The 112,774-nt window shown below is 68.3% G+C and carries 109 protein-coding genes, 1 tRNA gene and 2 other RNA genes (2 of these 112 only partly in view); 64 read left to right on the top strand and 48 right to left on the bottom strand.

The genetic code is table 11. The features are described 5' to 3' along the window. Positions 1–538, bottom strand: the start of a protein-coding gene (locus tag PGN12_13505) for a glycosyltransferase (GenBank protein MEH3104907.1). Its footprint begins 710 nt before the window's first position; only the first 538 of its 1,248 coding nucleotides appear in the window; its start codon is at positions 536–538; its stop codon lies off the left edge, out of view. Between the two features lie 391 nt (positions 539–929). Beyond that, positions 930–1,571 carry a PEPxxWA-CTERM sorting domain-containing protein gene (locus PGN12_13500; GenBank protein MEH3104906.1) on the bottom strand — a complete coding sequence of 214 codons (642 nt, stop codon included), beginning with the start codon at positions 1,569–1,571 and terminating at the stop codon, positions 930–932. Positions 1,572–1,983: 412 nt separating this feature from the next. Between PGN12_13500 and PGN12_13495 the strand changes: the two genes are divergently transcribed. The 9 genes from PGN12_13495 to PGN12_13455 all read left to right on the top strand — a co-directional run bounded on the left by PGN12_13495 (position 1,984) and on the right by PGN12_13455 (position 12,420). Next, positions 1,984–2,823: a TorF family putative porin gene (locus PGN12_13495; GenBank protein ID MEH3104905.1), complete on the top strand. Its 840-nt coding sequence runs from the start codon at positions 1,984–1,986 to the stop codon at positions 2,821–2,823. Positions 2,824–2,934: 111 nt separating this feature from the next. Further along, positions 2,935–3,024 (top strand): K(+)-transporting ATPase subunit F, encoded by a 90-nt coding sequence (gene kdpF, locus PGN12_13490; GenBank protein MEH3104904.1) that lies wholly within the window; start codon positions 2,935–2,937, stop codon positions 3,022–3,024. Between the two features lie 14 nt (positions 3,025–3,038). Further along, on the top strand, positions 3,039–4,742 hold the full coding sequence (kdpA, locus tag PGN12_13485) for a potassium-transporting ATPase subunit KdpA (GenBank protein ID MEH3104903.1): 1,704 nt from the start codon (positions 3,039–3,041) through the stop codon (positions 4,740–4,742). A gap of 11 nt (positions 4,743–4,753) precedes the next feature. Further along, positions 4,754–6,787, top strand: a complete 2,034-nt coding sequence (kdpB, locus tag PGN12_13480) for a potassium-transporting ATPase subunit KdpB (GenBank protein MEH3104902.1) — start codon at positions 4,754–4,756, stop codon at positions 6,785–6,787. A gap of 124 nt (positions 6,788–6,911) precedes the next feature. After that, entirely contained in the window at positions 6,912–7,484 is a 573-nt protein-coding gene (kdpC, locus tag PGN12_13475; protein ID MEH3104901.1) for a potassium-transporting ATPase subunit KdpC, read from the top strand. Then, positions 7,484–10,159 carry a sensor histidine kinase KdpD gene (locus tag PGN12_13470; GenBank protein MEH3104900.1) on the top strand — a complete coding sequence of 892 codons (2,676 nt, stop codon included), beginning with the start codon at positions 7,484–7,486 and terminating at the stop codon, positions 10,157–10,159. The genes kdpC and PGN12_13470 overlap by 1 nt, the downstream gene beginning before the upstream one ends. Beyond that, a complete protein-coding gene (locus tag PGN12_13465; protein MEH3104899.1) occupies positions 10,159–10,851 on the top strand; it encodes a response regulator transcription factor in 693 nt (230 codons plus the stop codon). The genes PGN12_13470 and PGN12_13465 overlap by 1 nt, the downstream gene beginning before the upstream one ends. Beyond that, the gene (locus PGN12_13460; GenBank protein MEH3104898.1) at positions 10,838–12,106 is read left to right on the top strand and encodes a glycosyltransferase; all 1,269 of its coding nucleotides are present in this window, start codon (positions 10,838–10,840) and stop codon (positions 12,104–12,106) included. The genes PGN12_13465 and PGN12_13460 overlap by 14 nt, the downstream gene beginning before the upstream one ends. A gap of 35 nt (positions 12,107–12,141) precedes the next feature. Next, complete coding sequence (locus tag PGN12_13455; protein MEH3104897.1) at positions 12,142–12,420, top strand: UvrB/UvrC motif-containing protein; 279 nt, start codon at positions 12,142–12,144, stop codon at positions 12,418–12,420. Positions 12,421–12,544: 124 nt separating this feature from the next. On the opposite strand, the gene PGN12_13450 is transcribed toward PGN12_13455, so the two are convergent. Then, a complete protein-coding gene (locus PGN12_13450; protein ID MEH3104896.1) occupies positions 12,545–13,387 on the bottom strand; it encodes a LysR family transcriptional regulator in 843 nt (280 codons plus the stop codon). A gap of 226 nt (positions 13,388–13,613) precedes the next feature. Between PGN12_13450 and PGN12_13445 the strand changes: the two genes are divergently transcribed. From PGN12_13445 to PGN12_13415, 7 genes are all read left to right on the top strand, one after another. Next, positions 13,614–14,780: an acyl-CoA dehydrogenase family protein gene (locus tag PGN12_13445; GenBank protein MEH3104895.1), complete on the top strand. Its 1,167-nt coding sequence runs from the start codon at positions 13,614–13,616 to the stop codon at positions 14,778–14,780. Next, positions 14,777–16,372 (top strand): methylcrotonoyl-CoA carboxylase, encoded by a 1,596-nt coding sequence (locus PGN12_13440; protein MEH3104894.1) that lies wholly within the window; start codon positions 14,777–14,779, stop codon positions 16,370–16,372. Before PGN12_13445 ends, PGN12_13440 begins: the two co-directional genes overlap by 4 nt. 13 nt (positions 16,373–16,385) lie before the next feature. Beyond that, entirely contained in the window at positions 16,386–16,859 is a 474-nt protein-coding gene (locus PGN12_13435) for a hypothetical protein (GenBank protein ID MEH3104893.1), read from the top strand. Beyond that, complete coding sequence (locus PGN12_13430; GenBank protein ID MEH3104892.1) at positions 16,856–18,709, top strand: ATP-grasp domain-containing protein; 1,854 nt, start codon at positions 16,856–16,858, stop codon at positions 18,707–18,709. The genes PGN12_13435 and PGN12_13430 overlap by 4 nt, the downstream gene beginning before the upstream one ends. Next, positions 18,709–19,161, top strand: coding sequence for a MaoC family dehydratase (locus tag PGN12_13425; protein ID MEH3104891.1), 453 nt, complete (start codon positions 18,709–18,711; stop codon positions 19,159–19,161). Before PGN12_13430 ends, PGN12_13425 begins: the two co-directional genes overlap by 1 nt. Further along, positions 19,158–19,997 (top strand): CoA ester lyase, encoded by an 840-nt coding sequence (locus PGN12_13420; GenBank protein ID MEH3104890.1) that lies wholly within the window; start codon positions 19,158–19,160, stop codon positions 19,995–19,997. The genes PGN12_13425 and PGN12_13420 overlap by 4 nt, the downstream gene beginning before the upstream one ends. A 138-nt stretch (positions 19,998–20,135) precedes the next feature. After that, positions 20,136–21,464 (top strand): AarF/ABC1/UbiB kinase family protein, encoded by a 1,329-nt coding sequence (locus PGN12_13415; GenBank protein ID MEH3104889.1) that lies wholly within the window; start codon positions 20,136–20,138, stop codon positions 21,462–21,464. Between the two features lie 97 nt (positions 21,465–21,561). Here PGN12_13415 and rnhA read toward each other — a convergent pair whose 3' ends face one another. From rnhA to ispH, 3 genes are read right to left on the bottom strand one after another with little or no spacing between them, the layout of a single operon-like run. Then, entirely contained in the window at positions 21,562–22,023 is a 462-nt protein-coding gene (gene rnhA / locus PGN12_13410; GenBank protein ID MEH3104888.1) for a ribonuclease HI, read from the bottom strand. Beyond that, positions 22,020–22,973, bottom strand: a complete 954-nt coding sequence (gene thrB, locus PGN12_13405; GenBank protein ID MEH3104887.1) for a homoserine kinase — start codon at positions 22,971–22,973, stop codon at positions 22,020–22,022. The genes rnhA and thrB overlap by 4 nt, the downstream gene beginning before the upstream one ends. 10 nt (positions 22,974–22,983) lie before the next feature. Next, positions 22,984–23,961, bottom strand: a complete 978-nt coding sequence (gene ispH, locus PGN12_13400; GenBank protein MEH3104886.1) for a 4-hydroxy-3-methylbut-2-enyl diphosphate reductase — start codon at positions 23,959–23,961, stop codon at positions 22,984–22,986. Between the two features lie 114 nt (positions 23,962–24,075). On the opposite strand from ispH, the gene PGN12_13395 reads away from it, so the two are divergent. The 3 genes from PGN12_13395 to ruvB all read left to right on the top strand — a co-directional run bounded on the left by PGN12_13395 (position 24,076) and on the right by ruvB (position 26,214). Beyond that, positions 24,076–24,723, top strand: coding sequence for a hypothetical protein (locus tag PGN12_13395; GenBank protein MEH3104885.1), 648 nt, complete (start codon positions 24,076–24,078; stop codon positions 24,721–24,723). A 118-nt stretch (positions 24,724–24,841) separates the two neighbouring features. Continuing rightward, on the top strand, positions 24,842–25,129 hold the full coding sequence (locus tag PGN12_13390) for a hypothetical protein (GenBank protein MEH3104884.1): 288 nt from the start codon (positions 24,842–24,844) through the stop codon (positions 25,127–25,129). A 62-nt stretch (positions 25,130–25,191) separates the two neighbouring features. Beyond that, complete coding sequence (ruvB, locus tag PGN12_13385; protein ID MEH3104883.1) at positions 25,192–26,214, top strand: Holliday junction branch migration DNA helicase RuvB; 1,023 nt, start codon at positions 25,192–25,194, stop codon at positions 26,212–26,214. 250 nt (positions 26,215–26,464) lie between these two features. Here the strand turns inward: ruvB and PGN12_13380 are convergent, their stop codons facing one another. Continuing rightward, a complete protein-coding gene (locus PGN12_13380) occupies positions 26,465–26,908 on the bottom strand; it encodes a TM2 domain-containing protein (protein ID MEH3104882.1) in 444 nt (147 codons plus the stop codon). Positions 26,909–27,040: 132 nt separating this feature from the next. On the opposite strand from PGN12_13380, the gene ptsP reads away from it, so the two are divergent. From ptsP to ftsH, 5 genes are all read left to right on the top strand, one after another. After that, positions 27,041–29,308, top strand: a complete 2,268-nt coding sequence (ptsP, locus tag PGN12_13375) for a phosphoenolpyruvate--protein phosphotransferase (protein MEH3104881.1) — start codon at positions 27,041–27,043, stop codon at positions 29,306–29,308. A gap of 110 nt (positions 29,309–29,418) precedes the next feature. Further along, a complete protein-coding gene (locus PGN12_13370) occupies positions 29,419–30,270 on the top strand; it encodes a DUF4115 domain-containing protein (protein MEH3104880.1) in 852 nt (283 codons plus the stop codon). Between the two features lie 85 nt (positions 30,271–30,355). Further along, positions 30,356–31,222: a tetratricopeptide repeat protein gene (locus tag PGN12_13365; protein ID MEH3104879.1), complete on the top strand. Its 867-nt coding sequence runs from the start codon at positions 30,356–30,358 to the stop codon at positions 31,220–31,222. Between the two features lies 1 nt (position 31,223). Continuing rightward, positions 31,224–32,231 carry a tRNA lysidine(34) synthetase TilS gene (gene tilS, locus PGN12_13360; GenBank protein MEH3104878.1) on the top strand — a complete coding sequence of 336 codons (1,008 nt, stop codon included), beginning with the start codon at positions 31,224–31,226 and terminating at the stop codon, positions 32,229–32,231. Positions 32,232–32,294: 63 nt separating this feature from the next. Further along, entirely contained in the window at positions 32,295–34,277 is a 1,983-nt protein-coding gene (gene ftsH, locus PGN12_13355; GenBank protein ID MEH3104877.1) for an ATP-dependent zinc metalloprotease FtsH, read from the top strand. Positions 34,278–34,587: 310 nt separating this feature from the next. Here ftsH and ligA read toward each other — a convergent pair whose 3' ends face one another. Both ligA and PGN12_13345 read right to left on the bottom strand, forming a co-directional pair. Beyond that, positions 34,588–36,729, bottom strand: coding sequence for an NAD-dependent DNA ligase LigA (gene ligA / locus PGN12_13350; protein ID MEH3104876.1), 2,142 nt, complete (start codon positions 36,727–36,729; stop codon positions 34,588–34,590). A gap of 40 nt (positions 36,730–36,769) precedes the next feature. Further along, positions 36,770–37,201, bottom strand: coding sequence for an Rrf2 family transcriptional regulator (locus PGN12_13345; GenBank protein MEH3104875.1), 432 nt, complete (start codon positions 37,199–37,201; stop codon positions 36,770–36,772). Positions 37,202–37,246: 45 nt separating this feature from the next. On the opposite strand from PGN12_13345, the gene ssrA reads away from it, so the two are divergent. Beyond that, positions 37,247–37,633: a transfer-messenger RNA gene (gene ssrA, locus PGN12_13340) on the top strand. A 14-nt stretch (positions 37,634–37,647) separates the two neighbouring features. Here ssrA and PGN12_13335 read toward each other — a convergent pair. The 3 genes from PGN12_13335 to PGN12_13325 all read right to left on the bottom strand — a co-directional run bounded on the left by PGN12_13335 (position 37,648) and on the right by PGN12_13325 (position 40,085). Continuing rightward, a complete protein-coding gene (locus tag PGN12_13335; protein ID MEH3104874.1) occupies positions 37,648–37,812 on the bottom strand; it encodes a hypothetical protein in 165 nt (54 codons plus the stop codon). A gap of 324 nt (positions 37,813–38,136) precedes the next feature. Next, positions 38,137–38,925, bottom strand: a complete 789-nt coding sequence (locus PGN12_13330) for an SDR family oxidoreductase (GenBank protein MEH3104873.1) — start codon at positions 38,923–38,925, stop codon at positions 38,137–38,139. A gap of 14 nt (positions 38,926–38,939) precedes the next feature. Beyond that, positions 38,940–40,085 carry an acyl-CoA dehydrogenase family protein gene (locus tag PGN12_13325; GenBank protein ID MEH3104872.1) on the bottom strand — a complete coding sequence of 382 codons (1,146 nt, stop codon included), beginning with the start codon at positions 40,083–40,085 and terminating at the stop codon, positions 38,940–38,942. Positions 40,086–40,497: 412 nt separating this feature from the next. On the opposite strand from PGN12_13325, the gene PGN12_13320 reads away from it, so the two are divergent. After that, the gene (locus tag PGN12_13320; protein MEH3104871.1) at positions 40,498–40,995 is read left to right on the top strand and encodes a CHAP domain-containing protein; all 498 of its coding nucleotides are present in this window, start codon (positions 40,498–40,500) and stop codon (positions 40,993–40,995) included. Between the two features lie 7 nt (positions 40,996–41,002). Here the strand turns inward: PGN12_13320 and msrB are convergent, their stop codons facing one another. Continuing rightward, positions 41,003–41,500 carry a peptide-methionine (R)-S-oxide reductase MsrB gene (msrB, locus tag PGN12_13315; GenBank protein ID MEH3104870.1) on the bottom strand — a complete coding sequence of 166 codons (498 nt, stop codon included), beginning with the start codon at positions 41,498–41,500 and terminating at the stop codon, positions 41,003–41,005. Between the two features lie 140 nt (positions 41,501–41,640). Between msrB and PGN12_13310 the strand changes: the two genes are divergently transcribed. The 9 genes from PGN12_13310 to PGN12_13270 all read left to right on the top strand — a co-directional run bounded on the left by PGN12_13310 (position 41,641) and on the right by PGN12_13270 (position 48,423). Further along, positions 41,641–42,903, top strand: a complete 1,263-nt coding sequence (locus PGN12_13310; protein ID MEH3104869.1) for a glutamate-5-semialdehyde dehydrogenase — start codon at positions 41,641–41,643, stop codon at positions 42,901–42,903. A gap of 2 nt (positions 42,904–42,905) precedes the next feature. Beyond that, positions 42,906–43,544, top strand: coding sequence for a nicotinate-nucleotide adenylyltransferase (locus PGN12_13305; protein ID MEH3104868.1), 639 nt, complete (start codon positions 42,906–42,908; stop codon positions 43,542–43,544). A gap of 8 nt (positions 43,545–43,552) precedes the next feature. Further along, a complete protein-coding gene (rsfS, locus tag PGN12_13300; GenBank protein MEH3104867.1) occupies positions 43,553–43,945 on the top strand; it encodes a ribosome silencing factor in 393 nt (130 codons plus the stop codon). 32 nt (positions 43,946–43,977) lie between these two features. Further along, positions 43,978–44,400 carry a 23S rRNA (pseudouridine(1915)-N(3))-methyltransferase RlmH gene (locus tag PGN12_13295; protein ID MEH3104866.1) on the top strand — a complete coding sequence of 141 codons (423 nt, stop codon included), beginning with the start codon at positions 43,978–43,980 and terminating at the stop codon, positions 44,398–44,400. Beyond that, the gene (locus PGN12_13290) at positions 44,400–45,470 is read left to right on the top strand and encodes a peptidoglycan DD-metalloendopeptidase family protein (GenBank protein MEH3104865.1); all 1,071 of its coding nucleotides are present in this window, start codon (positions 44,400–44,402) and stop codon (positions 45,468–45,470) included. Before PGN12_13295 ends, PGN12_13290 begins: the two co-directional genes overlap by 1 nt. Before the next feature lie 106 nt (positions 45,471–45,576). Further along, complete coding sequence (locus tag PGN12_13285; GenBank protein MEH3104864.1) at positions 45,577–46,953, top strand: S41 family peptidase; 1,377 nt, start codon at positions 45,577–45,579, stop codon at positions 46,951–46,953. After that, positions 46,950–47,435, top strand: a complete 486-nt coding sequence (locus PGN12_13280; protein MEH3104863.1) for a disulfide bond formation protein B — start codon at positions 46,950–46,952, stop codon at positions 47,433–47,435. Before PGN12_13285 ends, PGN12_13280 begins: the two co-directional genes overlap by 4 nt. Further along, complete coding sequence (locus PGN12_13275) at positions 47,432–47,965, top strand: demethoxyubiquinone hydroxylase family protein (GenBank protein MEH3104862.1); 534 nt, start codon at positions 47,432–47,434, stop codon at positions 47,963–47,965. Before PGN12_13280 ends, PGN12_13275 begins: the two co-directional genes overlap by 4 nt. Before the next feature lie 8 nt (positions 47,966–47,973). Then, positions 47,974–48,423: a hypothetical protein gene (locus PGN12_13270; GenBank protein MEH3104861.1), complete on the top strand. Its 450-nt coding sequence runs from the start codon at positions 47,974–47,976 to the stop codon at positions 48,421–48,423. Between the two features lie 99 nt (positions 48,424–48,522). Here the strand turns inward: PGN12_13270 and PGN12_13265 are convergent, their stop codons facing one another. Then, positions 48,523–49,155 carry a DedA family protein gene (locus PGN12_13265; GenBank protein MEH3104860.1) on the bottom strand — a complete coding sequence of 211 codons (633 nt, stop codon included), beginning with the start codon at positions 49,153–49,155 and terminating at the stop codon, positions 48,523–48,525. An 80-nt stretch (positions 49,156–49,235) separates the two neighbouring features. Here PGN12_13265 and PGN12_13260 point away from each other — a divergent pair, with 80 nt between their 5' ends. Continuing rightward, positions 49,236–50,030 (top strand): aldo/keto reductase, encoded by a 795-nt coding sequence (locus tag PGN12_13260; GenBank protein ID MEH3104859.1) that lies wholly within the window; start codon positions 49,236–49,238, stop codon positions 50,028–50,030. Between the two features lie 96 nt (positions 50,031–50,126). Here the strand turns inward: PGN12_13260 and PGN12_13255 are convergent, their stop codons facing one another. From PGN12_13255 to PGN12_13245, 3 genes are all read right to left on the bottom strand, one after another. Next, positions 50,127–51,524: a UdgX family uracil-DNA binding protein gene (locus tag PGN12_13255; GenBank protein MEH3104858.1), complete on the bottom strand. Its 1,398-nt coding sequence runs from the start codon at positions 51,522–51,524 to the stop codon at positions 50,127–50,129. Between the two features lie 9 nt (positions 51,525–51,533). Then, positions 51,534–52,019, bottom strand: a complete 486-nt coding sequence (locus PGN12_13250) for a hemerythrin domain-containing protein (GenBank protein ID MEH3104857.1) — start codon at positions 52,017–52,019, stop codon at positions 51,534–51,536. Positions 52,020–52,080: 61 nt separating this feature from the next. Then, complete coding sequence (locus PGN12_13245; GenBank protein ID MEH3104856.1) at positions 52,081–53,334, bottom strand: putative DNA modification/repair radical SAM protein; 1,254 nt, start codon at positions 53,332–53,334, stop codon at positions 52,081–52,083. Between the two features lie 65 nt (positions 53,335–53,399). Here PGN12_13245 and PGN12_13240 point away from each other — a divergent pair, with 65 nt between their 5' ends. Then, complete coding sequence (locus PGN12_13240) at positions 53,400–54,644, top strand: hypothetical protein (protein ID MEH3104855.1); 1,245 nt, start codon at positions 53,400–53,402, stop codon at positions 54,642–54,644. Here PGN12_13240 and PGN12_13235 read toward each other — a convergent pair. The 4 genes from PGN12_13235 to PGN12_13220 form a co-directional block, all read right to left on the bottom strand. After that, positions 54,589–57,981: an AAA family ATPase gene (locus PGN12_13235; GenBank protein MEH3104854.1), complete on the bottom strand. Its 3,393-nt coding sequence runs from the start codon at positions 57,979–57,981 to the stop codon at positions 54,589–54,591. The genes PGN12_13240 and PGN12_13235 overlap by 56 nt on opposite strands. A gap of 211 nt (positions 57,982–58,192) precedes the next feature. Further along, positions 58,193–58,948, bottom strand: a complete 756-nt coding sequence (locus PGN12_13230) for a thioredoxin domain-containing protein (GenBank protein ID MEH3104853.1) — start codon at positions 58,946–58,948, stop codon at positions 58,193–58,195. A gap of 16 nt (positions 58,949–58,964) precedes the next feature. Continuing rightward, positions 58,965–59,627: a thioredoxin domain-containing protein gene (locus PGN12_13225; GenBank protein MEH3104852.1), complete on the bottom strand. Its 663-nt coding sequence runs from the start codon at positions 59,625–59,627 to the stop codon at positions 58,965–58,967. Beyond that, entirely contained in the window at positions 59,624–60,139 is a 516-nt protein-coding gene (locus PGN12_13220) for a DciA family protein (GenBank protein MEH3104851.1), read from the bottom strand. The genes PGN12_13225 and PGN12_13220 overlap by 4 nt, the downstream gene beginning before the upstream one ends. A 26-nt stretch (positions 60,140–60,165) precedes the next feature. Between PGN12_13220 and mutY the strand changes: the two genes are divergently transcribed. From mutY to nudC, 3 genes are read left to right on the top strand one after another with little or no spacing between them, the layout of a single operon-like run. Further along, positions 60,166–61,206: an A/G-specific adenine glycosylase gene (mutY, locus tag PGN12_13215; protein ID MEH3104850.1), complete on the top strand. Its 1,041-nt coding sequence runs from the start codon at positions 60,166–60,168 to the stop codon at positions 61,204–61,206. Beyond that, positions 61,203–62,555 carry a serine hydrolase gene (locus PGN12_13210; protein ID MEH3104849.1) on the top strand — a complete coding sequence of 451 codons (1,353 nt, stop codon included), beginning with the start codon at positions 61,203–61,205 and terminating at the stop codon, positions 62,553–62,555. Before mutY ends, PGN12_13210 begins: the two co-directional genes overlap by 4 nt. After that, positions 62,549–63,445, top strand: a complete 897-nt coding sequence (gene nudC, locus PGN12_13205) for an NAD(+) diphosphatase (GenBank protein MEH3104848.1) — start codon at positions 62,549–62,551, stop codon at positions 63,443–63,445. The genes PGN12_13210 and nudC overlap by 7 nt, the downstream gene beginning before the upstream one ends. 229 nt (positions 63,446–63,674) lie before the next feature. On the opposite strand, the gene gyrB is transcribed toward nudC, so the two are convergent. From gyrB to recF, 4 genes are read right to left on the bottom strand one after another with little or no spacing between them, the layout of a single operon-like run. Then, positions 63,675–66,167, bottom strand: coding sequence for a DNA topoisomerase (ATP-hydrolyzing) subunit B (gene gyrB, locus PGN12_13200; GenBank protein ID MEH3104847.1), 2,493 nt, complete (start codon positions 66,165–66,167; stop codon positions 63,675–63,677). A 42-nt stretch (positions 66,168–66,209) separates the two neighbouring features. Beyond that, complete coding sequence (locus PGN12_13195; protein MEH3104846.1) at positions 66,210–67,430, bottom strand: MFS transporter; 1,221 nt, start codon at positions 67,428–67,430, stop codon at positions 66,210–66,212. Positions 67,431–67,439: 9 nt separating this feature from the next. Next, positions 67,440–68,732: an MFS transporter gene (locus PGN12_13190; protein ID MEH3104845.1), complete on the bottom strand. Its 1,293-nt coding sequence runs from the start codon at positions 68,730–68,732 to the stop codon at positions 67,440–67,442. 8 nt (positions 68,733–68,740) lie between these two features. Continuing rightward, positions 68,741–69,826, bottom strand: a complete 1,086-nt coding sequence (gene recF / locus PGN12_13185; protein MEH3104844.1) for a DNA replication/repair protein RecF — start codon at positions 69,824–69,826, stop codon at positions 68,741–68,743. Positions 69,827–69,942: 116 nt separating this feature from the next. Here recF and rarD point away from each other — a divergent pair, with 116 nt between their 5' ends. Next, positions 69,943–70,809 carry an EamA family transporter RarD gene (gene rarD, locus PGN12_13180; protein ID MEH3104843.1) on the top strand — a complete coding sequence of 289 codons (867 nt, stop codon included), beginning with the start codon at positions 69,943–69,945 and terminating at the stop codon, positions 70,807–70,809. Here the strand turns inward: rarD and PGN12_13175 are convergent. Next, positions 70,799–72,028, bottom strand: coding sequence for a cation:dicarboxylase symporter family transporter (locus PGN12_13175; GenBank protein MEH3104842.1), 1,230 nt, complete (start codon positions 72,026–72,028; stop codon positions 70,799–70,801). The genes rarD and PGN12_13175 overlap by 11 nt on opposite strands. A 68-nt stretch (positions 72,029–72,096) precedes the next feature. On the opposite strand from PGN12_13175, the gene glmM reads away from it, so the two are divergent. After that, on the top strand, positions 72,097–73,434 hold the full coding sequence (glmM, locus tag PGN12_13170) for a phosphoglucosamine mutase (GenBank protein ID MEH3104841.1): 1,338 nt from the start codon (positions 72,097–72,099) through the stop codon (positions 73,432–73,434). Positions 73,435–73,562: 128 nt separating this feature from the next. Here the strand turns inward: glmM and gpmA are convergent, their stop codons facing one another. Further along, complete coding sequence (gpmA, locus tag PGN12_13165) at positions 73,563–74,249, bottom strand: 2,3-diphosphoglycerate-dependent phosphoglycerate mutase (GenBank protein MEH3104840.1); 687 nt, start codon at positions 74,247–74,249, stop codon at positions 73,563–73,565. A gap of 13 nt (positions 74,250–74,262) precedes the next feature. After that, on the bottom strand, positions 74,263–74,718 hold the full coding sequence (locus tag PGN12_13160; GenBank protein MEH3104839.1) for a GNAT family N-acetyltransferase: 456 nt from the start codon (positions 74,716–74,718) through the stop codon (positions 74,263–74,265). Between the two features lie 75 nt (positions 74,719–74,793). On the opposite strand from PGN12_13160, the gene PGN12_13155 reads away from it, so the two are divergent. Continuing rightward, a complete protein-coding gene (locus PGN12_13155; GenBank protein MEH3104838.1) occupies positions 74,794–75,510 on the top strand; it encodes a dienelactone hydrolase family protein in 717 nt (238 codons plus the stop codon). A 121-nt stretch (positions 75,511–75,631) separates the two neighbouring features. After that, positions 75,632–76,159 (top strand): GAF domain-containing protein, encoded by a 528-nt coding sequence (locus tag PGN12_13150; protein ID MEH3104837.1) that lies wholly within the window; start codon positions 75,632–75,634, stop codon positions 76,157–76,159. Between the two features lie 4 nt (positions 76,160–76,163). Here the strand turns inward: PGN12_13150 and PGN12_13145 are convergent, their stop codons facing one another. Next, on the bottom strand, positions 76,164–76,445 hold the full coding sequence (locus PGN12_13145; protein ID MEH3104836.1) for a chorismate mutase: 282 nt from the start codon (positions 76,443–76,445) through the stop codon (positions 76,164–76,166). A gap of 82 nt (positions 76,446–76,527) precedes the next feature. On the opposite strand from PGN12_13145, the gene PGN12_13140 reads away from it, so the two are divergent. Beyond that, positions 76,528–77,538 carry a polyprenyl synthetase family protein gene (locus PGN12_13140; GenBank protein ID MEH3104835.1) on the top strand — a complete coding sequence of 337 codons (1,011 nt, stop codon included), beginning with the start codon at positions 76,528–76,530 and terminating at the stop codon, positions 77,536–77,538. A 217-nt stretch (positions 77,539–77,755) separates the two neighbouring features. Here the strand turns inward: PGN12_13140 and lepA are convergent, their stop codons facing one another. Further along, positions 77,756–79,567, bottom strand: coding sequence for a translation elongation factor 4 (gene lepA, locus PGN12_13135; GenBank protein MEH3104834.1), 1,812 nt, complete (start codon positions 79,565–79,567; stop codon positions 77,756–77,758). Between the two features lie 184 nt (positions 79,568–79,751). On the opposite strand from lepA, the gene PGN12_13130 reads away from it, so the two are divergent. Next, the gene (locus PGN12_13130; protein MEH3104833.1) at positions 79,752–80,735 is read left to right on the top strand and encodes an SH3 domain-containing protein; all 984 of its coding nucleotides are present in this window, start codon (positions 79,752–79,754) and stop codon (positions 80,733–80,735) included. A 37-nt stretch (positions 80,736–80,772) separates the two neighbouring features. Here the strand turns inward: PGN12_13130 and PGN12_13125 are convergent, their stop codons facing one another. Beyond that, positions 80,773–81,288 carry an AAA family ATPase gene (locus PGN12_13125; protein ID MEH3104832.1) on the bottom strand — a complete coding sequence of 172 codons (516 nt, stop codon included), beginning with the start codon at positions 81,286–81,288 and terminating at the stop codon, positions 80,773–80,775. Beyond that, on the bottom strand, positions 81,285–81,863 hold the full coding sequence (gene pnuC, locus PGN12_13120; GenBank protein MEH3104831.1) for a nicotinamide riboside transporter PnuC: 579 nt from the start codon (positions 81,861–81,863) through the stop codon (positions 81,285–81,287). Before pnuC ends, PGN12_13125 begins: the two co-directional genes overlap by 4 nt. Positions 81,864–81,981: 118 nt before the next feature. Between pnuC and PGN12_13115 the strand changes: the two genes are divergently transcribed. The 5 genes from PGN12_13115 (at position 81,982) to PGN12_13095 (ending at position 85,343) form a co-directional block, all read left to right on the top strand. Continuing rightward, a tRNA-Pro gene (locus tag PGN12_13115) sits at positions 81,982–82,058 on the top strand. Positions 82,059–82,134: 76 nt separating this feature from the next. Further along, complete coding sequence (locus tag PGN12_13110) at positions 82,135–83,244, top strand: NADH:flavin oxidoreductase/NADH oxidase (GenBank protein ID MEH3104830.1); 1,110 nt, start codon at positions 82,135–82,137, stop codon at positions 83,242–83,244. Positions 83,245–83,279: 35 nt separating this feature from the next. Continuing rightward, complete coding sequence (modA, locus tag PGN12_13105; protein ID MEH3104829.1) at positions 83,280–84,044, top strand: molybdate ABC transporter substrate-binding protein; 765 nt, start codon at positions 83,280–83,282, stop codon at positions 84,042–84,044. 5 nt (positions 84,045–84,049) lie between these two features. Next, the gene (gene modB / locus PGN12_13100) at positions 84,050–84,724 is read left to right on the top strand and encodes a molybdate ABC transporter permease subunit (protein ID MEH3104828.1); all 675 of its coding nucleotides are present in this window, start codon (positions 84,050–84,052) and stop codon (positions 84,722–84,724) included. Beyond that, positions 84,714–85,343 (top strand): ATP-binding cassette domain-containing protein, encoded by a 630-nt coding sequence (locus PGN12_13095; protein MEH3104827.1) that lies wholly within the window; start codon positions 84,714–84,716, stop codon positions 85,341–85,343. The genes modB and PGN12_13095 overlap by 11 nt, the downstream gene beginning before the upstream one ends. A gap of 71 nt (positions 85,344–85,414) precedes the next feature. On the opposite strand, the gene mtgA is transcribed toward PGN12_13095, so the two are convergent. The 3 genes from mtgA to PGN12_13080 all read right to left on the bottom strand — a co-directional run bounded on the left by mtgA (position 85,415) and on the right by PGN12_13080 (position 88,073). Then, on the bottom strand, positions 85,415–86,089 hold the full coding sequence (gene mtgA, locus PGN12_13090; GenBank protein MEH3104826.1) for a monofunctional biosynthetic peptidoglycan transglycosylase: 675 nt from the start codon (positions 86,087–86,089) through the stop codon (positions 85,415–85,417). 62 nt (positions 86,090–86,151) lie between these two features. Continuing rightward, positions 86,152–87,054: an RNA polymerase sigma factor RpoH gene (gene rpoH, locus PGN12_13085; GenBank protein ID MEH3104825.1), complete on the bottom strand. Its 903-nt coding sequence runs from the start codon at positions 87,052–87,054 to the stop codon at positions 86,152–86,154. A gap of 71 nt (positions 87,055–87,125) precedes the next feature. After that, entirely contained in the window at positions 87,126–88,073 is a 948-nt protein-coding gene (locus PGN12_13080) for an RluA family pseudouridine synthase (protein ID MEH3104824.1), read from the bottom strand. A 17-nt stretch (positions 88,074–88,090) separates the two neighbouring features. Here PGN12_13080 and PGN12_13075 point away from each other — a divergent pair, with 17 nt between their 5' ends. The 11 genes from PGN12_13075 (at position 88,091) to PGN12_13025 (ending at position 96,734) form a co-directional block, all read left to right on the top strand. Beyond that, a complete protein-coding gene (locus PGN12_13075; GenBank protein ID MEH3104823.1) occupies positions 88,091–88,546 on the top strand; it encodes a M67 family metallopeptidase in 456 nt (151 codons plus the stop codon). Positions 88,547–88,554: 8 nt separating this feature from the next. Next, entirely contained in the window at positions 88,555–89,202 is a 648-nt protein-coding gene (locus PGN12_13070; protein MEH3104822.1) for a histidine phosphotransferase family protein, read from the top strand. A gap of 222 nt (positions 89,203–89,424) precedes the next feature. Then, positions 89,425–91,713, top strand: coding sequence for a chemotaxis protein CheW (locus PGN12_13065; GenBank protein ID MEH3104821.1), 2,289 nt, complete (start codon positions 89,425–89,427; stop codon positions 91,711–91,713). Next, on the top strand, positions 91,710–92,144 hold the full coding sequence (locus PGN12_13060; GenBank protein MEH3104820.1) for a chemotaxis protein CheW: 435 nt from the start codon (positions 91,710–91,712) through the stop codon (positions 92,142–92,144). Before PGN12_13065 ends, PGN12_13060 begins: the two co-directional genes overlap by 4 nt. A 71-nt stretch (positions 92,145–92,215) precedes the next feature. After that, complete coding sequence (locus PGN12_13055; protein ID MEH3104819.1) at positions 92,216–92,581, top strand: response regulator; 366 nt, start codon at positions 92,216–92,218, stop codon at positions 92,579–92,581. Between the two features lie 29 nt (positions 92,582–92,610). Beyond that, positions 92,611–93,672 carry a response regulator gene (locus PGN12_13050; protein MEH3104818.1) on the top strand — a complete coding sequence of 354 codons (1,062 nt, stop codon included), beginning with the start codon at positions 92,611–92,613 and terminating at the stop codon, positions 93,670–93,672. Next, the gene (locus PGN12_13045; protein MEH3104817.1) at positions 93,672–94,496 is read left to right on the top strand and encodes a protein-glutamate O-methyltransferase CheR; all 825 of its coding nucleotides are present in this window, start codon (positions 93,672–93,674) and stop codon (positions 94,494–94,496) included. Before PGN12_13050 ends, PGN12_13045 begins: the two co-directional genes overlap by 1 nt. A gap of 82 nt (positions 94,497–94,578) precedes the next feature. Further along, positions 94,579–95,268, top strand: coding sequence for an N-acetylmuramoyl-L-alanine amidase (locus tag PGN12_13040; protein ID MEH3104816.1), 690 nt, complete (start codon positions 94,579–94,581; stop codon positions 95,266–95,268). 157 nt (positions 95,269–95,425) lie between these two features. After that, positions 95,426–95,819, top strand: an RNA gene (gene rnpB, locus PGN12_13035) — RNase P RNA component class A. A gap of 55 nt (positions 95,820–95,874) precedes the next feature. Beyond that, entirely contained in the window at positions 95,875–96,423 is a 549-nt protein-coding gene (locus PGN12_13030) for a DnaJ domain-containing protein (GenBank protein MEH3104815.1), read from the top strand. Continuing rightward, on the top strand, positions 96,420–96,734 hold the full coding sequence (locus PGN12_13025; protein MEH3104814.1) for a (2Fe-2S) ferredoxin domain-containing protein: 315 nt from the start codon (positions 96,420–96,422) through the stop codon (positions 96,732–96,734). The genes PGN12_13030 and PGN12_13025 overlap by 4 nt, the downstream gene beginning before the upstream one ends. Before the next feature lie 95 nt (positions 96,735–96,829). Here PGN12_13025 and PGN12_13020 read toward each other — a convergent pair whose 3' ends face one another. From PGN12_13020 to paoA, 3 genes are read right to left on the bottom strand one after another with little or no spacing between them, the layout of a single operon-like run. Then, positions 96,830–99,025, bottom strand: a complete 2,196-nt coding sequence (locus PGN12_13020) for a xanthine dehydrogenase family protein molybdopterin-binding subunit (protein MEH3104813.1) — start codon at positions 99,023–99,025, stop codon at positions 96,830–96,832. Continuing rightward, entirely contained in the window at positions 99,022–99,975 is a 954-nt protein-coding gene (locus PGN12_13015) for a xanthine dehydrogenase family protein subunit M (protein ID MEH3104812.1), read from the bottom strand. Before PGN12_13015 ends, PGN12_13020 begins: the two co-directional genes overlap by 4 nt. Then, the gene (paoA, locus tag PGN12_13010) at positions 99,972–100,610 is read right to left on the bottom strand and encodes an aldehyde dehydrogenase iron-sulfur subunit (protein ID MEH3104811.1); all 639 of its coding nucleotides are present in this window, start codon (positions 100,608–100,610) and stop codon (positions 99,972–99,974) included. Before paoA ends, PGN12_13015 begins: the two co-directional genes overlap by 4 nt. Before the next feature lie 172 nt (positions 100,611–100,782). Between paoA and PGN12_13005 the strand changes: the two genes are divergently transcribed. Both PGN12_13005 and PGN12_13000 read left to right on the top strand, forming a co-directional pair. Continuing rightward, complete coding sequence (locus PGN12_13005) at positions 100,783–101,553, top strand: class II aldolase/adducin family protein (protein MEH3104810.1); 771 nt, start codon at positions 100,783–100,785, stop codon at positions 101,551–101,553. A gap of 59 nt (positions 101,554–101,612) precedes the next feature. Then, positions 101,613–103,553: a 9-O-acetylesterase gene (locus tag PGN12_13000; GenBank protein ID MEH3104809.1), complete on the top strand. Its 1,941-nt coding sequence runs from the start codon at positions 101,613–101,615 to the stop codon at positions 103,551–103,553. A 292-nt stretch (positions 103,554–103,845) separates the two neighbouring features. On the opposite strand, the gene pnp is transcribed toward PGN12_13000, so the two are convergent. The 10 genes from pnp to infB form a co-directional block, all read right to left on the bottom strand. Continuing rightward, positions 103,846–106,179 carry a polyribonucleotide nucleotidyltransferase gene (gene pnp / locus PGN12_12995; GenBank protein MEH3104808.1) on the bottom strand — a complete coding sequence of 778 codons (2,334 nt, stop codon included), beginning with the start codon at positions 106,177–106,179 and terminating at the stop codon, positions 103,846–103,848. A 214-nt stretch (positions 106,180–106,393) separates the two neighbouring features. Beyond that, positions 106,394–106,663 (bottom strand): 30S ribosomal protein S15, encoded by a 270-nt coding sequence (gene rpsO / locus PGN12_12990; GenBank protein ID MEH3104807.1) that lies wholly within the window; start codon positions 106,661–106,663, stop codon positions 106,394–106,396. A 20-nt stretch (positions 106,664–106,683) separates the two neighbouring features. Continuing rightward, positions 106,684–107,577, bottom strand: a complete 894-nt coding sequence (truB, locus tag PGN12_12985) for a tRNA pseudouridine(55) synthase TruB (GenBank protein ID MEH3104806.1) — start codon at positions 107,575–107,577, stop codon at positions 106,684–106,686. A 2-nt stretch (positions 107,578–107,579) separates the two neighbouring features. Continuing rightward, entirely contained in the window at positions 107,580–108,272 is a 693-nt protein-coding gene (locus tag PGN12_12980; GenBank protein MEH3104805.1) for a site-2 protease family protein, read from the bottom strand. Between the two features lie 54 nt (positions 108,273–108,326). Then, positions 108,327–108,485, bottom strand: a complete 159-nt coding sequence (locus PGN12_12975) for a hypothetical protein (GenBank protein ID MEH3104804.1) — start codon at positions 108,483–108,485, stop codon at positions 108,327–108,329. Positions 108,486–108,740: 255 nt separating this feature from the next. Continuing rightward, positions 108,741–109,319 carry a thymidine kinase gene (locus PGN12_12970; GenBank protein MEH3104803.1) on the bottom strand — a complete coding sequence of 193 codons (579 nt, stop codon included), beginning with the start codon at positions 109,317–109,319 and terminating at the stop codon, positions 108,741–108,743. Beyond that, positions 109,319–109,708, bottom strand: coding sequence for a type II toxin-antitoxin system VapC family toxin (locus PGN12_12965; protein MEH3104802.1), 390 nt, complete (start codon positions 109,706–109,708; stop codon positions 109,319–109,321). The genes PGN12_12970 and PGN12_12965 overlap by 1 nt, the downstream gene beginning before the upstream one ends. Then, positions 109,705–109,980 (bottom strand): AbrB/MazE/SpoVT family DNA-binding domain-containing protein, encoded by a 276-nt coding sequence (locus PGN12_12960; protein ID MEH3104801.1) that lies wholly within the window; start codon positions 109,978–109,980, stop codon positions 109,705–109,707. The genes PGN12_12965 and PGN12_12960 overlap by 4 nt, the downstream gene beginning before the upstream one ends. 21 nt (positions 109,981–110,001) lie before the next feature. After that, positions 110,002–110,385: a 30S ribosome-binding factor RbfA gene (gene rbfA, locus PGN12_12955; GenBank protein ID MEH3104800.1), complete on the bottom strand. Its 384-nt coding sequence runs from the start codon at positions 110,383–110,385 to the stop codon at positions 110,002–110,004. A gap of 127 nt (positions 110,386–110,512) precedes the next feature. Next, positions 110,513–112,774: the 3' portion of a translation initiation factor IF-2 gene (gene infB, locus PGN12_12950; protein MEH3104799.1), read on the bottom strand. It continues 573 nt past the right edge of the window; the window shows 2,262 of its 2,835 coding nt (coding positions 574–2,835); its start codon lies off the right edge, out of view; it ends in the stop codon at positions 110,513–110,515.

The following is a 112,774-nucleotide window of genomic DNA, read 5'->3' as shown; positions in this document are numbered from 1 at the left end:
GCGGGCGACGCATCCCGACGCGCGCGTCACGATAGGCCTGATGCGTCCCATGGCTGACGTGGATGAAATGGTCGGTCAGCGGCGCAACCGCATGTTCCGCCAGCAAATAGGTGACCTTCTCGCCGATGCCGACATTGCTGAACGGGAGAATGTGGACGCCGTGCACGATCGCCGGCACCCCGGCGCGACGCGCGGCGAGGCGACCAAGAATACCCGCCTTGCTGGTATGGGTGTGAACAATGTCCGCGCCCAGCTCCACGAACATCTTCGCGAGCTTCTTGTAGGCCGCGATGTCGTCCTTGATCGACACGTGGCGAACGAGCTCGGGCAGCAGATGAACCTGAACGGCGGTGCCTTTCGCGCGGTAGAAGTCGACGTCCGAATCGCGGCCGCAGATGAGATGCACGACGTGGCCGGACTTCACCTGATGCAGGCACGAGCCCCAGGTATTCTCCTCCGCTCCGCCGGTCAGCATCCGCGTCTGCACGTGCACGATGACCAAGGACTTGCCCGCGGGACGTTGTTCGAGATCTGACATTAAGGTCCCCTGTGGCTTGCTATAGTGGAGGCATCGATCGAGCCGACGCGGATAATGCCGCTGTGCAGCCGGACGGTTCATTCTTGAACTCTTCCGGAGGTTCGATGTCACGCTATCAAAGCGCGTGGGTGAGCTGACACGGCGATAATCGCACCGGTGCAATATTCGAGGTGTTCGGGCTCAGCGTTGGCGGGCTTGTACAATTGTGCAAGCCATGGCGCCACAACAATTTCGCTTCAGGTCGGCTTACGCCGATCTTGTTTTCTTCTCAGCTAGTCACGAAAGTTCGCCCCAATCTTCGATATCGGAAAACCGATAGTCGAAAACTGAAGCGAACGTTTCGTAACTTGCACGAAGGGCAGTCATCCATTCGGGCGTGACGCCCGAATGATTATGCTACCGCCTTCTTCGACGCCGTGCGGCGCGAGCGCATCGTCAGGCCGATCACGCCGAAGCCACCGAGCATCATCATCCAGGTGCCCGGCTCGGGAACCGCGGCGGTCGTCTGGAAGCGGAAGCCCGACGGATTGATGTTTGCGTTCTGACCCGGGATGTTGTTCGAAATCAGGAAGGTCAGGGTGTTCACGCCGTTGCTGAGGCCGCTGACGCTGCCGCTGGTGAACGACTGATAACCGCCGCCCGACACGCCGTTGACAGTGTTGCCGTTGAGCAGAACGCGCGTGACCTTGTCGTCAACCGCGAAGTTGAAGCTCAGCACGTCGGCAGCGCTGGCGGTGAAGCTGTTGCTGTAAACATAATAGCCCGGCTGGCTTGCCGCGTTGGCCGAGGTCGACACCCACTTCGACACCGAATCGCTGGCGATCCAGTTGTTGACCATCGCGGTGACGACGGTCGCAGTGGTCAGAGCGCCCGTAGCACTTGCCTGTGCATTGGTCGGCGCCGTCGCGGTGTCGCCCAGGAACGCGACCTTCCAGTTCGTGTCGATGCCGGTGTTGCCGATCGTCGGGGCAGCAACCGCAGGAACGGCGGCAACCGCAGCGAGAACTGCAACGGCAGTGTAGAGTACGCGCATCTCATTTCCCCTAATCATTGGCCATTGTGCGTAACCACAACGGCAATGCTGTTCACCTGGAATTAATTCCAATTTCCAAGCGAGTTGCCCGTTTCGTCCCAATTTGGCCCATTTTGGCGAAGATGGCAAATCTTTTGTTCAGACAATCGCTTGCTCGCGCGAGGACCGTTTTCCAACGGCGGACGCGCGGGAGCGCAGGCGTGTCCAGCGCAGCGGACGCTACCCGCACGGACGAGCCGGACACGGTCGGGCTGCGAGGACGATGCGGCGCTAAGTTGCTGTAATCCGGTGTTCTATATGCGCGCTATACGCGATTGCCGGAAATCGATCTCGAATTGCTACGCGCCCCACGCCTAATCGCGCTTCCCTGAAGGCGCCGCCATGAAGCGGCTGCCACGCCTTGGGGGCGCGTATGTATCTGTATCGTCGAATAATCGTCGCGGCGTTGGTGATGGTGCCGGCCGCTGCGGAAGCGCAGGACGAATCGCCGGAGGTGGTGGTGAGCGGGGCGGCGACAGTCGCCTCGGACTATCGCTTCCGGGGCGTTTCGCAGTCCGATCGGAACATGGCGGTGCAGGGCGGGATCACGATCGCGCACGAAAACGGCATCTACGTGGGCACCTGGGCGTCGAACCTGGCGGGATGGGGCACGTTCGGCGGCGGAAATATGGAGCTCGATCTCATCGCGGGGTACAAGACGAAGCTCAACGACACCGGAACGCTGGATGTCGGTCTCACCTGGTACATGTATCCGGGCGGTGCGGCGAGGACCGACTTCGCCGAGCCCTACGTCAAGCTGAGCGGCACGACCGGGCCGGCGACGCTGACCGCCGGCGCGGCCTATGCGCCCAAGCAGCAGGCGATCGGCAAATGGTATGCGACCGGCGCGGACGCCGCGGCGGCAACCTACACGAGCCCCGGCGCGAAGGACGACAACCTCTATCTATGGGGCGACGGCGCGGTCGCGATCGCGGGGACGCCGGTTACCGCCAAGGCGCATGTCGGGCATAGCTGGGGACAGGACGGGCTGGGGCCGAACGCCACCGCGGTCGCGCCGACGGGCGCCTATTGGGACTGGTCGCTGGGCGCGGACTTCACGTTCGACAAGCTGACGCTGAACGTCAGCTATGTCGACACCGACATCACCGCGCGCCGGTCGCGCTACCTCCTGCCCAGCTTCAGCGAGGGGCAGGACGGGACCGGGTCGATCGCGGGCGGCACCATCGTCGCCTCGCTGACCGCCGCCTTCTGAATTGGGAGCCGAAGCCATGCAGGACCTGCTGTGGATCGCGATCATGATCGGGCTGGTAGCGGCGACGCTCGCCTTCGTCCGGCTGTGCGACAACGCCTGAGGAGCGACGCGATGACCCTCGATCTCTGGCTCGCCGCGCTGACCGCGGCCGGGCTGCTCATCTATCTGGTGGCGGTGCTGATCCGCCCCGAACGCTTCTAGAAGGAGGCGATCCCATGACTGTTCAGGGCTGGTTCCTGATCCTCGCCTTCACCGGCATCCTGCTGGCGCTGGCCAAGCCGGTCGGGCTGTGGCTGTTCGCGCTGTACGAAGGGCGGCGCACGCCGTTCCACGCGATCCTTGGCCCGGTCGAGCGCGGCTTCTACAGATTGTCGGGTATCGATCCCGCCGAAGAGCAGGGCTGGCGGCGCTACGCGGTGCACATGCTGCTGTTCAACGCGGCGCTGATGCTGTTCACCTATGCGGTGCTGCGGTTGCAGGCGGTGCTGCCGGGCAATCCGCAAGGATTGGCCGCACCGAGCGAGCATCTATCGTTCAACACCGCGATCAGCTTCACCGCCAACACCAACTGGCAGAGCTATGGCGGCGAGAGCACGATGTCGAACCTCAGCCAGATGCTGGGGCTGACGATCCACAATTTCCTGTCGGCCGCGACCGGGATCGCGCTGGCATTCGCGCTGTTCCGCGGGTTCGCGCGCCGCGAGGCCAAATCGGTCGGCAATTTCTGGGCCGACGTGACGCGGATCACGCTCTACCTGCTGCTGCCGCTCTGCGTCGCGCTGACGCTCTTCTATATCGCGAGCGGCGTCCCGCAGACGCTGGCCGGGGTCGTCGACGTGCAGACGCTGGAGGGCGCGCGCCAGTCGATCCTGCTGGGCCCGGTCGCCAGCCAGGAAGCGATCAAGATGCTTGGCACCAACGGCGGCGGGTTCTTCAACGCCAATTCGGCGCACCCGTTCGAAAACCCGACCGCGCTGACCAACTTCGTCCAGATGCTGTCGATCTTCGTGATCGGCGTCGGGCTGACGTGGACGTTCGGCAAGGCGGTCGGCAACACGCGCCAGGGCTGGGCAATCCTCGCGGCGATGATGATCCTGTTTCTCGCCGGCACCACGGTCACCTATTGGGCGGAAGCGGCGGGCAATCCTGTCCTGCACCAGCTGGGGGTCGCCGGCGGCAATATGGAGGGCAAGGAGGTGCGGTTCGGCATCGCCGCGTCCGCGCTGTTCTCGGTCGTCACCACCGCCGCCTCGTGCGGGGCGGTCAATGCGATGCACGACAGCTTCACCGCGCTGGGCGGGCTGGTCCCACTGTTCAACATGCAATTGGGCGAAGTCGTGATCGGCGGTGTCGGTGCGGGGATCTACGGCTTTCTGCTGTTCGCGATCCTTGCGGTGTTCGTCTCCGGGCTGATGGTCGGGCGGACACCCGAATATGTCGGCAAGAAGATCGAGGCGCGCGAGGTGAAGCTGGCGGTGCTGGCGATCGCGGTGCTGCCGCTGATGATCCTCGGGCTGACCGCTTTGTCGTCGGTGCTGGAACAAGGGCTGGCCGGGCCGCTCAACAAGGGGCCACACGGGTTCAGCGAGATCCTGTACGCCTTTACCAGCGCGGTGGCGAACAACGGGTCCGCCTTCGCCGGGCTGACCGCCAACACGCCCTATTACAACGGGCTGCTGGGTGTCGCGATGTGGGTCGGGCGGTTCTTCATCATCGTGCCGATGCTGGCGATCGCAGGCAGCCTTGCCGCCAAGAAATACACGCCGGAAAGCGCGGGGTCGTTCCCGACCACCGGCGGGCTGTGGGTGGGGCTGCTGGTCGGCATCATCCTGATCCTCGGCGGTCTCACCTTCCTGCCGAGCCTCGCGCTCGGTCCCATCGCCGATCATCTCGCGATGATCCGCGGCCAGCTCTTCTGATCGGGCGCATCATGGCCAAGCAGACCAAAAGCCTTTTCACCGCCGACCTCGTCCTGCCGGCGATTTCGGCCTCGTTCCTCAAGCTCAATCCTGCGCAGCTGGTGCGCAATCCGGTGATGTTCGTCACCGCCGCGGTCGCCGCGCTAATGACCGTGTTGCTCGTGATCGGGCATGACGGGCTCGGCACCGGGTTCAAGGTGCAGCTCGTCATCTGGCTGTGGCTGACGGTGCTGTTCGGCACCTTCGCCGAAGCCCTGGCCGAAGGGCGCGGCAAGGCGCAGGCGGCGTCGTTGCGCGCTGCCAAGGCCGAGCTGACCGCCAAGCGGCTGAAGCGCGACGGGCGCGACTATGACGAATTGCCCGCCAGTCAGCTGAAGATCGGCGACGTGGTGCTGGTCGAGACGAACGACCTGATCCCGTCCGACGGCGAGGTGATCGCGGGGGTCGCCTCGGTCAACGAGGCCGCGATCACCGGCGAGAGCGCACCAGTGATCCGCGAGGCGGGTGGCGATCGGTCGGCGGTGACCGCGGGGACGCGCGTCATCTCCGACGAGATCCGCGTCAAGGTGACGGTGGAGCCGGGCAAGGGCTTCCTCGATCGCATGATCGCGCTGGTCGAAGGCGCCGAGCGGCAGAAGACGCCGAACGAGATCGCGCTGACCTTGTTGCTGGTCGGGCTGACGATCATCTTCCTGATCGCGGTCGCGACGATCCCCGGCTTTGCGACCTATGCCGGGGGCAGCATCCCGGTGGCGATCCTCGCCGCGCTGCTCATCACGCTGATCCCGACGACGATCGCGGCGCTTTTGTCGGCGATCGGGATCGCGGGGATGGACCGGCTGGTGCGGTTCAACGTGCTCGCGAAGTCCGGACGCGCGGTCGAGGCGGCGGGCGACATCGACGTGCTGCTGCTCGACAAGACCGGCACGATCACGATCGGCGACCGGCAGGCGTCGGAGTTCCGCGCGGTCGGCGGCGCGAGCACGGTCGAGCTGGCGGAGGCGGCGTTGCTCGCCAGCCTTGCCGACGAGACACCCGAGGGGCGCTCGATCGTGGTGCTGGCGCGCGAGGCGTTCCACGTCACGACCGCGCGGCTGCCCGAGGATGCCGAGGTGATTCCGTTCACCGCACAGACGCGCATTTCGGGCGTCAAAACCGGCGGGGCGCTGATCCAGAAGGGCGCGGTGGATTCGATCCTGCGCGCTAATGACGGCAGCGGCGCGACCGCGGCGGCGACCGAGCTGCGGCGGATCACCGACGAGATCGCGCGCGCGGGCGGTACGCCGCTGGCGGTGGCGCGCGACGGGCGGTTGCTGGGCGCGATCTTCCTGAAGGACGTGGTCAAGGCCGGTATCCGCGAGCGCTTCGGTGAGCTGCGCACGATGGGGATCCGCACGGTGATGATTACCGGCGACAATCCGCTGACCGCCGCGGCGATCGCGGCCGAAGCCGGGGTCGACGACTTCCTCGCGCAGGCGACGCCCGAGGACAAACTGGCGCTGATCCGCAAGGAGCAACAGGGCGGCAAGCTGGTCGCGATGTGCGGCGACGGCACCAACGACGCACCGGCGCTGGCGCAGGCCGATGTCGGCGTGGCGATGAACACCGGCACGCAGGCGGCACGCGAGGCGGGCAACATGGTCGACCTCGACAGCGATCCGACGAAGCTGATCGAGGTGGTCGGGCTCGGCAAGCAATTGCTGATGACGCGCGGGGCGCTGACGACCTTTTCGGTCGCCAATGATGTCGCGAAATATTTTGCGATCATCCCGGCGATGTTCGTCGCGCTCTATCCGCGGCTGGGGGTGCTGAACGTGATGGGGCTGGCGTCGCCGCAGTCGGCGATCCTGAGCGCGATCATCTTCAACGCGATCATCATCCCGTTGCTGGTGCCGCTGGCGCTGAAGGGGGTGGCGTACCGGCCGATGGCGGCGGGGCCGCTGCTGGCGCGCAACCTGGCGGTCTATGGTCTGGGCGGGCTGCTCGCGCCGTTCGTGGGGATCAAGATTATCGATGTGGTCGTCGGCGGCTTGGGGCTGGCGTGACGATTTAAGCCCCTCCCCCTCGGGGGAGGGGTTGGGGTGGGGGAGTCGCGGGCGCTGGTCTCGGTGAGACATGCCCCACCCCCGACCCCTCCCCCGAGGGGGAGGGGAGAGGAAGGAGACAGAGATGAACACCGATATCAAATCCGCCGTGCGTCCGGCGATCGTCATGACGATCCTGTTCGCGATCCTGCTCGGTCTGGTCTATCCTGTTGCGATGACGGGTATTGGTCAGGTGATTTTCCCCGCGCAGGCGAACGGCAGCCTCGTGCGCGATGCGTCGGGGCGCGTGATCGGCTCGACCGTCGTCGGACAGGCGTTCGTCGCCGCGCGCTATTTCCAGACCCGGCCGTCGGCGGCGGGCAAGGGCTATGACGGGCTGGCCTCGTCGGGGTCGAACCTCGGGCCGACCAGCAAGGCGCTGGCCGAGCGCGTGGCGCAGGACGTCGCGATGCGGCGCGGCGAAGGGGTGACGGGCGACGTGCCCGCCGATCTCGTCACCGCCAGCGGATCGGGGCTCGATCCCGATCTGTCGTCCGCCGCCGCTTTGGCGCAGGCACCGCGCGTCGCGCGGGTGCGCGGATTGCCGGTCGCGCGGGTGCGTGCGCTGGTCGCGGCGCAGACCGAGACCTCGCTGCTCGGCGATGCGCATGTCAACGTGCTGGCGCTCAACCGCGCGCTGGACGCCGCCGCGCGCTGATGCCGCCGAACGGCGACGCCCGGCCCGACCCCGACGCCCTGCTGCGCGCCGCCGCGCAGGAAGGGCGCGGGCGGCTGAAGATCTTCCTCGGCGCGGCGCCGGGCGTCGGCAAGACCTATGAGATGCTGTCCGGGGGCAAGGCGCGGCGGCGCGACGGGGTCGACGTGGTCGTCGGCGTCGTAGAGACGCACGGCCGCGCCGAGACCGAGGCGCTGACGCGCGGGCAGGAGATCGTTTCGCGGCGCGAGGTCAACCACGATGGGCATGTGCTGCACGAGATGGACCTCGACGCGGTGCTGGCGCGCGCGCCACGGCTGGTGCTGGTCGACGAGCTGGCGCACACCAATGCGCCGGGCAGCCGGCATCCGAAACGCTATCAGGATGTCGAGGAACTGCTCGCCGCCGGAATCGACGTCTATTCGACGATCAATATCCAGCACGTCGAGAGCCTCAACGACGTCGTCGCCAGCTTCACGCGGGTGCGGGTGCGCGAGACGGTGCCCGACAGCATCCTGGAGGCGGCCGAGATCGAGGTCGTCGACATTCCGCCCGACGAGCTGATCGAGCGGCTGAAGGCGGGCAAGGTCTATCTGCCGGCGGAGGCGACGCGCGCGCTGGGGCATTTCTTCTCGCGTTCGAACCTGTCGGCGCTGCGCGAGCTGGCGCTGCGCCGCGCGGCGCAGGCGGTCGATGCGCGGATGCTCGACGACGTGCGCGCGCTCGGGCTCGGCGGGACGTGGGCGGGGAGCGAGCGGATCGTGGTCGCGATCAGCGAGCTGCCGGGCAGCGACGTGCTGGTGCGCGCCGCCAAGCGGATCGCCGACGGCCTGCGGGGGCCGTGGACCGCGCTGTTCGTCGAGACGCCGCGCGCCGCGCACTTCAGCGATGCGCAGCACGCGCGCGTCGCGGCGGCGATGACGCTGGCGACGCAGCTGGGCGCGGCGGTCGCGACCGTCCCCGCGACCAATGTGGTAGAGGGGATCCAGGGGTTCCTTGCGGACGCGCGCGCGACGCAATTGGTGCTCGGCAAGTCGCCGCGCTCGCGCTGGTTCGAGCTGCGGCACGGGTCGGTGGTCGACCGGCTGGTGCGCGACACGCCCGACGTGACGGTGCACGTGCTGCCGGTGGCGGCGGGCGCGGGGCGGAGCGAGCGCGGCCCGCGGCGGCCGGCGCGGTGGGGGGCGCCGTCGGGGTATGCGGTGACGAGCACGATGGTGGCGGGGGTGACGGCGGCGGGGGCCGCGCTGGTCCATGTCATCGACCTCGGCAACGTCGCCTTGCTGTATCTGCTGCCGGTGATGGCGGCGGCGAGCCTTTATGGACTGCGCACCGGGCTGTTCGCGGGGCTCGCCTCGACGCTGGCGTACAATTTCTTCTTCCTGCCACCGGTCGGGACGCTGAGCATCAACAATCCCGAGAACGTCATCTCGGTGGTGGTGTTGCTCGGGATAGCGTTCGCGACCAGCCAGCTGACCGCGCGGGTGCGCGCGCAGGCCGATCTCGCCGCCGCCAGCGCGCGGACCAATGCGACGCTGGCGGGGTTCCTGCGGCAGATCGCGGGGGTCAACGATGCCGATCAGGCGGCGCGGATGATCTGCGACGACGTGCGGCGCTTGCTCGACGTGCATGTCGTGCTGCTCGGTGCGGCGGCGGGCGGCGCGCTGGAGGTGCTGGCGGCGAGCGATCCGGGCTATCAGTTGGACGCGATGGACAATGCCGCGGCCAATTGGGCGTTCGACACCGGCAGCGCGGCGGGCAAGGGATCGGGGACGCTCACCGCGTCCGAATGGCTGTTCCAGCCGTTGAAGGCGGGTGCGCGAACATTGGGGGTGTTGGGGGTGGCGAACGACGGCGGCACCAATCCGGTGCGCGCCGATCAATTGCCGCTGCTCAGCAGCCTGCTCGACCAGTCGGCGCTGGTGCTGGAGCGGCTGCGGTTGCAGGCGGAGATGCGCGATCTCGATGTGGTGCGAACGCGCGACCGGCTGCGCGCGGCGCTGCTGTCGTCGGTCAGCCACGACCTGCGCACGCCGCTGACCGCGGTGATCGCCGCCGCCGACCAGCTCGATCACGGCGCGACGCCGGAACTGATCGGGACGATCAAGGGCGAATCGGCGCGGCTCAACCGCTTCGTCGCCAATCTGCTCGATATGGCGCGGGTCGAGGCGGGGGCGATCCGGCTGAACGTCGAGGCGATCGACCTGAGCGATGCGGTGACCGGCGCGGCGCATGACGCGCGCCGGGCGCTGGAGGGACATGGCGTGCGGCTCGACGTGCCGCCCGACTTGCCGCTGGTGCGCGCCGACCCGCAATTGCTGCACCATTGCCTTCTCAACCTGCTCGACAATGCCGGGCGCTACGGCGATCCGGGCAGCGAGGTGGTGATCGAGGGGCGGCACCGGTTCGGCGAGTTGCGGCTTGCGGTGCTCGACCACGGCCCGGGGCTGCCGCCGGGACGAGAGGCGAAGGTGTTCGAGACCTTTACGCGGCTGGAAGGGTCGGACCGCGCGATCGGCGGCACCGGATTGGGGCTGGCGATCGTCAAGGCATTTGCGGAGGCGATGGGGATGATGGTCGAGGCGAGCAACCGGAGCGACGGGGGCGGCGCGTCATTCGCTCTGGTGTTTCCGGCGGGGTCGATCGTGCGCGATGCCGAGGTCGAGGGGCGATCCTGATGCCCGCCAAGGTCCTTGTCGTCGATGACGAACCCGCGATCCGGCGGCTGCTGCGCAACACGCTGACGCGCGCCGGCTATGAGGTGGTCGAGGCGGGGAACGCGCGCGATGCGTTGCAGCAGGCGGCGGTGGAGCATCCGGCGGCGATCCTGCTCGACCTCGGATTGCCCGACCGCGACGGGTTGAGCCTGATCCCGCTGCTCCATACGGGGGGCGAGGTGGTGATCCTGGTCGTCTCGGCGCGCGATGCGGTCGACGAGAAGGTCGCGGCGCTCGATCTCGGCGCGGACGATTTCGTCGGCAAGCCGTTCGATACCGAGGAATTGCTGGCGCGGCTGCGCGTGGCGCTGCGGCATCGCGGGCCGCCCGTCGAGGCACAAAAGATGGTGACGCGCGGCGACCTCGACATCGATCTCGATCGCCGGATCGTGCGGCGCGCCGGCGCGGAGGTGCACCTGACCCGCAAGGAGCATGACGTGCTGGCGATGCTGGTCCGGCACATCGGGCGGATCGTCACCCACGACAAGCTGCTCGACGCCTGCTGGGGCGGCGACGAGGATCCGCGGATCGAATATCTGCGCATCGTGATCCGCAACCTGCGCCAGAAATTGGAGGCGCCTGCGCCGGTCGGCAGCGTGATCGCGAACGAGCTGGGGGTCGGCTATCGGCTGCGCAGCGATGGCGCGATTTGACGCGCGCACGCGGAGCGACGATGGCGGTGGCGGCGCGTCGGCGTCCTTGCCATGGGGGGTGATGGTGTCGCGAGACGGCGAGACGAAGATCGGCTATATCAGCGGCCCCGTCGACGCACGGGTGGTCCACGATAGCTGGCGGAGCGGCGAGCCGCTCGACTATTTCGGCACCAGCTATCTGCTGCAATTCTTCGACGTCGCCGACCAAATGGGGCTCGACCTGATCGTCACCACCAGCGCCGCGCAGCCGCGTTACGACGCGCGGCGCGACGGCGTCCACATCATGAACCGGCCACGGCGCGCGGCGGGCGGGCTGCGCTACCATCTGTATGAGGTGGCGTGGCTGTGGGGGCGGGTGCGCGAGACGGTAGCGGGTGGCGCGCGGATCATCGTGCTGACCGATGCGATGTTCCATTGGTGGGCGCTGCTGCCATGGCGGTGGCGAGGGGTGCGCTTCGTCAATGCCTTGCATTGCGCGATCTTGCGACCGGCGGCGCGCGAGCCGCTGACGCGGCGGGTGCTGGCGCGGTTGCTGGCATGGTTCCACTACCGCTTCGCCGATCCGACGCTCGCCGCCTCGCCGCTGATCGTCGAGCAGGTCAAGGCGTTGTCGGGCGGGCGGATCGACGCGACGCTGTTCCTGCCGACCTATGCGCCGGCGCAATTCGCGTCGATTCCGGCGCCGGAGGTATCGTCGCACGGCGATTTCCATGTCCTGTTCGCGGGGCGCGTCGAGCGCAACAAGGGGGTGTTCGACATGCTGGAGGCGTGTCGGCGCCTGCGCGACGAGGGCGGGCGGCGGATCGTCTTCCACATCTGCGGCGAAGGGACCGCCAGCGCCGCCTTGCGCGATGAGGTGGTGCGCAGCGGGATGGAGGACGTGTTCCAGCTCCACGGCTTCTGCGACCGCGCGGCGTTGACGCAGCGCTTGTCGGAGAGCGACGCGGTGGTGGTGCCGACGCGCAGCGATTTCGAGGAAGGCTTCGCGATGATCGTCGCCGAGGGCGTGATTGCGCGACGCCCGGTGGTGACGTCGCGGGTGTGCCCGGCGCTCGAGCTGGTGCCGGCGGCGGCGGTCGAGGTCGCGCCGGACGATGTCGCGGGCTATACCGCGGCGTTGCGCGCGCTGGCGAGTGACGAGGGGCTCTATGCGGGCAAGGTCGCGGCGACCGCGGGGCTGCGGGACGCGTTCTTCGATGAGGCAAATGGCTATGGCGCGAAGCTGCGGGCGGTGTTGCGCGGTTTGATCGGCTGACCGGAACGCCGGGCGGGGCAACCGGTTGGTTCGGCATGGATGACGGCAAAGCACAGGCGAGCGCGATCGCCGCGTTGCGGGCGCGGATGGAGGCGGCTGCGGTGGCGCTCGACTTCGAGGAGGCGCGGCGGTTGCGGGATCGGATCAGCCTGTTGCAAGGCGGTGCTTCGATGGACGAAGCGGCGGCGGCGGATGGGCTGACGCGGCAACAGCCCGGCGCGATGGGGCTGGGGACCAGCCGCCAGCAGGTCGTGCCGCCGAAAGGATGGAAGCCGCCGCGGAAGCCGGACCTGATGACGCGGGGGAAGCGGTAGGTCGTAAGGGTATGGCATCGATATTGTCGTCGTCATTGCGACGTGTCTGATGGCCGTCTTTATTCGTCGCCGGTGAGAAAGAAGAAGAAGCGGGATCCCGGATCAAGTCCGGGATGACGGATGGTCAGGTCAGCGCTTCTCGCAAGCCGGCGATCAGTGCGGCTTCGGGTGGAGCGTGCGCGGCGAAGACCAGACCGACGTCACGAGTGGCGTCGAAATCCTCCAGCGGGACGCGTGCGACGCCGTCGGCGTGGAAGCTTTCCGGCATCACCGTGATCCCCAGCCGCGCGCGGACGTGCGACAGGGCGCGGTCGTCGCTGGTGGTGCGGGCGGGAAAGAAGGGACGGACGCCGCGCGTGGTGAAGAAGCGGCTGGTTTCCGACAGCATCTCGCAATGGCGGCGGACGATCATCGGTTCGTGCGCGATTTCCTCGGCACGCAGCGACGCACGCCCGGCGAGCGGATGCGTCGCGCCGATCGCGAGCGCATAGCCTTCGGTGCGCAGATGCTGCCCGGCGCTGCGATCGTCGCCATCGCGCAGGATGGTCAGCGCGGCGTCGATGCGACCGCGCGCGAGGCGCGCGCGCAGGTCGCGTTCGTTGCCCTCGACCAGCTCGACGCGGTCGCCGCTGCGCGTCGTGAGCCAGCGCTCGATCCAGGGGCGGGGGATCGTGGTGAGGACGCCGAGCCGCAGGAGCGAGGCGGCGGCGGCACCGGTGACCGAGCGCTCGGCGGCGGCGAACCCGCTTTCGATCGCGCGGGCGTGGGCGAGCAGGCTCGCACCGGCCTCGGTAAGTGCGACGCGGCGGTTGGTGCGGTTGAACAGCGTGCGGCCGAGCGATGCCTCGAGCCGGGCGATGCCAACCGATAAAGTGGGCTGCGCGACGTTGCAGGCGGCGGCGGCGCGCGAGAAATTGCCGGTGTCGACCACCGCAAGGAAATAGCGCAAATGATAGCGGTCGATCATAGACGGCATCTATACCCAGCTTCGGCGCGTTTCAATTTTGCGAGACCTCGGTGGCGCTGTAGAGAATAGCGGAACGAGCGGCATTTTCCTCCCCGTTCGTGCTGAGCCTGTCGAAGCACGTGTCCTGCGGCACGCCCTTCGACAAGCTCAGGGCGAACGGTGGGGGTTGGTCGGACCCGCGCGAGAAGATGGCCCGTGACAGGGCGACGACGAATAGGAGAGAGCGATGGACCTCGATTTCGGTCTGGGCGAGATGGCGGACACGATCCGCGAAACGGTGCGGCGCTTTGCGGCCGACCGGATCGCGCCGATCGCGGCGGCGGTCGATGCCGAGGATCGCTTCGCGCGCGAGCTGTGGCCGGAGATGGGCGCGCTCGGGCTGCACGGGATCACCGTCGAGGAGGCCGATGGCGGGCTGGAGCTCGGCTATCTGGAGCATGTCATCGCCTGCGAGGAGGTCAGCCGCGCCTCGGCCGCGATCGGGCTCAGCTATGGCGCGCATTCCAATCTGTGCGTCAACCAGATCCGCCGCTGGGGCTCGGCCGAGCAGAAGGCGAAGTATCTGCCGAAGCTGATCTCGGGCGAGCATGTCGGCAGCCTCGCGATGTCGGAGGCGGGCGCTGGGTCGGACGTCGTGTCGATGAAGCTGCGCGCGACGAAGGTCGACGGCGGATGGCGGCTCAACGGCACCAAGTTCTGGATCACCAACGCCGCCTATGCCGATACGCTGGTCGTCTATGCCAAGACCGATGCCGAGGCGGGGTCGAAGGGGATCACCGCGTTTCTGATCGAGAAGGGCTTCGACGGTTTCTCGATCGGGCAGAAGATCGACAAGCTCGGGATGCGTGGCTCGCCGACCGCCGAACTGGTGTTCGACGATTGCTTCGTCGCCGATGCGCAGGTGATGGGGCCGCTGAACGGCGGGGTGAAGGTGCTGATGTCGGGGCTCGATTACGAGCGCGTCGTGCTGTCGGGCATCCAGCTGGGGATCATGCAGGCGTGTATCGACACGGTGCTGCCCTATGTCCGCGAGCGCCGGCAGTTCGGGCGCGCGATCGGTGCGTTCCAGCTGATGCAGGCGAAGGTGGCGGACATGTATGTCGCGCTCAATTCGGCGCGCGCCTATGTCTATGCGGTGGCCAAGGCGTGCGACGCGGGGCGGACGACGCGTTTCGATGCGGCCGGGTGCATCCTGCTCGCCTCGGAGAGCGCGGTGAAGGTCGCGGGCGAGGCGATCCAGGCGCTGGGCGGCGCGGGCTATACCAAGGATTGGCCGGTCGAGCGGTATTGGCGTGACGCCAAGTTGCTCGATATCGGGGCGGGGACCAACGAGGTGCGGCGGATGCTGATCGGGCGCGAACTGATCGGGCATGACGCGCCGAGGGCGCAATGACCGCGATCCGCTCGCTGGTCGACGTCGGGTCGGAGGTGTTCGCGGCCAATGATGCGCACAATCGCGCGCTGGCGGCGGCGTTGCGCGACAAGGCGGCGGAGAGTGCGCTGGGCGGGTCGGAACAGCATCGCGCGCGGCATGTCGCGCGTGGCAAGCTGCTGCCGCGCGAGCGCGTCGACCGGTTGCTCGATCCCGGTGCGCCGTTCCTGGAGATCGGCGCGCTGGCGGCGAACGGCATGTACGACGATGGTGCGCCGGGCGCGGGGATGATTGCGGGCGTAGGCCGTGTGTCGGGGCGCGAGTGCATGATCGTCGCCAACGATCCGACCGTGAAGGGCGGTGCGTACTTCCCGATGACGGTGAAGAAGCATCTGCGCGCGCAGGAGATCGCGCGCGAGAACCGCCTGCCGTGCATCTATCTGGTCGACAGCGGCGGCGCGAACCTGCCGCACCAGGCCGAGGTGTTCCCCGATCGCGAGCATTTCGGGCGGATCTTCTTCAATCAGGCGCAAATGTCGGCGGAGGGGATCGCGCAGATCGCGTGCGTGATGGGCAGCTGCACCGCGGGCGGCGCTTACGTGCCGGCGATGTCCGACGAGAGCGTGATCGTGCGCAACCAGGGGACGATCTTCCTAGCCGGACCGCCTCTGGTGAAGGCAGCGACCGGCGAGGTGATCTCCGCCGAGGAACTGGGCGGGGCGGAGACGCACGGGCGGCGCTCGGGAGTGGTCGATCATGTCGCCGAAAATGACGAACATGCGCTGCTGATCGTGCGCGACATCGTCGCGACGCTGGGGAAGGCGCGGAGCCCGGATGTTGCGCTGGCGACGCCGCGTGCGCCGTTGCTCGACCCGCAGGAGCTGTACGGGATCGTGCCGCAGGACGTGCGCGCGCCCTATGACGTGCGCGAGGTGATCGGGCGCGTCGTGGACGGCTCCGAGTTTCACGAGTTCAAGGCGTTGTACGGCACGACCTTGGTGTGCGGCTTTGCGCATATCTGGGGGATGCCGGTTGCGATCCTCGCCAATAACGGCGTGTTGTTCAGTGAGTCGGCGCTCAAAGGCGCGCATTTCATCGAGCTGGCGTGCCAGCGGCGCATTCCGTTGCTGTTCCTCCAGAACATTTCCGGCTTCATGGTCGGCGGGAAGTATGAGGCGGAGGGGATTGCCAAGAACGGCGCGAAGCTGGTGACGGCGGTCGCGACCGCCTCGGTGCCGAAGATCACATTGCTGATCGGGGGCAGCTTCGGCGCGGGCAATTACGGGATGTGTGGGCGCGCTTATTCGCCGCGGTTCCTGTTTTCGTGGCCGAACGCGCGCATCTCGGTGATGGGCGGCGAGCAGGCGGCGAGCGTGCTGGCGACGGTGCACCGCGATGCCGAGACGTGGACGCCGGAGGAAGCGGAGCGCTTCAAGGCGCCGATCCGCCAGAAATATGAGGACGAGGGCAATCCTTATTATGCGACGGCGCGGCTGTGGGACGATGGCATCATCGATCCGGCGCAGACGCGCGACGTGCTGGGGCTGGCCTTCGCCGTGACGCTGAACGCGCCGGTGCCCGAGCGCGCGCAGTTCGGCCTGTTCCGGATGTGATGCTGGAGAGACGATGATGATCCTGCTGATGCTGTTGGCGCAGACCACGCCCGTCGCCCCGATCGTCAAGGGCACTGCGCTGCCGCCGCCGGGCACCGAAGAGGCGCAGGTGATGGTGCCGGTCGAGGCGCTGCTGCGCGCGATCGAGGCGAGCGACGGGGCGGCCGCGCTCGCCGCGACGCTGCCCGAAGGAACGATCACCGCGACGCGCACCGCGCCGGACGGCAAGCCGCAGCGGCGGACGGTGCGCTGGGCCGATTGGGCCACGAGTTTGCGCCCCGAGGCCGGTCCATCGGTTGAAAAGCAGGGAACGCCCGCGATCGAGATCGATGGCAATCTCGCGATGGTGTGGGCGCCCTACACCACGCTGGTTTCCGGCAAGCCGAGCCAATGCGGTTACAACCTTTTCGACCTCGTACGCGGCGAAGCGGGGTGGAAGATCCTCAACGTTAGCTACTCGGTGCGCACCGAGGGATGCGCGCCATGATCGCCTCGCTGTTGATCGCCAATCGTGGCGAGATCGCGCGGCGGATCATCCGTACTGCGCGGGCGCTCGGCATCCGTACGATCGCGGTCCACTCGGATGTCGATGCCGACATGCCGTTCGTGCGCGAGGCCGATGAAGCGGTGTGCATCGGGACGGCGGCGGCCGCCGACAGCTATCTGCGGCAGGACCGGTTGCTCGACGCGGCGCGCGCGACGGGCGCGGAGGCGATCCATCCGGGCTATGGCTTTCTTTCCGAAAATGCCCAGTTCGCCGAAGCGGTGATCGCGGCCGGGCTGGTGTGGGTCGGTGCGCCGCCCGCCGCGATCCGCGCGATGGGGCTGAAGGATGCGGCCAAGGCGCGGATGATCGCGGCGGGGGTGCCGGTGACGCCGGGCTATCTGGGCGAGGACCAGTCGCCCGAGCGGCTCGCGGCCGAAGCCGACGCGATCGGCTATCCGGTGCTCATCAAGGCGGTCGCGGGTGGCGGCGGCAAGGGGATGCGGCAGGTCGATGCGCCCGCCGATTTCGCCGAGGCGCTGGCGAGCTGCCAGCGCGAGGCGGCGGCGTCGTTCGGCGATGACCGGGTGCTGATCGAGAAATACATCCTGTCGCCGCGCCATATCGAGGTGCAGGTTTTCGGCGACACGCACGGACAGGTGGTGCATCTGTTCGAGCGCGATTGCTCGCTCCAGCGCCGGCACCAGAAGGTGATCGAGGAAGCGCCCGCGCCGGGGATGGACCCGGCAACGCGCGCGGCGGTGTGCGACGCGGCGGTGCGCGCGGCCAAGGCGGTCGATTATGTCGGGGCGGGAACGATCGAGTTCATCGCCGACGCCTCCGACGGCCCGCGCGCCGATCGCATCTGGTTCATGGAAATGAACACGCGCTTGCAGGTCGAGCATCCCGTCACCGAGGCGATCACCGGGCAGGATCTGGTCGAATGGCAATTGCGCGTCGCGAGCGGCGAGCCGCTGCCCAAACCGCAGGACGAATTGGCGATCCATGGTTGGGCGATGGAGGCGCGGCTCTATGCCGAGAACCCATCGACCGGGTTCCTGCCGTCGACCGGGCCGCTGGAGCGGTTGCGCTTTCCCGAGGGCGTGCGCGTCGACAGCGGGGTCGATGAGGGCGGGGCGGTGACGCCCTTCTATGACCCGATGATCGCCAAGCTGGTCGTCCATGGCGCGACGCGGGCGCAGGCGGCGCAACGGCTTGCGGCGGCGGCCGCCGGGACGCAGGTGTGGCCGGTGCGGACCAACGCCGCGTTTCTGGCGCGCGCGGCGGCGCATCCCGATTTCGTCGCGGGGCGCGTCGATACCGGGTTCATCGCGCGCCATGCCGAGGCGCTGATCCCGGCGGCGGAGGCGTCGGCAACGGTGGTTGCGGCGGCAGCATTCGCGCTGTTGCCCGAAGCGGGCGAGACGCCGTGGACCGCGCTGCGCGGGTTCCGCGCCAATGCCGCGCCATCGTTGCAGGTGGCGGTGGAGGTGGCGGGCAAGCCGTATGTCGCCGAGCCTGCGGTGTTGCGGGAGGCCGAAGTCGCAGACGGCGTGCTGTTCGCGGGCGGCGAGGCGTGGCCGTTCGCGGCGCGACGCGCGGATCATCTCGGCGGGGTGAGCGAGGGCGACGGCGCGCTGCTCGCGCCGATGCCGGGGCGCGTGATCGCGGTGCCGGTCGCGCAGGGGCAGCGGGTCGCGCGGGGCGAGCGGTTGCTGGTGCTGGAGGCGATGAAGATGGAGCAGGCGCTGCTCGCACCATTCGACGGCGTCGTTGCCGAGCTGAAGGTGAGCGAGGGCGCGCAGGTGACCGAAGGCATGTTGCTGGCGCGGATCAGCGCGGGAGAGGAATGATGGCCGGGCGGCATTACGACGAATGGCAGGTCGGCGACCGGATCGTCCACGACATCCGTCGCACCGTGACCGAAACCGACAATCTGCTGTTCACGACGATGACGCACAATCCGCAGCCGCTCCACCTCGACGCCGAGGCGGCGAAGGCGAGCGAGTTCGGGCAAATTCTCGTCAACGGCACCTTCACCTTCGCGCTGATGGTCGGGCTGTCGGTCGGCGACACGACCTTGGGGACGCTGGTCGCCAATCTCGGGTACGACAAGCTGGTGATGCCGAAGCCGGTGTTCATCGGCGACACGCTGCGCGCTGAAACCGAGGTGCATGAGCTGAAGGACAGCCGCTCGCGGCCGGAGGCGGGGATCGTCACCTTCGCGCACCGGTTGCTCAACCAGCGTGATGAGGTGGTGTGCCAGTGCCTACGCACCGCGCTGCTGAAGCGGCGCGTGGCATGAGGCTGCGCTCGCTGCTTTTCGTGCCGGGGGACCGGCCCGAACGATTCGACAAGGCCGCGGCGAGCGGGGCGGACGCGTTGATCCTCGATCTGGAGGATGCGGTCGCGCCGGCGGCCAAGGCCGCGGCGCGCGGTGCGGTTGCGGCGCGGTTGCGGACGGCGCGTGGTGACGTGGCGGTGTTCGTGCGGGTCAACCCGCTCGGAACGGCGTTGCTGGACGAGGATCTGGCGGCGCTTGGCGGGCTATTGCCGGATGCCGTGGTGTTGCCGAAGGCGGAGGGGGCGACGAGCGTGCGCGATCTCGCGGCGCGGCTGGCGGCGGTGGGGATCGATGCGCCGATCCTGCCGATCGCGACCGAAACCCCGGCGGCGATCTTTCAGCTCGGCAGCTATGCCGGGTGTGGCGTGCCGCTCGCCGGGCTGACGTGGGGGGCGGAGGACCTGCCCGCGGCGATCGGGGCGGCGACCAGTCGTGAGGAAGACGGGCGGTTCACCGCGCCTTATGAATTAGCGCGCTCGCTGGCGCTATTTGCGGCGCATGCGGCAGGGGTGGCGGCGATCGAGACCGTCTATCCCGCTTTCCGCGACGAGGCGGGGCTTGCGGTCTATGCGGCGCGGGCGGCGCGCGATGGCTTTACGGGGATGATGGCGATCCACCCGGCGCAAGTCGCGACGATCAACGCGGCCTTTACGCCGACCGATGCGCAGGTCGCACACGCGCGGGCGGTGGTCGCGGCGTTCGCGGCCGCGCCGGGGGCGGGGGTGTTGCAGCTCGACGGCAAGATGATCGATGCGCCGCATCTGGTTCAGGCGCGGCGGTTGCTGGCGCGGGTGTAGGTTCGATCCGTCGCCCCGGACTTGATCCGGGGCCCCGCTTCTTTCTGGTTGGCGGAGAAGAAAAAGCGGGATCCCGGATCAAGTCCGGGATGACGGGTAGGGACGGAACCGCCTGCGGTTCTCCCGCGCTCTGCCGCGATGCAGGATGACGATCTTTCCAAGGCCCGCCACCGCGCGGTGCCGAGCGGGCGGCTGGCGCGGCTCGGCGGGTTCGGGCGGCTGGCGGGTGGGGTCGCGGGCGGGATGCTCGCCGAGGGCGCGCGGCGGCTGGCGGCGGGCGAGCGGCCGAAGGTCGGCGACCTGATCCTGACCCCCGGCAATGCCGCGCGGGTCGCCGACCGGCTGTCGCATCTGCGCGGCGCGGCGATGAAGCTGGGGCAGATGATCTCGATGGACGCGGGCGACGTGCTGCCGCCCGAGTTGCAGACGATCCTCGCGCAGCTCCGCAATCAGGCGTACCGGATGCCACCGCAGCAACTCGACCGCGTGCTGCGCGAGGAATGGGGTGCGGACTGGCGGCGACGCTTCCGGCATTTCGAGGCGTCGCCGGTCGCCGCCGCGTCGATCGGGCAGGTGCATCGCGCGACCTTGCCCGACGGGCGGGTGCTGGCGATCAAGGTGCAATATCCCGGGGTCGCCGACAGTATCGAGGCCGATGTCGACAATGTCGCGACGCTGCTGCGCGTGTCGGGGCTGTTGCCCGCGACGCTCGACCTGAGGCCATTGCTGGAGGAGGCCAAGCGGCAACTTGCCGAGGAGGCCGATTACGTCCGCGAGGGCGCGGAACTGCGCGCCTATCGCGAGCGGCTGCGGGGTGATGCGCGTTATGTCGTGCCGGCGCTGGAGGAAGCGCTGACCACCAAGCGCGTGCTGGCGATGGAATTCGTCGCGGGGCGGCCGATCGAGGCGCTCGCGGAGGCGGCGCAGGACGCGCGCGATGCGGCGATGACGTCGCTCATCACATTGGTGCTGCGCGAATTGTTCGAATTCGGGGTGATGCAGACCGATCCGAACTTCGCCAATTACCGATGGCAGCCGGAGACGGACGCGGTGGTGCTGCTCGACTTCGGTGCGGCGCGGCGCGTGCCGGCGGACACCGCGGCGGGGTATCGGCGGCTAATCGAGGCGGGGCTGGCGCGCGACCGTGACGCGATCCGCGAAACCGCCGTGGAAGTCGGGTTTCTCGGCGGGGCAGCGGCGGACGCGCATCGGCCCGCGATCGACCGGATCATCGCGGCGATCGACGAGGCGCTCAACCGGCCGGGTTCGTTCGACTTCGGCGATCGTGCGTTCGTGCCGGTGGTGCGCGAGGAGGCCAAGGCGTTGGTCGCAGATCGCGCGACGTGGCATGTGCCGCACGTCGAGACGTTGTTCGTCCAGCGCAAGGTGAGCGGGACGGCGTTGCTCGCGGCGCGGCTGAAGGCGCGGGTGGATGTGCGGGGACTGGCGGCAGCGGCGGTTGGTTAGATCGTCTTTTTAAACACCGTTCGTGCTGAGCTTGTCGAAGCACGGGCCCTGCAACACGCCATTCGACAAGCTCAGGGCGAACGGGGGGAGGGGGGTGTTAGACCGTCGCTTTCGTCCGCCCGGCCTCGACCGCCGCGTCGCTCGCCAGCCGGTCGGCGCGTTCGTTTTCGGGATGGCCGGCGTGACCCTTGACCCATTTCCACTCGACCCGGTGCGGCTTGGCTGCCTCGATCAGTGCCTGCCAGAGATCGGCGTTCTTGACCGGTTTCTTGTCGGCGGTCTTCCAGCCGTTCTTCTGCCAGCCGTGGATCCATTTGGTCAGCCCGTCCATGACATAGCGGCTGTCGGTCGACAGCGTCACGCGGCACGGGCGGGTCAGTGCGTTGAGCCCCCGAATTGCGGCGGTCAGCTCCATGCGGTTGTTGGTGGTGAGCGGCTCGCCGCCGGCCAGCTCCTTCTCGTGCTTGCCGGCGCGGATCACCGCGCCCCAGCCACCGGGGCCGGGATTGCCCTTGCACGCGCCGTCGGTGAACAGCTCGACCTGCGTCAGCTCGGTCATGCGAACGCCTCTGGATGCGCTTCATACCAGTCGAGGCGGCGCAGATAGGCGAGCGGGTCCTTGCGCATCACCAGCGCGTCGGCGGGGGTGTGGAGCCAGTCCCACGCGCGGCTGAGCAGGAAGCGGATGCACGCACCGCGCGCGAGCAGCGGCAGAGCGGTGCGCTCCGCATCGCTGAGCCCGAAGGCGGCGGTGTAGCCGGCCAGCAGCGCCGCGCCGACCGCGGCATCGGGATGCTCCCCGCGCGCATCGAACGTCCATGCCGAGTGCATTACCGCGAGATCATAGGCGCGGACGTCGGTGCAGGCGAAATAGAAGTCGATCAGCCCGGTGACGGCGTCGCCGTGCATCAGCACGTTATCGGGGAACAGATCGGCGTGGATCGCGCTGACCGGCAGCCCGAGCGGCCACGACTGCTCGAGCGATGCGAGCGCGGTATCCACGCGGTCGAACAGGCCGGGCTGGATCGTGTCGAGATCGCGCCCGCATTTCTCGAGCAGCGGTCGCCAGGTCGCGATGCCCATCGAGTTGACGCGCGTCTGGCGGAAGTCGGCGAGCGCGGCGTGCATATCGCCCATCGCGGTCGCGGCCGCCTGCGCCTGTGCGGGGGTCGGGTGCGACACCGAGACGCCGGTCAGGAAGCGGATCAGGCACGCCGGGCGGCCCTCCAGCGTCTGGATGACCGCGCCGTCGCGATCGGGGATCGCCGGCGGCACTGCCAGCCCGCGCGCGGCGAGATGGTCGAGCAACGCCATGAAGAACGGCAGATCGTCCGCCGCGACGCGCTTTTCGTAGAGCGTCAGGATGAAGCGCGACGCCGTGGTGTCGACGAGGTAGTTGGAATTCTCCACCCCCTCGGCGATGCCCTTGACGGAGACCAGCTCGCCGACATCGTAGCGGCGGAGAAAAGCGGCGAGCGCCTCGGCGGAGACGTGCGTGTAGACGGCCATGGTGCGTGCGTCAGGCGGCGGCGTCGAGCCCGCGCGGCAGCTTGAACGCGATCGTCTCGCGTGTCGTCTCCTCCTCGCGCTCGGTCACGTCGAAGCGAGTCGCGAGCCGGTCGACCAGCTCGCGCACCAGCAATTCGGGGGCGGAGGCCCCGGCCGTGATCCCCAGCGTGCCGACGCCTTCGAGGAACGCCCAGTCGAGATCGGCGGCGCGCTGAATCAACGCGGCGCGGATGCCCTGCCGCTCCGCGACCTCGACCAGCCGCAGCGAGTTCGACGAATTGGGCGCGCCGATCACCAGCACCGCATCACACGCATCGGCGATCGCCTTGACCGCCGCCTGCCGGTTCGAGGTGGCATAGCAGATGTCCTCGCCACGCGGCGCCTGGATGGCAGGGAAGCGGCGGTGGATCGCGGCGACGATCGCGGCGGTATCGTCGACCGACAGCGTCGTCTGCGTCAGGAACGACAGGTTCTGCGGATCGGGGACGACCAGGGTGTCGACGTCCTCGACCGTCTCGACCAGCGACATCGCGCCGGCGGGCACCTGCCCGAAGGTGCCGATCACCTCCGGATGACCGGCGTGGCCGATGAAGAGGATGTGCCGCCCCGCCTCGACCAGCCGTTCGGCCTGGCGATGGACCTTGGAGACGAGTGGGCAGGTGGCGTCGAGATAGTCGAGCCCGCGGTTCTGCGCCTCGGCGGGGACCGACTTGGGGACGCCGTGCGCGGAGAACACGACCGGTGCGCCATCGGGCACCTCGGTCAGTTCCTCGACGAACACCGCGCCCTTCTCCTTGAGCGAATCGACGACGAACTTGTTGTGGACGATCTCGTGCCGGACATAGACCGGCGCGCCGTGCTTCTCGATCGCCAGCTCGACGATGCGGATCGCGCGATCGACGCCGGCGCAGAAGCCGCGCGGTGCGGCGATCAGCAATTCCAGCGGGCGGCGGGGCGTGGCGGCGGGGTCGGTGACGGGATCGGCCATGCGGCGGCTCTACGCGAATGCTTGCTCCGGCGATAGACGGTTCCTATGCTGGCGGCGACCCGGGGCCGTTTCGCGGCGCCGTCTCATCTGTGCCCTCTGCCCGGGATTGTGTTTGTGAACGCTCGCCATATCGCCGCTCCGCTGATCCTCCTGCTCGTGGGTGGATGCGCGAAGAGCGGGGAGATCGATGTCTCCGGCGGGGGCGCCGGCATCACCGCCGTCCGCAGCGCGTGCCCGACGGTCGGCGTGCCCGCCGGCACCGGCGACGTGACGCTGTTCGATCCGTCGAACAGCCGCGCCGCCAGCGCGATCGACGTGGTCGCGACGATCAGCAACGTGCGCTCGACCTGCGACGATCAGGGCGCGGACGTGACGACTCGCGTCACCTTCGACGTGCGCGCGCGCCGCACCCGCACCGATGGCGCGCGCGACGTGACCTTGCCCTATTTCATCGTCGTCACGCGCGGCGGCAGCCAGGTGGTCGCCAAGCGCGTGTCGCAGGTCGGGCTGCACTTCGACGCGGGGCAGGGGGTTGCCACCACCAGCGCCGAGGCGAGCAGCGCGGTCGCGCGCAGCGCCGCGACGCTGCCGCAGGAAGTGCGCGACCGGCTGACGCGTCGTCGCAAGGCGGGCGACGAGGATGCGGCGGTCGACCCGCTCGCCGATCCGAAGGTGCGCTCGGCCGTCGCCTCGGCGTCGTTCGAGGCGCTGGTCGGGTTCCAGCTGACGCAGGATCAGTTGCGCTACAACGCGACGCGCTGAGCCCCCGAAAAAAACGCCGGACGCGCGAATTGTGTCGGCGGTTAAATCTTTGGGTAACGATCAGCCGTGTACGTCGGGTGATCCGTCGTCATCGCGACGCGGTCGAAGGAAGTTGCACGTGACCAGCCTGTCTCCCCTTGCCGGTGCCGGTTCGACCATTCGGTCGCTTCCGATCGCGCGTCCGGCGGCAGCACCTGCGACTCCGGCTACGGCGGTGGTTCCGGTCGCGGCGAAGGAGCCGGGGTCGACCTCCACGGGCAGCCTGATCCGCACCGCCAGCGAGCAGCTCGACCAGTTCGACCGTGTCATGGAAAAGCTGAAGGCGGGCATGGCCGCTGGCGCGGTGACCTATGGCGGCGGTCCGCCGGCCGGGCAGACGGGTCAGATCGTCGACCGGCTCGGATAGCCGGGCATCCGGGGCGCCCGGCAGGACTTGCCCCGCGCGCGCGCTTCGCTACGGAACGAAGCGTGACCGATGACGACCGCCTGATCTCGCCCGCGCGCCGCGTCGAGGATGTCGATGCAGCGCTGCGCCCCAAGACGCTGGACGATTTCGTCGGGCAGAAGGCCGCCCGCGAAAATCTCCGTGTGTTCATCGAGGCGGCGAAGGGACGCGGCGACGCGCTCGACCATGTGTTGTTCTTCGGCCCGCCGGGGCTCGGCAAGACGACGCTGGCGCAGATCGTCGCGCGCGAGCTGGGCGTCGGCTTTCGCGCGACCTCCGGTCCGGTGATCGCCAAGTCGGGCGATCTTGCCGCGCTGTTGACCAATCTCGAGGATGGCGACGTGCTGTTCATCGACGAAATCCACCGGCTGCAACCAGCGGTCGAGGAGGTGCTGTACCCGGCGATGGAGGATCGCGCGCTCGACCTGATGATCGGTGAGGGACCGTCGGCGCGCAGCGTGCGGATCGACCTGCCGCGCTTCACGCTGGTCGGCGCGACGACGCGACAGGGATTGCTGACGACGCCGTTGCGCGATCGCTTCGGCATTCCGGTGCGGCTGCAATTCTATACCGTCGAGGAACTGGAGCGGGTGGTGTCGCGTGCGGCGCAGTTGCTCGATCTCGGCATCGCGCGGGACGGGGCGATGGAGATCGCGCGGCGGGCGCGCGGGACGCCGCGGATCGCCGGGCGATTGCTGCGCCGCGTGCGCGATTTCGCCAATGTCGCGGGTGCGGCGGTGGTCGATGCGATGGTCGCGGATCGCGCGCTCAACCGGCTAGAGGTCGATTCGCTGGGGCTCGACGCGATGGACCGCCGCTATCTGACGATGATCGCGGACATCTATCGCGGTGGCCCGGTCGGCGTGGAGACGCTCGCCGCGGGGCTCAGCGAGCCGCGCGATACGATCGAGGAAGTCATCGAGCCGTATCTTATCCAGCTCGGACTGGTCGCGCGCACCGCGCGTGGGCGCGTTCTGAACGCGGGCGGGTGGAAGCATCTCGGGCTCAACCCGCCCGCAGGATCGCAGGACGGACTGTTCGACTAGAGGCGGATTGATGTCATGTCGAACCGGAGGCGTCATTGCGAGCGTAGCGAAGCAATCCAGGGCGTCCTGATCCGGCTCTGGATTGCTTCGCTACGCTCGCAATGACGACCGAGGGTCGACCCAACGTCCTCCTGATCTAAGGGCAGACCGACCGTTCGCGAACAAGCCCCACCCCAACTCAGAGCCGGGTCGGTCAGGTGCTCAGCCTAACCCGGCACTCCTACGGGGAGGGGCCTGAGTTATGCCTGACTTAGGGGTGGCGCGGGTAGCGGGCGGCGAATTCGCGGTCGGACATGATGAGATAGCGGACGGTGTCGACCAGCGCCCAGATTCCCGTGACGACCAGCCCGAAAAGCGTGAGCGTCAGCACCAGCATCACGATCGCCGAGGCGGTGCGCCCGAGATAGAAGCGGTGGATGCCGAGCGTGCCGAGCAGGAAGGCTAGCGCCGCCGCGACATATTTGTTGCGATCATTGTGCGGGACCGCGCTGGCGGCGACCGGGGCCGGCGCGGCGGCCAGCGGAAAGATGTTGAGCGCGCGGCTGCCCGAGGTTTCGAAATCGACCGACTGGCCGATCGCGGGCTCGCCGCGCTGCGCCCAATCCTCAGGCAGGAAGGTGTAGCGCTGGCCGTCGTCGCCGGCCACCAGTCCGTGTCCACTGCGCGCATCGACGCCCAGAACCTGCCCCCGCATCGCCTTCCCCTTATCCCTGTAACCCGTCTCAACATCGCACTGCGCATTTGGCAAGGAGCCGCGCGCCGGGACACGGACAAAAAATATTTTGCTGCGTGGCACCCAAGCCACAGGTCTGGTAGCCACTCCGCCATGCCCGTGTCTGCCGCCCGCTCCGCCCGCGAAATCCTCGTCAATCTTCACGACGTGATGGCTGCGCGCTCGAACGCGCAGGCCAAGCTGAATTCGGTCGTCGAGATCATCGGCGAGGCGCTGGATAGCGAGGTGTGCTCGATCTACCTGCTGCGCGAGGGCGTGCTGGAGCTGTTCGCGACCCGCGGGCTCGATCCCGCCGCGGTGCACGTCACCAAGCTGGCGATGGGGGAGGGGCTGGTCGGCACGATCGCGCAGCACAATGAGGTGCTCAACCTCGACGAGGCCGCGAGCCATCCCGACTTCGCGTACAAGCCCGAGACCGGTGAGGATCGCTATCACAGCTTCGCGGGCGTGCCGATCATCCGGCGCGAGCGTTCGGTGGGGGTGCTGGCGGTGCAGCACGCCGATCCGCGCCGTTACGAAGATGTCGAGATCGAGGCGTTGCAGACGGTGGCGATGGTGCTGAGCGAGTTGATCGCCAATGCTGGGCTGATCGATCAGGCCGGGCCGCGCGACCGACCGCAGTCGACGGCGCCGACGCGGATCACCGGGCAGAAGCTGGTCGACGGCATGGCGGTGGGCTGCGCGGTGTTCCACCAGCCGCGGATACACATCGAGCATACCGTCGCCGAGGACACGGAAGCCGAGCGTCACCGCGTCTATGCCGCGTTCGACAAGATGCGCGAGCAGATCGACCGGATCGCGCGCGAGGCGGAATTCGGCGTTGGCGACGAGCATCAGGAGGTGATCGCCACCTACAAGATGTTCGCCTATGACGAAGGCTGGGCGCGGCGCATCAACGAGGCGATCGACAGCGGGCTGACCGCCGAGGCCGCGATCGAGCGCGTCCAGCAGCGCACGCGACAGCGGATGCGCGAGATCGACGACCCGTTGCTCGCCGACCGGATGCACGATCTGGAGGACCTGTCGAACCGCCTGCTCCGCATCGTCTCCGGGCAGATGGGAACGGCGGCGCAGATGGGATTGCGGCAGGACACGATCCTGATCGCGCGCAATCTCGGGCCGGCCGAGCTGCTGGAATACGATCGTCGCCGGTTGAAGGGCGTCGTGCTGGAGGAAGGATCGCTGACCGCGCACGTCACGATCGTCGCGCGTGCGATGGGGGTGCCGGTGCTCGGGCGGGTCCGCGACGTGCGGCGGCTGATCGCCGAGGGCGACCTGCTGCTGCTCGACGTCAACGAGGGGACGCTGACCGTGCGTCCGACCGGCGTGATGGAGGAGGCGTTCGAGGCCAAGCTGGCGGCGCGCCAGAAGCGCAAGGCCGCCTATGCCGCGCTGCGCGACGTCGCGCCGGAGACGAAGGACGGGCATCGCCTGACCGTGATGGTCAATGCCGGGCTGCGCGACGATGTGGCGGCACTGGACGTGACGGGGGCGGACGGGATCGGGCTGTTCCGCACGGAATTCCAGTTCCTCGTCTCCGCGACACTGCCGCAGCGCGAGCGGCAGCAGCGGCTGTATCGCGAGGTGCTGGATGCGGCGGGATCGCGCCCGGTGATCTTCCGCACCGTCGATATCGGCGGCGACAAGGCGTTGCCGTATCTGATCCATGCCGAGGACGAAGAGAATCCGGCGATGGGCTGGCGCGCGCTGCGGCTCGCGCTCGAACGCGACGGGCTGATGAAGGCGCAGGCGCGCGCCTTGCTGGAGGCAGCCGCAGGGCGGACGCTCAACGTGATGTTCCCGATGGTGTCGGAAGCGTGGGAGTTCGACGAGGCGCGCGCGTTGTTCGAGAAGCAGCGCGATTTCCTCGCCGCGCGCGGCAAGCGGCTGCCCATGGAGGTGCGTTACGGCGCGATGCTGGAGGTGCCGGCGCTCGCCTATCAACTCGACCTGTTGCTGCCGTCGGTCGACTTCCTGTCGATCGGCACCAACGATCTGACGCAATTCCTGTTTGCGGCGGATCGCGCCAACCCGAAGCTTGCCGAGCGATACGACTGGCTCTCGACCTCGATCCTGCGCTTCCTGCGCCGCGTCGCGGTGCCGGCAGCGCAGGCGGGGGTGCCGGTCGGGGTGTGCGGCGAGATGGGCGGGCGGCCACTGGAGGCGATGGCGCTGATCGGGATCGGGATCGAGCGATTGTCGATCACCCCCGCGGCGGTCGGGCCGGTCAAGGCGATGATCCGCTCGCTGGATCGCGGCGCGCTGACCGCGTTCATGGAGGAGCTGCTCGCGCGTCCGCCGCGCGACGTGCGTGGCGCGCTGGCGCGCTGGGCGGCGGAGCAGGGCGTCGAACTGGCCTAGCGGCCGGACGCAACGAACGCGCATCACATGGTACGGTCGGTTGACACGTCCGTGACGCTTTGAAAGACGATGGTCACGCATCGCGGCAAACGCAGGGGTCGGAGACAGGAATGAGCGAAGGCGAGCATTCGGCGCAGGCGGCGTCGCCGAGCGGCGCTCCGCAACCCGGGACGGTCGGTGCCCGCCTGCGTGCCGCTCGCGAGGCGCAGGGAATGTCGGTGGCCGAGGTCGCCGCCAGGACCCGCGTGACGCAGCGCTTCCTCGAGGCGCTGGAGGACGATCGGCTCGACCTGTTACCGTCACCGACCTATGCCTCCGGGTTCGCGCGCGCCTATGCCCGCGCGGTCGGGCTCGATCAGGCCGAGATCGGGCGCGGCATCCGCGGGGAACTCGCGCGCGGGGCGATGCCGATGCGCCAACACCATATCGAAGAGATCGCCGACCCCTCGCGCGGACCGTCGCGCTTCACGGTGATCGTCGCGGCGGGGGTGGCGCTGGCGGTGCTGATCCTTGGTGTGCTGTGGCTGTCGACGGGCATGTTCCGCGGCACACAGGACGCGCCCGAGGCGACGGCGAGCCCGACGGTGGTGGCGCGCAGCGCGCCGGTGCCGCCGCCCAGCCCGACCCCGGCCGTCGGCAAGGTGGTGCTGACCGCGAAGAACGAAGTATGGATGCGCGTCTATGATGGCGCGAACAAGACCCTGTTCACAGGCACGTTGCAGCCGGGGCAGACGTTCGAGGTGCCGGCCGGGATCGATCGGCCGATGCTGAATATCGGTCGCCCCGACCAGCTGGAGGTGGCGGTCGATGGCCGTGTGCTGCCGCCGCTCGGCGACGGCAAGCGTGCGATGAAGGATGTCGGGGTCAGCGCCGAAGCGCTGGCGACGCGCTTCGCAGGCGCACCGGCGGCGATCGCGAGCCCAGCCGTGCCGCCCGTGACACCGTCGGCCACCGGGCTGTGACGTTGCCGCGTCGCCTGCTTCAGGCTGGCGACAGGCTTTATACTCCAAATTACTATCCGGTGCCGACGCATCGGGGGACGGGAAGATGACGAAATTTCTGGTGGGCGCTGCGATCGCCCTTACGCTCGCAAGCCCCGCGCTCGCGCAGCGCGATGCGCCCGTCGAGGCGCGCGTGGACAAGCTCGAAAGCGAGATGCGCGCGGTGCAGCGCAAGGTGTTCCCGGGCGGCGCCGGGATGATGGTCGAACCGCAGATCGCGCCGAGTGCGCCGACCTCGGTCGAGGCGGCGGGGGTCCCTGCGACGAGCGCGATCACCGATCTGTCCGCGCGCGTCGCGTCGCTAGAGCAGCAGCTGGCGACGATGACGGGGCAGATCGAGCAGAACGATTATCGCGTGCGCCAACTCGAGACGCAATTCGCCGACTATCGCAAGGCGACCGATGCGAAGCTCGCCGCGCCGCCGGTCGCGACGCCGGCCGCCCCGGTCGGCGGCCCCGACGTCACCGTGCCCGAAGCGCCCGAGCCGGCGAGCACCGCCGCGGTCGCGAAGCCGAGCACCGGCGATGCCGCCGAGGACGGCTATCTCTACGGCTTCCGGCTGTGGGAAGCGAAGCGCTATGGCGAGGCGGTGACCGCGCTCAAGAAGGTCGTCGCCGATTATCCCAAGTCGCGCCGCGCCAGCTATGCGCAGAACCTGATCGGTCGTGCGTATCTGGATGACAACAAGCCCAGCCTCGCGTCGATCGCCTTTTACGACAATTACAAGAAGATGCCGGACGGTGAGCGGGCGCCGGACAGCCTGTTCTACCTGGGCAGCGCGCTGGTGAAGCTCGACAAGGCCGCGGACGCCTGCAAGGTCTATGGCGAGCTGACCGACGTTTATGGCGCGACCATCTCCGCCAAGATGAAGGCCGACATCGTCAAGGCCCGTGCTGCGGCCAAGTGCAAGTGAGGTGACGCTGCGTCCGCTGCCCCCGGCGGCGGTCGCAAGGTTTCGCGCCGATGTCGAGCGGCTGGTCGCGCGGGCCTTCGAGGGCGCGGCGCTGACCGAGACGGCGCGGCTGGCGCTGGCGATTTCGGGCGGCGCCGACAGCATGGCGATGCTCCGGCTTGGCGTGGCGGCTTTCCCGGGGCGGATCGTCGCCGTGACGTTCGATCATCGGTTCCGAGCGGAGTCGGCCGCGGAAGCCGCGATGGTCGGGCGGGTGTGCGCGATGCTTGGCGTTCCGCATCACACGCTTGCCCCATCCGAGCCGATCACCGGCAACAGCAAGCAGATGCGCGCGCGAGACGCCCGCTATGCCGCGCTGGGCGAGTGGGCGGGTGCGGAGGCGGTGTCGTTTCTGCTGACCGCGCACCATGCCGACGATCAGGCCGAGACGTTGCTGATGCGGTTGCAGCGCGGCTGTGGTCTGTCGGGACTTTCGGCGATCCGCGCGGTGCGGTTCGACGGGTTCGGCGTCGTCCTGCGGCCGCTGTTGGGCTGGCGACGCGCCGAATTGCGGGCGATCGCCGAGGAAAGCGCGACGCCGTTCGTCGACGATCCCTCGAACGACGATCCGCGCCACGATCGCACGCGGGTGCGCGCGCTGCTGGCCGCGACCCCGGCGCTGGACCCGGTTGCGCTGGCGGCCTCGGCGGGCTTTCTCGCCGAGGCGGAGGACGTGCTCGTCCGCCATGCGGAGCGGATCTGGTCCGAGCGATGGCACGGGCCGGACCGCGGCCTGTCGATCGCCGATGAACCGCGCGATCTGCGGCGGCGTCTGGTTCGCCGCGCGCTGGCGGAAACGCGGGCGCGACTCGGGATCATCCTGCCGGCGTTCGACCGCGATTCGGCCAATGTGGAGGCGCTGCTCGACGCGCTCGAGGCCGGGCGAAGCGCGACGCAGGGCGGAATCATGGTGCGCAGCGTCCGTGGTGAATGGATCTTTGGTGCAGCACCGCCGCGTCGATCACTCTGACCGACGTTGTTCCATTGCCATTAACCTGTCCGAGCCTACATTATAGCCGACGAAAGGTAGCCGATGAACGACAACGACAGGCAGCCCGGAAACGGCGGCAACGACAATAATGGCTCGGGCGGTCCGAACCCGTGGATGAAGAGCCTGCTGATCTGGGTCGGCGTGCTGCTCTCGCTCGCGGTGGTGGTGACGCTGTTCGACGGTCGGACCAGCACCGCGCAGGGCAACACGATCGCTTACTCCACCTTCCTCGACAAGGTCGACGAGGGCACGGTGAAGAGCGTCAACGTCAGCCGCGACATGATCTCGGGCAGCTTCTCGAGCGGTGACAAGTTCCGCACCTATCCGGTGCAAGACTCGGGGCTGATGGACCGGCTGCGGAAGTCGGGCGTCGAGGTTGCGGGCAAGCCCGAAGAAGGGCCGTCGGTGTGGATGGTGTTGCTTTACCAGTCGCTGCCGTTCCTGCTGTTCCTCGGCATCGCGTTCTTCGTGCTGCGCCAGATGCAGAAGGGCGGCGGCGCGGGCGGCGCGATGGGCTTCGGCAAGAGCCGCGCCAAGGTGCTGACGCAGAAGGAAGGCAAGGTCACCTTCAACGACGTCGCCGGCATTGACGAGGCGCGCGAGGAGCTGGTCGAGATCGTCGACTTCCTCAAGGACCCGACCAAGTTCGCGCGGCTGGGCGGCAAGATCCCCAAGGGCGCGCTGCTGGTCGGCTCGCCGGGTACGGGCAAGACGCTGCTGGCGCGCGCGATTGCGGGCGAGGCGGGCGTGCCGTTCTTCACCATTTCAGGCTCGGACTTCGTCGAGATGTTCGTCGGTGTCGGCGCCAGCCGCGTCCGCGACATGTTCGAACAGGCCAAGAAGAGCGCGCCGTGCATCGTCTTTATCGACGAAATCGACGCGGTCGGCCGTCATCGCGGTGCCGGATTGGGCAACGGCAATGACGAGCGCGAGCAGACGCTCAACCAGTTGCTGGTCGAGATGGACGGTTTCGAGGCGAACGAGGGGATCATCATCGTCGCGGCCACCAACCGCCCAGACGTGCTCGACCCTGCGCTGCTGCGGCCGGGTCGCTTCGACCGGCAGGTGGTGGTGCCGCGCCCGGACATCGACGGTCGCGTCAAGATTCTCGAAGTGCATATGAAGAAGGTGCCGCTGGCGCCGGACGTCGATGCGCGGACGATCGCGCGCGGGACGCCGGGCTTCTCGGGCGCCGATCTCGCCAACCTCGTCAACGAGGCGGCGCTGATGGCGGCGCGCAAGGGCAAGCGGCTGGTCGCCAATGCCGAGTTCGAAGAAGCCAAGGACAAGGTCATGATGGGCGCCGAGCGCCGTAGTATGGTGATGACCGAGGACGAGAAGCGGATGACCGCCTATCACGAGGCGGGCCACGCGATCGTCGCGCTGCACGAGCCGGCGTCGGACCCGATCCACAAGGCGACGATCATCCCGCGCGGTCGCGCGCTGGGCATGGTCATGAGGTTGCCGGAGCGTGACAGCTACAGCTATCACCGTGACAAGATGTACGCGAATCTCGCGGTGGCGATGGGCGGGCGGATCGCCGAGGAAGTGATCTTCGGCTATGACAAGGTGTCGAGTGGCGCGAGCGGCGACATCCAGTACGCTACCGGTCTGGCGCGCGACATGGTCACCAAATGGGGCATGTCGGACAAGGTCGGTCCGGTCGAATATGCCCAGCCTGAAGGCGAGAGCTTCCTCGGTTATTCGTCGAGCCAGCCGGTGCGGATGTCGAATGCGACCGCTCAGTTGATCGACGACGAGATCAAGGCGATCGTCGAGGGCGGGCTGCACCGCGCCAAGCAGGTGCTGACCGAGCATCTCGATCAATTGCACACGCTGGCCGGCGCGCTGCTCGAATATGAGACGTTGAGCGGTGACGAGATCAAGCGGTTGATCGCCGGTGAGGAACTCGACCGTCGCGATCATGGGCCGAAGACGCCGTCGGTGCCGGCGGTCGGGACGTCGATACCGAAGACCAAGCGCCCGTCCGGGCCGTTCGGGAACCCGTCGCCAGCTGGGGCGTGATTGCTGCGGTTGATGGGTGAAGATGGAGGCGGCCTACGGGTCGCCTCTTTTTTTTGTACGCGGTGGCTTGGAGCGCGTCATCGCGAGCGTAGCGAAGCAATGACGCCAATAGGCGGGCTGCCGGTCCCGCGCGGTGGTTCAAGGTGTGACGTGCGTCGCCCCGGGACTAGGTCCGGGGCCCTGCTTCCTTCTGCCGGGGCAGCGGAAGGAAGAGGCGAGATCCCGGATCAGGTCCGGGATGACGGAGTGAGTTGGACGGCAGCTACATCCTTCTCACGACATGGAAGAAAGGATGACGCCGGGGAAAGCGTCACTCCCCCGCGCCCGCGACGATCGCGTTCCAGCCGGCTTCGTCGATCACCGTGATCCCCAGTTCGGCGGCCTTGGTGGCTTTCGACCCTGCGCCGGGACCGGCGACGAGCAGGTCGGTCTTCTTCGACACCGATCCCGCGACATGCGCGCCGAGCCGTTCGGCCTGCGCCTTCGCCTCGTCGCGGCTGAGCGTTTCGAGCTTGCCGGTGAACACCACGGTCTTGCCGGTCACTTCCGATCCGCGCGTCTCGACCACGAACGGGGGTGGGGACACGTGCGCGAGCAGATCCTCCCACACCGTCTGATTGTGCGGTTCATGGAAGAAGTCGGCCAGCGCGTGGCCGACCGCCGCGCCGACGTTCTCGACCCCGATCAGCTCCGCGATCGCCTTGTCGAGGCGGGTGCGGTGGCGCTCGGGCGTCTCGCCGATCACGGCGGGCAGGGCGTCGCGCAGCGCGATCACCTCGCGCGCCTTGTCGGCAAGCGCGGGGAGGGTGACGTAGCGTTTGAGCAGGTCGCGCGCAGTGACGATCCCGACGTGGCGGATGCCGAGCCCGAACAGCAGCCGCGCCGCATCGGGGGAGCGCCGCGCTTCGATCGCGTCGAGCAACGCATCGACCGAGCGGGCCTGCCAGCCCTCGCGTCCGACCAGTTCGTCGCGGTGCGCGGCGAGGCGGAAGATGTCGGCGGGCTCCTTGATCCAGCCGAGGTCGAGCAGTTCGATGAGCGTCTTCTCGCCAAGTCCGTCGATGTCGAGTGCGCCGCGGCTGACGAAATGCTTGAGCCGTTCGAGCCTTTGCGCCGGGCAGACCAGCCCGCCGGTGCAGCGCACGTCGACCTCGCCCTCCTCGGCGACCGCCTCGCTGTGGCAGATCGGGCAATGATCGGGGAACGCGAATGGCGGCAGATCGGCGGTGCGCGGGAGCACCGCGACGATCTGCGGGATCACGTCGCCGGCGCGTTGCAGGATCACGCGGTCGCCCTCGCGTGCGTCGAGCCGCGCGATCTCGTCGCGGTTGTGGAGCGTGGCGTTGGTGACGACGACGCCGCCGACCGTCACCGGGGTGAGCCGCGCCACGGGCGTGAGCTTGCCGGTGCGGCCGACCTGGATATCGATCCGCTCCAGCGTGGTCTGCGCCTGTTCGGCAGGGAATTTGTGCGCGATCGCCCAGCGCGGCGCGCGGCCGACGCTGCCCAGTCGCTCCTGCCAGTCGAGCCGGTCGAGCTTGTAGACGACGCCGTCGATGTCGAACGGCAGGTCGGCACGCTGCGCCTCGATCGCGCGATACACCGCCAGCGCCCCAGCGGCATCGTCGCAGCGCGCGAAGGCCTCGGCGATCGGGAAGCCCCAATCGCGCAGGGCCGCGACGACTGCGGCCTGTGTGTCGCCGGGGATCGCGTTGGCCTCGCCCCAGCCGTGCGCGAGGAAGCGTAGCGGGCGGGCGCGGGTGACCGCCGCATCTTTCTGGCGCAGCGAGCCGGCCGCGGCATTGCGAGGATTGGCGAACTGACGCGCGTCCTTGCCCGTGGTCGCCGCCTCTTCGGCAAGCCGGCGATTGAGCGCGGCGAAAGCAGCCTTTTCCATATAGACCTCGCCGCGCACCTCGAAAATGTCGGGCGCGGCAGGGGGGAGTGTGGCGGGGATGTCGGCGATGGTGCGGACGTTGGCGGTCACATCCTCGCCGACCGCGCCGTCGCCGCGGGTCACCGCCTGCACCAGCCGGCGATCCTCGTAGCGGAGCGAGCAGGACAGGCCGTCGATCTTGGGCTCGGCGGTGAGCGCGACCGGTTCGTCGGGGCCGAGCCGCAGGAAACGGCGGACGCGCGCGACGAACTCGAGCACGTCCTCGTCGGAAAAAGCATTGTCGAGGCTCATCATCGCGCGGGCGTGCGTGACTTTGGCGAGATGCGCAGCGGGGGCGGCGCCGACCTGCCGGCTGGGCGAATCATCGCGGACCAGCGTGGGGAAGGCCGCTTCGATCGTGCGGTTGCGCCGGACCAGCGCGTCATAGGCGGCGTCGCTGATCTCCGGCGCGTCCTCGGTATGATAGCGCTGGTTGTGGTAGGCGATGTCGGTGGCCAGCCGCGCCAGCTCGGCAGCGGCGGCGGTGTCGTTCTCGGGCAGCGGCGCGTCGGTCATCGTGACGGGTTAGAAAACCCGCGCGCTAGCGTCCATCACTTCACGCCGCGGCGAGCTTCTCCGCGGTGGCGTCGGCGAGGCTGGTGCCGTCGAGGATGCGTGCGGTTTCGTCGCGCACCCGCATCATCGCCAGTCGGATCGCGCATTCCGCCTCGCTCTTGCAATCCTTGCACGGGCGATAGGCGGTCCGGCTGACGCAGGGAACCAGCGCCAGCGGCCCCTCGATGACGCGGATCACCTCACCCAGCGAGATCAGATGCGCGGGGCGCGACAGGACGTAGCCGCCCATCTTGCCGCGATAGCTGTGCAGCAGGCCCGCGTCGCGCAGATCGGCGAGGATCAACTCGAGGAATTTGCGCGGAACATTCGCCTCGGCGGCGATCCGCGTCATCGGCGTCGGGGGTGCGCCGGCCGGGGCGGTGGCCAGGAACAGCATCGATCGCAGGGCATAACGGGAGCGCTGGGTAAGCATGACCCACTATATACAGGGATATTGTGGCGGGCAAATGGCCGTTCGCCCCTTTTCCAAACGCTTCGAGCGCCCTATATCGCCGCTTGTCGGGTTCTACCCGGCTATGGCGATAAACTGCGGCGTAAAATAGACGCAGCGGACCCGGGGGCAGTACCCGGCGGCTCCACCATAAATGGTGGTGTATCTGGACACCGTTTCTGACGGGGCCGAACCAGGATCGACGTGTGTTGAAAGGCGCTGTTTTCGCTCGGAATGGGACCACCGCAACGGCCCATTACACAAGTGCCAACGATAACGAAGCACTCGCGATTGCGGCGTAACTGATGGCCTAACGGCCTGACGTTACACCAAAATAGCGCGGTTGGACCCCACCGGGCAACAGAAGGGGATTCCAGCGGTACGGGGAGCACCGGGCAACAGAAGCTCCCCACTCACCATCCGATATGTCAGTCGTCGCCGAGCAGCGACGATTTGCGCGGGATCGTTTCCTCGTTCGGCTGCCCCTTGTCGAGCTGGTCGGAAGGGCGGCGGGCGTCGCCGTCCTGCTGGTGCTCGGTCGAGAGATTGGGGCGCTTGGTTTCGGTGGTCGGGCGGATCGCGTCGTCGGCCATGGTTTCGTCTCCTTATGCGCGGACCAACGGGCCGCGTGCGGCGGCCGTTCCCGTAGGCCGGGTGCGATCGGTAGAGCGGGATGACGGAGATGGAGGCCGATATTCATGATGGCCTTCATTGCCCTCGCCCCTCGCAGAGGGGAGAGGGTTGCGCAGACTTGGGCTTTGCGCAGCAAAGTCTTAGTCGGAGCTGGGTGAGGGGTGGCGCTCGCGCAAGCGAGCGCGCGAGCCGCAGGCTCGCTCAACCCCTCACCCAAGCTGCGCTAGCCCTCTCCCCTGTCCAGGGGCGAGGGTAGGGAAGGCAAGCATGACGGTCGATCCGCCCTAGCCGTCGATGCTGCCGCCCAGCGCGGCGTGGACCAGCCCGCCGTCGACCGCGATCGTCTCCCCGACGACATAATCTCCCGCGCGGCTGGCGAGATAGATCGCGGTGCCGGCCATATCCTCGTCGGTGCCGATGCGGCGCGCCGGGATTGCCTTGGCCACCGCGTCACCATGGTCGCGCGCCGCGCGATTCATCTCGCTCGCAAAGGCGCCGGGCGCGATCGACGTGACGTTGATGCCGTCGCGGATCAGTCGTGCCGCCAATCGTTTCGTCAGATAGATCAGCGCCGATTTCGAGGCGTGGTAGCTGTACGTTTCCCATGGATTGAGCCGCAGTCCGTCGACCGAGGTGATGTTGATGACCTTGGCGGGGCGCTGTGCGCTGGCGCCGGCCTTCAGCAGCGCGTGGAGCGACTGGGTCAGAAAGAACGGTGATTTGACGTTGAGGTCCATGACCTTGTCCCACCCGCTTTCCGGAAACTCCTCGAACGCGACCCCCCACGCCGCGCCGGCATTGTTGACGAGGATGTCGAGCCGCTCCTCACGTTCCGCCAGTGCCGCGGCCAGCGCGCGGCAGCCGTCGACGGTCGAGATATCCTGCGGAAGCGCAATGCAATTCTCACCGAGTTCGGCGGCGGTTTCGGCGCAGGCCTCGGCCTTGCGGCTGGAGACATAGACGCGCGCGCCCTGTGCGACGAAGCCGGCGGCGATCATCTTGCCGATCCCGCGACTGCCGCCCGTGACCAGCGCGACCCGGCCGTCGAGCCGGAACAGCTTGCCGATATCCATAGGAACCCTCTCCCTTATTCGCCGCGCTTCAACGTCTCGCGGGCGATGATCAGTTGCTGGATCTGGCTGGTGCCTTCGTAGATGCGGAACAGCCGCACGTCGCGGTACAGCCGCTCGACGCCATAATCGGCGATATAGCCGGCACCGCCGAGGATCTGCACCGCGCGATCGGCGACGCGGCCGACCATCTCACTGGCGAAATATTTGGCGGCGGCGCTTTCGAGGATCACGTCATCGCCGGCGTCCTTCTTCGCGGCGGTGTCGAGCACCAGCGCACGGGCGGCAAGCGCCTCGGTCTTCGAGTCCGCGATCATCGCCTGGATGAGCTGATGCTCGGCGATGGCCTTCCCGAATTGGTGGCGCGCGGTGGCATAGGCGACCGCATCGGCGATCAACCGCTCGGCGACCCCGACGCAGACCGCGGCGATGTGCAGCCGCCCGCGATCGAGCACCTGCATCGCGATCCGGAAGCCATCGCCGTCCTCCCCCAGCCGGTTCGCGGCCGGGACGGGGACGTCGTCGAACACGACGTCGGCGACCTTCGCGCCTTTCTGCCCCATCTTCTTCTCGGGCGTGCCGACGGTCACGCCGGGCAAATCGCGCGGCACGAGGAACGCCGAGACGCCGCGGCCACCCTTTTCCTCGCCCGTCCGCGCCATGACGGTGAACAGGTCGGCGCGATCGGCGTTGGTGATGTAGCGCTTGGTGCCGCTCAGCCGATAGATATCGCCGTCGCGCACCGCACGGGTCGTGACGCTGCCCGAATCGCTGCCGACCTCGGGTTCGGTGAGCGCGAAGCTGGTGACGATCTCGCCGCTGGCGATCCGCGGAAGCCATGCGGCTTTCTGTTCGGCGGTGCCCGCGATCACCAATCCCTGACTGCCGATCCCGACGTTGGTGCCGAAGGCGGAGCGGAACGCCGGGGTGGTGCGGCCGAGTTCGATCGCGACGCGCACCTCTTCGCCCATCGTCAGCCCGAGCCCGCCGTAATCCGGGTCGATCGACAGCCCGAACAACCCGAGATCACGCATCTCGGCGACGATCGCGTCGGGTACGGCATCATCCGCCTCGACCTGTGCCTCCAGCGGGCGCAACCGTTCCGCCACGAAGCGGCGCACGGTCGCGAGCAGGGCTTCGAACGTTTCCGAATCAAGCGCCATGGTGACAGCCTCATCCTCTCCGTGGCCTGAGGCCGGCTTAGGTGCAGACGGACGGAGCGGCAAGCGCCCGGCGGACCTGATATTCGAAAAGTTTGCGATCGACTTGTTGAGGCTGTCCATACTGTCAGACCGAAAAGCCGGTGAGGAGCTGTTGCGAATCGCTCGACCCGTCTGCGGCAGGGCAATTTTAACGGCCCGGTAACACTCAAGGGCAGCATGGCTGACGTGCTTTTTGGTCTATTGTTCGGTTCGTCGCCGGTCATCTTCGGTTCATCCGAAAAGGTTCCCGCGGCATTTGTTGATTGGGATCTTTCTGGTTAGCCGACCTCCATCAGTCCTGTTGACCGGGGGGTCGCCCGTGAACGTCAAGGTTTGGACAGCGCGTTTTGCGCTGGTGGTTTCGTGCGTCCTGATGACGACTGCGCCGGCGCAGGCGCGCTATCTGCAATGCGTGCCGTTCGCGCGTGAAGTCTCGGGCATCGATATCCGCGGCAATGCCAATACCTGGTGGGGTCAGGCCGCCGGTCGCTACGATCGTGGCGCATCGCCACAGGTCGGGGCGGTAATGGCGTTCAAGGCGACGCGGGCAATGCCCGTCGGGCACGTCGCGATGGTCAGCCGGATCGTCAGCGATCGCGAAGTGCTGTTGACCCATGCCAATTGGTCGCGGCGCGGCGGGATCGAGCGCGACGTGCGCGCGGTCGATGTCTCGGCGGCCGGCGACTGGAGCGAGGTGCGGGTGTGGTTCGCCGGCGTCGGCGATCTGGGCACGAGCAGCTATCCGCTCGCCGGCTTCATCTATGCCGGCAAGGCGCCGACGACGAACGAGGATGTGGCGCCGCTCGCCCCGCTGACGATCGCGACCGCGGCGGTGGTGCCAGTCGCAGGGGTCGTCCCCGCCGAGCGTTGAGGTACGATCAGGCGGGGCGGAACGTCATCGCCACGCCGTTCATGCAAAATCGTTTTCCGGTCGGGCGCGGCCCATCGTCGAAGACGTGGCCGAGATGTCCGCCGCAGCGGCTGCAATGGACCTCGGTCCGCACCATCCCCAGGGTCGAATCGCGGTGATAGCCGACCGCGTTCGGCAAGGGCGCGGTGAAGCTGGGCCAGCCGGTGCCGCTTTCGAACTTGGTCTTCGATGAGAACAAAGGTTGCGCGCAGCCTTTGCACGCGAACGTGCCGGCGCGATGTTCGCCGTTGAGCGGGCTGCTGTACGGACGTTCGGTCCCTTCGCGACGCAGCACGTCGAACGCCGCGGAGCCGAGCTGCGCCTGCCATTGCGCGTCGGTGCGGGTAACGGGAAAGCGCTCGGCCGCATCTGCGCTGCGCGATCCGCAGGCGAGCAAGGTCGTGGCGAGGAGCCCGCCACCGGCGATGGCGAAAAAGCGGCGACGATCCAAGGCTGTATCGGTCATGACAATGATATGGTGAGCGCCGGGCCGACCGCCAGCACCCGCCGCGATGCGCGATTGCATTTTGTCGAAGGAATCCGGCCGTCGGGGCGCGGCGGGGTAGGGGTTGGGAGTTCCGGGAGTTGCGTGCTACGCCCGCGGCCATGTCGGACACCGATCATCCCACGGCCCTGATCGCTTCAATGGCAGCGCGCGCGCGCATGGCGGCGCATCACCTTGCCGGATCGAGCGATGCGCAAAAGGCGGCTGCACTGCGATCGGCGGCACACGCGCTGCGCGAAGCCGATGCGGCGATCCTTGCCGCCAATGAGCTCGATCTGGAGCGGGGGCGCGGGAACGGGCTGTCCGACGCGATGCTGGACCGGTTGCGTCTGGATGCGGCGCGGATCGAGAGCGTCGCAGCGGCGGTAGCGACCGTGGCCGATCTTCCCGACCCGGTCGGGCAAGTGATCGATGAGGCGGTCCGGCCGAACGGGCTTTCGCTCAGCCGCGTGCGGGTGCCGATCGGGGTGATCGGGATCATCTACGAAAGCCGCCCCAACGTCACCGCCGATGCGGCGGCCCTGTGCGTGCGATCGGGTAATGCGGTCATCCTGCGTGGTGGCTCCGAGGCGGTGGAGAGCAATCGTGCGATCCATGCGGCGCTGGTGCGTGGGCTCGAAGCGGCGGGGTTGCCCGGCGACGCGGTGCAGCTCGTCCCGACCACCGATCGTGCGGCGGTCGGCGCGCTGCTCGCCGCTTCCGGAGCGATCGACCTCATCATCCCGCGCGGCGGACGCAGTCTGGTCGAGCGCGTGCAGAACGAAGCGCGCGTGCCGGTGCTCGCGCATCTCGACGGGATCAATCACGTCTTCGTTCACCGCTCTGCCGAGCCGGAGATGGCGACGCGGATCGTCCTCGACGCCAAGATGCGGCGGACCGGCATTTGCGGTGCGATGGAGACGTTGCTGATCGATCGCGGCTGGCCACATGCCGCTGCGCTTATTGCCGCGCTCGCCGGACGCGGCTGCACGGTGCGTGGTGACGATGCCGCGAAAGCGCTGGTGCCATCGATCGATGCGGCCGACGCGGCGGACTGGAACACGGAATATCTCGACGCGATCGCGTCGGTCGCGATCGTCGACGGGCCGGATGGTGCGCTGGCGCATATCGCTGCGCATGGCTCGCATCATACCGACGCGATCGTCGCCGAGGATCGCGAGGTCGCGGAGCGGTTCCTGCGCGAGGTCGATTCGGCGATCGTGCTGTGGAATGCCTCGACGCAGTTCGCCGATGGTGGCGAGTTCGGGCTGGGGGCGGAGATCGGCATCGCGACAGGGCGGCTCCATGCCCGCGGACCTGTCGCGCTGGAAGGGCTGACCACCTACAAATGGCTGGGGCGCGGCAGCGGGCAGATCCGCGGTTGACGATCCGGCGTATCGGCCTGCTGGGCGGATCGTTCAATCCGGCGCATCGCGGCCACCGCCATGTCACGCTGGAGGCGATCCGGCTGCTCGGGCTCGACGAGGTCTGGTGGCTGGTCTCGCCGGGCAATCCGCTCAAGCCGCGCGCGGGCATGGCGCCGCTCGCCGCGCGGCTCGCCTCGGCGCGCACGATGGCGCGGCGCGCCCCGATCCGGGCGACCGATCTGGAGGCGCGGTTGCGGACGCGCTACACCGTCGACACGTTGCGGCGGATCGTGCGGCGGTATTCGCGCCATCGCTTCATCTGGATCATGGGCGCGGACAATCTGGCGCAATTTCATGAATGGCGGCAGTGGCGGACGATCGCGCGCACGATGCCGATTGCGGTGTTGACCCGTCCGGGCTATGACGACGATGCTCTCGCGGGTCCCGCGATGGGCTGGCTGCGGCGCTATCGGCGGCCCGCGCGCCAGGCAACGAACTGGGCCGAGTGGAGTGTGCCAGCCCTGGTGCTGCTGCGTTTCCGCCCCGACCGGACATCCGCGACGCAATTGCGCGCCGTCGATCCCGACTGGCATGTTCGCTTTGCCGATCCGATATCTGTGACCACAACCCCCGCCGCAGCGTCGTCGCGGCAACCCTAGGAGTAACCTTGCCCGCCACCGAACCCGCCCGCCGCTCGCCCGATTCTACGGATGTCGAGGCGCTGCATCGTCTGGTCCTGCAATCGCTGGACGACGATCAGGCGGTGGACACGATCTCGATCCCGCTCGCGGGCAAGTCGTCGATCGCCGATTACATGGTCATCGCCAGCGGACGCTCGACCCGGCAGGTCGCGTCGATGGCGCAAAAGCTGGCCGAGCGGATCAAGGGCGAGACCGGCCGTCCAGCGCGCATCGAGGGGCTGCCGAATGCCGATTGGGTACTGATCGACGGTGGCGACGTGATCGTCCACCTGTTCCGTCCCGAGGTGCGCAGCTTCTACAATCTGGAGCGGATGTGGTCGTTCGGTGATGCGCCAACGCCGAGTGTCGCGCCGAACTAAGCCTCTCTCCGACCGCTTGAGAGGGGCTGTCAATGCTGCTGCACATCGTCGCGCGGGGGCGGATCGGGCGGTCGCCCGAGGCCGAGCTGGTCGAGCGATACCTCAAGCGGATCGTGTGGCCGACGCGGGTTAGCGAGCTGCCCGATCGCGGCGGGCGGGAGCCGGAGCGGGTCGCGCAGGGCCGCCGCATCCTGCTTGACGAGAAGGGCGAGGTGCTCGGCTCGACCGCCTTTGCGGAGCGGATCGGCCGCTGGCGCGACGATGGCGTGCGCGAGGCGCGCTTTCTGATCGGGGCGGCGGACGGCTTTTCCGACGCGGAGCGTGGCGAGGCCGACATGCTGCTGTCGTTCGGGCGCGCGACCTGGCCGCACCTGCTGGCCCGCGCGATGCTGGCCGAGCAATTATTTCGCGCGACCAGCATCCTGGCGAACCATCCCTATCATCGCGAGGGTTGATGCGGGCGTGGGCGTCATGGGCGGTGGTGATAGCTGTCGCGCTCTGTGGCGGCGGGGCGGGGGCCGCGCCGGAGCCCGGTGCGACCGCGCAGCGTCGCGCGCAAATGCTTGAAGAGCGCGCCGATCGCATCGCCGATCCGGCGCGGCGCGCGGCGTTGCGCGAGGCGGCGGTCGCGGCGCGGGTAACGGCCGCCGAAGGTGATCTTGCCAGCTTGCAGGCACGCGCCGCGGTCATCAGAGCGCGGTTGGCGGCACAACGACGCGTGCTTGCCGCGCGTGAGGCACCTGTCGCACGATTGCTGGCGACATTGACCACGCTGACGAGGCGGCCGGCGGTGGTCGCGCTGGCACAGCCGGGCAGCGTGGCGGATCTGGTCCATGCGCAAGCGGTGACCACGGCCGTGATGCCGGTGCTGCGCGCGCGATCGGCGGAATTGCGTCGCGCCGTCGCCAACGGACGCGCGTTGCAGGCGAGCGCGGATGCCGCCGAGCGTCGCTTGCGGACGGCGCGCGCGCGACTGGTCGAAGCGCGCGAGCAGCTTGCGGCGGTGACCGGTGGCGACGACGAGCGCGCACTGGCGATGGAGGAGGCGGTGCGCGACACCGCCGAGCGACTGCGCACGATCGGTGGTGAGCAGGCAGTGCTTGCGGATGTGATGGCGCTGACCTTGCCGGCGATGCCGCCGGTCGCGCCGGGCGCTGCGAACCGAGCCTATCGCTTGCCGGTGCGTGGGCGATTGGTGACCGGCATGGGTGAGCTTTCCGGCAACGGCGTCCGCGCGCGCGGGCTGACGCTGGCGGTGCCCGCCGCCGCCACGATCGTTGCGCCGGCTGGGGGGCGGGTGCGCTTCGCAGGGCCGTTCCGCAGCTTCGGGCGGATCGTCATTCTCGATCACGGCGCGGGCTGGACGTCGTTGGTCGCCGGGCTCGGCGCTGTTGCAGTTGAGAGCGGCGCACGCGTCGCGGCGGGCGCGCCGCTCGGCACTGCGCCCAGGGTCGACGGTGCGCGCGTGACGGTCGAATTGCGGCGGCGTGGCCGGCCCGTGGACATTGCGCAAATCGTCGGGTGAGATCGCGCGCCGCTCAGCCGCCATTCAGCCCCGCGGGTGCTTTGATCGTCCCGTCAATTCCGCTACACCGCGGGATCGTCCATCCGCAGGAACAGTTTCGCCCGTCATGAAGTCAAAGCTGCTCCCGGCCGTCGCGCTGGTCACCACCATCGCCACCGTGCCGGTCGCCACCGGGGCGATGGCCGCGTCGGACACCGCCACCTATCGTCAGCTCGACAAATTCCTCGACGTCTACAATCGTGTGAAGGCGGATTATGTCGACAAGGTCACCGACGATCAGCTGATGAAGGGCGCGATCGACGGAATGCTGGCGGCGCTCGACCCGCATAGCAGTTATGTCGACGCCTCCGACTTCGACAATCTGCGGATCCAGACCGAGGGCAATTACGGCGGACTGGGCCTGACCGTCTCGATGGAGGATGGTGCGGTCAAGGTGATCGCGCCGCAGGAGGACACCCCCGCCGGACGCGCCGGGATCAAGTCCGGCGATTTCATCACCCATATCGACGGCAAGCTGATCTACGGCGGCACGCTCGACGAGGCGACCGCGCAGATGCGTGGCAAGCCGGGCACGAAGGTGACGCTGACGCTGATCCGCTCCGGTCGCGACAAGCCGATCGTCGTGACGCTGGTGCGCGAGGTGATCGTGCAGCGCCCGGTGAAATGGGAGGTGAAGGGCGATGTCGGCTACATCAACATCAATACCTTCTCCGAACAGACCGGCGCAGATACGCGCGCCGCGATCATGGCGATCGACAAGTCGCTGGGGCATCGCCCGCTCGGCTATGTCGTCGACCTGCGCGAGAATGGCGGCGGATTGCTGACGCAGGCGATCGAAGTGTCGGACGCCTTCCTCGATCGTGGCGAGATCGTCAGCCAGCGTGGGCGCGAGAAGGACGATATCGAGCGCTATTTCGCGCGTCCGGGCGACGATGCGCACGGGCTGCCGATCATCGTGCTGACCGATTCGGGCACTGCCTCGGCGAGCGAGATCGTCGCCGGTGCGTTGCAGGATCATCACCGTGCGCTGGTGATGGGCGAGCGGACGTTCGGCAAGGGATCGGTGCAGACGCTTCTGCAGCTCGGGCCGCGTACCGCGCTGCGGCTGACCACCGCGCGTTACTTCACCCCATCGGGGCGGAGCGTGCAGGAGGGCGGGATCGAGCCCGACATCAAGGTGCCGCAGATTTCCGATCCCGATTACAAGTCGCGCCCGGTGTTCCGCGAAGCCGATTTGCGCCGCCACCTGATCAATGAGATCAAGTCGCCGGACAATGCGGTGCTCGAAGAGGATGTGAAGGACGATCCGCGCTTCGCGACCTCGCCCGATGCGCTCAAGAAGCAGGGAATCGAGGACTTCCAGCTCTGGTACGCGCTGAAGACGATCGCGCGGCTGGGTGGCGCGACGCAGGTCGCCGCGGTGACGCAGGCGATGACGGTCAAGCCGACCGCCACCGCCACGCCGGCGCCGGTGAAGAAGTGATCGCGGCCGGCCTTCGCAATGCGCGCCTGCTCGCGCTACTGATCCCGGCGGCGTTGCTGGGTGGGGCGTGGGCGTTCCAGCTCTACGGCGGGCTGTATCCGTGCGAGATGTGCCACTGGCAGCGCTGGCCGCATTATGGTGCACTGGCGATGGCGGTGCTGGCGTTCGTGACCGGTGGGCCGCGCGTCAAGGCGACGCTGGTCGCGGGGGCGGCGGCGCTGATCGCGGTGTCCGGCTTGATCGGCGTCTTCCACGCCGGGGTCGAATATCATTGGTGGCAGGGGATCACCGCCTGCACGCAGACCACCAACCTGTCCGGCCTGTCGACCGATCAGGCCTTGAAGGACCTGCTGGCCGCCCCCATCGTCCGGTGCGACGCGCCGCAATGGTCGCTGCTCGGCGTGTCGCTCGCCGGGTGGAATGCGGTGATCTCGCTGATCGGCGCGGTGCTGATCGCGGTGCAACTGAGGAGGCGTGGATGACCTGGAAGCCCGGCGACCGGCCGCATCCGTCCGCGTCGATGATCCGCGTCGATCAGGCCGGCGAGTTCGGCGCGATCCGCATCTATGCGGGGCAGCTCGCCATCATGGGGCAGCGTTCGCCGATGGCGCGAAAGATTTCCGCGATGGCGTTGCAGGAGGAGAAGCATCGCGCGTTCTTCGACCGGATGATCGTCGAGCGCGGCGTGCGGCCGACCTTGTTCCAGCCGTTCTGGGATGTCGCGGGCTTCGCGCTGGGCGCCGTCACCGCAGCGATCGGGCCGGAGGCGGCGATGGCGTGCACCGCTGCGGTCGAGACCGAGATCGACAAACATTACGAGGAACAGCTGGTCGCGCTGGGCGACAGCGATCCCGAGCTGTCCGACGCGATCCGCGAGTTTCAGGCCGAGGAACTGGAGCATCGCGATACCGCGCTCGCCAATGGCGCCGAAAATGCGCCGGCCTATCCGTTGCTGTCGGCGGCGATCCGGCTCGGCTGCCGCGTCGCGATCGCTACCGCCAAACGTATCTGAGAGGATTTATGCCGCTGCGACGCCTTCCCCTCGTGTTGCTGACGCTTGGAGCGCTGCCCGCGGCGGCGCAGAGCGGGCCGCCGACGACCACCGCGCGGGTGTCGCGCACGACGCCGGCCGAGGGCGTGTCGCGGAGCGCGCCGGTGAATGGCGTGATCGTGCTCTATGGCAACGAACGCTGCCCGACCGACAATGCCGGCAACGAAGTGGTCGTCTGCACCCGTCGTCCGGCCGAGGAACAGTTTCGCATCCCCAAGGAGTTGCGCAACTTCGAGGTGACGCCCGAGAATGAGAACTGGGCGGCGCGCGAACAGGCGAACCGAGACGTCGGGGCGGTCGGCGTCGGGAGTTGCTCGACGGTGGGCGCGGCGAGCGCGACGGGCTGCATTACCCAGAATGCGACGCGGTGGAAGAAGGAGCGCCGCGCCGAAGCGAAGCGGGATACGCCGGAGCTATAGTGCACCGTCGTCCCGGACTGGATCCGGGATCCCGCTTATTCCTACAGCGATCGTCAGGAAGCGGGTCTCCGGATCAAGTCCGGGGCGCCGAAGGTGCGTTCAGCCCTTCGCTTTCATCCCCTTGACGCGGTGCCAGATGTAGAAGGCGATTGCGGCCACCAGCACGACGCCGATCGCGGCGTCGGCGCGGTGGAAGAACGCCTTGAGCCGCGGATCGCTGTTCCACTTGTCGCCGAGCGTCATGCCGATCCATGCCAGCAACAGGCAGAACGGCCACGAGCCGATGAACGTGTAGAGGTGGAACGGGAGCAGCTTCATCCGCGCGACCCCGGCGGGGAAGGCGATGAAGGTGCGGATCACCGGCAACATCCGGCCGATCAGGATCGCCCACGCGCCCCAGCGATTGAAGAAGCGGTCGGCGAGGTCCAACTCGCCCGCTCCGAGCAGCACGTAGCGCCCGAACTTCTCCGCCATCGGCCGCCCGCCGCGCCGCCCGATCTCGTACGCGACGATCGAGCCGAGATTGCACCCCAACGCCCCCGCGGTCGCAGCGAGGAAAAGGTTTAGCTCGCCGGTCGACACCAGATAGCCTGCGAACGGCATGATGATCTCGCTGGGCAGCGGTATGCACGCGCTCTCGATCGCCATCAACAGCGCGATACCCCAGTAACCGCCGGCAGAAATGACGGCGATGGCAAAGCCCGCGAGGGCGGCAAGGATCTTCTCGACCATGCAGCGCGCTTGCGGCACTGCGGCAGGAAAGGGAAGCGGGAATTCGGGAACCGCGCCCGGACAGCAATGGTTCGTCGCAGATGACAGACCTGATCCTCAACGACGGCCGCGCGATGCCGCAGCTCGGCCTCGGCACCTATCAGATCCCCGATGCGCAGGTCGCGCCGGTGGTGCGCGCCGGGCTCGATCTCGGGTTTCGCCTCGTCGATACCGCGGCGCTCTACCATAATGAGCGCGGAGTCGGCGAGGGGCTTGGGCATGACGACGTCTGGGTGACCACCAAATTGTGGCACGACCAGCATGGCGATGCCGCCGCGGCGCTCGACGCCAGCCTGGCGCTGCTCGGGCGTGAGTATGTGGACCTGTATCTGATCCACTGGCCGCATCCCGAAGCCGGGCGCTTCGTGGACGCGTGGAAGACACTGATCGACCTTCGCGAGCGTGGTATGGCGCGATCGATCGGCGTATCGAACTTCCTGCCCGAGCATCTCAATGCGATCATCGACGCCACCGGGGTGGTGCCGGCGGTCAACCAGATCGAATTGCACCCGACGTTCCAGCAGCGCGAGGTGCAGGACGCCAATCGCGCGCACGGGATCGTCACGCAGAGCTGGAGTCCGCTGGGGCAGGGCGCGACGCTGAAGGACGAGCGGGTCGTGGCGATCGCCGACGCGGCGGAGGCCACACCGGCGCAGGTCATCATCGCGTGGCATCTGGCGAAGGGCTTGTCGGTGATCCCCAAGGCGGGCGATCTGAACCATCTCGCCAGCAACTGGCGCGCGCAGGATGTGCGATTGTCGGACGAGCAGATCGCGGCGATCGATGCGATGAACGATCCCGACGGCCGGATGGGGCCGGATCCGCGGGAGATGTGAGCCTCCTATGTCATCCCGGACTTGATCCGGGATCCTGCTTCTTACCTTAGCCGCAAAGAAGAAGCGGGGCCCCGGATCAAGTCTGGGCCGACGGCGTCAGCCCAGCGCCACATGCGCCAGCTTCAGGTCCTCGACGAAGCGCGCGAACTCCGTGGTGCGCGCGTCTTCGTCCGGTAGCCGCAACAAATAGCTCGGGTGCACCGTGATCCATGCCGCGCCGCCGTCCGGCAGCCGCTGCTCGCGGCCACGTTCGCGACCGATCGTCATCACCTTGCCGAACAGGCTGCGCGCCGCGGTCGCGCCGAGCGCCACCGTCACCTTCGGGCGCAACAGCAACTGCTCCTGCTCGATCCACCAGCGGCACGCCTCGATCTCGCCCGCGTCGGGCTTGGCGTGGATGCGGCGCTTGCCGCGCGGCTCGAACTTGAAGTGCTTGACCGCGTTGGTGACATAGGTCTGCTCGCGGGTGATCCCGGCCGCGGCGAGCGCGCGGTTGAAGACCTGACCGGCGGGGCCGACGAACGGGTGGCCGGCCAGATCCTCCTGATCGCCGGGCTGCTCGCCGACGAACATCATCGGCGCCGACACCGGTCCTTCGCCAAATACGGTCTGCATCGCATGCTTGTGCAGGTGACAGCGCGTGCAGGCGGCGGCTTCGTCACGCAGCGCTTCCCAGGCGAGTTGCGCATTGCCGCCGATCTCCTCGCGACCACGCGCCCGCTCGATCATTCCGCTCTCCCGTGCCTGTGCGCTGGCCAGCAAGTGCGGGACCAGCGCGGTTTCCGGCATGTTCTTCCAGTATTTGCGCGGCATCTCCTTGAGCATCGCGTTCACCTTGACGCGTGCCGGGTTGAAGATGCTGGCGTAATAGGTCTTCCACACGTCCTCGACCGGATCGCCCTCCGGCGCGTCGCCGCGCGTCGCCGCCGGCCCTTCGCTCAGCCGCGCGCCGTCCCAATGGATCGAGACCTCGGGCGTGAGGATCGACCAGCGCATTGAGGCGAAGCGATTGACGAAGAAGGCGGCGTTTGCGCGGACGATATGATGTTCGGGCTCGAACCATGCGACATAGCGGTCACCGTCATCGTCGGTGACGCTGCGGAAGCGGACGAAGGCGCGCATCTTGTGAATGTCACGCCGCACCGCTTTTGCCAGTCCTTCGAGGCGGCGGACGAGCGGATCGGCATGATCCTCCACCAACCGCGGCATGTCGCGCAATCGCCACAGCAAGGCGTAGAGCAGCGCGAACCGTTCCGGATCGTGGTGGAGGATTGCGTCGCTCGCCAGTGCGATGAACGCCCGCGACACGCGTAGCGGCGATGTCGTGGCGGACGGCGTCGCGGTGGACCCCGCCGCGGTCGCGAACAAGTCCTCCGCGGTCGTCCCGACCTGCCAGACGACGCGGTCGGGTGGCACGTCGGCGGCGATCAGCGCGCGTGCCGCTTCCCGCCACGCATCCATGTCATCGGGAGCGGAAAGCGTGGCGACGCGCATCGGCGGTGATTACTCGCGCTCGTCGCCGCCGGGCGGGTTGTCGCGTGCCAGCTCCAGCTCGGCGGGCTTGCGCTCCTCATATGTGTCGGCGAGCCGTTCCTCGGTGGCGTCGTCGAGCTTCTCCTCCGCGGCGGGGAACATCTCTTCCTCTTCCTCGTCAATGTGATGTTCGTAGCGGTGGCGCATGTGCGCGAACTTCTGCTCCCACGCGTCCGAGCCGAATTCGATGTCGAGCAATTCGCCGATCAGATCGTCGACTTCCTTATGCTCGGCGACCGAATGGCGGGCGTCGTCGCGCAGTTCGGGGCGGCCGAGCATCGTGGCGTAGAGCGATTCTTCCTCGGCCGCGGCGTGGCTTTGCACCTCGAGGCGAAATGCTTCGAACAGATCGCGGCGCTCGGTGCCGTCACCTTTCTGCGCGTCGAGCCGCTTGAGCATGTCGCGTTGCTTGTCGTGGTCGCGCTTGAGGTCCGCGTAGATATCTGCCTGTGCCATATCGATCTCCTTCGAGGCCGTAGCGCATGAGGCAGCGCACCGTTTCACCCGCGATTCATTCTCACGCGCCGAACAATTCCAGCTGCCGGCGGGCGGGGCGCGGTGCGACGAGCGGCTTCAGCTCGGCACGGTCGGTGAGCGTCACCGGTCGCCAATCCTCGGCGATGATAAACGGGCGTATCCGCGCGATCGATACGGTGAGCCGCGCGACATCGTCGAGCCGCAAGCGCCGCCAGCGGCGCGCGGCGAGGATGCTCTTGACCGCCTTGGTGCCCAGACCGGGCACGCGCCAGAGCAGTTCACGCGGCGCGCGGTTAATATCGACGGGGAAGTGATCGCGGAACTTGAGCGCCCAGGCGAGTTTGGGGTCGATATCGAGCGGCAACATGCCGGTGGCGTCGTCGGTTGCCGCGACCACTTCGCGCGGTTGAAAGCCGTAGAAGCGCATCAGCCAGTCCGATTGGTACAGACGGTGCTCGCGCATGAGCGGCGGGCGCTGCAACGGGAGCACGCTCGATGCGTCCGGGATCGGGCTGAACGCCGAATAATAGACGCGGCGCAACCCAAAACGATCGTAGAGCGTCGACGCCTTGGTGACGATGTCGCCATCGGTCGCCGCGTCCGCGCCGACAATCATCTGCGTAGACTGGCCGGCGGGGGCAAAGCGTGGGGCAGACTTGTATTTGGTCCGCGCCTCGGCGGTGTCGACGATGGCGGACTTCATCTCGCCCATCGCGCCCTCGATCCGCGCGTTGTCCTTTTCGGGGGCGAGACGTTTCAGCCCGCTCACTGTCGGCAGCTCGACGTTGATCGAGACGCGATCGGCGTACAGCCCGGCCTGATGCACCAGCTCGGGATCGGCGTCGGGGATCGTCTTGAGGTGAATATAGCCGCGGAAGTGATGATCCTCACGCAGGCTGCGCGCGACCTCGACCAATTGCTCCATCGTGTAATTCGAGGACTTGATGATCCCCGACGACAGGAACAGCCCCTCGATATAGTTGCGGCGGTAAAAGGACAAAGTGAGATTGACGACCTCCTGCGCGGTGAAGCGCGCGCGTCGGACGTTCGAACTCTTGCGGTTGATGCAATAATGACAGTCGAAGATGCAGCTGTTGGTCAGCAGAATCTTGAGCAGCGAGATGCAGCGACCGTCAGGGGCATAAGCGTGGCAGATGCCCATGCCCTCGGTCGAGCCGATCCCCTTGCCGTCGGCGGAATTGCGCTTCGACGTCCCCGATGACGCGCAGGAAGCGTCATATTTTGCCGCATCCGCAAGGATTTCCAGCTTCTGTCGGACATCCAGTTGCGCCATGTGTTCGATGTATGTTCGACAAGGCGGCTTGTCGAGGGCACTTCGCTTTGCCATGGATCAGCCCTGTGCAGAAGCAGATCGACCGGCTCGGCCCCAATGGCCCGTATCTAGCGCTGGCGCTGACGTGCCTGCTCGGATGGGGGTTCAAAGCGCATTGCGGCGCAGGCTGGAGCGGGTCCGAGCAGTATATTACCGGCTGTTATAGCGATGCGGTGCCGTTCTGGGGCCTGCGCGGCGTCGCTGCGGGGCAGGTTCCGTACTTTGAGGCGCGGATGGAGTATCCGGTGCTGACCGGTGCGCTGATCTGGCTCGAGGGTCTGGTCGCGCGCGTGATCGGCGGGCGCGGCGCGGATGCGGCCGACTTCCTCAATGCGGTGACGCTCGGCAATGCGCTGCTCGCCTTCGTGGTGCTCGAGTTGATGCGCAACGCGGGCGTTGGGGTGCGGCGGCAATATGCATGGGCGCTCGCGCCGCCGCTGGTGCTGTATCTGGGGCATAACTGGGACTTGCTGGCGGGGACGTTCGCGGTCGCCGCACTGCTGGCCGCAAGGTGCGGGGCCGAGCGCAAGGCGACCGCGCTGGCGGCGCTGGGCGGCGCGGCGAAGCTTTTTCCGGTGCTGATGTTGCCACTGTTCGGATTGGGGGCGCTGTTCCGGGCTGGGCGGTCTTGGTCGTCGCGGATCGTCTCGGCGGCGGTGCTGGTGGCGGTCGCGCTGGCGGCATGGGGCGTCGTCAACCTGCCGGTGGCGGCGCTGGCGCTCGAGAATTGGCGCGAATTCTATGCCTTCTCGAGCGAACGGAGCGGGACGGCGGCGAGCGTCTGGGAGTTGATGGCGCAGTTCGGCTGGTGGACGACCGACATTACGACGCGCAATCTCTGGTCATTCGTGCTGTTCGCGGGCGGCGCGGCGACGATCGTCGCGATCGGGTGGCGCAGACACGGCGAGCGACCGTGGCTGTTGTTCATGCCGGTGCTGGCGTGGTTCCTGCTGACCAACAAGGTCTATTCGCCGCAGTTCGACCTGTGGCTGTGGCCGATGATCGTGCTGACCGGTGCGCGCGTGCGGGCGATGGTGCTGTTCCTGCTCGGCGATCTGCTCGCCTATTTCGCGGAGTTCTGGCTGTTCGCGGGATTGGAGGGCGCGTGGCCGTCGGCGACGCAGTCCGACATCATCGCCGTCGCGATCGTGCGCGCGGTGGCGATGGTGTGGCTGATCCATGGCGCAGTGCATGACGATGCGCCGGCTTGGGCGCTCACTCCGCGGCGAGCAGCTCCGCGGCCTGAAGATCGACCGACACCAGCCGGCTGACCCCCTTCTCGATCATCGTGACGCCGAACAGCCGGTGCATCCGGCTCATCGTCACCGCATTGTGGGTGACGATCAGGTAGCGGGTGTCGGTTTCGCGCGCCATCCGGTCGAGCAGGTCGCAGAAGCGCTCGATATTGGCGTCGTCGAGCGGCGCGTCGACCTCGTCGAGCACGCAGATCGGCGCCGGATTGGTCAGGAACAGCCCGAAGATCAGCGCGATCGCGGTCAAGGCCTGCTCGCCGCCCGACAACAGCGTCAGCGATTGCAGGCGCTTGCCGGGCGGCTGGGCCATGATCTCCAGCCCGGCCTCCAGCGGATCATCCGAATCGACCAGCGCGAGATGCGCCTGCCCGCCGTCGAACAACGTGGTGAACAGCCGGCGGAAATGGCCGTCGACCGCTTCGAACGCGGCGAGCAGCCGCTGGCGACCCTCGCGGTTGAGCGTACCGATCGAACCGCGCAACCGGTTGACCGCCTGACCCAGTTCCTCGCGCTCCGCGGCGGTGGCGGTGCCGGCGGCTTCCAGCTCGGCGAGTTCCATTTCGGCGACCAGATTGACCGGGCCGAGCCGTTCGCGATCCATGGTCAATCGCTCGTGCGCGGTCGATTCTTCCGTGGGGTTGGTGACGGAATCTCCATCGAAGCCGACCCGCGCGGGCAGGACCGGTGCTGGGCATTCGAACCGCTCGCCGGAAACGCGCCCCATCTCGACGCGGCGCAGTTCGTGACCTTCGAGGCGCGCGGCCGCACCGGCACGCCGCTCACGCGCCTGCGTCAGGGCCTCGGCGGCGCTGGTAAGCGCCGCATCGGCGACCCGCAGGGTGACGTCGGACTCTCGTTCGGCTTCGTGGGTCGCCTCGGCAGCGGTGCGCGCGGCGACATGCTCCGCCTCGAGCGCAGTGATCTCGGCGGCCAGCGCCGCGGGACGTCCGGAGAGATCGGCCAGCTCGGCATCGAGCGCGACTGCGCGCGCGGTCATGTCCTCGATCCGCCGTGCCGCCTCGCCCGCCCGTGCACGCCAGCCGAGCGCTTCGTCGCTGGCACCGGATGCGCGAGCGCGCGCCTCTTCGAGCATCCGGTCGTGGGTGCTGCGATCGGCGCGGGCGAGCGCGACGTGCGCGCGCGCCGTTTCGGCCTCGGCGCGCAGCCGCGCGGTGGCCGCTGCCGCCGCGGCACCGTCTGGCAAAGCGGCGACCACCTGAGCGGCCTGTGCCTTTTCGATATCCGCCTCGTCCGCCTCGGCGGTCACGCGCGCGGCACGGGCGGCGAGGTCGGTCTGCTGCGCCACCAACCGCTCGATCAGCGCGGTGGCGCGATCCTCGTCGCGCTGCGCCGCGCGGTACGCCGCCTCGGCCTCGGCGAGCAAGGTCCGCGACGATTGCGCCGCGGCGCGGGCGCGCGCGATCCGCTCGTCAAGTCTGGTGCGACGCGTGGTGGCGGCCTCTACCGCCTGCTCGGCGGCGGGGCGCTCCGCCTCCAGCGCGCCGATACGGTTGAGCCGCTGCAACCGCTCGGCCGCCGCCACGCCGCCGATGTCGCTGACATAGCCGTCCCAGCGCCGGACGTGGCCCGTGCGGGTGACGAGCCGCTGGCCGACCTGAAGAAGCTGACCCGAATCGGCTTCGACGAGAAAGACCTGCGACAATCGCCGTTCGAGCGCGCGCGGGGCGGTGACGCGTGCGGCGAGCGGCAGCGTGCCCACCGGGGCGGGCGGATCGGTCGGGTCGAGCGTGGCACCGGTCCAGTCGGCCAGTGCGGTTTCCAGCTCGTCGCCGAGCACCGCCGCGAGCGCGCGTTCGAACCCCGGTTCGGCACGGACCGCGTCGATCAGTCGATCACCGTCGCGCGCGGTCGACTGGCGCAGGGCGGCGAGTTCGCCATCGAGTGCGGCGAGCGCGGCGATCGCCGCCGCACGGCTCGCCTCGGCGGGGTCGCGTTCCTCGCGCGCCTCGGTCTCGCTGGTTTCGGCCCAGGTCAGCGCCGCCGCGGCCTTCTCGGCCTGCTCCCGCGCGGCGGCGAAATTCGTCCGGGCGGCGGCGCGCTGATCCTCGAGCACGGCCGGATCGTCGAGCGCCTCGATCGCCGTCGCAAGCTGTATCGCCTCGCGACGCGCCCAATCGTAGCGCGCCGCGGCGGCCGCCTGCGCGGCGAGCGCGACACGACGTTCGGCGGCCTCGGCGGCTTCCGCGGACATCGCCTGCGCCAGCGCGACCTCGGCGTCGCGTGCGCGGCGTTCGGCGTCGGCCAGCGCTGCGTCGAGCCCGGGACGGGCGGCGGCAGCTTGCGCGATACGCTGTTTGAGGGCGTCGCGTTCGTCGGCAAGCCGCGCGATCGCCGCGGCGGCGTCGTGCGCGAGCGCATCCTCCCGCGCGCGATCCTCGTCGATCCGCGCGCGCGCGGCGCGCGTGTCGGAGAGTCGGCGTTCGAGCCCGAGACGCTGTTCCTGAAGCCGGGTGAGTCGATGCGCGATCTCGGTGGCGGCGTCGCGGGCGGCGAGCGCCGCGTCACGCGCGGCGACATGGCGTTCGGCAGCGGCTTGCTGTTCGGCCTGCGCCGCGTTGCTGTCGGTGATCGCCGTGGCGAGCGCGGCGTCGGCGGCGTCCGCTTCGGCCTTGGCCTCGGTCGCGGCGGCGGCGGCGTCGCGCCAGCGCGCGAAGATCATCCGCGCTTCGGCGAGCCGGATTTGGTCAGAGAGCAAGCGGTAGCGTTCGGCGGCGCGGGCCTGTCGCCTAAGCGCCGCAATCCGCGTCGTCTGGTCGGCGAGCAACTCGTCGAGCCGCGCGAGATTGGCCTCGGTGGCACGCAGCCGTGTCTCGGCATCCTTGCGGCGGACATGGAGGCCGGCGATGCCGGCGGCTTCCTCCAGCATCGCGCGGCGCTCGACCGGGCGGGCGGCGATCACCGCACCGATGCGGTTCTGGCTGACGAGCGCGGGAGAGTGCGCGCCGGTCGCGGCATCGGCGAACAGCAACTGCACGTCGCGCGCGCGCACGTCGCGGCCGTCGATGCGATACGCGGAGCCCGCGCCGCGTTCGATGCGGCGGACGATCTCGCTTTCCTCGGGACCGTCTGGGCCGTCGCGCTCGGCGAGCAGTGCGACCTCGGCGAAGTCGCGCGGCGGGCGCGACGCGGTGCCCGCGAAGATCACGTCCTCCATGCCGGCGCCGCGCATCGACCGGGCGCTGTTCTCGCCCATCGTCCAGCGGAGCGCTTCGAGGAGGTTGGACTTGCCGCAGCCGTTCGGGCCGACGACGCCGGTGAGGCCGGGCTCGATACGGAGGTCGGCCGGATCGACGAAGCTTTTGAATCCGGTGAGGCGGAGGCGCTTTATCCGCATGACGTCAGGCGGTCTTTACGGCCGTCATTCCCGCGGAGGCGGGGATCCAGAACCGCTGACCGCTCCGAGAGAAGCGCGACGTCCGCGCGTCTGGATCCCCGCCTGCGCGGGGATGACGGCGAGGGGCGAGGGGATGACGTATTTGGCGCAGGGCGGGCGCATCCAGCACCCGCCCGCGACAGGCGTCCGTGGCGACGGACGCCCGTCGGCATCACGCGCCCGCGTTCTTCAGCGCCGTCTCGACCTGCGCCCAGGTGACGCCGTCGACCTTGGCGCCGTTGAGGATGAAGGTCGGGGTGCCGGTGACGCCGTTCTTGTCGGTGCCGTCCTGCATCATCTTGGTCAGCTGGTCGATCGCCTTGGCGTCGGTCAGGCAGGCGCGCGCCTGCGCCTCGGGTACGCCGCGCTGCTTGATGAACTCCAGATAGCCCATCCTCTCGGCCCAGGCGGTCGCGACCTGCGCGGGGGCGGCGTTCTGCGTCTGCTGCAGGAACGCCTGGTCCTGCGCGATCTTCATCTGCGTATCGAGGAACTTGGGCTGGTCGATGTACATCTGCTCCAGGATCGGGAAGAACGGTTGCGGCCCCGCGCAGCGCCCGAGCAGCGCCGCGGCGAGATCGGGCGGGCCGTGGACCAGGAAGTCACGGAATTCGTACGAGACCTTGCCGGTCTTGACGTAATTGTCCTCCAGCGGGCGCATTCCGGTCTGGCCGAACGCGCCGCACGTCGGGCAGGTGCGCGAGCCATATTCGACCAGCTTCAGCCTGGCATCCGGGTTGCCGACGACATAGCCGCCCTCCGGGGTGGCGGAGACGACCTGCGTCCAGTCCTGCCCGGCGGGGGCGGCGACCGCCTTCACCGATCCGGCGGGGGCGGTCGGGGTGCTGCTGTTGCCGCCGCCCGCGCCGCTGCCGCAGCCGGCGAGCAGCGACGCCGCCGCCAGCAAGGGAATTGCCATACGCTTCATCGTGTCACTCCGTCGCTCATTTCGCACCCGCCGCGCGCAATTGCGGCTGCAACTGCGCCCAGCCGACATTCTGGACCAGTCGCCCGTTAATCTCGAAGGCGGGCGTGCCGGGGACCTTCGACGTGCCTTCCGAGACGGCAATCGTCTTCTTGACCGCGGCGTCGGTGGCGAAGCAGGCACTGATCGCGGCCGATGGCGCACCCGCGTCGCGCGCGATCGCGGTCAGCCCGGCGCCCTCGGCGATCGCGGAGAGCTGCGCCAGCTGCGGCCAACTCGCGATCCGCTCGCGATTGCCCTGCACCCAGTCGCTGGCGCGATCGAGCCATTGCGCCTGCTTCTGGAAGAAGGCGGCGTGGACGCGCGGGAAGGCCGCCGCGCCCGAGCAACGCGCGAGCGTCGCGGCGGCGAGGTCGATCCCGTCATGCACCTGGTTGCGCAACTCGATGCTGGTCGAGCCCGAACGGACCATCGCGCCGAGCGCGGCATCGGATTCCTGCGTGAAGTGCGCGCAATGCGGGCAGGTGTAGCTGACGTACTCGACCAGCTTCACCCGCGCCTTGGGATTGCCAATCAGATAGCTGCCGTTCGGCACCGGGGTCGCGACCGACGTCCAAGGTCGCGGCGCGACGGCCGCGGTCAACGCGACCGCGGCGAGCAGGGGAAAAGTAAAGCGCGTCATCGGACCTTCGGGAGAACGGGGCGGGGCGCGGCGACGCCGGAGGCGAGCGCCTCCAGCACGGCCTTCAATTCGGGATCGGCGATCGTGCGCAGGCTCTGCCCCATTTCCGGCGGAGCGGGGGCGAGCGACGGCGGCGCGCGGCGTTCAGGGCGGCGCGTGACCTCGCCATGCCGGATCGCGACGCGCACCACCGCGGCATAGCCGAAGAAGCGGTTCACGCGTTCGATGATCTCGGCCGTCAGATGGCTCATCATCGCAGCATGGGCGCCGCGAACGGTCAGCGTCAACACGCCGTCCTGCTTCTTGCCGGCGGGAAAACGGATCGACTCCGGGGTGCTGGCGGCGGCGAGTCGCTCCCCGACGATCTCCGGCCAGCGCGTGACGATCGCCGATTGCACGAAGCCGAAGCGCCGGAACGCCGCGCCGCCGACCGCCGGCAACAGTTCCGCGACCTGCTGCGAGCGATTGTGGCGCGGGGATTCGTTCGTGGGGTCGCCGGCGCGCTTGCTCATTCTGCCGCCCATGCCATAGCCGGGGCATGGACGCCAAGCACCGGATCGATATCGCGACTCCGTTGCTCGACTGGTATGATCGCCACCGCCGCGATCTGCCATGGCGCGCGAAGGCGGGCGAGGTCGCCGACCCCTATCGCGTGTGGCTGAGCGAGGTGATGCTCCAGCAGACCACGGTCGCGACGGTGCGTCCACGGTTCATCGAATGGACGCGGCGCTGGCCGACCTTCGCCGACCTCGCCGCCGCCGAAGAGGGCGAGGTGATGGCGGGATGGGCGGGGCTCGGCTATTATGCCCGCGCGCGCAACCTCCTCGCGGCGGCACGCACGATCGCGGCGGCGCACGGTGGTCAGTTGCCGGACACCGAGGCGGCGTTGCGCGCGCTGCCGGGCTTCGGCGACTATACCGCGGCGGCGGTGGCGGCGATCGCGTTCGGGCGGCGCGCGGTGGTGGTCGATGCCAATGTCGAACGCGTCGTCGCACGGCTGTTCGCGATCGACACGCCGCTACCGGCGGCGCGTAAAGCGATCCGGGCGGCGGCGGATACGATCACGCCCGACACGCGCGCGGGTGACTTTGCGCAGGCGATGATGGACCTCGGCTCGGCGATCTGCACGCCACGGCGGCCGCGATGCCTGCTCTGCCCGCTCCATCATGCGTGCGCGGCGCAGGCGGCGGGGACGCCCGAGGCTTACCCGGTCAAGAAGCCGAAGGCGGCGCGGCCGCATCGGCACGGGACCTTGTTCTGGTTGCAGCGGGGCGATTCGGTGTTGCTGGTGCGGCGACCGGACAAGGGCTTGCTCGGCGGGATGCGCGCGCTCCCCACGGGGCCGTGGAGCGATGCACCGCCGCTGCTGGCGGACGCGCCCGCCGAGGCCGAATGGCGGATGCTGGATGAGGGGGTAAGTCACGGCTTCACGCATTTCACGATCGACCTGACGATCGCGGTGGCGCACACGGAGGCCGCGAGCAACAAAGGTGAGTGGTGGCCGGTCGATCGGCTGAACGAAGCGGGATTGCCGACGGTGTTCGCGAAAGCGGCAGATGTGGTGAGGAGACGGGCATGATGACGAAGCGGTGGACGATGAAGCCGGTGAAGGCGGCGGGGCTTGGTGCGGCGCTGCTGGCGACGGTCGCGGCGTCGGCGCAGCAACCGCAGCCGCAAATGCGCCCGCCCGCGCCCGCGCCGCGCGCGCCGGATGCCGCCGCGGCAGCGACGCTGCTGCCCGCGACCAAGGCGCTGTACGACGGCTATGTCGCGGCGGGGAAGATGCCGGGGATCGTCGGCGCCTTCGGCCTGGGCGAGTTGCCGACGGTGTTCGTCACCGCGGGCAACATCTCGCTCGATCCCGGCGCGGCGGCGGCCGGCCCCGATTCGCTATGGCGTGTCTACTCGATGACCAAGCCGATCACCGGCATGGCGGCGATGCTGCTGGTCGAGGACGGCAAGCTGTCGCTCGACGATCCGCTGTCGAAGTATTTTCCGGCGTTCGCGAAGATGCGCGTGCTGACCAGCCCCGACACCTCGCTGGAGACGCGCGCCGCGACCAAGCCGATCACGATCCGCGAGCTGATGACGCATACCTCGGGGATCGGCTATCAGATCAACGCCAAGGGGCCGCTGCTGAAGGAATTCGAGCGGCTGGGGCTGGTCCCCGCGACCGTCAACGCGCAGATCGAGGCGCAGGCACGGCAAACGCGTCCGGCGTCGCTCAGCGCGTTTGCCGAGCGGGTGGCGCAGGCGCCGCTGGTCGCAGAGCCGGGGACGACGTGGCATTATTCGATGGGGCTCGACGTGCTGGCGGCGGTGGTCGAGAAGGCGAGCGGCATGTCGTTCGAGCGCTTCGTCCAGACGCGGCTGCTCGACCCGCTCAAGATGGGTTCGACCTACTGGCAGGTGCCGCAGCGCGACGTCGGGCGCTTCGCGACCAATTACGCGTTCGTCGAGGAAAAGCTGACCCCGCTCGACCCGGCGGCGCGCTCGCCGTGGTTGCAGCCGCCGAGCTTCCCTTATGGCGGTGCGGGGCTGGTGAGCAGCGCGCGCGATTACGACCGCTTCCTCCACATGCTGCAGAATTACGGCACGCTTGAAGGTACGCGCGTGATGAAGGAGCAGACCGCGCGGCTGGCGATGTCGAACCTGATGCCGGCCGGCGTCTTCTTCGACAATGACGGGCAGCAGCGCGGGTTCGGCGCGGGCGGCGTGGTGTATCTCAACGACGATCCGAACGGCGCATCGAAGGGCAGTTATGGCTGGGCGGGGGCGGCGGGCACGCTGGCGCTGGTCGATCCGGCCAAGCGCTTCCGCAGCACGATCATGGTCAATTACTTCCCGGCGGAGAAATGGCCGCTCGGCAAGGAAACCTATGCGGCGATCCGGCGCGACGCCGCGCGGTTGCACGGGGGACAATGGTGAGGGCAGGCGGGGTGATCGAAACCGGGTTCACCGGCGGCACGCTGGATCGGGCGGATGCACTCCGTCACGATCCGCCGGCGGTCGCTGCGCTGCTGGCCGACCCGTCCTCGCGATTGCTGCGGCTCGACGCGTTCGAGCCGGTCGTGGCGGAGGATGGCGCGCTGTCGTGGGGCACGATCGCGGAGGCCCCGGACGGGGCTGAGTTCGTGTTGCTCGGGCTGGCCGAAGGTCGCGCGCATTTCGCGGCGGTGATCCCGGGCGATGCGCCGCCGCCGCCCTATCGCTCGCCGACTTTGTTCGCGCTGCTCGACCGGTTGCGGGGCGGCGAGGCGGCGACTTTCGCGGCGGCGCGCGCGCTGATCGACTGGCACGCGCGGCATCCGTTCTGCGCGCGCTGTGGCCATGCGACGGCGCCGTTCCGCGCCGGCTGGGGCCGCAACTGCCCGAATTGCAAAGCCGAGCATTTCCCCCGCGTCGATCCGGTCGTCATCATGATCGCCGAGCACGACGGGCGCGCGCTGATCGGTCGGCAGGCAGCGTTCCCGGCCGGGCGCTATTCGGCACTGGCCGGATTTCTGGAGCCGGGCGAGTCGATCGAGGAAGCGGTGGCGCGCGAAATTGCCGAAGAAGCCGGGGTGCGGGTCGGGGCGGTGCGCTATGTCGCGAGCCAGCCGTGGCCATTTCCGTCGCAACTGATGATCGCGTGCGTCGCCGAGGCGGAGGATGATGCGATCACGCTCGACACCAACGAACTGGAGGATGCGCGCTGGGTGACGCGTGACGAGGTGCGGGCGGCGCTGGCGGGTGAGGCGGGCACGTTCGTCGCGCCGCCGCGCTATGCGATCGCGCACTCGCTGCTGCGGGCGTGGGTGGAGGAGACGGCGGCGTAGGTCTGTCCGCCCGCCGCTCCGTCATTCCCGCGTAGGCGGGAATCCAGAACCTCCGACGCCTGTGGCCCTTACGAGAACCTGCGCGTCTGGATCCCCGCCTGCGCGGGGATGACACGTGGGGGTGAGCCGTCATCCCCTAGCGTCGTCCCGGGTTTGATCCGGGACCCAGCTTCTTCTTCCCGCTGTCGACACGAAGCGGGGCCCCGGATCAAACCCGGGGCGACGGCTTTTACACGTCCAGGTTCGCAACGCTCAGCGCATTCTCCTGGATGAACTCGCGGCGCGGTTCGACGACGTCGCCCATCAAGCGCGTGAAGATTTCGTCCGCGACATCGGCCTGCTCGATGGCCACCTTGAGCATCGAGCGGTTCGAAGGATCGAGCGTGGTTTCCCACAGCTGCTCGGCATTCATCTCGCCCAGACCCTTGTAGCGCTGGATCGCCAGCCCCTTGCGCCCCGAGGCGAGGATCGCCTCGAGCAATTGCGACGGACGCGCCACCAGCGACTCGCCGCGGCCGACCGAGACGGGTTCCTCGCCCTCCTCGTCGGTGGCGAGCGCATCGACCGGCGTCTCGACCGCGGCGGTCTTCACCGGGACCAGCTTGGCGGCGTGCGCGAAGGTTTCGGCTTGTTCGGCGGCGAGCGTGTGGAGCTTGCGCGCCTCGGCCGACGCGAGAAACGCCGCTTCGACGATATGATGATCGGTCACGCCGCGCCACAGCCGCTCGAAGTGAATGCCGCCATCCTCGGTGACTCGCGCGCTCCACGTCGCCTCGCTATCGCCCTGATCGAGCCGACGGACGACCTCGGTCACCGCCGCGGCGCGGGTGTCGCGCGTCGCTTCGGGATCGAGCGCGCCGCCCAGCGCCAGCCCTTCGATGATGACCGGATCGTAGCGGCGCGGCACGTAGCGCATCAGCGTGCGCATCCGCCGCGCATGTTCGACCAGCGGGCGCAGGTGGACGCCGGTCAGCTTCTCGTCGCCGCGCTCCAGCGCCATCGCGTTCAGCCCGGCGTCGACGAGGTAATCGTCGAGGGCGTGATCGTCCTTGAGATACACCTCCGAACGGCCCTTGGTGGCCTTATAGAGCGGCGGCTGCGCGATATAGAGGTGCCCGGCCTCGATGATCTCGGGCATTTGGCGATAGAAGAACGTCAGCAGCAGCGTGCGGATATGCGCGCCGTCGACATCGGCGTCGGTCATGATGACGATCTTGTGATAGCGCAGCTTGTCGAGCTTGAAGTCGTCGCGCCCGATCCCGGTGCCCATCGCCTGGATCAGCGTGCCGATCTCCTTCGAGCCGAGCATCCGGTCGAAGCGCGCACGCTCGACGTTGAGGATCTTGCCGCGCAAGGGCAGGATCGCCTGGAAGTGGCGGTCGCGACCCTGCTTGGCCGAGCCGCCGGCCGAGTCGCCCTCGACCAGGAACAGTTCGGACTTGGCGGGATCGCGCTCCTGACAGTCGGCGAGCTTGCCGGGCAGGCTGGCGATGTCCATGACGCCTTTGCGTCGCGTCAGTTCGCGTGCACGCTTCGCCGCCTCGCGCGCCGCGGCGGCGTCGATGATCTTGCCGACGATCGACCGCGCGTGCTGCGGATTTTCCTCGAGCCATTCCGCCATCTTGTCGGCCATCAGGCTTTCGAGCGGCTGGCGAACCTCCGACGAGACGAGCTTGTCCTTGGTCTGCGAACTGAACTTCGGGTCGGGCAGCTTGACCGAGACGATCGCGGTCAGCCCCTCGCGCATGTCATCGCCGGTCAGCGAAACCTTCTCCTTCTTCAGGAGCCCCGACTTTTCGGCATAATTGTTGAGCGTGCGGGTCAGCGCGGCGCGGAACGCGGCGATGTGCGTGCCGCCGTCGCGCTGCGGGATGTTGTTCGTGAACGCGAGGACGTTCTCGTAATAACTGTCGTTCCACTCCAGCGCGACCTCGATCGTGACATGATCGCGGGTGCCCGCGACCGAGATCGGATCCGGGAACAACGGCTGCTTGTTGCGGTCCAGCCACTTCACGAATGCGGCGATCCCGCCCTCGTAGAACAGCTCAATGGACTTCGGCTCTTCGTGGCGCGCGTCGTTGAGGAACAGGCGGACACCCGAGTTCAGGAACGCCAGCTCGCGATAGCGATGCTCGAGCTTCTCGAAGTCGAATTCGGTGATCTTGAACGTTTCGGGCGAGGGCAGGAAGGTGACGCGCGTGCCCTTCTTGCCGCCGGCGGGACCGACGACCTTGAGCGGGGCGACCGCGTCGCCGTGCGCGAAGCGCATGTAATGCTCCTCGCCGTCACGCCAGATCGTCAGGTCGAGGAATTCGGACAGTGCGTTGACCACCGAGACGCCGACGCCGTGGAGGCCACCCGACACCTTATAGGCATTGTCGTCGCTGGTGTTCTCGAACTTGCCGCCGGCGTGGAGCTGGGTCATGATGACCTCCGCCGCCGAGACGCCTTCCTCGGGGTGGATGCCGGTCGGGATGCCGCGGCCGTTGTCGGTCACCGACACCGAGCCGTCGGCGTTCAGCGTGATGTCGATCCGGTCGCAATGCCCGGCCAGCGCCTCGTCAATCGCATTGTCACTCACCTCGAACACCATATGGTGGAGGCCCGAGCCGTCGTCGGTGTCGCCGATGTACATGCCGGGACGCTTGCGGACGGCGTCGAGGCCCTTCAGCACCTTGATCGAGGAGGCGCCGTATTCGCTGGTATTCTGAGGTTCTGCCATGGCGATCATATAGGCAGCCGGACGGTGTAGCGAAAGCGAAACCTAGCCGTGCGCGGGGCGGTCGCGCAGCCCCGCGAAGAGCAGCCCGGCGATCGCCAGCGCTCCGCTCGCCACGGTGAGCCCGATGGTATCCCCACCGGTCAGGTCGTGGAGCGCCCCGAAGCCGATGATGCCGGCCCCGCTGCCGATCAGCGCGACGACGATCAGCGTGCCGTAGATCTCGCCATAGGCGCGCAATCCGAACAGCCGCGCGGCGAAGAACGGGAAGAGATCGTTCTCCGCGCCGTTCATCAGCCCGGCGAAGAAGACGCCGAGCGCGAGCCCCGGCAGCGCCAGCCCGCGCCATTGCAGCGCCGCGAAGCCGAAGGCGGAAACGAAGGCGACGGTGGCGGCGATCCGCTGCGGCGGGAAGCGGTCGATCAGCGCGCCGAACGTGACGCGCGCCGCCACCTGCGAGGCGCCAAACGCCGTGAGCAGCAGTGCCGCGTCCATCGCGGCCAGCCCCCGGTCGATCCCGAACGGCACCAATTGCGTGACGAAGCCGATCGTACCCAGATTGACGAAGAAGCCGGTCAGGCCGAGCCGCCAGAAGCGGGGATCGCGCCGTGCCGCGGCGGCGGTGAGGCCGGCGGGCTCGGGCGCGTCACCGGCCGGGCGCGTGGCGAGATCGGCGCCGCGGATCGCGAGCAGCGCGATCGGCAACGCGATCAGCGCCGAATAGATTGCCAGCGCGACGAAGCCCCCGCGCCAACCAAAGTGGCCGATCACTTCCGCCAGCGCGATCGGCAAAAGCAACGTGGTCAGCGGCAGGCCCGAGGTCGCGATGCCGAGCGCCAAACCGCGATGCGCGACGAAGCGCGCCGCGATCAGCTTGCCGTACGCCAGCGCGCTGGTGCCCGGCACGGTCATCGCGAGGGCGAGCACGAGTAGGTGATAATGCCACAGCCGCCCGGTCATCGCCGCCATGCCGAGATAGGCGGCGGCAAGCGCCACCATGCAGCCGACGATCATCGGCCGCACGCCGATGCGATCGACGACGCGCCCGAGCAGCGGCACCGCGAGGCTGCCGGCGAAACCGAGCCCGCTGGCGGCGGCGATCGCGCCGCGGCTCCAGCCGAACTCGCCGGTCATGCCAGGGACGAACATGCTCGACAAATTCTGGAACAGCGCCGGGCCCGCGCCGCTGCCGACCACCGCCCCCAGCACGATCGGCCAGCCGGTCCGCCATTCGCTGCGATTCGGGACAGGAGGGCGGCGCAACATCGATGCGCGCTAGCTTGCGGCGCGATCCCCGTCATCCCCTGTACGATCGGGGAGGATCAGGAAGCAGAGTGCCGCGAGCAGCAGCGCGCCGCAGCCGAGCGTCAGCGCCGTGATATAGCCGCCGGTGAGATCATGGAGTCGCCCGAAGCCGATGATCCCGACCGCGGTGCCCGACAGCGCGATCGGCATTGCGGTGCCGTAGATCTCGGCAAAGGCACGCAGGCCGAACAGCCGCGCGGCAAAGAACGGCAAGAGGTCGTTCTCCGCGCCGTTCATCAGCCCGGCGAGAAAAACCAGCACCAGCAGCAGCGCCAGCCCCGATGGGGCGAAGGCGAGCGCGACGAAGCCGGCCGCCGACACGATCGCGAACGCCGCCGCGACCGGCTGTGGGCGGAGTCGATCGACCAGCCAGCCGACCAGCAGCCGCCCGGCGATCGCGCTGGAGGCGAAGCTGGTGAGCAGCAGCGCCGCCTGCGCAGGGCGCAGCCCCAATTCCAGCCCGATCGGCACCAGCTGGGTCACGAAGCCGGTGGTGGCGGCGTTGATGAGCCAGGCCGAGGCGACCAGAATCCAGAAGCGGCTGTCGCGCCGTGCCGCCGCCGCGCTGGTGCCCGGCAGGCCGGTGCGGTCCGCGGCAGGCGGGGCGGGTAGCGGCACAGCGCGGAGGCTGAGCAGGATCAGCGGCAGCGCGAAGAGCGCCGAGCCGCCTGCCAGCGCGACGAACCCCGCGCGCCACCCGAAGTTTGCGATGGTGGCGCCCAGAAGGGGTGCAGCGACGATCGTCGCCAGTGCCAGCCCCGAGGTGCCGAGTGCCAGCGCCATGCCGCGTCCGCGCACGAACCGCGCCGCGATCAGCTTGCCATAAGCGAGGCTGCTCGTCCCCGGCAACGCCAGCACCAGCAGCACGACGCCGAGCTGGTAGCGCCAGATCGCCCGGCCGCCGTTCATTCCCATCGCCGCGAGCCAGAGATAGGCGGCGCCCAGCAGCAGCATCGAGGCGACGATGACCGGACGCACCCCGACGCGATCGGCGGCGCGCCCGATCAGGGGCGCGGCGATCGCGCCACCCAGAGCGAGCCCGGCAGCGGTGGCGATGTTGCCGCGTGACCATCCGAATGTTGCCTCCAGACCCGGCGTGAACAGGCTGGAGAGGTTCTGGTACAACCCGGGCCCGAACCCGGCGCCCAGCATCGCGGCAGCCACCACCGGCCAGCCACGCCGCCATTCGGTCAGCGTGCGCGGGGCGGCGGCAGGGGAGGCGGGATCGGTCAGCGAGCTTCTTCCCATGGGAGCGGACGGCAATTCGTCCCTCAACGCGGCGCGGGCGAAAATGTTGTGGGCGTAACGATATCGTGGAGCGGAACCCAGGTCGCGGCGTCGATCCCGTCGAACAGCGCGCGCTCCGTACCCGTCATCCACACCTGCCCGAGCGGGGCGAGGCGCGCGAACAAGGCGGCGCGGCGAACGGGATCCAGATGCGCGGCGACCTCGTCGAGCAACAGGACCGGGGCGTGCCCGGTCAAGCGTGCGACCAACTCGGCATGGGCGAGGACGATGCCGAGCAACAGCGCCTTCTGCTCGCCGGTCGAGGCCGTGGCGGCGGGGCGCGCCTTTTCGACATGGGTGACGGTCAGGTCGGCGCGATGCGGCCCGACGAGCGTGCGGCCGGCGGCGGCGTCGCGCGCCCGCCCCGCCCGCAGCGCGTCGGCCAGGGTGGCGGCATCACCGCTCCACCCGTCGAGCGCGATCCGTGCGCGGGCGATCTCCCCGGCGGGCTGTGCGGCCAGGGCGTCGTCGAGCGCCGCAACCGTGCGCCGGCGCGCGGCGTCGAGCGCCGCGCCATGCTGGGCCATTTGCGCCTCCAGCGCGGCGAGCCAGTCGGGATCGGGAAGCGCGTCGGCGAGCAGACGGTTGCGGTCGCGCATCGCCGCCTCGTAGCGGGCGCCGTCGCGGGCATGGCCGGGCTCGATCGCGAGCGTCAGCCGGTCGAGGAAGCGCCGTCGTCCGCCCGCGGCCTCGGTGAACAGCCGGTCCATCGCGGGGGTGAGCCACAGCACCGCAACCCGCTCGGCAAGTGCAGTCGCGGGGGCGGCGGCGCCGTTGATGCGCACCACCCGCCGTTCGGGCGCGGACGCCAGCGTGCCGGTGGCGAGCGTCTGCCCATCCCCCAGCGTCGCCGCGACGCCGAAGCCGCCCGGTCCATCGCTGCGCGCGACCTCCGACAGCGCGGCGCGCCGCAGTCCCCGACCGGGCGCGAGCAGCGACACTGCCTCCAGCACGTTGGTCTTGCCCGCACCGTTCGGGCCGTACAGCACGACGAAACCGGGCGCGGCATCGGGCGCGATCGCCAGCGCTTCGTGGTTGCGGACATCGGTGAGGACGAGACGGGACAGCATGGTGGCGCGATGCTGGTACGGGCAAAGCGCGGGGAGGGCGACTGTTTCCTTCCGCACCGCGCGCGATGGGTCGGCACAGGCTTGCATCGAACCGCTTCCGTCGCGACAGGGCATCGATGACCGACAATTCGCATCGTTCCGGCCTGCTCCTCGGCATCGGCGCCTATGTATCGTGGGGCCTGCTCCCGCTCTATCTGCATTTGCTCAACGGCGTTCCGGCCTTGCAGGTGCTGGCGCATCGCGTCGTGTGGTCGCTGCTGCTGCTGGCGGCGATCGTCGTGGCGATGCGGCGGGGTCGGGCGATCGTGGCGGCGGCGCGCGGGCGGACGCTGTTGCTGCTGTGCGCGTCGGCGGCGCTGATCGCGGTCAACTGGCTGGTCTATATCTTTGCGGTGCAGAGCGGGCACGTGCTGGAGGCGAGCCTCGGCTATTTCATCAACCCGTTGCTCAATGTCGCGCTGGGGATGATCGTGCTCCGCGAGCGGATCGGCGCGGTGCAGAAGGTGGCGGTCGCGATCGCGGCGGTCGGTGTCGCGGTGCTGGCGATCGTCGGGGGCGGGGCGTTATGGATTTCGCTGACGCTTGCGTTCAGCTTCGGCCTGTACGGGCTGATCCGCAAGGTCGCGGCGATCGATGCGCTGGGCGGGCTCACGGTAGAAACAGCATTGCTGGTCGGCCCGGCGCTGGCGGTGCTGTGGCTCAGCCCCGAGCCGGTGTTCGGGCGCGGTCCTATCGACCTGTTGCTGGTTCTGGCGGGGGCGGTCACCGCCGCGCCGTTGCTGATGTTCGCCGCCGCCGCGCGCCGATTACGTTTCTCGACGCTGGGACTGCTGCAATATCTCGCGCCGACGCTGCAGTTCCTGCTGGCTGTGCTGGTGTTTCACGAGCCGTTGCGCGGGGTGCATATCGTCACCTTCGCGTTGATCTGGGCCGGTTGCGCGCTCTACGCTTTCGGCAGCCGACCGCGGCGCGCTACTCTTTAGGTTCGCGCCGCCCCAGCCAGGCAGTCGTCGCCAGGTCCATGGTGACGTTGCCGACGGTGCGGATGATGTCGGGGATCGTCTCGACCGCCACCAGCAAGCCGAGCGGCGCGATCGGGGCGCCGATCGTGCCGGCGATCGGGGCGATCGCGCTGACATAGCTGACCGTGCCGGGCAGGCTGACCGACCCGAGCGAGGTGAGCGTCGCCACCACCACGCCGATCGCGAGCGTCGCGGGCGATAACGAGACGCCGAACCACGTCGCGACATAGATCGCGACCGCGAGGTTCATCGCCGGGCCGGTCGCGCGGAAGATCGCGACCGCCAGCGGCAGCGTCACCCCGGCGGTACGCACCGGCACGCCGAGCGCGCGCGCGCCCTCCAGCATCGCGGGGACCGACGCGAGCGAGGATTGCGTGCTGATCGCCACTGCCTGCGACGGCAATGCGGCGCGGGCGAAGGCGGTCAGGTTGAGCCGCGCGCCTGCCCAGGCGACCGGATAGGCGAGCAGGGTGACGATCACTCCGACGCTGGCGACGACGAGGATGTAGTGCGCCAGTGCCCCGAACGCTCCCGATCCCGCGCGTGCACCGACCACCAGCGCCAGCGCGAACACGCCGAGCGGCGCGATCCACAATACCCAGTCGATCACCACCAGCATCGTGTCGCGCAACGCGGTGAAGAAGCGGACCAGCAAGGTGCGCCCCTCGGCGTCGATCCGCGCGATCGCGAAGGCGAAGACCAGCGTGAAGATGATGAGCGACAGGAAAGCGTCGCTGGCGGCGGCGCTAACGATGTTGGTGGGGACGATCCCGGCGAAGAACTCGCCGAGCGGCGGAACGGTCGGCACCTTGCCTGCCCCGACCAGCGCCGCGCGCAACGCCTGCGCCGAGGCGGCGGGGAGCGGGGCGACCGCGAGGATCAGCGGCGTCGCGAGCGCGGCGATCACCGCCGAGAGGAAGAGGAAGGTGACGTAGAGCGCGATCGCGCGACCCGCGAGCCGCCCCGCGCGCGCCGCCTCCGCGGTCGAGGCGACGCCGGTGACCAGCAGCGATACGACCAGCGGCACGATCGTCATCTGGAGCCCGTGGAGCCATGCCGCGCCGATCGGCTCCGCGATCGCGATCGTGCCGGGAACCGCATCGCGCGCGAAACTGGCGAGCGCGACGCCGCCCGCCAGCCCGATCAGCAGCGACAGCAGGATACGGGTTGCTTGCGACATGCGGTCTCTTCGCCTTTTGCTCGTCCGCGATTATGGGACCCGTCTGGGCCAAGCGAACGGAAGACACGATGGCAAGGAAATATTTCGGCACCGACGGCATTCGCGGCCTGACCAACGCGGGCGCGATGACCGCTGAGATGGCGATGAAGGTCGGGATGGCGGCGGGGCGACACTTCCTGCGCGGACAGCATCGCCATCGTGTCGTGATCGGCAAGGACACCCGGCTGTCGGGCTATATGCTGGAGAGCGCGTTGCAGGCCGGGTTTACGAGCGTCGGGATGGACGTGACACTGGTCGGCCCGATGCCGACCCCGGCGGTGGCGATGCTGACCAAGTCGATGCGCGCCGACATGGGCGTGATGATCTCCGCGAGTCACAATCCGTTTTTTGACAACGGAATCAAGCTGTTCGGGCCGGATGGTTACAAATTGTCCGATGAGGACGAACTGGCGATCGAGGCCGCGATCGACGGTGAAGTCGCGCTCGCCCCGGCGGGCGAGATCGGCCGCGCCAAGCGGATCGACGACGCGCGCGGGCGCTATATCCACTTCGCCAAATCGACCTTTCCCAACGACCTGCGGCTCGACGGGATGAAGGTGGTGGTCGATTGCGCGAACGGTGCCGCCTATCAGGTCGCGCCCGAAGCGCTGTGGGAATTGGGCGCCGACGTGGTGCAGATCGGGGTCAATCCCAACGGGCTAAATATCAACGACAAGATTGGCTCGACGCATCCCGAGGCGCTGTCCGAGGCGGTGATCGCGCATGGCGCGGCGGTCGGGATCGCGCTGGACGGCGACGCCGACCGGCTGATCGTGGTCGACGAGAAGGGGCGCGTGATCGACGGCGACCAGTTGATGGCGACGATCGCCGCCGGCTGGGCGCGCGCGGGGCGGCTGGCGGGCGGCGGGCTGGTCGCGACGGTCATGTCGAACCTCGGACTCGAGCGGCATCTGAAGGCACAGGGACTCGGGCTGATCCGCACCGCGGTCGGCGACCGGCACGTGCTCGAGGCGATGCGGCGGCGCGGCTATAATGTCGGCGGCGAGCAGTCGGGACATATTATCCTCAGCGACTATGCGACGACCGGTGACGGACTGGTGGCGGCGTTGCAGGTGCTGGCGGAGATCTGCCGCGCGGGCGCACCGGCGAGCGAGGTGCTGCACCGGTTCGAGCCGCTGCCGCAATTGTTGAAGAACGTGCGGTTTTCGGGGGGCAAGCCGCTGGAGACGGCGGCGGTGAAGGCGGTGATCGCGGACGCCGAGGGCGAGTTGGCGGGACGCGGGCGGCTGGTGATCCGGCCGTCAGGAACCGAGCCGGTGATCCGCGTGATGGCCGAGGGCGACGATCCGGCGCAGGTCGAGCAGGTGGTCGATCGCATCTGCGACGCGGTGCGCGCGGCGGTTTGAGGGGGGGGATCCTCAACCGTTCCCCGGCGGAGGCCGGGGCCCAGTTGGGGAGGCGGACGTAACGGCGCTCTCCGCTTCGTCACCAGCGTCCCCCAACTGGGCGCCGGCCTTCGCCGGGTGACGAAAGGTCAGCGCTCGTTCAAATAGTAACGGTCGGTCGCATTGAGTGCGTCGTCGAGTTCGTAGACGATCGGCTGACCGGTCGGGATCTCCAGCCCGGTGATTTCGTCATCCGAAATCGCCGACAAATGCTTGACCAGCGCGCGGAGCGAATTGCCGTGCGCCGAGATCAAGACGCGCTGCCCGTCCTTGAGCGCTGGGGCGATGCGGCCTTCCCAATAGGGCAGCACGCGCGCGATCGTGTCCTTGAGGCTCTCGGTCGCGGGAACGTCGATCCCGGCGTAGCGGCGGTCGGCCGAGGGATCGTAGGGGCTGCCGGCTTCGATCGGCGGCGGCGGGACGTCGAAGCTGCGGCGCCAGATGTGGACCTGCTCGTCGCCGTGCTTCGCCGCGGTCTCGGCCTTGTCGAGCCCGGTGAGCCCACCATAATGCCGCTCGTTCAGCCGCCAGTCCTTCTCGACCGGCAGCCACAGCCGCCCCATCGCCTCCAGCGCGAGGTTGAGCGTCTTGATCGCGCGGGTCTGGAGCGAGGTGAAGGTCTGGTCGAAGTCCAGCCCCTTGGCGGCCATCAGCTCACCCGCGGCGCGCGCCTCGGCCGCGCCCTTTTCGGTGACGTCGACGTCCCACCAGCCGGTGAAGCGGTTTTCGAGATTCCAGGCGGACTGGCCGTGGCGGATGAGGACGAGCGTCGGCAATCGGGTTCTCCCGTTAGAGGGTCAGGGTCAGGAACTGGTTATGCGGGCTGGGCCGGTAATCGGCGAAGGCGTCGCATGCGACGAAGCCGGCGCGGTGGTAGAGCGCGAGCGCCGGGGCATAGGCGTCGGTCGTCCCGGTTTCCAGGTAGAGCTGCCGATAGCCACGGGCCCGCGCCGCTGCGACGATCGCCTCCAGCAGCGCGCGACCAACGCCACGTCCGCGCCACGATTGGGCGGCGCGCATCGATTTGACCTCACCGCTGTGCGAATCCAGCTGGCGCAGCGCGCCCATGCCGATCGGGGTGTGATCGTCCCACGCCGTCCAGAAGGTGACGTCCGGGGCCGCCAGTCCTGAGGCGTCCAGCGCAAAGGAAAAGCCGGGCGGCGTGTTGCCACGCTGCTCGGCGAGATGCGCGGCCAGCAAGGGCGCGATGGCGGGGTTGGCCGGATCGTCCTTCCTGATCTGCATCATGAGCCCCGCTGCTTGTCCGAAGAATGGCTCCGATCTAGCGAAAGGCGCGACCGACACAACAGGAGAGCGCCGATGACGATCCGCCGCCGCACTATGGTCCATGACGGGCCGGGCGGTCCGTTCGAAGGTGTGTTTGCGTGGGACGATGCGCAACCCGACGCGCGGCCGGCGGTGCTCGTGATCCCCAACGTGCTCGGACAGAAGGAAAGCGACAACCAGAAGGCCGAGGCGCTGGCGGGGCTCGGCTATGCCGCCTTCGCCTGCGACCTGTTCGGGCAGGGCAAGCGGACGCAGCGCGGGGCGGGGGCGAGCCGCTATATGGACGAACTCAACACCGACCGTGGGTTGCTGCGCGAGCGGCTGCGCGCGGCGCTGGGCGCGCTGACCGTACAGGATGAGGTGGATGAGGCGAGAGTCGCGGCGATCGGTTTCTGCTTCGGCGGGAAGTGCGTGCTCGACATGGCGCGGGCCGGAATGCCGATCCGCGGCGGCGTGAGCTTCCACGGCGTCTACGACCGGCCCGACTGGCCGAGCGTCGACCCGATCACCGTACCGCTGTTGATCTGCCACGGGTGGGACGATCCGCTCGGGCCCCCATCGGCGGTGGTCGAACTGGGCGAGGAACTCACCGCCGCGCGCGCCGACTGGCAGATCCATGCCTATGGCCGGGCAGGGCACGCCTTCACCGATGCCGCCATGCCGGCCGGACAGGCCGGGTTCGGCTATGACGCGCAGGCCGATCGCCGCAGTTGGCGCGCGATGAGTCAATTTTTACAAGATTGCCTGTAAAAACAATTAGATGATTGCCGGCTTTCTGGCGGCATTGTAGCGACCCGGTCAGGCGGCGGGCAACGGTCAACCGATGCACGCGGTTTCCAGAACAGCATGAAGCGCGGGGACGTCGGGGGGTATGGGGATTACCGTTTATGCGCCGGCGCCCACGCCCAGTGACGAAGCCGCCCGCGAACGCGCGGTGCTGGCGTCCGGCGCACTCGACGCGCGTGATGACGGCGAACTGGTCGAGTTGGTCGAACGGGCGCGGCAGCGGTTCGGCACCGGGATGGCGGCGGTGTCGATCCTCTCGCGCGACTGGCAGTATCTGATCGCCGCTGCCGGGGTTTCCTCGCGAACGTACAGTCGCCGCATGTCCCTGTGCGGCCATGCGATCATCACGCCGCAGGCGGTGTTCTGCGTCGAGGACGCGCGCGCCGACGCGCGCTTCGCCGACAATCCGGTGCTGATCGACGGCGGGCAGGTGCGCTTCTACGCAGGCGCCCCGCTGGTCGATGCCGATCATCTGCCGATCGGGACGTTCTGCGTGTTCGACCGGACCCCGCGCGCTGACTTCGGCGCCTATGAGCAGATGCACCTCCGGCAATTGGCCGACGCGGCGATCGCGCGGCTGGCGGTGCGCCGCGCCGAGCGGACCGCGACCTGATGGATCAGCCCGCCGCGGCGGCGCGGTGGTGGCGGATCACCTCGTCGATGATGAAGCGGAGGAACTTCTCCGAAAATTCCGGATCGAGCTCGGCGTCCTCGCTCAACTGACGCAGCCGCGTGATCTGCGCCTCCTCGCGGCCGGGATCGGCGGCGGGCAAGCCGGTCTGCGCCTTATACGCGCCGACCGCCTGCGTGATCTTGAACCGTTCGGCGAGCAGGCACACCAAAGCGGCGTCGATGTTGTCGATGCTCTTGCGATAGCCCTTCAGAACGTCGTCGGTCATCACGGCTTCCCCGTCAAAGCGATAATGGTCATGCAGCCCGCGCTTGCGTTGCGCGCGTGCCTCCCCCTAAGGGCAGGAACAGATGAGCGCTACCTTGCACCGACTTCCCGGGCACACGCCCTCGCTCGATCCGATGATCGGGCTGGTCGCCGCCGACATGGATCACGTCAATGCCGTGATCGTGGAGCGGATGCGATCGGAAATCCCATTGATCCCGGAGCTGGCGGGGCATCTGATCGCGGGCGGGGGCAAAAGGATGCGCCCGATGCTGACGCTTGCGGGTGCGCAACTGGTCGGCTATGGTGGCGATCGGCATCACCTGCTGGCCGCGGCGGTCGAGTTCATCCATACCGCGACCCTGCTCCACGACGATGTCGTGGACGGATCCGACCTGCGGCGCGGCAAGCGCACCGCCAACATCATCTGGGGCAATCCCGCCAGCGTGCTGGTCGGCGACTTCCTGTTCTCGCGCTCGTTCGAACTGATGGTGGCGGGCGGCAACATGCGCGCGCTGGAAATTCTCTCGAACGCCTCGGCGGTGATCGCGGAGGGCGAGGTCAACCAGTTGACCGCGGCGCGGCGCGTCGATCTGCCCGAGGAACGCTATCTCGACATCATCCATGCCAAGACCGCGGCGCTGTTCGCCGCGGCGTGCCGGATCGCGGCGGTGGTCGCCGAGCGTCCGGCGGCGGAGGAGCAGGCGCTCGATTCCTACGGTCGCAATCTGGGTATCGCATTCCAGCTGGTCGACGATGCGATCGACTATACCAGCGACGCGGGCACGATGGGCAAGGATGCCGGCGACGACTTCCGCGAAGGCAAGATGACGCTGCCGGTGATTCTCGCCTATGCGCGCGGCGGTGACGAGGACCGCGCCTTCTGGCGCGACGCGGTCGAGGGGCGGCGGGCGAGCGACGCCGATTTCGCGCATTCGATCGATCTGGTCCGCCGGACGCGTGCGGTCGATGATACGCTCGCGCGCGCGCGGCATTACGGGCAGCGCGCGATCGAGTCGCTGGCGATCTTCGCCGACAGCGCGATCAAGGAGGCGATGGTCGAGGCGGTCGAGTTCGCAGTGGCGCGGGCTTATTGATACTGCCGGTGAGCGCGTGGGGCACGCCCTTCGACAGGCTCAGGGCGAACGGAATTTAGTTAGGGCGAGCCTTATCCACGACGTTCGTGCTGAGCCTGTTGAAGCACGTGTTCCGAGTGTTTGGACAACTGGGGCTTTAGCTGGCGTTCCGCTGCACTCGTCCACGAAGCCAGAAGAAGCGGAGCCCCGGATCAGGTCCGGGGCGACGGCGCTCAGATCAGTTTTCGTCGCCCATGCGCAGCGCGGCGATGAAGGCTTCCTGCGGGATGCTGACCGAACCGTATTCGCGCATCTTCGCCTTGCCCTTCTTCTGCTTCTCCAGAAGCTTGCGCTTACGCGTCGCGTCGCCGCCATAGCATTTGGCGGTAACGTCCTTGCGCATCGCGCTGATTGTCTCGCGCGCGATCACCTTGCCGCCGATCGCCGCCTGGATCGGGATCTTGAACAGATGGCGCGGGATCAACTCCTTGAGCCGCTCGCACATCCCGCGTCCGCGCGTCTCGGCGGTGCCGCGGTGGACGATCATCGACAGCGCGTCGACCGGCTCCTCGTTGACGAGGATGCTCATCTTGACGAGATCGCCCTCGCGATAGCCGATCTGGTGATAGTCGAAGCTGGCATAGCCCTTCGACAGCGACTTTAGCCGGTCGTAGAAGTCGAACACGACCTCGTTGAGTGGTAGCTCATAGGTCGCCTGAGCACGTCCGCCTACGTACGTGAGATTCTTCTGAATACCGCGCCGGTCCTGACACAGTTTCAGGATCGAGCCGAGATATTCGTCGGGCACGTAGATCACCGCCTCGATCCACGGCTCGCTGATCGACTCGATCTTGTTGGGATCGGGCATGTCGGCGGGGTTGTGGAGGTCGATCTGGCCGCCGCCGTGCGTCAATTCAATTTGATAGACGACGCTCGGCGCGGTCGTGATGAGATCGAGGTCGTATTCGCGGGTCAGCCGCTCCTGGATGATCTCCAGATGCAGCAGCCCGAGGAAGCCGCAGCGGAAGCCGAAGCCGAGCGCGGCCGAGGTTTCCATCTCGAAACTGAACGACGCGTCGTTGAGCCGCAGCTTCGAAATGCTCTCACGAAGCTTCTCGAAGTCGTTGGCATCAACGGGGAAAAGCCCGCAGAACACCACCGGCTGGACTTCCTTGAACCCCGGCAGCGCCTCGGCGGCGGGCTTCTTCGCGTCGGTCAGCGTGTCGCCGACGCGGGCCTGCGCGACATCCTTGATCTGCGCGGTGATGAAGCCGATTTCGCCCGGACCGAGGTCGGTCAGTTGCTCGATCTTCGGGCGGAAGCAGCCGACGCGATCGATCAGATGCGTCGTTCCGGCCTGCATGAAGGTGACTTGCTGCCCCTTCCGGAGCGTTCCGTCCACCACCCGGACCAAAATCATCACGCCCAGATACGGATCGTACCACGAATCGACGAGCATTGCCTTGAGCGGTGCGTCCGCGTCACCCTTCGGTGCCGGAATCTTCTGGACGATTGCTTCGAGAATGTCGGGGATGCCGATCCCCGACTTGGCGCTGGCGAGCACCGCGTCGGACGCGTCGATGCCGATCACGTCCTCAATCTCGGTGCGAACCTTCTCGGGCTCGGCCGCGGGCAGGTCGATCTTGTTGATGACCGGTACGATCTCGTGGTCGTGCTCGATCGACTGGTAGACGTTGGCGAGCGTCTGCGCCTCGACGCCCTGCGCCGCGTCGACGACCAGCAACGCGCCCTCGCACGCCGCCAGCGAGCGCGACACTTCATAGGCGAAGTCGACGTGGCCGGGCGTGTCCATCAGGTTGAGCGTGTAGGTCTCGCCGTCGTGCGCCTTGTAGGACAGGCGCACGGTCTGCGCCTTGATGGTGATGCCGCGCTCCTTCTCGATCTCCATATTGTCGAGCACCTGCTCGCTCATCTCGCGATCGGTCAGGCCGCCGGTCGCCTGGATGAGGCGGTCGGCGAGCGTCGACTTGCCATGGTCGATATGCGCGATGATCGAGAAATTGCGGATCGTGTTGAGCGAGGTCGTCATAATCCTCGCGCGCCTAGCGCAGCAATGGCGCAAGCGATAGAGGGGCCAGCGATCCGGGCCCGCCGCGCAAACCGCCAATCTGGGCCGCCCGCTGACTTTTTCGTGACACATCCGAAACGTACATTCGCCGGCCGCAAGGACCGCTGGGCGTCGCGGTGGTGATGCCGCAAACAAGGGGAAGCACGTGGAACGTCGTTTGATCGTCGCTTTGCTGGCCGGGGTCAGCCTGTTCGTCAACGCGCCGGCTGCCGCGCAGAAGCTGGCCGGTGCCTCATCTGGGCAGAAGCTGCAGGAAAAGACCGCCGCCGAAATCCCGCATTGCACGCGCAAGCTGGGGACGCTGTCGATCGTCGATGGTGACAATTCATCCTATTGGACGGCGTGGAACCTCGCGCCGCCCTCCAAGCTGCTGAAGGTGCTGGTGCAGCGTTCGGGCTGCTTCAACCTGGTCGATCGCGGCAGCGGACTGAACGCCGCCGAGAAGGAGCGGGCGATCGGCGCCAACCTGGGGCTGCAGCGCGGCACGAACGTCGGGCAGGGGCAGATCAAGGCGGCGGATTATGTGCTGGTCGCCGAGGTGCAGGGCGCAAACAGCAATGTCAGCGGCAGCGGCGCCGGCGCGGGGATCGGCGGGCTGCTCGGCGGCGCGGTGGGCGGCCTGCTGGGCGGGATCAAGAGCAAGAAGCTGGAGGCCAACACGGTCCTCTCGCTGACCAACGTCCGCACCACCGAGACGGTCGCGACCGAGGAAGGCTATGCGGCGAAGAACAGCCTGTCGCTGGGCGGCGGAGGCTTTTTCGCAGCGGCCGGCGCGGCGGGCGGCGGCTATGACAACACCGATATCGGCCGGATCGTGACGCTGAGCTTCATTCAGGCCTATAGCAAGCTGGTCACCGGGCTTGGGCTGGTGACGCCGGGCGACCCGGGCACCGCGCAGGCGGCCACGGTGAAGACGTTCACGGTTCAGGCGCCGGTGGCGCTGCGCGCTTCGGCGGCGGCGAGCGCGGCGACCCTGCGCACCCTGCCGCTCGGCGCGATCGTCTATCCGACCGGCAACAAGAACGGCCTGTGGTGGGAGGTGGCCGACGAGAACGACAATGTCGGCTGGGTGCTCAACACCAAGCTGGCGCCGTCGCAGGTTTCGGAGAAAGCCCCCGATATCCACTGATCGGGATCGGCCCTCGCGTCACCGGCGCGGGGGCCGACTACATCGCGGCGCGGATCGCCTCCAGCGCGTTGAGGTAACGCCGCGAGCCTTGGCCCTGGATCAGCACCCATGGCACGCCGCGCCGCTCCAGCTCGCGCCGCGACAGGTCGAAGAAGCGCTCACGCGCGTGCTGTGTGCCGAACATGCGGGTGCCGTCCTCGATCCACGGCAAGTCGATGTCGAACAACAGGTAGAGGTCGGCGGTGGCGTTCCAGCGATCGAACCACGGGTCGCGCCGCCCGAACATCATGTCCGCCCATACCGCGCTCATCAACGGATCGGTATCGAGGATCACGGGCCGCGCGCCGCTTTCGCGCGCGGTGCGTGCCTTGGCGTCCTGCGTCCGCGCGATCATGACGAGGTCGGCCATCGTCAGATCGGTGCCATAGGTTTCGCAATAAGTGCGGCCGAATTCGGCGACGCTGACCGAATCGAACTGTTGCGCCAGGCGCGGTGCGACGGTCGACTTGCCGGTGCTCTCCGGCCCATGCAGGCACACGGTTCGCACGCTCATGCCGGCACCGCCCGCCAATCCGCGCCGGCCGCCCGCCGCCAGTCGATCAAGCCCCATAAAGCGAGCGCGAGATAGACGAGGTAGAGGCCGGCAAAGGCATACAGTCCCTTGGCGAGATAGAGCGGCACCGATGCGACATCGATCGCGATCCACAGCCACCAATTCTCGACCGCGCGCTTCGCCATCAGCACCTGTGCCGCGATGCTGGCTGCCGCGATGCCGGCGTCCCACCACGGCAGCGCGGCATCGGTCCAGCGGTGCATTGCGCCGCCCCATGCCAGCCAGCACAGCATCATCCCGCCAAGCCACAAGGCGCGGGCACGCGAGTCGAGGGTGAAGACCGGGACATCGCCGCTGCGCGCCTGCACGCGCCGCCAGTTGCGCCAGCCATACAGGTTCGCGGCAACGAAGAAGAGCTGGAGCAAGGCGTCCGAATACAGCCGTGCGCGGAAGACGACGAACCCGAGCAGCGCCACCGACACGATCGCGGTCGGGAAGGTCCAGATGCTCCGTCTGGCCGCGAGTGCGACACAGGCGATCCCCAGGGCGGTGGCGGTCCATTCAGCAAGCGACATCGCCGTGGAACGTAGCCGCGCGAATCTGTAAAAACAGCTACGATTCCCCGCTTGCGCTGCGAATTTCCGCTGATATAAGCCGCGCCCTGTCGACGGTACATCCGACCGGCACCCTGGTCGGGGAATAGCTCAGCCTGGTAGAGCACTGCCTTCGGGAGGCAGGGGCCGGAGGTTCGAATCCTCTTTCCCCGACCATTCATTCGCCGCATCTGCGCGGCACCATTCTTCCGCTGATGCGTAGGGACGGCTCACCTTCAGGAGCGCGTTTCCGATGAGCGGACCCCGGTTATTCCAGCCACTTGCGATCGGCGGCCTGACGCTCGCCAATCGCATCGTCATCGCGCCAATGTGTCAATATTCCGCCGTCGACGGGTGTATGACCGATTGGCATACGATCCATCTCGGCCATCTGGCGCTGTCGGGCGCGGGCATCCTGACGATCGAGGCGACCGCGGTCGAGCCGATCGGGCGAATCAGCTATGGCGATGTCGGACTGTGGGACGATGCGACCGAGGCGGCGATGGCGCGAGTGCTCGAATCGGTGCGCCGGCATTCCGACATGCCGATCGCGATCCAGCTGGCGCATGCCGGACGCAAGGCGTCGACCGACCTGCCGTGGAAGGGCGAGCGGCAGATCCCGGCCAGCGATCCGCATGGCTGGGAGACGGTCGCGCCGTCCGCCTTGCCCTATGATCCCAGGAACCCCGCGCCGGTGGCGCTCGACCGCGACGGGCTGGCGCGCATCCGCGACGCCTTTGCCGAAGCCGCGAAACGGTCAGCGCGGCTGGGGCTCGACCTGATCCAGATCCACGCCGCGCACGGCTATCTGCTCCACCAGTTCCTGTCGCCGCTCTCAAACCGGCGCGACGACGACTATGGCGGGTCGCTGGAAAACCGGATGCGCTTTCCGCTGGAGGTTTATGACGCGGTGCGCGCGGCGTTCCCGGCCGAGCGGCCGGTGACGGTGCGCGTGTCGGGGAGCGACTGGGTCGAGGGCGGCTGGGATGCCGAACAGACCGTTGCCTTCGCTACGGCGCTGGAGGCGCGCGGCTGCGCGGCGATCCATGTGTCGAGCGGCGGGCTCGATCCGCGCCAGCAGATCCCGGTCGGACCGAATTATCAGGTGCCGTTGGCGCGCGCGGTGAAGCAGGCGGTGTCGGTCCCGGTCGTCGCGGTCGGGCTCATCACCGAGCCGCAGCAGGCCGAGGCGATCGTCGCGACCGGAGATGCCGACATGATCGCGCTGGCGCGGACGATCCTCTACGATCCGCGCTGGCCGTGGCACGCCGCCGCCGAGCTGTGCGCGCGGGTGAAGGCACCCGACCAATATCTCCGTTCGCAGCCGCGCCAGTACAAGCAGCTGTTCGACGTCGAAGGTTGAGTGCCGCGCGATTGTCTTCATCGGGGGCGAGTGCCATGAGCGGGGTCATGCGCTTCCTGCTCTCGCTGCTCGCCCTCGTCACCATGGCCCTGCCGGCGGCGGCGCAGGAGCGCGCGCCGTTGGTGCTGGCGGCGGCGAGTATGCAGGAGGCGCTGACCGACGCCGCCGACGCATGGGCGCGGGCGGGTCACGCGCGACCGCGCGTTTCGTTCGCGGCGTCGTCGGCGCTTGCGCGGCAGATTGCGGCGGGCGGGCGCGCCGATCTGTTCATCTCCGCCGACAGCGACTGGATGGACGATGTCGCCCGGCGCGGGCTGGTCGTGGCGAAGACGCGCGCGGTGCTGGTGCGCAATCAATTGGTGGTGGTGTCGCGCCCCGCGCTGCCGCGCGTCGTCGCGACCAAGGGCGCGGCGCTTGGCAAGCTGCTGGGTAGTGCTCCGCTGGCGATGGCCGATCCCGACAGCGTTCCGGCGGGAAAATACGGCCGCGAGGCGCTGACCCGGCTTGGCGCATGGGAGGCGGTCGCGCCGCGGGTCGTCCGCGCGGAGAATGTCCGCGCGGCGCTGGCGCTCGTCGAGCGCGGGGCAGCACCGTACGGGATCGTCTATGCGACCGACGCGCGCGCTGCGACCGGCGTGCAGGTGGCGGGGGTGTTCCCACCGCGCAGCCATGCGCCGATCGTCTATCCGATCGCGCGGCTGACCGCTGGCGAGAGCCCGGAGGCGGAGGGCTTCCGGCGCTTCCTGCTGTCGCGCGCCGGGCAGGCGATCCTCGCGCGGCGCGGCTTCACGACGCGTTGAGCGAGCTGCTGCCGATCGTCCGCCTGACCCTGCTGGTCGGCGGGACCGCGACATTGGGGGCGCTGCCGGTCGCCTTCGCGCTGGCGTGGGTGCTGGCGCGGTGGCGGTTCCCGGGGAAGGTGCTGCTCGACGGGCTGGTGCATCTGCCATTGGTGGTGCCGCCGGTGGTGACGGGCTGGGTGCTGCTGCTCGCCTTCGCGCCGGCCGGGCCGATCGGGCGCGTGCTGGAGGCGGGGTTCGGGGTCAGCGTGCTGTTCCGCTGGACCGGCGCGGCGATCGCGGCGGGGGTGATGGCCTTGCCGCTGATGGTGCGCGCGATGCGGCTGTCGATTGAGGCGGTCGACCGGCGGCTGGAGCAGGCGGCGCGGACGCTGGGGGCGACGCGCTGGCGCGCCTATGCGACCGTGACGCTGCCGCTCGCCGCACCGGGAATCGCGGCGGCGCTGGTGCTGGGGCTGGCGCGCGCGATCGGCGAGTTCGGGGCGACGATCACCTTCGTGTCGAACGTGCCGGGCGAGACGCAGACGCTGCCGCTTGCGATCTATGCCGCGCTCCAGCGGCCGGGGGGTGAGAACGAGGTGTGGCGGCTGGCGGCGGTGTCGGTGGTGCTGTCTTTGGTGGCGCTGATCGTGTCCGAGGCGCTGGTGCGGCGCGCGGGGCGGGGCGTGCATGTCCTTTGACGTCGATGTGGCGGCGCGGCGCGGGGATGCGGTCGTCGGTGCGCGCTTCGTGGCGGGCGACGGGCTGACGGTGCTGGTCGGGGCGTCGGGGGCGGGGAAGACCAGCCTGCTCGACATGATCGCCGGGCTGCTGCGGCCGGTGCGCGGGCATGTGCGGGTCGGCGGGCGGATGCTGTTCGATGCCGACGCCCGGGTCGACGTGCCGCCGGAGCAGCGGCGGGCGGGTTATGTGTTTCAGGATGCGCGGTTGTTTCCGCATCGGCGCGTGCAGGCGAATTTGCTGTACGGCGCGCGCGATGCCTCGCGGCTGGCGGAGGTGGCAGCGACGCTCGACATCGCGCCGTTGCTGCGGCGCTGGCCGCGAACGCTGTCGGGGGGCGAGGCGCGGCGGGTGGCGATCGGGCGGGCGTTGCTCAGCGAGCCGGCGTTCCTGTTGCTGGACGAACCGCTGTCGTCGCTCGACCCGGCGCGGCGCGAGGAGGCGATGCGCGCGATCGAGCGGGTGCGCGATGCGCGCACGGTGCCGATCCTGATGGTGACCCACGATGCCGCCGAGGCCGAGCGGCTGGGGGACCGGGTGATTACGATCGGGCTCTCGCCACCAGCCCGTTTGCCCTGAGCCCGTCGAAGGGCGGGCCACGGGACACGTGCTTCGACAAGCTCAGCACGAACGGAGGTTGTTTCGTCCGATTAGCGCAGGCAGCTATCCAGCCCGCCGCGCCGGACCGCGCCGATGTAGCGCGCGATCTGGTTGCCGCGGCGGCGGACGAAGCCGGTCGGGGCGATCGCCTCGCGCTTCTTCGGCAGCGGGAGGACGGCGGCGATTCGTGCTGCCTCGACCGGGCTCAAGGTCGCGGCGCTGTGATGAAAGTACCGCTGCGCCGCCGCCTCCGCGCCATAGGTGCCGATCCCGGTTTCGGCGATGTTGAGATAAACTTCCATGATCCGCTGCTTGCCCCAGATCGTCTCGATCAGCAGCGTGAACCATGCCTCCAGCGCCTTGCGGAGATAGCCGCCGCCCTGGAAGAGGAAGGCATTCTTGGCGGTCTGCTGGCTGATCGTCGAGCCGCCGCGGATCCGCCGGCCCTCGGCATTGTGCGCTGCCGCCCCCGCGATCGCGCGCCAGTCGAAACCATGATGGCTGCAAAAGCGCGCATCCTCACCCGCGATCGCGGCGCGCGCCATGTCGGGGTCGATCCGCGACAGCGGCGTCCAGTCCTTGGTCACCGAATGGCCGCCGACCACGTCGCCCATCATCGTCATCGTGAAGGGCACGGGGACGATCGCGTACACGCCGACCCAGACGAGCGACAGCACGACGAAGCCGAGGACGATCTTGATGAGCAGGCGCAGCGCGGTGAACATGCGCCGCCTCGTACCGGCACCGGGCGGGGTCGCTCAAGCCCCCGCCGGCGCCGGATCGCGGGTCAGGCGGTCAGCAGCCGCTGGTCGCCCGCCAGCCGCATCATCGCGCGCTGGAGCTTCTCGAAGGCGCGGACCTCGATCTGGCGGACGCGCTCGCGCGAGACGCCATAGACCTGGCTGAGTTCCTCCAGCGTCTTGGGATCGTCGGTGAGCCGCCGCTCGGTCAGGATGTGCTTCTCGCGATCGTTGAGATCGTCCATCGCGCTCATCAGCATGTCGTGGCGGACGTCCGCCTCCTGCTGGTCGGCGACGACGCTGTCCTGCAGCGGCGCATCGTCCTGCAGCCAGTCCTGCCACTGGCCCTCGCCGTCCTCGCGCATCGAGACGTTGAGCGACGTGTCGCCGCCCATCGCCATGCGGCGGTTCATGCTGACCACGTCCGCCTCGGTCACGCCGAGATCGGTGGCGATCTTCTGGACGTTCTCGGGCGTCAGATCGCCGTCCTCGAACGCGTCGAGGCGGGCCTTCATTCGGCGCAAGTTGAAGAAGAGCTTCTTCTGCGCCGCGGTGGTGCCCATCTTCACAAGGCTCCACGAGCGCAGGATGAACTCCTGGATCGAGGCGCGAATCCACCACATCGCATAGGTGGCGAGGCGGAAGCCGCGATCGGGCTCGAACTTCTTCACGCCCTGCATCAGCCCAATATTGCCCTCGGAGATCAGCTCGCTGACCGGCAGGCCGTAGCCGCGATAGCCCATCGCGATCTTGGCGACGAGCCGCAGGTGGCTGGTGACGAGCTGCGCTGCGGCGTCGGTGTCGCCATGCTCCTGAAAGCGCTTGGCGAGCATATATTCCTGCTCAGGCGCGAGGATCGGAAACTTCTTGATCTCCGACAGGTAGCGATTGAGGCTCTGCTCCCCGCCGAGCGCAGGAATCGTCGCGGGGACGTTGCTGCGGGTTGCCATGATCCTAAGTCTCCCTTCCTTGCGGAATACGCGCGACGTGCCCACTGGCGACGCCGACCCGCGTTCCGTTTCTATACGATAAGCTGACTGAACAGTTCCTGCATGTCCGGCGGCATCGCGCTGTCGAAACCCAGCGTTTTGCCGGTGATCGGATGCACGAACCCCAGATGCGCGGCGTGAAGCGCCTGTCGCCGGAAAGTCAGCGTGTCCAGCACCTGCTTGTGAGCATGTTTTGTTCTACCATAGACCGGGTCGCCCAGCAAGGCGTGGCCGATCGACGCCATATGGACGCGCACCTGATGCGTCCGCCCGGTTTCCAGCCGGCATTCGACCAGTGTCGCGTCGCGGAGCAGCTCCAGCGTGCGGTAATGCGTCACGGCGCGCTTGCCGCCCGCGACGATTGCGACCTTCTTGCGGTTGTTGAGCGAGCGCGCGAGCGGGGCGTCGACCGACCCTGCCGCCGGCATCGGCCGCCCGCCGACGATCGCGCGGTAGCGGCGATCGATGCTGTGCGCGGCGAATTGCTTCGCCAGTCCTTCGTGGGTGCGGTCGGTCTTGGCGGCGACCATTAGCCCGGAAGTGTCCTTGTCGATCCGGTGGACGATCCCCGGCCGCGCGACCCCGCCGATGCCGGACAGCGAGCCGTGGCAATGGTGAAGCAGCGCGTTGACCAGGGTGCCGTCGAGATTGCCGGCGGCGGGATGGACGACCAACCCGGCGGGCTTGTCGATCACGATCAGATGCTCGTCCTCGAAGGCGATGACGAGCGGAATGTCCTGCGCCTCATTGTGCGCCGGCGTGGGGGCGGGGACCGCGACCGCGAAACGCTCGCCGCCGCGCGCCTTGCGCGACGGATCGCGCATCGCGGTGTCGCCTTGCGTGACCTGCCCGGCGTTGATGAGCACCTTCAGCCGTTCGCGCGACAAGGTCGGCACCGCATCGGCGAGCGCACGGTCCACCCGCCAGCCGTCCGCTGCCGGTGCGATCGTCGCTTCGAGAATGATGACCCCCCGGTCCATTGCTTTGCTAGATGGCGATGATGGTCAGGATTACAATCGCCCAGCGAAACGAACTGCGCGCATCGGCCGCGGGGACTCGCGACGAAATTTGCGGATTGTTGCTGGGGAAGGGCGACACGATCGCCCGGCTGTTGCCGTGCCGCAACGTCGCCGCGGACCCGGCGACGCGCTTCGAGATCGACCCGGCCGCGCTGATCGCGGCGCACCGCGCGGCGCGGCGCGGAGGCGAGCAGGTGATCGGTCACTATCATTCGCATCCCTCGGGGACCGCCCGGCCGTCCCCACGCGATGCGGCGGATGCGGCGCCGGACGGGAGCATCTGGGTGATCGTCGCGGGCGAGATGGTGACGGCGTGGCGCGCGGTCGAGAAGGGCGCGGTGCACGGACGATTCGATCCGCTGCGGCTTGACGTAGGCGGTTGCACCGACACCGGCGACTCGCCACAAGGCGTTAACCCTGTTTCGCCGAGGTAACCTCTTCGATGTCCATCAGCCCGGTCGATTTCGCGTCGCTCCTCTGTTCGCGGCTTTGCCACGATCTGCTGTCGCCGGTCGGCGCCCTCAACAACGGGCTGGAATTGCTGAATGACGAAACCGATCCGGAGATGCGCGCCCGGTGCCTCGAACTGCTGAACGAAAGCGCCCGGACCTCGGCGAACAAGTTGAAGTTCTTCCGGCTGGCCTTCGGCGCGGCGGGTGGCTTTGGCGAGCGGGTCGACGTGCGCGAGGCGCGGCAGGCGGTCGAGGCGCTGCTGGGCGACAACAAGCGGCTGAACCTGCAATGGCTGGTCGAGGCGGCCGAACTGCCCAAGGTGGCGGTCAAGGTGCTGCTCAACCTCGCGCTGATCGCGGGCGACACGCTGGTGCGCGGCGGTACGGTGACGATCGGCACCGAGGAGAGCGCCGAGGCGACCGAGATCGTGCTGCGCGCGGAAGGGCCGCGGATCGTGCTCGACCCCGATTTGCGCGCCACGCTGACCGACGGGCCGGCCGACGATACCGCGGTTGCGCCGCGCGCCGCAGCGGCGTTCCTGATCCACGAGCTGGTGCGCGAGGCGGGCGGATCGGTGGTGGTCAGCGAGCCGGTCGATGGCGCGCTGCTGTTCGGCGCGGCGCTTCCACACCGCTAGGGCGCATCGACATTCAGTTCTGACGGCCTGCAAACGCCGGTTCCGCGCGCTTCCGGTGCTCACGTACTGAAAGTACGCTGCGCTCCGGATCACGCGAAACCACCGTCTTCGACTCGCCATCTCCTGAATGTCGATGCGCCCTAAGTTCAACGGTGGCGCGGTAAAGACCCTTTTAACGCCTGTCGTGCGATGCCGTCTGCCTGACTTGGGCAACGGGACCGCATGGACGATCTGCTGCAGGAATTCATCGCCGAAACGCGCGAGACGCTCGAGGCGATCTCGGGCGAGATCGTGGGTTGGGAGGCCGACCCCAGCGATCGTTCGCGGCTGGATGCGATCTTTCGGTTCGTCCACACGATCAAGGGCAGCTGCGGCTTCCTCGATCTGCCGCGGCTCGCACGGCTGAGCCACGCCGCCGAGGACGCCCTCGCGGCGGTCCGCGCGGGCGAGCGTGCGCCGGATCAGGCATTGGTGACCGTGATCCTCGCGATCATCGACCGGATCGGCGAGATCGTCGAGGCGATCGATGCGGGCGAGGCGCTGTCCGAGGCCGGCGAGGCGATGCTGATCGCGGCGCTGGACGGCGCGATCGCGGGCGAGACCAGCGCCGCAGCCGAACCGGCCGACGCACCGGCGGTCGCTTCCGCCAGCCGCGCCGCGCCGAAGCGCTCGGTCCGCCTGTCGGTCGACCTGCTCGACCGGATGATGAGCGGCGTGTCGGACATGGTGCTGGCGCGCAATCAACTCGCGCGCCACCTTCGGATGATCGACGATCCGCGGCTCGAGTCGATGCTGGAGCGGCTGAGCATCTCGGTCGACGAGTTGCGCGACACGGTGACGCGGACGCGGATGCAGCGGGTCGAGTCGCTGTTCTCCGCGCTCCCGCGACTGGCACGCGATTCGGCGGCGGCGCTCGACAAGTCGGTGACGCTGACGATCGAAGGCGGCGACGTCGAACTGGACCGCGAGATGATCGAGCTGTTGCGCGATCCGCTCGTGCATCTGGTCCGCAACGCGGTCGATCACGGGATCGAGGATCGCGCCGGGCGCATGCGCGCGGGCAAGGCGGCCGCCGGGCAATTGCGGATCGTCGCACGACAGGCCGGCAACCTCATCATCATCGAGATCGCCGACGACGGGCGGGGGATCGACAGCGAGCGATTGCTTGCCAAGGCATTGCGCGAACAGCCGGAGCGCGCCGCCGAACTCGCCGCGCTCGACGAGGAAGGACGGTTGAAGCTGATCTTCGAGCCCGGCCTGTCGTCGCGCGACGAGGTGACTGCGCTGTCCGGGCGCGGCGTCGGGATGGACGTGGTGAAGGCCAATGTCGAACAGGCCGGCGGGCGGATCTCGCTGACGAGCCGGCCGGGGCAGGGGCTGACGATCGCGCTGGAAGTGCCGTTGACGCTCGCGATCCTCAACGCGGTGCTGGTCGATGCCGCGGGGACGCGCTTCGCGATCCCGCGCCAGTCGGTCGACGAGATCGTCGCGGTGGATGGCGGCGCGGTACGGGTCGACCGGGTCGCGGCGGGGGCGGTGGTGCTGCTGCGCGGACAACGACTGCCGATGGTGTCTTTGCCGACGCTGCTGGGACAGGATGAATCCCAGGCGGCGCCCGGTTTCCTCGCGATCGTCTCGTTGCGCGAGGGGCGGTTCGCGCTGGCGCTCGACGGCGTGCGCGACACGCAGGAACTGGTGGTCAAGCCGGCGGCCCCGGCGGTGATGTGCGCGGGTATCTACGCCGGGCAGATGCTGCCCGACGACGGCGCACCGATCCTGTTGCTGGATTGCTCGGCGATCGCGGCGCGCGCGGCGCTCGCCTTCGAGCGCCCCGACGCCGCGGTGGCGGAGGCGGAGCTGGTCGAGCCGGTGCGCGCCTTGCTGTTCGACGACATCGACGGCGTGCGCCGGATGATCGTGTCGGATGCGGTCGACCGGATCGAGGGAGTCGCGACCGGCGCGGTGCGCGCATTGGCCGGTGGCCTGTGGCTGACGATCGGCGACCGCTCGATCCCGGTGTGGGCGGGAACGGGTGCGGTCGCGGGTGAGGTGCGGAAGGTGTTGCGCCTCCAGCTCGACGATCAGGAACTCGCCTATCCGATCGCCGATCCGATCGAGATCGTGCCGCTGCCGCAGGATATCGCGCCGGCCGCCAACCCGCATGGCGTGATCGCAGGGCTGGCGGTGATCGATGGCGAGCCGATCGAGCTGGTCGATCCGCTGGCGTTGTTCGACGACGCGCCTGCGATCGCCGAGCGTCCGCTGTGCCTGCTCCATGGCGCGGAGAGCGGCTGGATGGAGGCGTTCCTCAAGCCGGCGATCGAGCAGGCGGGCTATCGCGTCGTGCGTCGCGCGCCGCCCGGCACGCCGGTTACGCTGGCGCTGGCGATGGAGGATGACGCCGATGCGCCCCCGGTGCCGGCGCTGCGCCTCAGCCGCGAGCGTGGCAAGCCGCTCTACCGCTTCGACCGCGCCGCGCTGATCGCCGCGCTGAAGGGATATGCCGCATGAACCATGCCCTGCACCTCGTCGCGCGGGTTGGTGACCGCGGATTGCTGTTCGATGCCGAACGCGTCGATTCGGTGGTCGAGGTCCACAGCACCGTTCCCGCACCGGGCGCGGCACCGGCGGTGGTCGGGCTGGCGGCGATGCGCAGCCGCGTCGCCACCGTGATCGACGTGCGCGCGTTGTTCGGCGGCACGCCGATGCCGCGTGACGGCAAGGGCGGGCGCGCGGTCGCGACGCTGGTCGACGGGCATCTGTATGCGATCGCCGTCGATGCGCTGGAGGATGTCGCGACCTTCACGCTCGCGCCGGCACCGATCGCACAGGGCGCGGCGGGCGAATGGGATTTCGTCACCGGCGTCGCGGAGGGCGACGGCGAAACCTTGATGGCGGTCGATATCGACCGCCTGGTCGCGCGCGCCAGTGCGCTGAACTGAGCGCGGTCGTTAACCCCATCCTTACTGCGGCGCGGCCAAGATCGGTCAGCACCAGAAATATCGGAAAAGACATGAAAACCTGCCTGATCGTCGATGATTCGAAGGTGATCCGCAAGGTGGCCCGTCACATTCTGGAGGCGCTCGACTTTTCGGTGTCCGAGGCAGGCGACGGACGTGAGGCGCTGACGCAATGTCGGCAGTCGTGCCCCGACGTCATCCTGCTCGACTGGAACATGCCGGTGATGAGCGGCATGGAATTCCTGCGCGCGCTGGGCGAGGAGCCGATGCCGCATCGCCCGAAGGTGGTGTTCTGCACCACCGAGAACGGCATGGCCCACATCCGCGCCGCGATCGAGGCGGGCGCCGACGAATATGTGATGAAGCCATTCGACCGGGAGACGTTGCACAGCAAGCTCCAGATCGTCGGCGTCGCCTGAACCCGACCGGGCCGGTGCCGGAACCCGTCATGATCCCGCGCAGCGATCCGGCCGGCCCGGCCCGACGTAGGCCGCGTGTGCTGATCGTCGACGATTCGGCGGTTGCACGCGCCGCGCTGTCGCGGTTCGTCAGCGGCAGTGGCCGGTTCGATCTCGCCGCTGCGCTGCCCGATGCGCAGCGTGCGCTCGCCTTCCTGCGCACCGAGCGGGTCGATTTCATCCTGCTCGACCTCATCATGCCGCATCAGAGCGGGATCGAGGCGCTGCCCGACTTGCTGAAGGCCGGCGCAGGCGCGCGCGTGCTGGTGGTGTCGAGTTCGGCCGCCGAGGGCGCGGCGGTGACGATGCGCGCGCTCGCGCTCGGCGCGGCGGACACGCTGGTGAAGCCCAGCATCGGGGCCTTCGCCGGACGCTTCGGCGAGACGTTGCTGGCGCGGCTCGACCTGCTCGCCGCGCACGGGCTCGACCGCCCGCTGCCACGCCGTGCGACGATCATGACGCCGCCGCCGTTCGATGCGATCGCGATCGGCGCATCGACCGGCGGCATCCACGCGCTCGCTTCGTTGCTGGAGCAGGTGCCGGCGACGATGACGCAGCCGATCTTCGTTACGCAGCATCTCCCGCCGTCCTTCTCGCCCTATTTCGCCGCGCAGGTCGGTGCATTCGCCAAGCGCCCCTCGTCGATCGCGCACGAGCGGCGACGCGTGGTCGATGGCGAGGTGTTGATCGCGCCGGGCGACGCGCACCTGCTGGCGGCGATGCAGCCCGACGGCCATATCGCCGCGCGCCTGTCGCAAGCGCCGAGTCCGACCGGTAACCTGCCGTCGGTCGATCCGATGCTCACCAGCCTGGCACACGTTTATGGCCCGCGACTGCTGGCGATCATGCTGACCGGCATGGGGCGCGACGGGCTGGAGGGGGCGCGCGCGGTCCGTGCCGCGGGCGGGACGATCGTGGTGCAGGATCGCGACTCGTCGGTCGTCTGGGGAATGCCGGGTGCGGTGGCGGAGGCGGGGCTGGCCGACGCGGTGCTCGCGCCGCAGGAAATCGGCGCAATGATCGCGGCGCGTCGCGCCGGGGTACGCGGTTGATGGCGGAGATCGATCCCGGCTCGGCCCGCGTCTTCGCGGCGCTGCTGGAGGCGCGCACCGGGCAGCGGATCGCCAACGGCCGCAGCTGGCGCTTCGAAGCATCGCTGGGGCCGCTGCTGCAGGCCCATGCGCTCGACCGCGTCGATCAGCTCGCGGCACGGCTTATCGAGGGCAAAGACAAGCAATTGGCCGACCGGATCGTCGATGCGCTGCTCAATCAGGAAACGTCGTTCTTCCGCGATGCCGGCATCATTGAGGGGGCGGCCCAGGCGGTCGCCGGACGTGCGCCGCTCCGCGTGTGGTGCGCGGCCTGCGCGACCGGGCAGGAGCCGCTATCGCTGGCGATGCTGTTCGCCGAAGCGGGCGGCGCGATGCCGGAGATCGTGGCCACCGACGTCTCTGCCGCCGCGATCTCGCGCGCGCGTGAAGGCACGTACTCGCAATTCGAGATCCAGCGTGGGTTGCCGGTGCGGCGGATGGTGAAGTGGTTCGAGCCCGCCGCCGACAATCATTGGCGTGCGTCGTCCGTGCTGTTGGGCGCGATCCACTATCGCCGACACAATTTGATCGTCGACATGCCACCGGCCGGTGAGTTCGACCTGATCCTGTGCCGCAACCTGTTGTTCTATTTCGCGCCGCATCAGCGCGAGCAGGTGCTGGGGCGGCTGGCGGGGGCGCTGAAGCCCGATGGTCTGCTGTTGCTCGGCGCGGGCGAGACGGTGATCGGCCAGTCCGAACGGCTCCGCCCAAGCCTGCGCGCGCGCGGCTTCTACGAGCGCGTGCCAGCCACGACCGACAGCAACCGGGTTTACACCGGGCTTTGATTTCGCGAACGACGGTGCATCGGATAACGATGACGAGGTCGATGGTGACAGAGGGGGAGCGTCGGACGGGCGGATCGGGCGCATGAGGTGCCGCGAGGTGCCGTCGCCGAACTTCAACGAACGGCTGCTGCCGATCTCGATGATCGTGCTGCACTATACCGGCATGAAGACCGCGCAGGAGGCGCTGGACCGGCTTTGTGACCCCGCCGCGGAGGTGTCGTGCCACTATTACGTCGACGAGGACGGCACGATCACGCGGCTGGTCGCCGACGACAAGCGCGCGTGGCACGCGGGGGCATCACACTGGCGCGGCGTGACCGACGTCAATTCGGCGTCGATCGGCATCGAGATCGTCAATCCCGGTCACGATCATGGCTATCGGGCGTTCCCGGAGCCGCAGGTCGAGGCGGTGATCCGGCTCGTCGCGCATCTGAAGGACATGTACGAGATCACGCGCGGCAATATCGTCGGTCATTCCGACGTCGCGCCGGTGCGCAAGCGCGATCCGGGCGAGTTGTTCCCGTGGCACCGGCTGGCGCGGCTGCGGCTCGCGCTGCCGCGGCCGACGAAGAATCTGGTCGATCCGATGTGGGGCGAGGCGGCGTTCTGCCTCGCGCTCGAGCGGTTCGGCTATGACGTGAGCGATCGGATGGCGGCGATCATGGCCTTTCAGCGGCGTTTCCGACCCGAGCTGATCGACGGCGAGATGGACGCCGAATGCCGAATGATCCTGCTCGCCTTGCTGCTGCCGAGGCCGCAGGGAGATGAGTAGCTGTTGGTCGAACGGGTTGGATCATCACTTCCGTTCGCCCTGAGCTTGTCGAGGGGCGTGTGACTGGGCACGTGCTTCGACAAGCTCAGCACGAACGGAGAGGCCGTTGACGGGACAGCGCTTCCCTAACGCCCACAGCCGCGCTACGGCGGCTTCGCCAGAGGGCCGGGCGGCCGCGTCGCGCGCAAGCGTGCCGAGGAAAGTCCGGGCTCCATGGAACAACGGTGGCGGGTAACGCCCGCCGGCTCGGGCTTCGGCCCGCAGTCAGGGACAGTGCAACAGAGAGCAGACGGCCTGGGCCTCGGCCCGGTCATGGTGAAAGGGTGCGGTAAGAGCGCACCGCGCGGCCGGTAACGGTCGTGGCACGGTAAACCCCACCGGGAGCAAGACCGAATAGGGGCGGCATGGCGGCGCTTGCGTCGCCGGGGTGTGTTCCCACCCGCTGCCCGGGTTGGTTGCTGGAGCGCGTCGGCAACGGCGCGCCGAGAGGAATGGTCGCCTATCCCCGTTCGCGGGGTGGACAGAACCCGGCTTACAGGCCCTCTGGCAAATTCGCTGCCGCTAGTCGGTTGGCGCGAGCGCGACGCGCCCCTATGTGCCGCAGGAATGGCACGTATTCCCACCCGATCGAACGACTGGGGCTTCCCCCGCTGGCGTGGCTATGGCGCCAATCGCGAGGCGACGACGGTGCGGTTGTGCGATCGTCACGGCTGCACCGAGCCGGGGACGTGCCCGGCGCCGAAGTCGCCGAACAGCCCGGAGCGCTGGTATTTCTGTCAGGCGCATGCCGCCGAGTACAATCGCGGCTGGAATTATTTCGAGGGCCTGTCTGCCGAGGAGGCCGCGCAGCGCGAGGCCAACGAGCGGCGCGACGCGGGCGGCTTCTCGCAGTCGAAGCATCAGGCTTGGGCGGGGTCGGGCGACGGCTCGCGCTCGCGCGACGAGCTGCGCGCGCTGGAGGTGCTGGAGCTGGAGGTCGACGCGTCGTTCGACGACGTGCGGCTGGCGTGGCGGCGGCTGGCCAAGTCGAACCATCCCGACGTGCGGCCCGGCGACAAGGACGCCGCGACCCGCTTTCAGGCGATCCAGGCCGCTTATGACGTGCTGCGCGTCGCCGAGGAGGCGCGGACCTGGAAGCCGCGCGCCGAGCCATGAAGGATCAGGTGCGCGCCGGCTGGACCGGCGCGGTGCTGGTGTGCGGGAAGTGCTCGAAGAAGCTGGGTGGCGGGTTTGGCAACAAGGGCAAAACGTCGCTCGCCAAGGCGCTGCGGGGCGAGCCGGGATTCGGCAAGGGACGCAAGGCGACGGTCGGGGTGGTCGAAGTGAAGTGTCTCGGCATCTGTCCAAAAGGGGCCGTGACGATCGTCGATAGCCGCGCGCCGGGGTGCTGGCGGATCGTGCCGGCGGGGGCGGATGTCGCGGGGTTGGGCGAGCTACTAAGCCCTCCGCCGTCGCCCCGGACTTGATCCGGGGCCCCGCTTCTTCTTGTAGGCAGGGGTTAGAAGCGGGGTCCCGGGTTAAGCCCGGGACGACGATGAGGTGGGGGGCAGCCGTGCCGCCCTCACGCCATCGGTAGCTCCTCCAGCACCTTGTCGAGCGTCAGCGGATAGTCGCGGATGCGGACGCCGCAGGCGTTGTAGATCGCGTTGGCCACCGCCGCCGCTGCGCCGCACAGCCCCAGTTCGCCGACGCCCTTGGCCTTCATCGGCGAGCTCTTGTCGTCGAGCGTCTCGAGGAACACCACCTCCTGATGCGGCACGTCGAGGTGCACGGGGACGTGATATTCGGCGAGATCGTGGTTGACGAAATAGCCGAAGCGCGGATCGACCACCGCGTCTTCCATCAGCGCCGCGCCGATCCCCATCGTCATCCCGCCGATAACCTGACTGCGCGCCGACTTCGGGTTGAGGATGCGCCCGGCATCGTAGACCCCCGACATCCGCCGCACGCGGATCTCGCCGGTATAGACGTTGACCGCCGCCTCGACGAAATGCGCACCGAAGGTCGCCTGCGCGTAATCCTTCTCCAGCGTGCCGTACTCCATCGTGTCTTCGCCGCTGATGCCTTCGTCGCCCGCCGCCTTGGCGAGATCGACCGCGCGGTTGCCGCTCGACACCTTCCCGTCGGCGAAGGTCACATCGTCTGAATTGAAACCGAGTTTCTGCGCGATGCGGCGGCGCAGGTCGACGCAGGCGGCGTAGACGCCCGCGGTCGAGCTGTTGCCGCCCCATTGCCCGCCCGAGCCCGCCGACACCGGGAAGCGACTGTCGCCGAGCAGCACAACGACCTTGTCGAGCGGCACACCGAGCATCTCGGCGGCGGTCTGCGCGATGATCGTGTAGCTGCCGGTGCCGATGTCGGTCATGTCGGTGGCGACCGTCACCATGCCCTTGCGATCGACCCCGACGCGCGCGCCCGACTTCATGTTCATGTTGTTGCGGAACGCCGCCGCCATGCCCATGCCGACCAGCCAGTCGCCGTCACGTACCTGCGCCGGTTTCGGGTTACGGCGGTTCCAGCCGAACTTCGCCGCGCCTTCCTCAAGGCAGCGGACCAGATTGCGGTCGGAGAACTTCCGCTCGGGCTTCTCCGGATCGACCAGCGTGTCGTTGACGATGCGGAAGCGGACCGGGTCCATGCCCAGCTTCTCCGCCATCTCGTCCATCGCGACTTCGAGCGCCATCATGCCGGGCGCTTCGCCGGGCGCGCGCATCGCATTGGCTTCGGGCAGGTCGAGCACCGCGAGATGCGTCTCGGTCAGCCGGTTGTCACCGGCGTAGAGCAACTGCGTCTGGTTGGCCGCGGTCTCCGGGCCGCCGCCGGGCAGGTCGCCCGACCACGTCTGGTGCGCGATCGCAGTGATCTTGCCGGCCTTGTCCGCACCGATGCGGATGCGCTGGATCGTCGCCGGGCGGTGGGTGGTGTTGTTCATCAGCTGCGGCCGCGCGAGCGCGACCTTGACCGGCCGTCCCGCCGCCTTCGCCGCGAGCGCCGCCATCACCGCGTCGGACCGCACCCACAACTTACCCCCGAACCCGCCGCCGACATAGGGCGAGACGACGCGGATCTTCTCCTTGGGGATCAGCAGCGTCTCGCTCATGTCGCGCACCGCCCAGGCGATCATCTGGTTGCTGGTCCACAGCGTCAGTTCGTCGCCATTCCACGCCGCGATCGTCGCGTGCGGCTCCATCATCATGTGGCTCTGGTCGGGCGTGGTATAGGTGGCGTCGAGCTTGACCGGCGCGCTGGCGAACGCCCCCGCGAAGTCACCGCGCGCGGTCTTCATCTTGTCGCCCTTGGCGATCGGCGCACCATCCTTGACGGCCTTCAGCTCGTATTTGCCCTTTACGCGGGCATAGTCGACGCGGACGCGCTTGGCGGCGTCGCGCGCCTGCTCGAACGTCGCGGCGACGACGATCGCGACCGCCTGATCGTAATGCTCGACCTCCGGTCCGGCGAGCATCGTCGCGGTATGCGCCTTGGCCTTGCCGAGCTTGCCGGCATTCTCATGCGTCACGACCGAGAGCACGCCGGGCGCGCGCTGCGCATCGCTGGTGTCGATCCGCGTGATCCGCCCCTTGGCGACCGCCGCGCCGACGATCACGCCATAGGCGTGGTTGGGTGCGACATCGTTGCGCTCGAAGGCGTAGGGCGCGGTTCCCGTCACCTTGAGCGGGCCGTCGATGCGGTCGGTCGGCCTGCCGATGACCTTCTGCTGGTCGATCGGGTTGCGTCCGGCGGGGGTATCGAACTTCATGCTGCGCGTCCTTCGGCGAGCACCGCGGCCAGCGTGCGCTCGACCAGCGGAATTTTATAGGCGTTCTGCGACGTCGGTGTGGCACCGGCGAGCGCGGCGGCAGCGATTGCCTTCGCACCACCGTTGGCGCGCGCTTCGGCGGCGGCGACGCGCCACGGCTTGTGCGCAAGGCCACCAAAGGCGAAGCGCGGCGTGCCGCTCTCGGGCAGGATCGCGGCGACCGAGATCGTCGCAAAGGCGTAGGAGGCGCGGTCGCGGACCTTGCGATAGATGTGCGTGCCGTGCACCGGCGCGGGCAGCGTCACAGCGGTGATCATCTCGCCGGGCGTAAGCGCGGTTTCGACCCACGGCGTGCTGCCGGGCAGGCGGTGGAAATCGTCGATCGGGATCGTGCGGGTGCGCCCGGCGCCGTCGACCGTCTCGACGGTCGCGTCGAGCGCGCGCATCGCCACCGCCATGTCGCTGGGATGCGTCGCGATACAATCCCTGCTGGTGCCGATCACCGCCAGCGCGCGGCTGTAGCCGCCGAGCGCCGCGCAGCCCGAGCCGGGCTTGCGCTTGTTGCACGCCTGGTTGGTGTCGTAGAAATACGGGCAGCGGGTGCGCTGGAGCAGGTTGCCCGCGGTGGTGGCCTTGTTGCGCAACTGTCCCGACGCACCCGACAGCAACGCGCGGCTGAGCACGCCATAGTCGCGACGCACGCGTGGATCGGCGGCGAGTGCGGTGTTGCGGACCAGCGCCCCGACGCGCAGTCCTCCACCCGGCGTCGCCTCGATCGTGTCGAGCCCAAGCCGGTTGACGTCGACGAGATGCGTCGGCGCCTCGATCTGCAGCTTCATCAGGTCGAGCAGATTGGTGCCGCCCGCGACGAACTTCGCGCCCGGCTTCGCGGCGACCGCAGCCGCGGCTGCGGCGGGGGAGGTGGCGCGCTCGTAAGTGAAGGGCTTCATGCGACGTCCTCCGCGCCAGCGACATCGGCGATCGCGGCGACGATGTTCGAATAAGCGGCGCAGCGGCAGATGTTGCCGCTCATCCGCTCGCGCACCTCCTGCGCGTCGATGCGGCCGGCGACGGTGAGATCGGCCGAGACGTAGCTCGGCACGCCGTCCTTCACCTCCTGCAACATCGCCACCGCCGCCATGATCTGGCCGGGGGTGCAATAGCCGCATTGATAGCCGTCATGCTTGACGAACGCGGCCTGCATCGGGTGCAGGTCGCCCGGCCTTCCGAGCCCCTCGATCGTGGTGATGGTGTCGCCGTCGTGCATCACCGCGAGCGTCAGGCACGAGTTGATGCGCTTGCCCTCGACCATCACCGTGCAGGCGCCGCACTGGCCATGGTCGCAGCCCTTCTTGCTGCCGGTGAGGTGCAGATGCTCGCGCAGTGCGTCGAGCAACGTGACGCGTGGGTCGAGATCGAGCGCGCGCTTCTTGCCGTTGACGGTGAATGACACCGGGACGGTGGCGGCAGGGGTCTCGGCCGGGAGCGGCCGGGCCTCGAGCGGCAACGCCGTGGTGGAGGCGGCGGCGACTCCGCTGACGAGCGCCCCGCGCCGCGTGAGGCTAAATCCGTTGGTATCGGTCATGTCCGTCCTGCTGCGGAAACGGGCAGGAACGCCGCTTCCTTCGATGAAACGCGCCCGATCCATGTTATATCCGGCTGCAACACAAGGATACACACGCCGCTGGCGGCTGACCACCGCCTGTACTAACATCCATGTCAAAAGCATGGAGAGGAAAAGCATGGAGAGGAAGCGCATGGCGACGGCGGCGATGGTGGAGTCCACGGCGATGGCACCGGGCGAATGGGAGGCGCGGGTCGATCTCGCCGCCGCCTATCGGCTGGTGGCGCTCTATGGCTGGGACGATATGATCTTCACCCACCTGTCGGCGCGCGTGCCGGGGCCGGAGCATCATTTCCTCATCAACCCCTATGACATGATGTTCGAGGAGATCACCGCGTCCTCGCTGGTCAAGATCGATGTCGACGGGCAGCCGGTCGGCGTGAGCGCGCATCCGGTCAACCCGGCCGGGTTCACGATCCACTCCGCGATCCATATGGCGCGCGACGATGCGCAGGCGGTGATGCACCTGCACACGCCGCATGGACAGGCGGTGTCGGCGATGGCGTGCGGGCTGTTGCCGCATACGCAGACCGCGATGATCGCGTCGCACGATGTCGCCTATCACGAATATGAAGGGATCGCGACCGATCTGGAGGAGCGCGAGCGGCTGGTCGCCGATCTCGGCGCGCGCCACGCGATGATCCTGCGCAATCACGGGACGCTGACGGTCGGCGACTCGGTCGCGTCGTGTTTTCTGCGCCTCTATTTCCTTGAACGCGCCTGCGAGGCGCAGGTGTTGATGCTCGCGGCCGGGGCGGACGGCCTGCACACGCCGCCGCAGGGCGTCGAGGACAAGGTCGCGCGGCAATCGCCGCCGGCCGGGGTCGGGATGCTGGCGCGAGGTCTGGCGTGGCCGGCGTTGCTGCGCAAGCTCGACCGGATCGATCGGTCCTATCGCGATTGACGCTTGGCGCGCCCCCGCCGGGTGCGATACGTGAGCGCTAACAAGCAACGGAGGGGATGATGGCGATGTGGCGCGTGGTGATGGCGGGATCGGCGATGGCGCTCGCCGCGCCGGCAATGGCGCAGGAGGCGGCCCCGCGCTTCGCGCACATCTTCGCCGATCATGCCGTGCTCCAGCGCGACCGGCCGATCGCAGTGTGGGGGCGGGGTGCGCCGAACGCCGCGGTCACGGTACGACTCGGCGAGCAGCGCGCCACCACAACCGCTGATGCGCAGGGCCGGTGGCGCACGACGCTGCCGGCGCAGGCCGCGGGCGGGCCTTACACGCTGGCGCTCGACGGCGGGCAGACGCTGAGCGACATCATGGTCGGCGATGTCTTCCTGTGCGGCGGCCAGTCGAACATGGAGTTCATGGTCAAGCAGTCGACCAACGCCTGGGGCGCGTTGCAGACGCCGGCCGACCCGGACCTGCGCTATGCCACGATCCCCGACACCAGCCGTGCGCAGCCGCTCGCCGATCTGGAAGCGCCCGCCAAATGGCAGCGGGTCGGGCCGGAGACGGTCGGCGATGCATCGGCGGTCTGTTACTACATGGCGCGCTCGCTGCGGCAGAGCGAGAAGGTGCCGATCGGCTTCATCAACTCCGAATGGGGCGGAACGCGGATCGAGAGCTGGATCAGCCCGGCGTCGCTGGTGACGATCCCGCGGCTGAAGGATGGGATCGCCGCGGTCGATCTCTACGGGCGCGATCCGGCCAAGGCGCTGGCGCAGGACGGCGCGCGGCGCGAGGCATGGTGGAAGGCGCACGATCCCGCCGCCGCGCGGCAGGCGGCGTTCCGGCGCGCCGACTTCGACGACAGCAAATGGGCGACGATCCCGACCTCGGCATGGAAGGAGGCGGGCGTGCCCGCGCTCGCCGCCTTCGAGGGCGTGATGTGGCTGCGCGGCACGATCGACCTGACCGCCGCGCAGGTCGCGGCGGCCAAGACGCTGCAGCTCGGGCCGATCGATCAATATGAGGAGACGTGGGTCAACGGTCGTTATGTCGGCGGCGGCAGCGTCAATTGGGCGTGGCGGCACTACGACGCGCCGGCGGGGACGTGGAAGGTCGGTCGCAACGTCGTCGCGATGCGCGTGCTGGGCGGCGCGAACGGTGGCGGGCTGACCGGGGCCGCGCCGCGTGGACTGGAACTGGCGGACGGGACATTGGTGCCGTTCGCCGGGCCGTGGCGCTACAGTCAGGGCCGCACGCTGACCGGCGAGAAGATCGCGCCTGCGCCGTGGGACGTGCCCAACAGCCTTGCGACGCTCCACAACGGGATGATCGCGCCGTTCGCCGGCTACGGGCTGAAGCTCGCCGCCTGGTATCAGGGCGAGTCGAACGCCGGCGAGGCGTCGACCTATCGCGAGTTGATGACGTTGTTGATGGCGGACTGGCGGCGGACCTTCGCCGCGCCGACGTTGCCGTTCTTTGTCGTCCAGCTCACCTCCTACGGCAAGCCGTCGACCGCGCCGGTGCAGTCGGGTTGGGCGGAGCTGCGCGAGGCGCAGGCGCAGGCGGTCGCGCAGGATGCGCAGGCCGGGCTCGCGGTGACGCTGGACGTCGGCGACCGGTTCGACATCCACCCGACGCAGAAGACTGTCGTCGGCGAGCGGCTGGCGCGTCTGGCGCGCGTCGTCGCTTATGGCCATCCGGGGCTCCGTAGCGGGCCGGAGGTCGCGGGCGTGTCGCGGAGCGGCAGCGATCTGGTGGTGCGCTATCGCAACGTCACCGACGGGCTGCATACGTATAGCGCAGGGCAGGCGATCGGTTTCGAGGCGTGCGTGGGCGATACGTGCCGCTACGTTCCGGCGGAGGCGCGCGGCGACACGGTGGTGTTGCCGGGCGCGAATGCCGCGGGCGTGACGAAGGTGCGGTACGCGTGGAGCGATGCGCCGTTCACGAACCTGTTCGATGGCGCGGATCTGCCGGCGGCACCGTTCGAGCGTGGGGTGGAGTAAGCGGCGTCGTTGCGAGCGTAGCGCGACTATCCAGAGCGTCCTGATCCAGCCCTGGATCGCCTCGCTACGCTCGCACTGACGCCACCTCCTGCTGTTACCCCGGCGAAGGCCGGGGCCCAGTTGGGAAGGTCGTAGTGGTCGAACGGTTCGCGTCATTACCAGCCGTTCGCAACTGGACTCCGGCCTTCGCCGGGGTGACGCTTTGATTTTGAGGTAACGGAGCACTCCAAAACCAAAATGGCCCCGGCATCGCTGCCGGGGCCACTCGCTTGCTGCACGCAAAGCGAAGCGGTTAGTCGCGATCGCCGGTCAGGAAGGCCGGAGCGAAGGCCGGGGCGTCGCCCTCGTCCTTGCCGCCGCCTTCGCCGCGCTCACGACGCGGGCCACGGCCTTCGCGACGCGGACCACGGTCGCCGCCGCGATCCCCACCGCGACCACCGCCATCACGGCGCGGGCCACGGTCGCCACGGCCACCGCCGTCACGATCGCCGCGCGGCTCGCGGGCGGGGCGGGTGTCTTCCAGCTCGGCACCGGTTTCCTGATCGACGACGCGCATCGACAGGCGGACCTTGCCGCGCGGATCGATCTCGAGGACCTTGACCTTTACGGCCTGCCCCTCGGTCACGACGTCGCCCGGCTTCTCGACGCGCTCGTTCTTCATTTCGCTGACGTGGACGAGGCCGTCCTTGCCGCCCATGAAGTTCACGAACGCCCCGAAGTCGACGATGTTGACGACCTTGCCGTCATAGATCTTGCCGACCTCGGCCTCTTCGACCAGCCCCTTGATCCACTTGATCGCGGCGTCGATCTGCGCGTGATCCGACGACGACACCTTGATGACGCCCTCGTCATCGATGTCGACCTTCGCACCGGTGGTGGCGACGATCTCGCGGATCACCTTGCCGCCGGTGCCGATCACTTCGCGGATCTTCGACTTGTCGATCGTGAAGGTCTCGATGCGCGGCGCGTGCGCCGACAGCTCGCTACGCGTCGAGTCGAGCGCCTTGGCCATTTCGCCGAGGATGTGCGCGCGACCTTCATGCGCCTGCGCCAGCGCGACCTTCATGATCTCCTCGGTGATGCCGGAGATCTTGATATCCATCTGGAGCGCGGTGATGCCCTCGCTGGTGCCCGCGACCTTGAAGTCCATGTCGCCGAGGTGATCCTCGTCACCGAGGATGTCCGACAGGACCGCGAAGTCCTTGCCCTCGAGGATCAGCCCCATCGCGATGCCGGACACCGGACGCTTCAGCGGCACGCCCGCGTCCATCATCGACAGCGAGCCGCCGCACACCGTCGCCATCGACGACGAGCCGTTCGACTCGGTGATGTCGCTGGTGACGCGGATCGTGTAGGGGAATTCCTCCTTCGTCGGCAGCACCGGGTGCAGCGCGCGCCACGCCAGCTTGCCGTGGCCGACTTCGCGACGGCCCGGCGCGCCGAAGCGGCCCACTTCACCGACCGAATAGGGCGGGAAGTTATAGTGCAGCATGAAGTGCTGGTACGACAGGCCGTTGAGGCCGTCGATCATCTGCTCGGCGTCGCGGGTGCCCAGCGTCGTGGTCGCGATCGTCTGCGTCTCGCCACGCGTGAACAGCGCCGAGCCGTGCGCGCGCGGCAGGAAGTGGACTTCCGCCTCGATCGGGCGGACGGTCTTGGTGTCGCGACCATCAATGCGGCGGCCGGTCTTGAGGATCGCGGTGCGGACGATATCCGCCTCCAGCTTCTTCACCAGCTTGAGGCTGGCGAGATATGCCTGCGGATCGCTGTCCTTCAGGTCGGCCATGCCGTCGCGCGCCTTGGTGCGTGCGGCGTTGATCGCGGTCTGGCGCGCCTGCTTGTCGGTCAGCTTGTAGGCCGCCTCCAGATCCTTGCCGATCAGCTTCTTCAGCTTGGTCTTCACCGCCGCGCTATCGGCCTGGACCTTCAGCTCCCACGGCTCCTTCGCCGCCTGCTCGGCGAGGTCGATGATCGCGTTGATGACGTCCTGCGACGCCTTGTGCGCGAACATCACCGCGCCCAGCATCACGTCCTCGGACAGCTCCTTGGCTTCCGACTCGACCATCATCACCGCGTCGTGCGTCGCGGCGACCATCAGGTCCAGCTCGCCCTCGACGACCTGCGCGTCGGACGGGTTGAGGATATACTCACCGTCCTGATAGCCGACACGCGCCGCGCCGATCGGGCCCATGAACGGCACGCCCGACAGCGTCATCGCCGCCGACGCCGCGATCATCGCCAGCAGATCGGGTTCATTCTCGCCATCATACGACATCACCTGCGCGATGCAGTTGATCTCGTTGTAGAAGCCTTCGGGGAACAGCGGACGGATCGGGCGATCGATCAGGCGGCTGACCAGCGTCTCACGCTCGGTCGCGCCCCGCTCGCGCTTGAAGAAGCCGCCGGGAATGCGGCCGCTCGCGGAGAATTTTTCCTGATAGTGAACGGTGAGCGGGAAGAAATCCTGCCCTTCCTTCACGGTCTTGGCGGCGGTCACGGCGCACAGCACCACCGTTTCGCCGAGCGTCGCGATCACCGCGCCGTCGGCCTGGCGGGCGACCTTGCCCGTCTCCAGGGTCAGCGTCTTGCCGCCCCACTGGATTTCCACCTTCTTGGTATCGAACATCTGATTTCCTTCACTCCCCGCGCCCGATGCGAGGGGGGCCTGCGAGTGAGCCAGTAGCGGCTCGGAGGTTGGACCGTATTGTCCTTCCCCCATCGTCACCCCGGCGAAGGCCGGGGTCCAGCTCCAGCGGCTGGAAGAGCGCTCCTGCGCTCGTACTTGCTGGATCCCGAATCGGCGTCGGGATGAAATAAAGGCGCCTTGCGGCGCCTTTATTTCACTTGCGGAGGCCGAGCTTCGCGATGAGCGCCAGATAGCGGTCACCGTCCTTCTTGCGGAGATAGTCGAGCAGCGAGCGCCGCTTGTTGACCATCATCAGCAGGCCGCGGCGGGAGTGGTTGTCCTTGGCGTGGCCCTTGAAGTGCTCGGTCAGGTTCTTGATCCGCTCCGTCAGGATCGCGACCTGGACCTCGGGCGAACCGGTGTCGCCTTCGGCGCGGGCGTTGTCCTTGATGACTTCCTGACGGCGTTCTGCGGTAATCGACATATGGGTTCCTACGACATCTTCTACAGGTTGAAGCCCCGGACGACGCGGACGGAGCCTTGCTCCACCTCGACCAGTGCGACGGGTAATTCCCCCAGCATGGCAAAGGCCTGACCGTCGTCGGCGGCGATCCCGGCCAGTACACGCCCCTGACGGAGCGCCCCTGCCTGGTCGGGTGTGAGTACGAGAGCCGGGATGTCGTCCAGCCCTGCGCTCAATGGCAGGAGAATGTGTTCAAGGCTGCGCGCCTTAGCGACTTCGTCCAGTTTGTCCAGCGTAATCGCCTGATCGAGCGAGAACGGCCCGGCCTTCGTGCGGCGCAAGTAGCTGACATGGCCGACCGTGCCGAGCGCCAGCGCGATGTCGCGCGCGAGGCTGCGGATATACGTGCCCTTGGAGACATGCGCCGTCAGCGTCGCCTCTTCGAGCGGTCCGTCGTCGGAGGTGGTCGCCAGCGTCAGCGCGTGGATCGTGACGTCACGCGTCGCCAGCACCACCGCCTCGCCGGCGCGGGCGAGGTCATAGGCGCGCTGGCCGTCGACCTTGAGCGCGGAGTAAGCGGGGGGTACCTGCGCGATCGGGCCGTTGAAGCTTGGCAGGATCGCTGCCAACGCCGCCGCGGTCGGACGCGCCTCGCTGGTCGCGATCACCTTGCCCTCGGCGTCCAGCGTGTCGGTCTGCTCGCCGAAGCGGATCGTGAAATCATAGACCTTGTCGCTGTCGAGCATCCGCCCAGCCAGCTTGGTCGCCTCGCCGATCGCGATCGGCAGCACGCCCGTCGCCAGCGGGTCGAGCGTACCGCCATGACCGACCTTGGCCTTGCCATAGCCGCCGTTGCGCAAGCCGCGCTTCGCGGCCGAGACGCCCTGCGTCGAGCCGAGCCCGAGCGGCTTGTCGAGGATCAGCCATCCGTGCAGCGTCACGCGCCGAGCGCTCCCGCCAGCGCCAGATACCAGTCGGCGAGCGCCTGTGCGGGCGGGGCAACCAGTCGCTGGACGATGTTGGCGCCCGGCACCAGCGCCGGCAGCACGAGCAACAGGACGATCAGCAGCGGGAAGCCGAACCGCGCGAGGCCGTCCCAGCGCTGCGCCAGCCGTTCCGGAAGCAGGCCGGCCACGACATGCCCGCCGTCGAACGGCGGCAGCGGGATCAGGTTGAAGATCGCCAGAAAGACGTTGATGATGACGAAGTTGAGCAGATTGGCGGCGACGAACGCGCTGACGCTCCCCGGCGCGACGCCATAGATGTCACGCGTGAACAGCCCCAGCAGCACCGCGCCGACCAATGCCAGCACGAGGTTCGATCCCGGCCCGGCCAGCGCGACCAGCATCATGTCGCGGCGCGGATGGGGGAGGCGCCGCGCATCGACCGGCACCGGCTTCGCCCAGCCGAACACCGGCGCCTTGGCGATCGCGAGCAACAGCGGCAGCGCGACGGTGCCGATCGGATCGACGTGGCGCAGCGGGTTGAGCGACAGCCGCCGCTGCTCCTGCGCGGTCGAATCGCCGAGTGCGCGCGCGGCGAGGCCATGTGCCACCTCGTGGAAGACGATCGCGATGACGAGCGGAATGATCCAGATCGCCGCCGACCAGATGATGCCGTTCGGGTTCATGCCCGCGCAGATAGGGCGAGGGCGGGGGGATGGCTAGGAGAGAAGACGTGCTTGCTAATGGTGGGCTGCCCACACCAGCAAAGCCAGGAGTGCAACCGGGCCAAAGAAGGTGACGATGCCGCCCTTCCAACCCCAGCGCTTATATGCCGCGTCGACCGAATTGCTCCAGAGGCTCTGGACCACCTCTACTACCACCTCGCCGAAGATCGTCATCGCTGTAGGTTGTCGGTTCGTGACAGGGAGGCAAGCGCCGAGTAGCTCGATTTGGCTGGGATTGCGTGACGTTCAAGCCGTCAGGACCGGTCGCGTCGTCGTTTCTGATCCGGAAATCCCTTTCGTGCGTCGCCCCGGATTTGATCCAGGGCCGAGCTTCTTCTTAGCCACTGAAGTAAAAAGAGGCTGGATCCCGGATCAAGTCCGGAATGACGAGGGGGGCAGGCGAACATAGAATGTCGATTGGCCGTAGCCTTACTGTTCCAACGCCTCGCCGAAATGCCGTCTGCACAATGCGACGTATCGATCGTTGCCGCCGATCTCCGTTTGCCGCCCTTCGGCGACCGGCCGGCCGTCGGCATCGACCCGCAGGTTCATCGTCGCTTTGCGCCCGCATTCGCACACCGACTTTATCTCGACCAGCGCGTCCGCCAGCGCCAGCAGCCGCGCCGATCCCTCAAACAGCGCGCCGCGAAAGTCGGTGCGCAGCCCGTACGCGAGCACCGGTATCCCGGCGCGATCCGCCAGCGCGGCAAGCTGGTCGACCTGCGCGGCGGTCAGGAACTGCGCCTCATCGACCAGCACGCAGGCGAGCGGCGTTTCGGCATGGCGTCGCAGCGCGCAGCCGGCGATGTCGGTCGTTGGATCGAACATCGTCGCAGGCGCGGACAGCCCGATCCGCGACGCGATCGTCCCGGCGGCGAAGCGATCGTCGACCGCCGCGGTGAACAGCATCGTCGCCATCCCGCGCTCGCGATAGTTGAAGTCGGCTTGCAGCAGGTTGGTCGACTTGCCGGCGTTCATGCTGGCGTAGTAGAAATAGAGCTTGGCCATCAGGCGAGCGTCTCGACCGTAAGCGGGCAATCGTTGCCCGCTGCCGGGGCGATACCGCGATCGAAGGTGGCGAACCGGTCGGCGGGCTCGGCGGCCGCAATATGAAGAAGGTCCGCAATGTCGCCGCCGCTGCGATAGCGTGCCAAGGCCCAGCGAACCCGCGCCTCCGCCTGCACAAGCACGTTCGGATAGTCTAGAAAGGCGTCCAGCAGCGCCGCCACAGTCTCTCGATCAAAGCCATAACGTGAGCGCAAGACCCACGCGCTTTCGATCATGACGGTGATCGTGACCAGCACCGGGGCGTTCAGCAATGCCCTCGCGATCGCCTGTTGCGCAGGATCATCGCCGATCAACAGACGAACCACTACATTGGTGTCTATCGCCTTCATTGCCGACCGCCGGCCGCCCAGTGATCCGCGATCGTTGCATTCATGTCGTCGATCGACACGGGCGGTCCCCGGTAAGAGGCGGCTAGTTCGCGGATCCGAGCCGCAACCTCGTCAGCCGACTGGCCGCTTTTTACGGGTGTAGGACGGAGAAGCACCGCATCGCCCGAACAAATGACGTCAAGCTGCTGCCCCGCATGGAGCCCCAGCGAGTCCCGCACATCCTTGGGGATGACGACTTGCCCCTTGGCCGACAAAGTGGTGCGCGCATTCATTCCGGTAAGATGCGTCTTACCTCATTCCCCGTCAAGATCGCGCGCCACCTCCGGGCGGCGGAGCAGGGCATCGATATGGCTGCCTTCGTCGAAGCTCTCGTCGGCCAGAAACTTGAGCCGCGCGGCATATTTCATCTTCACGCGGGTCGCGACCTCGCGTTGCAGATAGGCGGTGTTGGTGCGCAGCGCCTTAAGCACCGCTTCCTCGTCCTTGCCGAGCAGTGGCTTCACGAACACCGTCGCATGGCGCAGGTCGGGCGACATGCGCACTTCGGTAACGCTGACCATATGGCTGGCGAGCGTCTCGTCGTGCACGTCGCCGCGCTGGAGGATTTCCGACAGGATGTGCCGGACCTGCTCGCCGACGCGCAGCGTTCGGACAGACTTTTCGGGTTTGTCGGTCATTAACGATCTCCCTCTCCCCTCTGGGGAGAGGGGCGGGGTGAGGGGAGGGTGTCTCACCGAGACCAGCGTTCGTGTCGGCCCCTCACCCAACCCTCTCCCCGGAGGGGAGAGGGCAATTTACAGTCGATTACAGCGTGCGCTCGCGCAGCTCGACCTCGAAGGTTTCGAGATAATCCCCGGCCTTGATGTCGACGAAGTTCTGCGTGAACGTGACGCCGCACTCCAGACCCGCACGCACTTCCGGCACGTCGTCCTTGAAGCGGCGCAGCGATGCGATCTCACCATTGTAGATGATGACGTCGTTGCGCGTGATGCGCGCCTTGAGCGCCTTGCGGATGACACCCTCGGTGACCAGCAGACCCGCCGCCTTGCCGTGCTTGCCCGCCGAGAAGACCTCGCGGATCTCCGCGCGACCGACGACGGTTTCGAACGCTTCCGGCCCGAGCTCGCCCGCCATGCCGGCGCGGATCTCGTCGATCAGGTCGTAGATGACGTCATAGTATTTCAACGCCACCTTCTGCCGCTCGGCGATCTCGCGTGCCTTGGCGTTGGCGCGGACGTGGAAGCCGATGATCGGCGCGCCGCTGGCACCCGCCAGCGTCACGTCGCTCTCGGTGATCCCGCCGACACCCGAATGGAGCACGCGTGCGCGGATCAGATCGGTCGAGATCTTGTTGATCGACGCGACGATCGCCTCGACCGTGCCCTGCGTATCGGCCTTCACGACCAGCGGATATTCGATCGCGGCGTTCGCGCGCAGCGCCGAGAACATGTTCTCGAGGCTGGTCGGTGCCGAGGTCGTGCGCTTTTGCGTGAGCACGCTCTGACGGTATTCCGCGACCTCGCGTGCCCGCTGCTCGTTCTCGACGACCTGCAACTGGTCGCCCGCCGACGGTGTGCCCGACAGGCCGAGCACCTCGACCGGCATCGACGGACCCGCTTCCTTGAGCTGCCGCCCCTTGTCGTCGACCAGCGCACGGACCTTGCCGCTTTCCGCGCCGACGACGAACACGTCTCCGACCTTGAGCGTACCACGCGTGACCAGCACGGTCGCGACCGGACCACGGCCCTTGTCGAGCTTGGCCTCGATCACGCTGCCCTCGGCGGCGCGATCCGGGTTCGCCTTGAGGTCGAGCAGTTCGGCCTGAAGCTGGATCTTCTCGATCAATTCGTCGAGCCCGATCTTCTTGAGCGCGGAGACTTCCACGTCCTGCGTCTCGCCGCCCATCATCTCGACCTGGATGTCGTGCTCGAGCAGCCGCTCGCGGACGCGCTGGGCATTTGCCTCGTGCTTGTCGATCTTGTTGATCGCCACGATCATCGGCTTGCCCGACGCCTTGGTGTGGTTGATCGCCTCGATCGTCTGCGGCATCAGCCCGTCGTCGGCGGCGACCACCAGCACCACGATATCGGTCACGTCGGCACCCCGCGCGCGCATCGCGGTGAACGCCTCGTGGCCCGGCGTATCGAGGAACGTGATCTTCGACTTGTCCTTCAGCGTCACCTGATAGGCGCCGATATGCTGGGTAATGCCCCCGGCCTCGCCGCGCACGACATCGGTGCCGCGCAGCGCGTCGAGCAGCGAGGTCTTGCCGTGGTCGACATGGCCCATGATCGTCACGACCGGCGGACGAGTCTGCAACGTCTCCGCCGCATCCTCGGTGGTGTCGATCGCGAGATCGATGTCCGAATCCGAGACGCGAACGATGTTGTGGCCGAATTCGGTCACCAGCAGCTCGGCGGTGTCCTGATCGATCGTCTGCGTCATCGTGACGGGCATGCCCATCTTGAACAGCGTCTTGACCAGATCGGCCCCACGCTCCGCCATGCGGTTCGCAAGTTCCTGCACCGTGATCGCCTCGGGCACCTGCACGTCGCGGACCTGCTTGGCCTGGGGCTCGCGCGGGCCGCCGAAGCCACGCTTCTCCTTCTCTCGCGCGCGCTTCAGCGCGGCGAGGCTGCGGGCGCGCGCGCCGTCTTCGTTGAGCGCACGCGTGACGGTCAGCTTGCCGCCGCGACGCTCATCGCCCTTGCGGTCACGCTGCTGCGGACGCGCCGGGCTGTTGTTGCGCGGCGTCGCCTGACCACTGGGCAGGCTGCGCGGTGCACTGCTGCCGCCGCCCGTCGCCCCGTTCGTCGAAGCGGCAGGAGCGGACGCGGCAGCGGGAGCCGGGGCCGGCTTGGGCTGCGGCTTCGGGATCTCGGGGCGCGCGACCGGCGAGAAGCGGCGCGGCGCAGGCATCGACGGATCGCGACCGAGCCCCAACGTCGGCGCGGGCACCGGCGTCGGTGCAGCACGCGGCGCGGGGGCCGGCGCAGGTGCCGGGGTCGGCGCAGGAGCGGCCGGCGCGGGTGCAGCTTCGGCGACCGGAGCGGGCGTCGGGGTTGG

It is taken from the genome of Sphingomonas phyllosphaerae (assembly GCA_036946405.1).
GTDB classification, from domain to species: domain Bacteria; phylum Pseudomonadota; class Alphaproteobacteria; order Sphingomonadales; family Sphingomonadaceae; genus Sphingomonas; species Sphingomonas phyllosphaerae_D.
Note: the sequence above shows the minus strand (reverse complement) of the source record. Positions and strands in the feature narration are given on the sequence as shown.

Coding starts and splice junctions, on each gene's coding strand:
- PGN12_13500 (MEH3104906.1), bottom strand. CDS start 1,571: ATGCGCGTACTCTACACTGCCGTTGCAGTTCTCGCTGCGGTTGCCGCC.
- PGN12_13495 (MEH3104905.1), top strand. CDS start 1,984: ATGTATCTGTATCGTCGAATAATCGTCGCGGCGTTGGTGATGGTGCCG.
- kdpF (MEH3104904.1), top strand. CDS start 2,935: ATGACCCTCGATCTCTGGCTCGCCGCGCTGACCGCGGCCGGGCTGCTC.
- kdpA (MEH3104903.1), top strand. CDS start 3,039: ATGACTGTTCAGGGCTGGTTCCTGATCCTCGCCTTCACCGGCATCCTG.
- kdpB (MEH3104902.1), top strand. CDS start 4,754: ATGGCCAAGCAGACCAAAAGCCTTTTCACCGCCGACCTCGTCCTGCCG.
- kdpC (MEH3104901.1), top strand. CDS start 6,912: ATGAACACCGATATCAAATCCGCCGTGCGTCCGGCGATCGTCATGACG.
- PGN12_13470 (MEH3104900.1), top strand. CDS start 7,484: ATGCCGCCGAACGGCGACGCCCGGCCCGACCCCGACGCCCTGCTGCGC.
- PGN12_13465 (MEH3104899.1), top strand. CDS start 10,159: ATGCCCGCCAAGGTCCTTGTCGTCGATGACGAACCCGCGATCCGGCGG.
- PGN12_13460 (MEH3104898.1), top strand. CDS start 10,838: ATGGCGCGATTTGACGCGCGCACGCGGAGCGACGATGGCGGTGGCGGC.
- PGN12_13455 (MEH3104897.1), top strand. CDS start 12,142: ATGGATGACGGCAAAGCACAGGCGAGCGCGATCGCCGCGTTGCGGGCG.
- PGN12_13450 (MEH3104896.1), bottom strand. CDS start 13,387: ATGATCGACCGCTATCATTTGCGCTATTTCCTTGCGGTGGTCGACACC.
- PGN12_13445 (MEH3104895.1), top strand. CDS start 13,614: ATGGACCTCGATTTCGGTCTGGGCGAGATGGCGGACACGATCCGCGAA.
- PGN12_13440 (MEH3104894.1), top strand. CDS start 14,777: ATGACCGCGATCCGCTCGCTGGTCGACGTCGGGTCGGAGGTGTTCGCG.
- PGN12_13435 (MEH3104893.1), top strand. CDS start 16,386: ATGATGATCCTGCTGATGCTGTTGGCGCAGACCACGCCCGTCGCCCCG.
- PGN12_13430 (MEH3104892.1), top strand. CDS start 16,856: ATGATCGCCTCGCTGTTGATCGCCAATCGTGGCGAGATCGCGCGGCGG.
- PGN12_13425 (MEH3104891.1), top strand. CDS start 18,709: ATGGCCGGGCGGCATTACGACGAATGGCAGGTCGGCGACCGGATCGTC.
- PGN12_13420 (MEH3104890.1), top strand. CDS start 19,158: ATGAGGCTGCGCTCGCTGCTTTTCGTGCCGGGGGACCGGCCCGAACGA.
- PGN12_13415 (MEH3104889.1), top strand. CDS start 20,136: ATGCAGGATGACGATCTTTCCAAGGCCCGCCACCGCGCGGTGCCGAGC.
- rnhA (MEH3104888.1), bottom strand. CDS start 22,023: ATGACCGAGCTGACGCAGGTCGAGCTGTTCACCGACGGCGCGTGCAAG.
- thrB (MEH3104887.1), bottom strand. CDS start 22,973: ATGGCCGTCTACACGCACGTCTCCGCCGAGGCGCTCGCCGCTTTTCTC.
- ispH (MEH3104886.1), bottom strand. CDS start 23,961: ATGGCCGATCCCGTCACCGACCCCGCCGCCACGCCCCGCCGCCCGCTG.
- PGN12_13380 (MEH3104882.1), bottom strand. CDS start 26,908: ATGCGGGGGCAGGTTCTGGGCGTCGATGCGCGCAGTGGACACGGACTG.
- ptsP (MEH3104881.1), top strand. CDS start 27,041: ATGCCCGTGTCTGCCGCCCGCTCCGCCCGCGAAATCCTCGTCAATCTT.
- PGN12_13370 (MEH3104880.1), top strand. CDS start 29,419: ATGAGCGAAGGCGAGCATTCGGCGCAGGCGGCGTCGCCGAGCGGCGCT.
- PGN12_13365 (MEH3104879.1), top strand. CDS start 30,356: ATGACGAAATTTCTGGTGGGCGCTGCGATCGCCCTTACGCTCGCAAGC.
- ftsH (MEH3104877.1), top strand. CDS start 32,295: ATGAACGACAACGACAGGCAGCCCGGAAACGGCGGCAACGACAATAAT.
- ligA (MEH3104876.1), bottom strand. CDS start 36,729: ATGACCGACGCGCCGCTGCCCGAGAACGACACCGCCGCCGCTGCCGAG.
- PGN12_13345 (MEH3104875.1), bottom strand. CDS start 37,201: ATGCTTACCCAGCGCTCCCGTTATGCCCTGCGATCGATGCTGTTCCTG.
- PGN12_13335 (MEH3104874.1), bottom strand. CDS start 37,812: ATGGCCGACGACGCGATCCGCCCGACCACCGAAACCAAGCGCCCCAAT.
- PGN12_13330 (MEH3104873.1), bottom strand. CDS start 38,925: ATGGATATCGGCAAGCTGTTCCGGCTCGACGGCCGGGTCGCGCTGGTC.
- PGN12_13325 (MEH3104872.1), bottom strand. CDS start 40,085: ATGGCGCTTGATTCGGAAACGTTCGAAGCCCTGCTCGCGACCGTGCGC.
- PGN12_13320 (MEH3104871.1), top strand. CDS start 40,498: ATGACGACTGCGCCGGCGCAGGCGCGCTATCTGCAATGCGTGCCGTTC.
- msrB (MEH3104870.1), bottom strand. CDS start 41,500: ATGACCGATACAGCCTTGGATCGTCGCCGCTTTTTCGCCATCGCCGGT.
- PGN12_13310 (MEH3104869.1), top strand. CDS start 41,641: ATGTCGGACACCGATCATCCCACGGCCCTGATCGCTTCAATGGCAGCG.
- PGN12_13295 (MEH3104866.1), top strand. CDS start 43,978: ATGCTGCTGCACATCGTCGCGCGGGGGCGGATCGGGCGGTCGCCCGAG.
- PGN12_13290 (MEH3104865.1), top strand. CDS start 44,400: ATGCGGGCGTGGGCGTCATGGGCGGTGGTGATAGCTGTCGCGCTCTGT.
- PGN12_13285 (MEH3104864.1), top strand. CDS start 45,577: ATGAAGTCAAAGCTGCTCCCGGCCGTCGCGCTGGTCACCACCATCGCC.
- PGN12_13275 (MEH3104862.1), top strand. CDS start 47,432: ATGACCTGGAAGCCCGGCGACCGGCCGCATCCGTCCGCGTCGATGATC.
- PGN12_13270 (MEH3104861.1), top strand. CDS start 47,974: ATGCCGCTGCGACGCCTTCCCCTCGTGTTGCTGACGCTTGGAGCGCTG.
- PGN12_13265 (MEH3104860.1), bottom strand. CDS start 49,155: ATGGTCGAGAAGATCCTTGCCGCCCTCGCGGGCTTTGCCATCGCCGTC.
- PGN12_13260 (MEH3104859.1), top strand. CDS start 49,236: ATGACAGACCTGATCCTCAACGACGGCCGCGCGATGCCGCAGCTCGGC.
- PGN12_13255 (MEH3104858.1), bottom strand. CDS start 51,524: ATGCGCGTCGCCACGCTTTCCGCTCCCGATGACATGGATGCGTGGCGG.
- PGN12_13250 (MEH3104857.1), bottom strand. CDS start 52,019: ATGGCACAGGCAGATATCTACGCGGACCTCAAGCGCGACCACGACAAG.
- PGN12_13245 (MEH3104856.1), bottom strand. CDS start 53,334: ATGGCGCAACTGGATGTCCGACAGAAGCTGGAAATCCTTGCGGATGCG.
- PGN12_13235 (MEH3104854.1), bottom strand. CDS start 57,981: ATGCGGATAAAGCGCCTCCGCCTCACCGGATTCAAAAGCTTCGTCGAT.
- PGN12_13230 (MEH3104853.1), bottom strand. CDS start 58,948: ATGAAGCGTATGGCAATTCCCTTGCTGGCGGCGGCGTCGCTGCTCGCC.
- PGN12_13225 (MEH3104852.1), bottom strand. CDS start 59,627: ATGACGCGCTTTACTTTTCCCCTGCTCGCCGCGGTCGCGTTGACCGCG.
- PGN12_13220 (MEH3104851.1), bottom strand. CDS start 60,139: ATGAGCAAGCGCGCCGGCGACCCCACGAACGAATCCCCGCGCCACAAT.
- mutY (MEH3104850.1), top strand. CDS start 60,166: ATGGACGCCAAGCACCGGATCGATATCGCGACTCCGTTGCTCGACTGG.
- PGN12_13210 (MEH3104849.1), top strand. CDS start 61,203: ATGATGACGAAGCGGTGGACGATGAAGCCGGTGAAGGCGGCGGGGCTT.
- nudC (MEH3104848.1), top strand. CDS start 62,549: ATGGTGAGGGCAGGCGGGGTGATCGAAACCGGGTTCACCGGCGGCACG.
- gyrB (MEH3104847.1), bottom strand. CDS start 66,167: ATGGCAGAACCTCAGAATACCAGCGAATACGGCGCCTCCTCGATCAAG.
- PGN12_13195 (MEH3104846.1), bottom strand. CDS start 67,430: ATGTTGCGCCGCCCTCCTGTCCCGAATCGCAGCGAATGGCGGACCGGC.
- recF (MEH3104844.1), bottom strand. CDS start 69,826: ATGCTGTCCCGTCTCGTCCTCACCGATGTCCGCAACCACGAAGCGCTG.
- rarD (MEH3104843.1), top strand. CDS start 69,943: ATGACCGACAATTCGCATCGTTCCGGCCTGCTCCTCGGCATCGGCGCC.
- PGN12_13175 (MEH3104842.1), bottom strand. CDS start 72,028: ATGTCGCAAGCAACCCGTATCCTGCTGTCGCTGCTGATCGGGCTGGCG.
- glmM (MEH3104841.1), top strand. CDS start 72,097: ATGGCAAGGAAATATTTCGGCACCGACGGCATTCGCGGCCTGACCAAC.
- PGN12_13160 (MEH3104839.1), bottom strand. CDS start 74,718: ATGCAGATCAGGAAGGACGATCCGGCCAACCCCGCCATCGCGCCCTTG.
- PGN12_13155 (MEH3104838.1), top strand. CDS start 74,794: ATGACGATCCGCCGCCGCACTATGGTCCATGACGGGCCGGGCGGTCCG.
- PGN12_13150 (MEH3104837.1), top strand. CDS start 75,632: ATGGGGATTACCGTTTATGCGCCGGCGCCCACGCCCAGTGACGAAGCC.
- PGN12_13145 (MEH3104836.1), bottom strand. CDS start 76,445: ATGACCGACGACGTTCTGAAGGGCTATCGCAAGAGCATCGACAACATC.
- PGN12_13140 (MEH3104835.1), top strand. CDS start 76,528: ATGAGCGCTACCTTGCACCGACTTCCCGGGCACACGCCCTCGCTCGAT.
- lepA (MEH3104834.1), bottom strand. CDS start 79,567: ATGACGACCTCGCTCAACACGATCCGCAATTTCTCGATCATCGCGCAT.
- PGN12_13125 (MEH3104832.1), bottom strand. CDS start 81,288: ATGAGCGTGCGAACCGTGTGCCTGCATGGGCCGGAGAGCACCGGCAAG.
- pnuC (MEH3104831.1), bottom strand. CDS start 81,863: ATGTCGCTTGCTGAATGGACCGCCACCGCCCTGGGGATCGCCTGTGTC.
- PGN12_13110 (MEH3104830.1), top strand. CDS start 82,135: ATGAGCGGACCCCGGTTATTCCAGCCACTTGCGATCGGCGGCCTGACG.
- modA (MEH3104829.1), top strand. CDS start 83,280: ATGAGCGGGGTCATGCGCTTCCTGCTCTCGCTGCTCGCCCTCGTCACC.
- PGN12_13095 (MEH3104827.1), top strand. CDS start 84,714: ATGTCCTTTGACGTCGATGTGGCGGCGCGGCGCGGGGATGCGGTCGTC.
- mtgA (MEH3104826.1), bottom strand. CDS start 86,089: ATGTTCACCGCGCTGCGCCTGCTCATCAAGATCGTCCTCGGCTTCGTC.
- rpoH (MEH3104825.1), bottom strand. CDS start 87,054: ATGGCAACCCGCAGCAACGTCCCCGCGACGATTCCTGCGCTCGGCGGG.
- PGN12_13080 (MEH3104824.1), bottom strand. CDS start 88,073: ATGGACCGGGGGGTCATCATTCTCGAAGCGACGATCGCACCGGCAGCG.
- PGN12_13075 (MEH3104823.1), top strand. CDS start 88,091: ATGATGGTCAGGATTACAATCGCCCAGCGAAACGAACTGCGCGCATCG.
- PGN12_13070 (MEH3104822.1), top strand. CDS start 88,555: ATGTCCATCAGCCCGGTCGATTTCGCGTCGCTCCTCTGTTCGCGGCTT.
- PGN12_13065 (MEH3104821.1), top strand. CDS start 89,425: ATGGACGATCTGCTGCAGGAATTCATCGCCGAAACGCGCGAGACGCTC.
- PGN12_13060 (MEH3104820.1), top strand. CDS start 91,710: ATGAACCATGCCCTGCACCTCGTCGCGCGGGTTGGTGACCGCGGATTG.
- PGN12_13055 (MEH3104819.1), top strand. CDS start 92,216: ATGAAAACCTGCCTGATCGTCGATGATTCGAAGGTGATCCGCAAGGTG.
- PGN12_13050 (MEH3104818.1), top strand. CDS start 92,611: ATGATCCCGCGCAGCGATCCGGCCGGCCCGGCCCGACGTAGGCCGCGT.
- PGN12_13045 (MEH3104817.1), top strand. CDS start 93,672: ATGGCGGAGATCGATCCCGGCTCGGCCCGCGTCTTCGCGGCGCTGCTG.
- PGN12_13040 (MEH3104816.1), top strand. CDS start 94,579: ATGAGGTGCCGCGAGGTGCCGTCGCCGAACTTCAACGAACGGCTGCTG.
- PGN12_13030 (MEH3104815.1), top strand. CDS start 95,875: ATGGCACGTATTCCCACCCGATCGAACGACTGGGGCTTCCCCCGCTGG.
- PGN12_13025 (MEH3104814.1), top strand. CDS start 96,420: ATGAAGGATCAGGTGCGCGCCGGCTGGACCGGCGCGGTGCTGGTGTGC.
- PGN12_13020 (MEH3104813.1), bottom strand. CDS start 99,025: ATGAAGTTCGATACCCCCGCCGGACGCAACCCGATCGACCAGCAGAAG.
- PGN12_13015 (MEH3104812.1), bottom strand. CDS start 99,975: ATGAAGCCCTTCACTTACGAGCGCGCCACCTCCCCCGCCGCAGCCGCG.
- paoA (MEH3104811.1), bottom strand. CDS start 100,610: ATGACCGATACCAACGGATTTAGCCTCACGCGGCGCGGGGCGCTCGTC.
- PGN12_13005 (MEH3104810.1), top strand. CDS start 100,783: ATGGCGACGGCGGCGATGGTGGAGTCCACGGCGATGGCACCGGGCGAA.
- PGN12_13000 (MEH3104809.1), top strand. CDS start 101,613: ATGGCGATGTGGCGCGTGGTGATGGCGGGATCGGCGATGGCGCTCGCC.
- pnp (MEH3104808.1), bottom strand. CDS start 106,179: ATGTTCGATACCAAGAAGGTGGAAATCCAGTGGGGCGGCAAGACGCTG.
- rpsO (MEH3104807.1), bottom strand. CDS start 106,663: ATGTCGATTACCGCAGAACGCCGTCAGGAAGTCATCAAGGACAACGCC.
- PGN12_12980 (MEH3104805.1), bottom strand. CDS start 108,272: ATGAACCCGAACGGCATCATCTGGTCGGCGGCGATCTGGATCATTCCG.
- PGN12_12975 (MEH3104804.1), bottom strand. CDS start 108,485: ATGACGATCTTCGGCGAGGTGGTAGTAGAGGTGGTCCAGAGCCTCTGG.
- PGN12_12970 (MEH3104803.1), bottom strand. CDS start 109,319: ATGGCCAAGCTCTATTTCTACTACGCCAGCATGAACGCCGGCAAGTCG.
- PGN12_12965 (MEH3104802.1), bottom strand. CDS start 109,708: ATGAAGGCGATAGACACCAATGTAGTGGTTCGTCTGTTGATCGGCGAT.
- PGN12_12960 (MEH3104801.1), bottom strand. CDS start 109,980: ATGAATGCGCGCACCACTTTGTCGGCCAAGGGGCAAGTCGTCATCCCC.
- rbfA (MEH3104800.1), bottom strand. CDS start 110,385: ATGACCGACAAACCCGAAAAGTCTGTCCGAACGCTGCGCGTCGGCGAG.